At 43.4% G+C, this 115,343-nt stretch carries 98 protein-coding genes, 1 tRNA gene and 6 pseudogenes (1 of these 105 cut by a window edge); 34 read left to right on the forward strand and 71 right to left on the reverse strand.

What is annotated here, in order from left to right; translation table 11 throughout:
• The 4 genes and pseudogenes from ACHUE3_RS10000 to ACHUE3_RS10015 all read left to right on the forward strand — a co-directional run.
• A partial coding sequence (locus tag ACHUE3_RS10000; protein WP_394192312.1) for a hypothetical protein occupies positions 1-195 on the forward strand: 195 nt, incomplete at its 5' end.
• Between the two features lie 24 nt (positions 196-219).
• Positions 220-405 (forward strand): annotated as a pseudogene (locus ACHUE3_RS10005) (IS3 family transposase); the annotation flags it as partial.
• Positions 406-425: 20 nt separating this feature from the next.
• Positions 426-884: pseudogene (locus tag ACHUE3_RS10010) on the forward strand (methyl-accepting chemotaxis protein); the annotation flags it as partial.
• Between the two features lie 84 nt (positions 885-968).
• A pseudogene (locus tag ACHUE3_RS10015) lies at positions 969-1,853 on the forward strand (IS5 family transposase); the annotation flags it as partial.
• Positions 1,854-1,880: 27 nt separating this feature from the next.
• On the opposite strand, the gene ACHUE3_RS10020 reads toward ACHUE3_RS10015, so the two are convergent.
• A complete protein-coding gene (locus ACHUE3_RS10020) occupies positions 1,881-2,978 on the reverse strand; it encodes an ISAs1 family transposase (protein ID WP_394192313.1) in 1,098 nt (365 codons plus the stop codon).
• Between the two features lie 33 nt (positions 2,979-3,011).
• The gene (locus ACHUE3_RS10025) at positions 3,012-3,341 is read right to left on the reverse strand and encodes a hypothetical protein (protein ID WP_394192314.1); all 330 of its coding nucleotides are present in this window, start codon (positions 3,339-3,341) and stop codon (positions 3,012-3,014) included.
• Positions 3,342-3,868: 527 nt separating this feature from the next.
• On the opposite strand from ACHUE3_RS10025, the gene ACHUE3_RS10030 reads away from it, so the two are divergent.
• The gene (locus tag ACHUE3_RS10030; protein ID WP_394192315.1) at positions 3,869-4,840 is read left to right on the forward strand and encodes an IS630 family transposase; all 972 of its coding nucleotides are present in this window, start codon (positions 3,869-3,871) and stop codon (positions 4,838-4,840) included.
• A gap of 331 nt (positions 4,841-5,171) precedes the next feature.
• Here the strand turns inward: ACHUE3_RS10030 and ACHUE3_RS10035 are convergent, their stop codons facing one another.
• The 15 genes from ACHUE3_RS10035 to ACHUE3_RS10105 all read right to left on the reverse strand — a co-directional run bounded on the left by ACHUE3_RS10035 (position 5,172) and on the right by ACHUE3_RS10105 (position 16,921).
• Complete coding sequence (locus ACHUE3_RS10035; RefSeq protein ID WP_394192316.1) at positions 5,172-5,531, reverse strand: EAL domain-containing protein; 360 nt, start codon at positions 5,529-5,531, stop codon at positions 5,172-5,174.
• Positions 5,532-5,860: 329 nt separating this feature from the next.
• On the reverse strand, positions 5,861-6,568 hold the full coding sequence (locus ACHUE3_RS10040) for a hypothetical protein (protein WP_011788520.1): 708 nt from the start codon (positions 6,566-6,568) through the stop codon (positions 5,861-5,863).
• An 89-nt stretch (positions 6,569-6,657) separates the two neighbouring features.
• Positions 6,658-7,731, reverse strand: a complete 1,074-nt coding sequence (locus ACHUE3_RS10045; RefSeq protein ID WP_394192317.1) for a DUF7146 domain-containing protein — start codon at positions 7,729-7,731, stop codon at positions 6,658-6,660.
• Between the two features lie 91 nt (positions 7,732-7,822).
• Positions 7,823-8,164, reverse strand: a complete 342-nt coding sequence (locus ACHUE3_RS10050; protein WP_025587942.1) for a hypothetical protein — start codon at positions 8,162-8,164, stop codon at positions 7,823-7,825.
• Positions 8,164-8,661 (reverse strand): RadC family protein, encoded by a 498-nt coding sequence (gene radC / locus ACHUE3_RS10055; RefSeq protein WP_000797298.1) that lies wholly within the window; start codon positions 8,659-8,661, stop codon positions 8,164-8,166. Before radC ends, ACHUE3_RS10050 begins: the two co-directional genes overlap by 1 nt.
• Before the next feature lie 83 nt (positions 8,662-8,744).
• Complete coding sequence (locus ACHUE3_RS10060; RefSeq protein WP_394192318.1) at positions 8,745-10,400, reverse strand: VWA domain-containing protein; 1,656 nt, start codon at positions 10,398-10,400, stop codon at positions 8,745-8,747.
• A gap of 69 nt (positions 10,401-10,469) precedes the next feature.
• On the reverse strand, positions 10,470-10,910 hold the full coding sequence (locus ACHUE3_RS10065; RefSeq protein ID WP_217875205.1) for a hypothetical protein: 441 nt from the start codon (positions 10,908-10,910) through the stop codon (positions 10,470-10,472).
• A gap of 61 nt (positions 10,911-10,971) precedes the next feature.
• A complete protein-coding gene (locus tag ACHUE3_RS10070; protein WP_394192319.1) occupies positions 10,972-11,925 on the reverse strand; it encodes a DUF3150 domain-containing protein in 954 nt (317 codons plus the stop codon).
• A 98-nt stretch (positions 11,926-12,023) separates the two neighbouring features.
• Positions 12,024-12,788, reverse strand: a complete 765-nt coding sequence (locus tag ACHUE3_RS10075; protein WP_463530597.1) for a hypothetical protein — start codon at positions 12,786-12,788, stop codon at positions 12,024-12,026.
• Positions 12,789-12,790: 2 nt separating this feature from the next.
• Positions 12,791-13,750 carry an AAA family ATPase gene (locus ACHUE3_RS10080; protein WP_000139695.1) on the reverse strand — a complete coding sequence of 320 codons (960 nt, stop codon included), beginning with the start codon at positions 13,748-13,750 and terminating at the stop codon, positions 12,791-12,793.
• 209 nt (positions 13,751-13,959) lie between these two features.
• A complete protein-coding gene (locus ACHUE3_RS10085) occupies positions 13,960-14,976 on the reverse strand; it encodes a YqaJ viral recombinase family nuclease (protein ID WP_394192321.1) in 1,017 nt (338 codons plus the stop codon).
• 60 nt (positions 14,977-15,036) lie between these two features.
• Complete coding sequence (locus tag ACHUE3_RS10090) at positions 15,037-15,180, reverse strand: hypothetical protein (protein ID WP_394192322.1); 144 nt, start codon at positions 15,178-15,180, stop codon at positions 15,037-15,039.
• Between the two features lie 81 nt (positions 15,181-15,261).
• Positions 15,262-16,080, reverse strand: coding sequence for a phage recombination protein Bet (bet, locus tag ACHUE3_RS10095; RefSeq protein ID WP_250660365.1), 819 nt, complete (start codon positions 16,078-16,080; stop codon positions 15,262-15,264).
• Between the two features lie 79 nt (positions 16,081-16,159).
• Complete coding sequence (locus ACHUE3_RS10100; protein WP_199467232.1) at positions 16,160-16,579, reverse strand: single-stranded DNA-binding protein; 420 nt, start codon at positions 16,577-16,579, stop codon at positions 16,160-16,162.
• A gap of 15 nt (positions 16,580-16,594) precedes the next feature.
• The gene (locus ACHUE3_RS10105) at positions 16,595-16,921 is read right to left on the reverse strand and encodes a hypothetical protein (RefSeq protein WP_007104995.1); all 327 of its coding nucleotides are present in this window, start codon (positions 16,919-16,921) and stop codon (positions 16,595-16,597) included.
• Between the two features lie 369 nt (positions 16,922-17,290).
• Here ACHUE3_RS10105 and ACHUE3_RS10110 point away from each other — a divergent pair, with 369 nt between their 5' ends.
• The gene (locus ACHUE3_RS10110; protein WP_394192323.1) at positions 17,291-17,893 is read left to right on the forward strand and encodes a hypothetical protein; all 603 of its coding nucleotides are present in this window, start codon (positions 17,291-17,293) and stop codon (positions 17,891-17,893) included.
• Between the two features lie 100 nt (positions 17,894-17,993).
• Positions 17,994-18,671 (forward strand): endonuclease, encoded by a 678-nt coding sequence (locus ACHUE3_RS10115; RefSeq protein ID WP_238777639.1) that lies wholly within the window; start codon positions 17,994-17,996, stop codon positions 18,669-18,671.
• A 10-nt stretch (positions 18,672-18,681) separates the two neighbouring features.
• Here ACHUE3_RS10115 and ACHUE3_RS10120 read toward each other — a convergent pair.
• Positions 18,682-19,138: pseudogene (locus ACHUE3_RS10120) on the reverse strand (IS5 family transposase); the annotation flags it as partial.
• A 375-nt stretch (positions 19,139-19,513) separates the two neighbouring features.
• Here ACHUE3_RS10120 and ACHUE3_RS10125 point away from each other — a divergent pair.
• The 4 genes from ACHUE3_RS10125 to ACHUE3_RS10140 are packed head-to-tail and all read left to right on the forward strand — an operon-like array spanning position 19,514 to position 22,857.
• The gene (locus ACHUE3_RS10125; RefSeq protein WP_238777637.1) at positions 19,514-19,897 is read left to right on the forward strand and encodes a hypothetical protein; all 384 of its coding nucleotides are present in this window, start codon (positions 19,514-19,516) and stop codon (positions 19,895-19,897) included.
• A 4-nt stretch (positions 19,898-19,901) separates the two neighbouring features.
• Complete coding sequence (locus ACHUE3_RS10130) at positions 19,902-21,737, forward strand: hypothetical protein (RefSeq protein WP_394192324.1); 1,836 nt, start codon at positions 19,902-19,904, stop codon at positions 21,735-21,737.
• Positions 21,738-21,752: 15 nt separating this feature from the next.
• Positions 21,753-22,718: a hypothetical protein gene (locus tag ACHUE3_RS10135; protein ID WP_238777633.1), complete on the forward strand. Its 966-nt coding sequence runs from the start codon at positions 21,753-21,755 to the stop codon at positions 22,716-22,718.
• Between the two features lie 10 nt (positions 22,719-22,728).
• Positions 22,729-22,857, forward strand: coding sequence for an IS66 family transposase (locus tag ACHUE3_RS10140; RefSeq protein ID WP_123161597.1), 129 nt, complete (start codon positions 22,729-22,731; stop codon positions 22,855-22,857).
• Positions 22,858-23,043: 186 nt separating this feature from the next.
• Here the strand turns inward: ACHUE3_RS10140 and ACHUE3_RS10145 are convergent, their stop codons facing one another.
• From ACHUE3_RS10145 to ACHUE3_RS10155, 3 genes are read right to left on the reverse strand one after another with little or no spacing between them, the layout of a single operon-like run.
• On the reverse strand, positions 23,044-23,532 hold the full coding sequence (locus ACHUE3_RS10145; RefSeq protein WP_238777631.1) for a hypothetical protein: 489 nt from the start codon (positions 23,530-23,532) through the stop codon (positions 23,044-23,046).
• Positions 23,529-28,205 (reverse strand): RecQ family ATP-dependent DNA helicase, encoded by a 4,677-nt coding sequence (locus tag ACHUE3_RS10150; protein ID WP_394192325.1) that lies wholly within the window; start codon positions 28,203-28,205, stop codon positions 23,529-23,531. Before ACHUE3_RS10150 ends, ACHUE3_RS10145 begins: the two co-directional genes overlap by 4 nt.
• The gene (locus tag ACHUE3_RS10155) at positions 28,202-29,167 is read right to left on the reverse strand and encodes a DNA-processing protein DprA (RefSeq protein WP_238777627.1); all 966 of its coding nucleotides are present in this window, start codon (positions 29,165-29,167) and stop codon (positions 28,202-28,204) included. Before ACHUE3_RS10155 ends, ACHUE3_RS10150 begins: the two co-directional genes overlap by 4 nt.
• Before the next feature lie 259 nt (positions 29,168-29,426).
• Here ACHUE3_RS10155 and ACHUE3_RS10165 point away from each other — a divergent pair.
• A pseudogene (locus ACHUE3_RS10165) lies at positions 29,427-29,581 on the forward strand (transposase); the annotation flags it as partial.
• 227 nt (positions 29,582-29,808) lie between these two features.
• On the opposite strand, the gene traN reads toward ACHUE3_RS10165, so the two are convergent.
• From traN to ACHUE3_RS10200, 7 genes are read right to left on the reverse strand one after another with little or no spacing between them, the layout of a single operon-like run.
• Entirely contained in the window at positions 29,809-33,501 is a 3,693-nt protein-coding gene (gene traN, locus ACHUE3_RS10170; RefSeq protein WP_238777625.1) for a conjugal transfer protein TraN, read from the reverse strand.
• A 2-nt stretch (positions 33,502-33,503) separates the two neighbouring features.
• Positions 33,504-34,532 carry a TraU family protein gene (locus ACHUE3_RS10175; RefSeq protein WP_012368375.1) on the reverse strand — a complete coding sequence of 343 codons (1,029 nt, stop codon included), beginning with the start codon at positions 34,530-34,532 and terminating at the stop codon, positions 33,504-33,506.
• Positions 34,516-35,643, reverse strand: a complete 1,128-nt coding sequence (locus tag ACHUE3_RS10180) for a TrbC family F-type conjugative pilus assembly protein (protein ID WP_463530595.1) — start codon at positions 35,641-35,643, stop codon at positions 34,516-34,518. The genes ACHUE3_RS10175 and ACHUE3_RS10180 overlap by 17 nt, the downstream gene beginning before the upstream one ends.
• Before the next feature lie 7 nt (positions 35,644-35,650).
• Positions 35,651-36,163, reverse strand: coding sequence for a S26 family signal peptidase (locus ACHUE3_RS10185; protein ID WP_015066570.1), 513 nt, complete (start codon positions 36,161-36,163; stop codon positions 35,651-35,653).
• Positions 36,147-36,494 carry a hypothetical protein gene (locus ACHUE3_RS10190; RefSeq protein ID WP_007105003.1) on the reverse strand — a complete coding sequence of 116 codons (348 nt, stop codon included), beginning with the start codon at positions 36,492-36,494 and terminating at the stop codon, positions 36,147-36,149. Before ACHUE3_RS10190 ends, ACHUE3_RS10185 begins: the two co-directional genes overlap by 17 nt.
• A complete protein-coding gene (traC, locus tag ACHUE3_RS10195; RefSeq protein ID WP_024008831.1) occupies positions 36,487-38,886 on the reverse strand; it encodes a type IV secretion system protein TraC in 2,400 nt (799 codons plus the stop codon). Before traC ends, ACHUE3_RS10190 begins: the two co-directional genes overlap by 8 nt.
• Positions 38,886-39,578 (reverse strand): DsbC family protein, encoded by a 693-nt coding sequence (locus tag ACHUE3_RS10200; RefSeq protein WP_007105005.1) that lies wholly within the window; start codon positions 39,576-39,578, stop codon positions 38,886-38,888. Before ACHUE3_RS10200 ends, traC begins: the two co-directional genes overlap by 1 nt.
• A 378-nt stretch (positions 39,579-39,956) precedes the next feature.
• Between ACHUE3_RS10200 and abiEi the strand changes: the two genes are divergently transcribed.
• Both abiEi and ACHUE3_RS10210 read left to right on the forward strand, forming a co-directional pair.
• Complete coding sequence (abiEi, locus tag ACHUE3_RS10205; protein WP_007105006.1) at positions 39,957-40,493, forward strand: type IV toxin-antitoxin system AbiEi family antitoxin; 537 nt, start codon at positions 39,957-39,959, stop codon at positions 40,491-40,493.
• Entirely contained in the window at positions 40,483-41,403 is a 921-nt protein-coding gene (locus ACHUE3_RS10210) for a nucleotidyl transferase AbiEii/AbiGii toxin family protein (RefSeq protein WP_394192326.1), read from the forward strand. The genes abiEi and ACHUE3_RS10210 overlap by 11 nt, the downstream gene beginning before the upstream one ends.
• A gap of 65 nt (positions 41,404-41,468) precedes the next feature.
• Here ACHUE3_RS10210 and traA read toward each other — a convergent pair whose 3' ends face one another.
• From traA to traL, 6 genes are all read right to left on the reverse strand, one after another.
• Positions 41,469-41,855, reverse strand: coding sequence for a TraA family conjugative transfer protein (gene traA / locus ACHUE3_RS10215; RefSeq protein WP_000180225.1), 387 nt, complete (start codon positions 41,853-41,855; stop codon positions 41,469-41,471).
• Positions 41,852-42,424, reverse strand: a complete 573-nt coding sequence (locus ACHUE3_RS10220) for a TraV family lipoprotein (protein WP_138686590.1) — start codon at positions 42,422-42,424, stop codon at positions 41,852-41,854. The genes traA and ACHUE3_RS10220 overlap by 4 nt, the downstream gene beginning before the upstream one ends.
• 74 nt (positions 42,425-42,498) lie before the next feature.
• The gene (locus tag ACHUE3_RS10225; RefSeq protein ID WP_218359855.1) at positions 42,499-43,788 is read right to left on the reverse strand and encodes a TraB/VirB10 family protein; all 1,290 of its coding nucleotides are present in this window, start codon (positions 43,786-43,788) and stop codon (positions 42,499-42,501) included.
• Between the two features lie 2 nt (positions 43,789-43,790).
• Entirely contained in the window at positions 43,791-44,687 is an 897-nt protein-coding gene (locus ACHUE3_RS10230; RefSeq protein WP_394192531.1) for a TraK domain-containing protein, read from the reverse strand.
• On the reverse strand, positions 44,671-45,297 hold the full coding sequence (locus ACHUE3_RS10235; RefSeq protein ID WP_000667170.1) for a TraE/TraK family type IV conjugative transfer system protein: 627 nt from the start codon (positions 45,295-45,297) through the stop codon (positions 44,671-44,673). Before ACHUE3_RS10235 ends, ACHUE3_RS10230 begins: the two co-directional genes overlap by 17 nt.
• On the reverse strand, positions 45,294-45,575 hold the full coding sequence (gene traL / locus ACHUE3_RS10240) for a type IV conjugative transfer system protein TraL (protein WP_000433889.1): 282 nt from the start codon (positions 45,573-45,575) through the stop codon (positions 45,294-45,296). The genes ACHUE3_RS10235 and traL overlap by 4 nt, the downstream gene beginning before the upstream one ends.
• 288 nt (positions 45,576-45,863) lie before the next feature.
• Here traL and ACHUE3_RS10245 point away from each other — a divergent pair, with 288 nt between their 5' ends.
• Complete coding sequence (locus tag ACHUE3_RS10245) at positions 45,864-46,451, forward strand: plasmid-related protein (RefSeq protein WP_394192327.1); 588 nt, start codon at positions 45,864-45,866, stop codon at positions 46,449-46,451.
• A 26-nt stretch (positions 46,452-46,477) separates the two neighbouring features.
• On the opposite strand, the gene ACHUE3_RS10250 is transcribed toward ACHUE3_RS10245, so the two are convergent.
• The 13 genes from ACHUE3_RS10250 to ACHUE3_RS10310 all read right to left on the reverse strand — a co-directional run bounded on the left by ACHUE3_RS10250 (position 46,478) and on the right by ACHUE3_RS10310 (position 64,582).
• Complete coding sequence (locus tag ACHUE3_RS10250) at positions 46,478-47,113, reverse strand: IncC plasmid conjugative DNA transfer DtrJ family protein (protein WP_029627967.1); 636 nt, start codon at positions 47,111-47,113, stop codon at positions 46,478-46,480.
• Positions 47,100-47,660 carry a conjugative transfer protein gene (locus ACHUE3_RS10255; RefSeq protein WP_394192328.1) on the reverse strand — a complete coding sequence of 187 codons (561 nt, stop codon included), beginning with the start codon at positions 47,658-47,660 and terminating at the stop codon, positions 47,100-47,102. The genes ACHUE3_RS10250 and ACHUE3_RS10255 overlap by 14 nt, the downstream gene beginning before the upstream one ends.
• Before the next feature lie 9 nt (positions 47,661-47,669).
• A complete protein-coding gene (gene traD, locus ACHUE3_RS10260; RefSeq protein WP_394192329.1) occupies positions 47,670-49,490 on the reverse strand; it encodes a conjugative transfer system coupling protein TraD in 1,821 nt (606 codons plus the stop codon).
• A gap of 48 nt (positions 49,491-49,538) precedes the next feature.
• Positions 49,539-51,689 carry a MobH family relaxase gene (gene mobH, locus ACHUE3_RS10265; protein WP_394192330.1) on the reverse strand — a complete coding sequence of 717 codons (2,151 nt, stop codon included), beginning with the start codon at positions 51,687-51,689 and terminating at the stop codon, positions 49,539-49,541.
• A gap of 119 nt (positions 51,690-51,808) precedes the next feature.
• On the reverse strand, positions 51,809-52,282 hold the full coding sequence (locus ACHUE3_RS10270) for a hypothetical protein (protein WP_394192331.1): 474 nt from the start codon (positions 52,280-52,282) through the stop codon (positions 51,809-51,811).
• A complete protein-coding gene (locus ACHUE3_RS10275) occupies positions 52,282-52,563 on the reverse strand; it encodes an ECs_2282 family putative zinc-binding protein (protein WP_161729450.1) in 282 nt (93 codons plus the stop codon). Before ACHUE3_RS10275 ends, ACHUE3_RS10270 begins: the two co-directional genes overlap by 1 nt.
• Before the next feature lie 161 nt (positions 52,564-52,724).
• Entirely contained in the window at positions 52,725-55,802 is a 3,078-nt protein-coding gene (locus ACHUE3_RS10280; protein ID WP_394192332.1) for a type III restriction-modification system endonuclease, read from the reverse strand.
• A gap of 10 nt (positions 55,803-55,812) precedes the next feature.
• Positions 55,813-57,861: a site-specific DNA-methyltransferase gene (locus ACHUE3_RS10285; protein WP_394192333.1), complete on the reverse strand. Its 2,049-nt coding sequence runs from the start codon at positions 57,859-57,861 to the stop codon at positions 55,813-55,815.
• An 82-nt stretch (positions 57,862-57,943) separates the two neighbouring features.
• The gene (locus ACHUE3_RS10290) at positions 57,944-58,630 is read right to left on the reverse strand and encodes a DUF4391 domain-containing protein (protein WP_095498767.1); all 687 of its coding nucleotides are present in this window, start codon (positions 58,628-58,630) and stop codon (positions 57,944-57,946) included.
• A gap of 3 nt (positions 58,631-58,633) precedes the next feature.
• Entirely contained in the window at positions 58,634-61,984 is a 3,351-nt protein-coding gene (locus ACHUE3_RS10295; protein ID WP_394192334.1) for a helicase-related protein, read from the reverse strand.
• A gap of 37 nt (positions 61,985-62,021) precedes the next feature.
• Complete coding sequence (locus ACHUE3_RS10300; RefSeq protein WP_394192335.1) at positions 62,022-62,972, reverse strand: WYL domain-containing protein; 951 nt, start codon at positions 62,970-62,972, stop codon at positions 62,022-62,024.
• Between the two features lie 317 nt (positions 62,973-63,289).
• Positions 63,290-63,478 carry a hypothetical protein gene (locus ACHUE3_RS19895; protein ID WP_463530596.1) on the reverse strand — a complete coding sequence of 63 codons (189 nt, stop codon included), beginning with the start codon at positions 63,476-63,478 and terminating at the stop codon, positions 63,290-63,292.
• 183 nt (positions 63,479-63,661) lie between these two features.
• Positions 63,662-64,582 (reverse strand): 3'-5' exonuclease, encoded by a 921-nt coding sequence (locus tag ACHUE3_RS10310; RefSeq protein ID WP_394192337.1) that lies wholly within the window; start codon positions 64,580-64,582, stop codon positions 63,662-63,664.
• A 654-nt stretch (positions 64,583-65,236) separates the two neighbouring features.
• Here ACHUE3_RS10310 and umuD point away from each other — a divergent pair.
• Positions 65,237-65,686 (forward strand): translesion error-prone DNA polymerase V autoproteolytic subunit, encoded by a 450-nt coding sequence (gene umuD, locus ACHUE3_RS10315; RefSeq protein WP_350654230.1) that lies wholly within the window; start codon positions 65,237-65,239, stop codon positions 65,684-65,686.
• Between the two features lie 7 nt (positions 65,687-65,693).
• Positions 65,694-66,962 (forward strand): translesion error-prone DNA polymerase V subunit UmuC, encoded by a 1,269-nt coding sequence (umuC, locus tag ACHUE3_RS10320; protein ID WP_249566368.1) that lies wholly within the window; start codon positions 65,694-65,696, stop codon positions 66,960-66,962.
• 200 nt (positions 66,963-67,162) lie between these two features.
• Here umuC and ACHUE3_RS10325 read toward each other — a convergent pair whose 3' ends face one another.
• Both ACHUE3_RS10325 and mobI read right to left on the reverse strand, forming a co-directional pair.
• Positions 67,163-67,828: a pentapeptide repeat-containing protein gene (locus ACHUE3_RS10325; protein ID WP_282156827.1), complete on the reverse strand. Its 666-nt coding sequence runs from the start codon at positions 67,826-67,828 to the stop codon at positions 67,163-67,165.
• Between the two features lie 123 nt (positions 67,829-67,951).
• A complete protein-coding gene (gene mobI / locus ACHUE3_RS10330) occupies positions 67,952-68,395 on the reverse strand; it encodes a conjugative transfer protein MobI(A/C) (protein ID WP_024024504.1) in 444 nt (147 codons plus the stop codon).
• A 464-nt stretch (positions 68,396-68,859) separates the two neighbouring features.
• Between mobI and ACHUE3_RS10335 the strand changes: the two genes are divergently transcribed.
• The 3 genes from ACHUE3_RS10335 (at position 68,860) to ACHUE3_RS10345 (ending at position 71,349) form a co-directional block, all read left to right on the forward strand.
• The gene (locus ACHUE3_RS10335) at positions 68,860-69,834 is read left to right on the forward strand and encodes a ParM/StbA family protein (protein ID WP_394192338.1); all 975 of its coding nucleotides are present in this window, start codon (positions 68,860-68,862) and stop codon (positions 69,832-69,834) included.
• Positions 69,835-69,959: 125 nt separating this feature from the next.
• Positions 69,960-70,106, forward strand: a complete 147-nt coding sequence (locus ACHUE3_RS10340) for a hypothetical protein (protein WP_193221733.1) — start codon at positions 69,960-69,962, stop codon at positions 70,104-70,106.
• A 1-nt stretch (position 70,107) separates the two neighbouring features.
• On the forward strand, positions 70,108-71,349 hold the full coding sequence (locus ACHUE3_RS10345) for a tyrosine-type recombinase/integrase (RefSeq protein ID WP_394192339.1): 1,242 nt from the start codon (positions 70,108-70,110) through the stop codon (positions 71,347-71,349).
• Between the two features lie 427 nt (positions 71,350-71,776).
• Here ACHUE3_RS10345 and ACHUE3_RS10355 read toward each other — a convergent pair whose 3' ends face one another.
• Together ACHUE3_RS10355 and ACHUE3_RS10360 are read right to left on the reverse strand one after the other, a co-directional pair.
• Positions 71,777-72,991 (reverse strand): type II toxin-antitoxin system HipA family toxin, encoded by a 1,215-nt coding sequence (locus tag ACHUE3_RS10355; protein WP_394192340.1) that lies wholly within the window; start codon positions 72,989-72,991, stop codon positions 71,777-71,779.
• A complete protein-coding gene (locus tag ACHUE3_RS10360) occupies positions 72,984-73,304 on the reverse strand; it encodes a helix-turn-helix domain-containing protein (protein WP_086597896.1) in 321 nt (106 codons plus the stop codon). The genes ACHUE3_RS10355 and ACHUE3_RS10360 overlap by 8 nt, the downstream gene beginning before the upstream one ends.
• Positions 73,305-74,403: 1,099 nt before the next feature.
• Here ACHUE3_RS10360 and ACHUE3_RS10365 point away from each other — a divergent pair.
• Positions 74,404-77,070 carry an ATP-binding protein gene (locus ACHUE3_RS10365; RefSeq protein ID WP_394192341.1) on the forward strand — a complete coding sequence of 889 codons (2,667 nt, stop codon included), beginning with the start codon at positions 74,404-74,406 and terminating at the stop codon, positions 77,068-77,070.
• Here ACHUE3_RS10365 and rimI read toward each other — a convergent pair.
• The 5 genes from rimI to guaB form a co-directional block, all read right to left on the reverse strand.
• A complete protein-coding gene (gene rimI / locus ACHUE3_RS10370; protein WP_394192342.1) occupies positions 77,067-77,528 on the reverse strand; it encodes a ribosomal protein S18-alanine N-acetyltransferase in 462 nt (153 codons plus the stop codon). The two genes, ACHUE3_RS10365 and rimI, sit on opposite strands and share 4 nt — an antisense overlap.
• Positions 77,515-77,853: a hypothetical protein gene (locus ACHUE3_RS10375; RefSeq protein ID WP_394192343.1), complete on the reverse strand. Its 339-nt coding sequence runs from the start codon at positions 77,851-77,853 to the stop codon at positions 77,515-77,517. Before ACHUE3_RS10375 ends, rimI begins: the two co-directional genes overlap by 14 nt.
• A 65-nt stretch (positions 77,854-77,918) precedes the next feature.
• A tRNA-Trp gene (locus ACHUE3_RS10380) sits at positions 77,919-77,995 on the reverse strand.
• 145 nt (positions 77,996-78,140) lie between these two features.
• Positions 78,141-79,718 carry a glutamine-hydrolyzing GMP synthase gene (guaA, locus tag ACHUE3_RS10385; protein WP_394192344.1) on the reverse strand — a complete coding sequence of 526 codons (1,578 nt, stop codon included), beginning with the start codon at positions 79,716-79,718 and terminating at the stop codon, positions 78,141-78,143.
• Between the two features lie 100 nt (positions 79,719-79,818).
• Positions 79,819-81,288, reverse strand: coding sequence for an IMP dehydrogenase (gene guaB, locus ACHUE3_RS10390; protein ID WP_394192345.1), 1,470 nt, complete (start codon positions 81,286-81,288; stop codon positions 79,819-79,821).
• Positions 81,289-81,423: 135 nt separating this feature from the next.
• On the opposite strand from guaB, the gene xseA reads away from it, so the two are divergent.
• Entirely contained in the window at positions 81,424-82,758 is a 1,335-nt protein-coding gene (gene xseA, locus ACHUE3_RS10395) for an exodeoxyribonuclease VII large subunit (RefSeq protein ID WP_394192346.1), read from the forward strand.
• 2 nt (positions 82,759-82,760) lie between these two features.
• Here xseA and ACHUE3_RS10400 read toward each other — a convergent pair whose 3' ends face one another.
• Both ACHUE3_RS10400 and cysE read right to left on the reverse strand, forming a co-directional pair.
• Positions 82,761-83,414 carry a hypothetical protein gene (locus ACHUE3_RS10400; protein WP_394192347.1) on the reverse strand — a complete coding sequence of 218 codons (654 nt, stop codon included), beginning with the start codon at positions 83,412-83,414 and terminating at the stop codon, positions 82,761-82,763.
• A gap of 24 nt (positions 83,415-83,438) precedes the next feature.
• Positions 83,439-84,254 carry a serine O-acetyltransferase gene (cysE, locus tag ACHUE3_RS10405; RefSeq protein ID WP_394192348.1) on the reverse strand — a complete coding sequence of 272 codons (816 nt, stop codon included), beginning with the start codon at positions 84,252-84,254 and terminating at the stop codon, positions 83,439-83,441.
• Between the two features lie 327 nt (positions 84,255-84,581).
• Here cysE and ACHUE3_RS10410 point away from each other — a divergent pair, with 327 nt between their 5' ends.
• Positions 84,582-84,986, forward strand: a complete 405-nt coding sequence (locus ACHUE3_RS10410) for a hypothetical protein (RefSeq protein ID WP_394192349.1) — start codon at positions 84,582-84,584, stop codon at positions 84,984-84,986.
• A 1-nt stretch (position 84,987) separates the two neighbouring features.
• Complete coding sequence (locus ACHUE3_RS10415) at positions 84,988-85,308, forward strand: helix-turn-helix transcriptional regulator (protein WP_394192350.1); 321 nt, start codon at positions 84,988-84,990, stop codon at positions 85,306-85,308.
• Positions 85,309-85,472: 164 nt separating this feature from the next.
• Here the strand turns inward: ACHUE3_RS10415 and ACHUE3_RS10420 are convergent, their stop codons facing one another.
• The gene (locus ACHUE3_RS10420; RefSeq protein WP_394192351.1) at positions 85,473-88,358 is read right to left on the reverse strand and encodes a M16 family metallopeptidase; all 2,886 of its coding nucleotides are present in this window, start codon (positions 88,356-88,358) and stop codon (positions 85,473-85,475) included.
• A gap of 256 nt (positions 88,359-88,614) precedes the next feature.
• Between ACHUE3_RS10420 and ACHUE3_RS10425 the strand changes: the two genes are divergently transcribed.
• Positions 88,615-89,571: a methylenetetrahydrofolate reductase gene (locus ACHUE3_RS10425; protein ID WP_394192352.1), complete on the forward strand. Its 957-nt coding sequence runs from the start codon at positions 88,615-88,617 to the stop codon at positions 89,569-89,571.
• A 23-nt stretch (positions 89,572-89,594) separates the two neighbouring features.
• Here ACHUE3_RS10425 and ACHUE3_RS10430 read toward each other — a convergent pair whose 3' ends face one another.
• The 3 genes from ACHUE3_RS10430 to ACHUE3_RS10440 form a co-directional block, all read right to left on the reverse strand.
• On the reverse strand, positions 89,595-90,569 hold the full coding sequence (locus ACHUE3_RS10430) for a sensor domain-containing diguanylate cyclase (protein WP_394192353.1): 975 nt from the start codon (positions 90,567-90,569) through the stop codon (positions 89,595-89,597).
• Between the two features lie 43 nt (positions 90,570-90,612).
• Positions 90,613-91,857, reverse strand: a complete 1,245-nt coding sequence (locus ACHUE3_RS10435; RefSeq protein WP_394192354.1) for a DEAD/DEAH box helicase — start codon at positions 91,855-91,857, stop codon at positions 90,613-90,615.
• A gap of 104 nt (positions 91,858-91,961) precedes the next feature.
• Complete coding sequence (locus ACHUE3_RS10440; RefSeq protein WP_394192355.1) at positions 91,962-92,666, reverse strand: DUF3581 domain-containing protein; 705 nt, start codon at positions 92,664-92,666, stop codon at positions 91,962-91,964.
• A 655-nt stretch (positions 92,667-93,321) separates the two neighbouring features.
• On the opposite strand from ACHUE3_RS10440, the pseudogene ACHUE3_RS10445 reads away from it, so the two are divergent.
• The 3 genes and pseudogenes from ACHUE3_RS10445 to ACHUE3_RS10455 all read left to right on the forward strand — a co-directional run.
• Positions 93,322-93,621 (forward strand): annotated as a pseudogene (locus ACHUE3_RS10445) (DUF3019 domain-containing protein); the annotation flags it as partial.
• Positions 93,621-94,301, forward strand: a complete 681-nt coding sequence (locus tag ACHUE3_RS10450; protein WP_394192356.1) for a response regulator transcription factor — start codon at positions 93,621-93,623, stop codon at positions 94,299-94,301. The pseudogene ACHUE3_RS10445 and the gene ACHUE3_RS10450, both read left to right, overlap by 1 nt.
• A gap of 23 nt (positions 94,302-94,324) precedes the next feature.
• Positions 94,325-95,488, forward strand: coding sequence for a sensor histidine kinase (locus ACHUE3_RS10455; protein ID WP_394192357.1), 1,164 nt, complete (start codon positions 94,325-94,327; stop codon positions 95,486-95,488).
• Here the strand turns inward: ACHUE3_RS10455 and ACHUE3_RS10460 are convergent.
• Together ACHUE3_RS10460 and ACHUE3_RS10465 are read right to left on the reverse strand one after the other, a co-directional pair.
• Positions 95,472-96,314 (reverse strand): MipA/OmpV family protein, encoded by an 843-nt coding sequence (locus ACHUE3_RS10460; RefSeq protein WP_394192358.1) that lies wholly within the window; start codon positions 96,312-96,314, stop codon positions 95,472-95,474. The two genes, ACHUE3_RS10455 and ACHUE3_RS10460, sit on opposite strands and share 17 nt — an antisense overlap.
• Positions 96,315-96,663: 349 nt before the next feature.
• A complete protein-coding gene (locus ACHUE3_RS10465) occupies positions 96,664-102,540 on the reverse strand; it encodes a S8 family serine peptidase (protein WP_394192359.1) in 5,877 nt (1,958 codons plus the stop codon).
• A 292-nt stretch (positions 102,541-102,832) separates the two neighbouring features.
• Here ACHUE3_RS10465 and ACHUE3_RS10470 point away from each other — a divergent pair, with 292 nt between their 5' ends.
• Positions 102,833-103,210, forward strand: a complete 378-nt coding sequence (locus ACHUE3_RS10470; RefSeq protein WP_394192360.1) for a hypothetical protein — start codon at positions 102,833-102,835, stop codon at positions 103,208-103,210.
• Between the two features lie 58 nt (positions 103,211-103,268).
• On the opposite strand, the gene gltX is transcribed toward ACHUE3_RS10470, so the two are convergent.
• The 4 genes from gltX to proB all read right to left on the reverse strand — a co-directional run bounded on the left by gltX (position 103,269) and on the right by proB (position 107,402).
• On the reverse strand, positions 103,269-104,753 hold the full coding sequence (gene gltX, locus ACHUE3_RS10475) for a glutamate--tRNA ligase (RefSeq protein WP_394192361.1): 1,485 nt from the start codon (positions 104,751-104,753) through the stop codon (positions 103,269-103,271).
• A gap of 82 nt (positions 104,754-104,835) precedes the next feature.
• On the reverse strand, positions 104,836-105,195 hold the full coding sequence (locus tag ACHUE3_RS10480; RefSeq protein WP_394192362.1) for a glutathione S-transferase N-terminal domain-containing protein: 360 nt from the start codon (positions 105,193-105,195) through the stop codon (positions 104,836-104,838).
• A gap of 63 nt (positions 105,196-105,258) precedes the next feature.
• Positions 105,259-106,221, reverse strand: coding sequence for a GGDEF domain-containing protein (locus tag ACHUE3_RS10485; RefSeq protein WP_394192363.1), 963 nt, complete (start codon positions 106,219-106,221; stop codon positions 105,259-105,261).
• A gap of 77 nt (positions 106,222-106,298) precedes the next feature.
• Positions 106,299-107,402: a glutamate 5-kinase gene (proB, locus tag ACHUE3_RS10490; protein WP_394192364.1), complete on the reverse strand. Its 1,104-nt coding sequence runs from the start codon at positions 107,400-107,402 to the stop codon at positions 106,299-106,301.
• A gap of 126 nt (positions 107,403-107,528) precedes the next feature.
• On the opposite strand from proB, the gene ACHUE3_RS10495 reads away from it, so the two are divergent.
• Positions 107,529-108,476, forward strand: a complete 948-nt coding sequence (locus ACHUE3_RS10495) for a DMT family transporter (RefSeq protein ID WP_394192365.1) — start codon at positions 107,529-107,531, stop codon at positions 108,474-108,476.
• Here ACHUE3_RS10495 and ACHUE3_RS10500 read toward each other — a convergent pair.
• From ACHUE3_RS10500 to pdsO, 3 genes are read right to left on the reverse strand one after another with little or no spacing between them, the layout of a single operon-like run.
• Positions 108,383-108,961 (reverse strand): class GN sortase, encoded by a 579-nt coding sequence (locus ACHUE3_RS10500; RefSeq protein ID WP_394192366.1) that lies wholly within the window; start codon positions 108,959-108,961, stop codon positions 108,383-108,385. The genes ACHUE3_RS10495 and ACHUE3_RS10500 overlap by 94 nt on opposite strands.
• The gene (locus tag ACHUE3_RS10505) at positions 108,958-110,958 is read right to left on the reverse strand and encodes a marine proteobacterial sortase target protein (RefSeq protein ID WP_394192367.1); all 2,001 of its coding nucleotides are present in this window, start codon (positions 110,956-110,958) and stop codon (positions 108,958-108,960) included. Before ACHUE3_RS10505 ends, ACHUE3_RS10500 begins: the two co-directional genes overlap by 4 nt.
• A 54-nt stretch (positions 110,959-111,012) precedes the next feature.
• Positions 111,013-111,741 (reverse strand): sortase-associated OmpA-like protein PdsO, encoded by a 729-nt coding sequence (pdsO, locus tag ACHUE3_RS10510; protein ID WP_394192368.1) that lies wholly within the window; start codon positions 111,739-111,741, stop codon positions 111,013-111,015.
• Between the two features lie 228 nt (positions 111,742-111,969).
• Here pdsO and pdsR point away from each other — a divergent pair, with 228 nt between their 5' ends.
• The 4 genes from pdsR to ACHUE3_RS10530 all read left to right on the forward strand — a co-directional run.
• Positions 111,970-112,659: a proteobacterial dedicated sortase system response regulator gene (gene pdsR, locus ACHUE3_RS10515; RefSeq protein ID WP_394192369.1), complete on the forward strand. Its 690-nt coding sequence runs from the start codon at positions 111,970-111,972 to the stop codon at positions 112,657-112,659.
• Positions 112,659-114,806, forward strand: a complete 2,148-nt coding sequence (gene pdsS / locus ACHUE3_RS10520; RefSeq protein ID WP_394192370.1) for a proteobacterial dedicated sortase system histidine kinase — start codon at positions 112,659-112,661, stop codon at positions 114,804-114,806. The genes pdsR and pdsS overlap by 1 nt, the downstream gene beginning before the upstream one ends.
• Before the next feature lie 101 nt (positions 114,807-114,907).
• The gene (locus ACHUE3_RS10525; protein WP_394192371.1) at positions 114,908-115,066 is read left to right on the forward strand and encodes a hypothetical protein; all 159 of its coding nucleotides are present in this window, start codon (positions 114,908-114,910) and stop codon (positions 115,064-115,066) included.
• 50 nt (positions 115,067-115,116) lie between these two features.
• On the forward strand, positions 115,117-115,343 hold the 5' portion of the coding sequence (locus tag ACHUE3_RS10530) for a hypothetical protein (RefSeq protein WP_394192532.1). Its footprint extends 7 nt past the window's final position; the window shows 227 of its 234 coding nt (coding positions 1-227); its start codon is at positions 115,117-115,119; its stop codon lies beyond the right edge, outside the window.

Consider the following 115,343-nt stretch of genomic DNA (forward strand, 5'->3'; position numbering starts at 1 on the left):
ACACATTTTGTATGTCACGGTATTAATCACCACTTAAAGATAACACATTTTGTATGTCACGGTATTAATCACCACTTAAAGATAACACATTTTGTATGTCACGGTATTAATCACCACTTTGTTTCACCGCTCGTGCCCAAAGCTCCGCCAACAATACAGGCAAGCAAACGACATGCCATCTGGTTTACTGCGTGAGCGATGTACGCCCTATCCGTCGGTAACTTCCAATTACTGAAACGCGAGCGCATCCGCAAGCACGTATATGCAACCAGGAAAGAAGCGCGCAGCGATGTGTTTAGCTACATTGAGATGTTTTACAACCCCATCCGAAGACATTCGTCTGCGGATGGCCTGTCTCCCGTAGAGTTTGAGAGACGTCATTCTGTGAGGCTGGCAACTATCTAGGAAAGCCTGGTCGATTCAGTTTTGCTGTGGTAGCGTCAGAAGTGCGAACACTTGCACAGCGGAGCGCAGCTGCGGCCAAAGATATCAAGGTGCTAATTGAGGAGTCTGGATCGAGAGTTTTGTCAGGTGTTGCCAGTGCCCAAGAGGCCAGGTTGCGTATGCAAGAAGCTGTTGAGTCCATTCGGCAGGTCAGCCAGGTGCTAGAAGAGATCAGCTCTAGCGCACAAGAGCAAAGCACAGGCGCGTCTCAAATAAATGAAGCGATTGCCCACTTGGACACTATTACCCAGCAAAACGCAGCTTTGGTGCAAGAGCTTGCGGCAGCTGCGCAGTCAGTGTACGGACAAGTACAGGCGGTGAGAAGTTCAATGAAACTTTTTCGCCTCACAGCTGGTGAACAAACTGTCTCGCAGATCAACGCCGTTGAATTACGAAAGGAGATCAGTCACAACGGGCGGTTGCTTGGCAATGCAGATTAGTCCATCTATTTTTAGGGAAGGTGCGAATAAGTTCCTAATGTGAGATCATACAGTCATCCAGTTGACCATCGGATTGGTTAAACCATGGAGTATCAACTCACCTTCGCGGATAGCGAATTTTCCAGTAAACGTCGTCAAACCCGCAAAGAAATATTCCTTTCCAGAATGGATGCTTTATTGCCGTGGTCGATGCTTTTAGCTCTCATCGAACCGGTTTATCCAAAGGCAGGTAATGGTCGACAACCTTATCCATTGCAAACTATGTTTCGGATCCATTGTTTGCAGCATTGGTATAACTTGAGCGACGGAGCCATGGAAGACGCACTCTATGAAATTACCTCCATGCGGTTATTTGCTCATCTGTCTCTGGATAGCGCAATCCCAGACCGAACGACTATCATGAACTTTCGCCACTTGCTGGAACGACATCAATTAGCCCGGCAACTGCTTGATACCATCAATCAATGGCTTACGGACAGTGGCGTCATGATGAAACAAGGGACGCTGGTTGATGCCACAATTATTGAAGCGCCGACATCCACAAAAAATAAACAAAATCAGCGTGATCCAGAAATGCACCAAACCAAGAAAGGCAATCAATGGCATTTTGGCTTGAAAGCGCATATCGGTGTTGATGCGAAAAGTGGTTTAACGCATACACTGGTGACAACGTCAGCCAACGAACATGACCTGACCCAGCTAGAAAACCTATTGCACGGACAAGAAGAATTTGTCTCAGCCGATGCGGGTTATCAAGGTGCAGAGAAACGTGAAGCCTTAAAAGAGGTGGATGTTGACTGGTTGATAGCGGAGCGTCCAAGCAAAGTCAGAACCTTAAAACAGCATCCACGACTGAATAAAGTAGCAATACGAATTGAATATTTGAAAACCAGCATCCGGTCGAAAGTAGAACATCCATTCCGGATCATCAAACAGCAATTCGGTTTTGTAAAAGCCCGCTACAAAGGCAGGGCGGGAGCACACTTTGTTGATCTTTTAACCAAAGAATAACTGAGCCCGATAGTCGTCATTCCAGCCGGCTCTTTTTAGCTTGTTTCTCTGACTTCGAGCACCACAATTGCTCTGTTTTACGATATTCAATACGAACCGCCGGAATAGCGCCATATTCTCGACCGCATCCTCCATCGCTATCCTGGAAGCATCCTCGTTGAACACCACATCAAGAATGTAATGCTGGCTGTTCTCTATCCGCCAGTGCTGCCGTATATAGTGCCCTAGCAGCTTGTGCTTGGGGGATAACGAGCTGACATAGTAAGAGGTATCTACCGTTCCTTTTCCGTTGGCGCTGCGGTGACGCTCAACGGCAATGATGCTGCGGATTGTCGGCCATTTTTCCGTCAACTCTGGCGGTAATTTGGCTTTTAATTGAAACACATAACGCTCTTCCTGGCGGCCATGTCCACTCTCTTTGTGCTCGACGACAATCTTCTCTTTCTGAGCGTCAAACAGTGCCTGGAATTGTGACTGAACGGCTTGGTACAACTTTGGCTGATTCTTCTTTACCTGTACCACCACATGAGCCTTCTTCTCGCTGATTTTCTGCAATGTTTCTCGCTGACAATGCAGGGCATCAAGCGTGACAACGGCCCCCTTGAGTTCAAGAATGTCCAGCATCTCTTTGACGGTTTCGATTTCCCCCTTCTTGTTCGGGGTTGCTTTCTGGCTTAACACCAGACCATTTTCGGTATCGTAGGCCGTGACCAACTGCAGAGCATCCTTGGCATTTCCCCGAAAGGAGCCGCGTAACACCTTGCCATCAAAGGCAATTATGGGTTTTCCCTGATGAGTGCGCTGTTCATTGACCCAGCACAGCAACGCTTCAAGCAAGGTATCGATGACAATGCAGCGCAGAATGCGGGCAACCGTGTGACGCCGCGGGATGCCGTTGGCAAAGGGGCGATGCTGACGGAGCCAATCGATCTTTGAATCGCCATAGGTTTCGATGTCATTCCAGCCCTCGGCACCACTCATGATGGCACTGATGACAAGGAACATGACATCAACCAGGTTATGCTTACGATTGATCTCAGAGCGAGTTTCTTCGACAAGGGTAAGGTGTTCAATCAACGTCATAGCGCGTGCCTCCTGCATGGAGACGCGATTAGATCACAGACGATCTGCCTGTTCAAATTTCATTAACAAAGTGCGATCCCGCCCTGCAGGACAACGGGCCTCAGAAAGACGATCACGTTCAGCAATCAGTTGGTCACGCTGAGCAAGGTTTTGCTGAGTAACGACATCGTCATTTTCCAATTGATGGGCGTAATTGACTGCCTGCTGTGCCGGTGATACCCCACCAGCAATAGGGAGGTATCCTGCCTTCCACCATGCAACACCATGTTGAAAGCCCGGATTTGCGATATAGCGCAAAACGTCAGACTCACTATCGACCGTTGCTACAACACGTTGAGCAAAATTGGCGAAGTAAGCGCGCAATGCATCTGCTGCGATTTTCCTCTGAGTAATTGCGAGTTGGTGCCGCTGCTTGAGCTGTGCCAGTTCACGGAGCTGTTCTAGGCCATTGGCAGCTTTTGCAAACGGATCGACATGGACGTGCTGTTCTCCAACAATTGCAGTTTCACATGCCGGACAATGGTCCGGAGACAATGCCTGTAGTTCAAGAACTGCTGTATAAAGCTCTTGGTATGCGGCACTATCCTGCTGGCCAGGTCCTCCACTAACTTGTGCGCCTCGTCAGCTTCGTGAAATAACGTCAATAGATCCTGCGCCTTGATACCGTACAAAGCCGGTGCAGGTTGATTCAATATTTCTATTAATTCCTGTAATCGACCCGGGGCTTCGACAGAACCAACCTTTTGCTGCAACTGAGCATATGTCAATCCGGGCTGAAAGGTCTCGGCGTATGCCTGTTCAGCTTGGTCAAATGCAGTAATACCTGCAGCCGCACCTGTAACTAAATAGCTTTTTTCTACGGCGCTGAAACCTGCCGCTTGCGCAAAATTATGCGTAAAACCAGAGACAAAGAACTTTGCCGTCGGGCAAATACGGTGTTGCTGGTGCTAAAAGGTAAAACCAAATCCGATGTTGCCAGATTGCTGCAGGCGGGACGTTCGTCTGTTAGTCGGTGGATCACCTGGTATGAAGTTACCGGGGTCGATGGCCTTAAAACCAAAGGTGCAGGTCGACCGCGTCGGCAACCAAAAAGTTTGATTTGCGGTGTCCTAAAAATCTTGTTGGACTACACGCCGAGAACTTTTGGGTTTCAGCGTTCGCGCTGGAGTTCTGAGCTGTTTTCGTTATTACTCAATAAGTTGTGTAAGGTAAAAGTTCATAGCTCTACGATAAGGAAATGGTTACCTGAAATAGGCATCGTATGGCGTCGGGCCGCGCCAACCCTCTACATTCAAGATCCGGAGAAGGATACAAAGTTAGCTGCAATCCGCGAAGCACTTGCAAACAGCAATGCTGACCATCCGGTTTTTTATCAGGATGAAGTGGATATTCACCTGAACCCCAAGATTGGCGCTGACTGGGGTTACAGAGGAAAGCAGCGCAAAGTGGCCACGCCAGGTCAGAATAAAAAGCATTTTTTGGCCGGAGCGCTGCTTAGCCAGACAGGCCAAATCAGTTATGTTGAAGGCAATCGGAAAACCACCGATTTGTTTTTAGAGCTGCTGAAGAAGCTGAAAAGGCAGTACCGGCGCGCCAAAACGATAACGCTCATTGTGGACAACTACATCATCCATAAGAGTAAAAAGGCGCAGAAATGGCTGAGCGAAAACGAGAAATTCAAGCTGCTATTTTTACCGGTCTATAGTCCATGGCATAACAAAATTGAAAAACTCTGGCATGCGTTGCACGAAACGATCACCCGTAATCATCAGTGCAAAAACATGGATGAATTACTGGAACAGGTTTACTACTTTATGGACACTGCGGAACCATTTCCGGGTGGACGGCATGGATTGAAGTAGGTGTATCACAATCTTCTCTCTTCTAGTATTTGTTGAACTCTGCTTGAACTAAATCCCTATGAGTGCCTAGAGCTGACTCGTACCTTGGACATGGCCAAATCGCTGCTTTTCACTGAAAGCGGAGATTTCAGGACATTAGATGTACCTCTCGAATACTTAGAGGCAACAGCGCATTACCAATAAAAGTTAACAATGCGAGGACTATTCATCGTACCTTTTAAGATATCACCGGTTTTTAGACTGAATCTAATTATATACGTTAATCAATGTTAACGTGCCGTCCTTAAAAAGGTGCGTTTCTATAGAATTATGCGTTAACTTGCTTTTTTAACTAGCATCCATTCCGCAACTGGTCTGCTGGCATCGGTCTGCCAAGTAAATAGCCCTGAAATGACTGGCAACCAGATTTAATTAAGAATTCCAGTTGCTCCTCTGTTTCAACACCTTCAGCGACGACTTCTAACTTCAAAGTTGAAGCCAGTGATAATATCGTAGCGACTATTGCAGCATCTTCCTGAGAGTTGATCATGTTCTCAACAAATGAGCGGTCAATTTTCAGCGTATCTATAGGCAGTTGAGTCAGATAGTTGAGTGATGAATAACCAGTACCAAAATCATCCAGTGAGAAGCGGATCCCCAGTGTACGCAGTTCTTTCATGGCTTTAATGGTTTCATCTACATTCGACATCATCGGGTAATTCGGCTGGTGTTTTTTTCATAGCCGCTATTGTAACGGCCTGTGCGGCTAAGTGCTTGTGTCAATGCTTCACCAGAAGGGCAAAAAGGTGGTTTATACTTCCCATACTCTGATGACCTCCCTATTTTTGAGAAACCATAGGGTGAAGTCACTTGGTATAGAGGCACAGCTCTCGAAAATAAAGCTCAAAAAACACACAAAATGAGGAAGGCTTTTTCAGTGAATTCCGCTTTGCATCCGAAAGCGGACGTTCGTTGTGAAAAACTGCAATGTCAGCAATTGGCACATAAGTAATATTCATAAAGTGCGAATACTACATTAGCTCACTTAACTGCAAAAACCGTAACCAAAGTTTTAATTGAGCCACTTGGAACCATAACAAAGTACATCTTGCTCCCCATGTATTGCCAGAACTCGGCCTCTTGTGCATATTTTTTTGCTTTTTGGATAGTGACGCTTTCTGGTAACTGGGCTTTAGTTAGCGCAGAACATAGCAGCTTTGAGCACAAAGCCTTCCAAGGATGCTTAGGTACACCGTCTGAAAGCCGTTCCACAAACCGTTCCTGTGCATGACGAGTCACCACGACAGGCCCAATACTTGGCACATTGATGACCTCATCGATTTCTCTCACGGTAGCATTATCGACGCAGTATTCTTCGAAGGAATGAGAGAGCCATTCTTCCCGTTTTTCTACCGATATCTGTGCTTCTTGGTAGCGGGTGAGCAAGAACCTAGTCAGGCTGTATAGTGAATGCTGAGTTGAGCGTTGTTTCTGTAACTTTTTGATGGCTCCTTTACTGACCCGGATTTGAAGCCCATTACCGCTTCGGTTACTCCCCATCACCTCTTTCACTGACAGTAGGTGATGAATAGCATAAACCTCAGCTGCAATTGGCTTTTGCTGCTCAGGTAGCTTGTCGTATTGCTCACCTAAATCGACCTTTAGCTCACCACCTCTTCGAAGGCCGGTCTTCCAGTAAACCGTAAACTCACCATCAATCTGCTTTGTTAACAGGGTTAATACCATCATATTTGTTTCTCCTATTGGTTATCTATTTTTCATTCTCCATGTTTTTTCAAATATGCAAGGCGCAAAAAAAGGGGCCGAAGCCCCTTGGATCAGACATGAACTTTCGGAAAGCCCATGGCACCGTAAACATTCAGCACATCATTCCAATCCCAACTTTTCACGCCAAGTGACGTTGGTATCGGGGGGATCAACACTTGCGTCAGAATGCCTTTCTGCCAGGCTTTTTTCTTGAGTTCATTCGCTGCATTCAGGCCGCTCTCAGAGAGATCGTGGTCTGCCCAGATGTACAGCATTTTCACATTACTTGGTGGTTCAAACCTAGCCAGTAGGGTTGCATTCACAACCGACCAACATGTTTGCCCCGTAGCTCTGGTAACCGCTAAAGCTGTTTCGATGCCTTCAGACACACCTAGTACCTCACCAGGCTCACCTATCGGAATGGCACCACCTGTGATTGTTCTGTCACTTGGTATCGGCATCATCTTTTTAGGCTTTTCAACCGGCGCTTTGAAACCATCTTCACTTAGGTAGATCCGATGAAACGTGGCCGAACGCCCTTGCTGAGTAACGATTTTACCTAGCAGCGCTGGGTAGCTATCGATAAACAGACCATCTTCATCATGGTAAGGCAAGCTTGGATGAAACCTCAGCACCGAATCCCATTCAGGACGAAGCCGCGTCACAATGCCACGACGATGCAAGTAGTTCCAAACTGGTTGCGCACGAGTATCTGCAAGAGAAAACGTTTCTCCCCAGGTTTGATTCAAGCGATGGATAATCGCTTTGTCCTCGTCCTGCTTTCTAGCCTTCCAATCAACAGCGTTACTCGGTATTGGCCGAGTAGGCGCTTGTATTTGTCCGGGTTGAATACCAAGAACCTGGCCGATTGCCTCAATAGACTGAGCAAAGTTCCATCCATTGATCCAAGACAACAGTTCAAAACCATCATGAAAGATACCGCAGGTATTACAAACGCCCCCACCGGTATATTCAGCATCTTTGAACAGCCTAAAGCCATCACGACCGCCATGAACAGGACAAGCCACATGACGGCCTTTTCGAGCAATAGCGGCATCAAGTTCTGGCACCAAAGCCGCAAGTATTTGAAGCCATTGGCCATTAAGATATGGCCTTACTGTTTCAATCTGTAAAGGTAACGCCATATAACCTCCTTAAGTAAAAAGCCGACTATTACCACTGGTGGTAAAAGCCAGCTTGGGTCCTGCATTGAGCCGTTTGGTTAATGCAGGAACGTTAGTCAAGCTGGATACCATGTCGTCTTAATAGCCACATGATGGAATCACGAAGCACATCAGGATCGACAACCGCAGCCATTGCGCAAACACGAAAGCAAAATGGCGTTAATTCGTCATTTTGAATCCACGACAACACATCCTTGCGCAACCGAGTACTAACACGACCGTCCAGCAATACACGGATCGCATCCAATAGAATGCCTTCGCGTAACTGCCAGATTTCCGTGTCAGACCAAGTGACTGGGGCATCATCAAACTCAAATAGAAATTCGAGCTGTGATGATGTGTGTTGATGGGACTGCTTTTGTGATGTAGGAGAATGGGCAATGCGCCCATTCATTAAAGATAACCGCGTTCGGCAAGCGAAACGCAGCCCTCGGATGCGACCACAACATGGTCAAGCGTTCGAATATCAACAAGTGACAAGGCGTCACGGAGTCGATGAGTGATGCGTTTATCAGCTTCACTGGGTTCAGGATCACCCGATGGATGGTTGTGAACCAATATCACTGCTGCCGCATTAAGTTCTAGCGCTCGCTTTGTTACTTCCCTTGGATACACGCTCGCCGCATCTAAAGTGCCTTTGAACAGCTCTTCAAATCGAATGACGCGATGCTTTGTATCAAGAAACAGCACACCAAAAACCTCGTGCTCATACTCGTGCATCAGTGTTTGCAGGTATGAGAACGCCGACGATGGCTGTTCAATTTTTCGACCTTTACTCAATCGACCACGGGCAAGCTTAAGCGCCATATCTAAAATATCCGCTTCAGTCACTTGCTCAGGAACGATGTAAGTACCGGCTTCTTCGCCAGCTAAGAACTTTCTGTTTTTCATAGGAGTCTCCAAAAAAAAGCGGAGACGAACCCATGCCCTGACGGAGACGGAATCGTCCCCGCAGGGTGGTAAAATTGATGTGGTTACTGAATTAACAGTTGTTGTGTTACTTCGAATAACTCACGCTTCAGATCTTTGACGTCGTTAATCACGATGCTTTGAGGAAAGAATTTCTCAACACTGCGTGTTTGAATCCCTATTCCCAGCAGCTCAAAGCCACTTCGTCTGCACCGGTCAACAATGTCATGCGTGGCAGCCCAATCATCTGGGTCACCATCCGTTAGCACTATCATTAGCTTTCGCTTCTGTTTTTGCGCTAACAAACTGTTTGCCGCAAACCACATCGCTTGTGCCATAGGCGTACAACCTCGTGGTTTTTGGTCAAAACAGGCGGCCCGATGTCGAACCGATTGCTTGGGCAATAACGCGATAGAAACTTCCTGATGAATACCCGGAAAATAACTGACCGCAGGTACAACACCCGGTATGCCTTCCAGTGCCATGGCTAAAGCCAAAGCGGCTTCATTGGCAACATGAAAGTACTTTCGATTACCCTCGCCAATGGGCTTACCCATTGAGCCCGATATATCGACAAGCAAGTGCACAGCAGCATTGGGCGCAATGCGAGGTTGCCTTTGAATAAACAATCTCGACTCACCTGCTTGTGAAGCGGCAAGACGATGGGTTGCAACTCGAAGACCGTGCCCTTTGGCATGATTCCGATTGTCCTGACTGGACTGAACCATACCTCTAAGTCGGGCTCGAATTTGAGCCGACTCAGACGCCGATAAGGTCAAGATGGCCTCATCACCCAACATAGCTTGCTCTGCTTGGGGCAAACTGAGTGGAGTGACGCCCTGATGTCCTTCAGCTTGTTCCGACAACACTTCTGCCACTTGGGCAAAGGTATCGGGTTCAAACTGAGCGGCACTGGCCTCTAAGGCTTGTCGCAAATTGTCAGCTTGATCAGAGTTATCTGAATCACCCGTTTCAGCAAAATCCCCCATTGCAGACGAACCTGTTTCCGGGGTTTGACTGTCACTACTGCTATTGCTGTCATTACTCGCATCTTGTCCAATGTCATCACCGCCATCAGCATCAGACTCATCCTGTGGTGGACGAGATTCTTCTTCCAACATGGCAACGATGGCATCGACAAGTTTCAGCACTTCACCTGTAGACGCTAGGCTAGGCACTGCTGTCAGCATGGCGCTTAACCGGCTCATCGCTGCGGCAGGAAAGAGTTGTCTCACTCTTTCATCAACAGCTTGATACAAAGGCGTCAGCGCTTTCTGGCCCAGAAAATGGCATCTCAAGCGAAACAACAACCAGGCTTGCAAGTTAGATGCAGGCTCAGGCTGTTCAGGTACACACATTTGCTGTGTGTCCACCATGTACTCAATCACTTGCGAAATACTGCGCCGGGTTCCGGGATAATCCTTTGCCAATTCGTTTTCAATGCGAACGTCCTCAATGATATTGAGAAGTGCCTTACGGATCGGCTTGGACGACGCCTTCTGCACCATTTCAAAATTAGTATGCCGAATATGCGCCGCTTCATGAGCCAGATAACCCCAAGCTATCTGTTGATAGTGTGGGTCGTCTGGGTTTGCTGTTGGGATCACAATCCGCTCACCATCGGTAAACGCATCTTGTCCTTGAATAAGCACCTTCACACCAAACTTTTCGCCATAAGCGGCGGCAACGATTGGCAGTGCGTTTTTTAATGGATGATTCATGGGAGTCTCCTAATCATTAGGGGGAATACTCCCTCAGCGGGAGCGTTTCCCCGCTGGGAATGTAAGTGTTTAAACCTGTGCTTTTAGCTTATCCAGGTCGTATTTTTGACCTAACCAAGCCACCAATTGAGCTGGACTCTCGTGCTGTTCAAATGACGTTTTAAGCTGGTCTAAACTCAGGATGTCATTCAATGTCAGACCGTACTGGTCTTGTAACTGAGTAGACACCTCGTGTTGATATTGCAGCCAGGCCCGCTCAAAAGCGGTTTGCTGCAATGCCATGTTTGGAACAAATACCATGGCCGTTACCCAAGCTCCTTGTGCGTCCGCATCTGCGATCAGCACAGGGTTCTTGGGGATCACGACACTATGTGTTGAGTACGACCGTTGTACTAACGCTCGACAACACGCCACTTCTGGTATCGATTCGCTTTCAACCGCATCAGTCACACCACGAAAATGTGGTTCAAACTGGTTCAGTTGGCTGGGGTTATGGATGGTTGATTGCATAATTTCCTCTTACATAGTTCAGAGGACATGCGCCCTTAAGGGCAACATGCCCTCAAGGACGTTAGAAATAAAATGAGTTTGGTACAGTCGAACCAAGGTTTGGTCTGACGGTTGGTTGTGGTATTGCACGTAAGTTATCTGCCTGAGCAGATACTGGCGGTGCGGGTTTAGGTTCAGGTTTGGGCATCAGTTGTCTGATATCCAATTGACCTTCACCGTGCATTCTCATCTTGTCTGGATCAGACAAAATTAAAATGGTCGCCATCAGTTCGTGATAGAGATTGTCTGTCACAGGGCCGGTCTTCGGCAGACGAACAAATAAATTGTCCATCGCTTCGACCATCGGCTGAACTCGATGATCCAGGAAGGACAAACCATCCAACTTGTCTCTTAACCGCTTCAGAGGATTAAGGGCTCGCTGGCTGATTTGATTCTTACCTGCAACGGAACGCTCAAACAGTTCATTGGCATCACGAGCCACCTCCCTAAAGAGGGTGTGTCCCATACCATTGACCTTGTCATCTAAGCCTCCAGCTTGGTCAGCCGGTTGCATTCGATAGATGGCATAATCGAACTGAAGCCGTTGTTCCACATCTTCAATGGGTGACAGCGCACGCCGGATTGCATCTGCAAATTCCGGGTGTTTTGCAACCCAGTCAAAAGTCACCTGATCATAGTTGTCCAAGAACAACTGCTTGCACTGCGCAAACTCCTGACCTATACGGTCAAGTTCTGGAACAATTTGATCAATTCGGTCTTCAGGGACGGCATAGCCACCTAAGAACCGCACACCGACTTGCTCACACAAACGCTGCGCTTCTTTCTTAAGCCTTTCAAAGTTCGCCAATGCCTCTGGGTCGCAAATTTTTTTACTCCCTAAGCTGGCAACATCCTTCGGAGGAAGTTGGCTGCCATTGGCTAATCTGAAATCTTCAGGCCTTAGTTTTTTTCTACCACTCCAGATGGAACAGTCGATATGACAAATCAATATTTTGTCGAGGGTTTTAATACTCATAGTGCATCCTCATGCGAGATGGGGACGCACCACTCCCAACAGGAGCAATGGCCCCCGTTTGGGTGGTAGTAATTGACACGCTAATGGCAATACCACTATCAGAAATAGTAATTTTGCGAATCAGGCGACGATTGGTTGAGATCGATCTTCGCAGGCATTAAGTCCAGTGCTTCAGCTATCGGACGAACCCTTTCTAAATCACTGCCTAATAACCTTAATACATCTTTTTCCAACTTCAGTTGGTCGGATACTTCTATCCCTTCAGGACTCGCTACTGTGAGCGAACACAATGGTGGTAATTGACGCTTAAAGGCCAGTAACAGCAACAATGGCCACGGGCCATCATCAGTGTTAACAATGCCAGCGCCTTCACCTGACACCATGCTGATTTGATTGGTACTAGGTAATCCGCTTTTGCAAAACCCTAATGACCATTCTCCAATCCTGACCTGGTTATCATCAATAACAGCCAAGCCATAGGCTTCAAGCAGCTTTGCCATATCGAACAACGCTTTTTGAGCCAGCGAGACTTGGCCATTGACGTCCTTGCGAGTACGAAACTCCCAACTGACGTTATTGGCGCACGCGACACTATCTAGCGCATTTGAGAGTTCAAATGGCCGCCCTTGATGATCAATGCCGACGTGTCCAACAAATCGATAACCCTTGTTGATTTTCTCATTGATTCGTCGGTCTGCTTCAGCGTTAGGATCAGTCGAATCAATCAATCGCTGCTGCGATAATTGACCGGCTTTTCCAAACCGAACTTCAATCTCCTTGGTATCTGATCCAACGTAAATGGCCCATTCTTTGGCTGTCCCATCAGAATGACTGTAACGGTAAAGAGCAAAGCACTTTTCCATCATCAATCCTCCCAATGGTCACCGAAGACATCAGCGGCAATACGGTGAATGGCTTCTCGTTGCTCCAACTCAGCACGAGCCGTCAAAGACCGAACCAGTGCATACTCCACTGCGTTAGGAGCGCCTTTAAAAGCAAGTGTTAACTTTGCCCAGCGCACCAAGGTCCTAGTGGACATCGTGATACTAAGCTCTGCTCCGCCATCCGCGCCCCCAATAAAAAGACGACGAATGTCACCGGCTACTTTCACCATTTTTTGGCGAAAGACTTCTGGCAAGCCCGGCGCAACATTCTCCAGAATGGCTTCCTCTACAGATGGCTCTGCATAGGTAGCTTCAATGATTCTAAAGCGATCAAGGAAAGCCAAATTCTGTTGAAGCACACCTTGATACAAGCCCGTCTGGTCACCGCTGCCCGCACTGTTGCCGGTAGCGATAAAACGAAACTTGTTATGTGGCATGATGATCTCTCCGCCATTTTGTGCGATGACCAACGGGGCACCTTCCAAAATGTCATTGAGCCCAGCCAGTTCAGCAGGCTCAGCAAGATCCATTTCATTAATGATCAGCAAATGGCCATGCTTGACAGCCAGTGCCAGCGGCCCATACACAAAGGTCATGTTGCCATTAACCAGTGTGTGGTGACCGATAAGATCGGACAACTCCAATCGACCGTGCGCAGTAATTTGCTGAACAGGCCAATTCAATCGAGAAGCAACTTGGCAAATTAGCGAGGTCTTACCGCATCCAGTGGGGCCTGTAATATACAAACCGTCACCGTCTGGGTGAGACAAGAACGCCAATACGTCACGTAAGTCTTCTTTTCTAAAAACATACTCGTCCTTGCGAACGGGAATGTTTGGATGGGTAGTGTCGGCACCATATCCTTCCAGAACGAAAGCATCAGGAGCCGGGACATTGAACGCTTGATTCACTTGAACCAAAAATGGGGATTGTTCTGTCATGGTAAACCTCATTAGTTTTAACGAGGCCCCATGCCCCAACAGGGAATGAAGTCCCCGTCGGGTGGTGTGTTGATTGTGGTATGGCTGTGTATGTAAGAGTTCAGCTCGCTCTATCATTCGTACCCAGCATTGGCTACGAGTGAAACTGCTTTCTGATGCACTCGATGTAAGCGCATGAGAAAGGAGCCGAAATCGGCTCCAAGTGAACGTTAAAAGTAAAATGAGCTCGGCGAGTCACCTGGCAGAACCAAGTTATCTTGCTCAAGACTGATTTTGATTGGTGTTTCAACGGGCTGCTCTGGCTTATTGGTGCTGATACGCAACCGCTCTTGTGGCGCTTTTCGGTAAGCGGCTAAAACCTGTTCATCCAGCTCGCCTAATTTATCGGTGGCCAATTGCTTATAGTCCACCGTGCCCGCCATCATGTAGCGGCTGAGTTTGACCCCAGCATAGTCGGCATGAGCGTAGTTACCCATCATGGCGACCAATTTTGACTGAGCGTCTCGCATTTCCTCTTTCAAAGATTTAATGTGATTTTCCAGTCGGACCACTTCGGCATGTGCTGAGCAATACTGGCGGGACAGCGATGTCCAACGGTATTGGGCTTCACCCTTGGGAACAAAACAATCTTGCTCAGGGCATTTTGACGGTTCTTTTTTGGTCTGTACTAACTCCCAAAACTGAAGCGACGTTTCTTGCAATTCAGTTAAGAACAATGCGTCTCGTTGTATTTCAAACTCAATCAGTTGATCCTCAAAATAGAATACCAACCAACCACGCGTGCTATTGGCGACCAGTATTTGATGCTGTACTTGCACCCAATACAACTGGTACGCCTCGCTTTGTTCTCTGTGAGCTTGCACATCCTCAAAAACTGACTGGCAAGGACATTTCAGTTCAACGGGCTCGCCCGCATCGTTGATGCCATCAAAGCTGGCTCGAAAGATTGCGTTATGATCGGCTTCTGCACATAACGGCAGAAGAAAGTCATTATGCGCATTCTCAAATGCTCGCCTTGCTTGAGGCTCCAACCGAATACCGCGAAGCACATTAGGATTATTCGACAGGTCTTCCGGTAATACGAATCCAGTTTTTTCTGCCCATAATCGCCAAGGTGTTTTGTAGGGTGAACGCCCCATAATAATTGGGGCTTCAGATGCCGTAACCCCTGCAATGCGCCACTGGTGCCATGCAGGAGTACGTTGTGATAGGTCGATAACCTTCATATTGTCTCCTTTGAGGGGAGACTCCCCCGAAGGAGAGAACTCCCCTTCAGGGTTAAGTGGTTACTTTGCAGCTTGTGCTAACGCTGTTTGGTGCTGAACAACACTTGCTTGAAGCGAATCAATTGAAGCTTTACCGGCTTGAATCGAACCTAAGACTAGGGCAACAACCAATACCAAGCGAAAAAGTGAGGCTGATTTAGTCATGGAAGATCTCCAAAAAAAGACGAGACCTTCCCACTGACGGGAGAATAATCCCGCCAGGGTTAGTAAAATGAATGCGTGGCGCTAAGAAGCTAAAGGCTGTGTGAGCGCTTTGGCTGCTTGTTGCTGTGCATTAAAGATTTCTTGTTTCGCAAACGTCAGCTCAACACCTTGAAAATGTTCATTGGCATATTCCAATGCACTATTCCATGCGTTTGAAGCTTCCGCCCGCTCGATAAGCTTGTAAACAAGCCCTCGGGTTCGATCATCAACTTGCTCGGGTGATATCACCGATGGCTCAACAACGTGTGTTGCTTGGCCTTCGATAATTCGCTCCGCTTCGTCTTGATCGAAAATTCCCACAAAGCCAAACGCAATGCGGGAACACTGGATCATGGATTTATGTCTTAGCATTCGCTTAGTGTGCGTCTGCCATGGACCATCTACCCGGTAAGGGCCATTTTTGCCGTTACCTTCAAAAGGCGATCGATAGACTTCATCCAGATACTCAGTGATTTTGACTGGGTGCGAACGGTCGCGCCGATAGATGATGCATTCCATCCATTCCGGGCATTCTTTCGCGCCATCCAGGGAGACTTTGTTTTCTGAAGTCTTAAACTCCATGCCATCAAACTGGTCGTGTTGATTGATGATGCGAGACCATCCATCGACACCTACCACTGGGATAATCCCAGCTTGTTTATCAGGGAACGCAAAAATCTCTTTGGTGAAAGGGTTCAAGCCGTACTGATCTGCAACCACCAAGAGCGCCATCATCTGCTCATTGGTCGGTGCACTACCGTCACGTTGCTTGAATGCTGTTGCTTTTAGGGTATCGAACAACTTGTTTGGATCGACACTAAAGCGCTCAGCAAAGCGTTGGATTAGCTTTGGTTTTTCCATTTTGGACTCCGACAATCAAAGTGGGAGTCTGCCCCTGACGGGAAAGTACTCCCGGCTGGGTTAAAGCGTTTTTGCTCAGTTAAAAATCTGGTTCAGGATATGTTTGTGCCCAATTAGTTTGGGAGCCCGCATCATCCGCCGCTGATGGCTCAGATGCTTTGTTCACACTATCAAGAAGCAGAAACTCGTCCGCGTCCACTTCGGTCAATCGATGCTTAATACCATCTTTCTCCCATGAGCGCGTGCGCTGAGGCCCTTGAACAAAAAGCTTCGCTCCTTTTTGGATTAAATCTTTTGCCCTTAGCCCTAACTTAAATCCACCACGATCTCGAAAAACGACCCGATGCCATTCCGTATGCTCTTTGAGCTCATTGGATTGACGGTCGCGCCATTTCTCAGAAGTGGCCAGTGAAATACTGGTCACTAAATCACCTGATGGATAGGCTCGCGTCTCTGGCTCAGCGCCAACGTAGCCTATGAGTGTTACTTGGTTTTTCATGATGTTCTCCTCGTCTTAGTTGAACTCTGTGCACACAGTCGCTTCTACCCGGCTGGGCAAAGAAGACTGACGACGCAGATAGGTTGGTATTTCGAGTAAAGCCATGTCGTACTGATGTGGCTCTTTGTAAAACGCAGATGTCAAACGGGGCATACCAGGAGCTTTAGGCACTGCCATTGGACGACGTTTTGGTGTTGGTGTGAGCAATCGCTTGATTTGAGTAAGTACAAATCGAAACGGGCGCACGCTTTGACGAGCAACCAATCGCAAAAGCGACCAGCTCAGTTTTGCAAGCAACATAATGCCTGCGACTTGGATAATAAATCCGAAGATATATTCCATTGGTGACTCCTTAATTAGGTTGTGAAGGAGTCACCCCCAACTGGAGAAAACTCCCCCAGTTGGGTGGTGAAAAGGCGAACCGCAAGGAACGCATGGTTGAGCATGTAAAAACATGCAGGCTATTTGTTTAAGGAGGCTAGCTACCTCTTAGTACCACTGAGAATACTCAGCGGCGGGCTTCCTTTGAGCTCATGCTCTCAGGCGCAGATATCACTGAAACAGATCAGCAATATTTGATAGTCATTGTAACCGTCTTATCCAGACAGGATAGTTAGAAAGATGCTCAATTCTTCCACCTAGCTGAAAGGCCATTACCGCACAGAGGATTAGGCTAGGGACTGATTATTGTCATATCAGGAGCAAAAACTTATGGCCCAAGCAAAACCCAATTACTCAAAACCCATCTTTGAACAATCATTCACAATTAATAGCTTACAGGCGCAACGTGTCGTTGACCGTGTTTTTAGACGGACGGTCAGTGCGCTTTACGGAATCGATGTCATCCTGCGCATCATTGGCGATGAGAACGAAATTGATGAAGTGGAACAGATCATTAGCCAGCTGATCGAGGATTGCGCTAAGGCGGTAGACAACGAACAAGCTCGTTTGGACAAACTGATGGAGTCCAACGGCATCGATGAAGTACCTGACTACACCGACCCGATTACCTTCAACGCCAAAATCAGCTCTCCTCAGGTTGGCCAGTTTGTTGGCTTAGTGCGCAAACTCGATGCGTTGATGATCTCAATGGACACACTCTGGTTATCTAGCGTGCTTAGCAACAAGCAACGTGTTGATGGCAACTACTCATGGCAACAGCGCATTATCAAACTTGCACGACGCATTATTGATATCGAAATTCGAGCACGAAAATCAGCCCAAGCTAAGGGTAAAGAAGCAGAGGTTGAACAAGCGGTGCCTTTAACCGATGACGATATCACTGAAGAGGAAACAGATACCCCCGCCAACTAGGCTCCCATCAACCAGCCCCTCTCGAAGGGGCTCTTCATCTTGCTGCATTTTCTATCAAAATCATTAAAATGAATTTAACTGTCATTTTTGGCCAAGCTACATGAATAGAACTGATTTTTTCGTTACTTTCTTTATAGCGTTGTTCGCTATACCTGCAATTGCAGAACACCCCACATCGTTCAGTCAGGCAAAACGATTTGCCCGAGAAATTTACCAAGACAACCAGAGTACATTTTACTGTGGATGTAGCTATAACAATGATGGTGCGATTGATGCTACATCTTGCGGATATGAACCAAGGAAGCAACCGAAACGAGGAGAACGCTTAGAGTGGGAGCACGTTGTCTCAGCTTGGGAAATTGGCCATCAACGCCAATGCTGGCAAAATGGTGGTCGTCGGAACTGTGAAAAGAATGACCCTGAGTTTTCTAAAATGGTGTCGGATCTCCATAACCTCGTACCATCAGTAGGTGAGCTCAATGGGGATAGATCAAATTTTCGATTTGGCATGATTCCGAATGAACCAAGATCCTATGGTCAATGTGATTTCGAAGTTGATTTCAAAGACCGTCGAGTAGAACCGCCAGCTAACCGTCAGGGTGATATTGCTAGAATCTATTTCTACATGCGTGATCAATACGGCCTAAGACTAAGCAGGCAACAAACTCAACTATTTGAAGCTTGGTCAAGGATGGACCCTGTTGATGAATGGGAAATTACACGAGACAATCGAATTAAAGCCTTACAAGGCAATAAAAACTATCATATAAAAAAATAATAGGGGCAATAGTATCTACTGTGAGATGTAATTTCCGCCACACTCTGCGTTTACCATCCGTGCCATGTTTTTTGAATTTCCACTCGCCCTCACCATAAACCTTGAGACCTTTGCATCGATAGCAAGATGCTGAATGGTTCCTTTGGTTTTCGTCTTAAAACTTACATCAACGTCTTTGGCTCGACGACTGATACAACTGTAATGTGGGCAACGCAGTGGAAGGTGAGCAAGTTGAAGCACGGAATCAATAAAGCCTTGCGAAGTGGCATTAAACAAATACGCTTTACCATCAAAGCGGTTGTGATGGCTAACTCACTGAAAACACGAGGTCTCCCGCGCTTGTTTTGCTTGCCTTGTTTCCACTCTCTTATCGCCTCCTCGACAATCCAAAACGTCAGAGAGCCTCGGTTTATGAGAGCTTGATTGTATTGCTTCCAGTTGTTTGTGTCGTAACGAGGTTTCGACATGAGACTACAGAGTTGAATGAATGTAATCGATCAGATCGTAAGCTTAGGATTTAGTTCCATCGATTTACGCAACAAAGCCATTTAGACGCTGAATGATCGCTTACTTTGCCCATAACGTTTGCTTGATGTGTGCTTCAGTTGCGAGCGAACGAATAATGTTGACTTGAATTTTATTCTTGCATAAAGTGTTATTAATGTATTAATGCATTAGTAGAAACCTCTCTACCGTATAGTGTTCGTTCCGAACTTTACACATAAATTGTGACTTTAGTCTTGCTAAGAGGGGACGTATCCCCTCGACCACTTTTGTGTGCACTTATTGTTTGATGGAATTACCACGAATATTCTGCTTATTCATTTTAACAGGGAGTAAAAATGCTTTTCTATGCTGTAGTGTTCATAGTTTTAGGAGTGATTTTCAAACTTATATTAAGTGAAAAGATATTATACCCAGCAATTATTATAACCGCTATTTTATGGGCTTTTGCCTTTGGCCCTTGGGCAATTTTAACATTTTTTGAATTATTGCTCGGCGTTACTATAGTTGAATCAGTGAAAAGTAATACTGACATTAATAGTAAAAATACCAAATCAAATAAAAACACCTCCCCTACAAGAAAAGATTATTTAACACCCACATCAAGAAGAAATATAGTGGCCAAAGAGAGCAGCTCTCCTATAAAAGACGATAATTTTGATATTGACATTAAAAAGCTTAACGTTGCATATACAAAAGAATTAAATAAGAATAGCTGGTAATTCCATGAATCAAAAAATTGCCATTTCAAGGCATGACGATAATTTTTCATTTTTAAATGAAGTAACAAATTCAAACAAACGAATACGCCTTGGCTCAGTTAACCCGAACAAATTAAATCAGGTTGATTACACTCCGATATCCACTAATGGTCATACCGTACTCTATAATCAAAAATATTTTGAAATTCATGAATTTTTTCATAAAGTAAAATCAGAAAACGTTCAGAACCTAATCGTTTTGACTACAAAGGAAAAAAGCAAAATATTAGAAGACTTGTTAATTTATAATCAAAGGATGTATGTGCTAGAAGAACTCTATCCCATATTTTCAGATTTAAAATATATTAGCAATTTAGAACGTAATTTGAATGAATTAGTGAAAAGACTTAACGATGTAAGAAACTTATGTATTAAAGGCGGGTCATTAAATAAATCGTTATCAACAAAATATCGGTATGCTATAGAAAGAGCTATTAGATACAAAAGTGAGCTTGATTCAACACTATATTTTGCTTGTCTGCCCCCTTACCAAGAAGTGTTTAAGTTGACTGAAAAACAAAAAGATAGAGTGATCTTCAGTGTCGATTATAACTCCATGTTTGCAAAGTGTATTCAAGGCTCGTTCCCTGATCCCAGAAAGCTTAAATTAAAATCATTTAAAGATAGTTATGAATTAAATGAGTTGTCACCTGATGGAGTTTATAGGGTACTATTAATTGGAGCTAAGAATTCAATTTTCTTAAAGCATCACCCTTTAAAGTTTTCAAAATCAAATCAATCTTTTCATTTTAACCTCGAAGTAGGAGATAATATCGAGGTCTTTTTACCAAGAGATGAGATCATTTATTATACGTCATTTTTTGAAGGATATCGCGTTTATAGCGGGATCGTTTCTTCCAGAGAAGTCTTACATCCATTATCTAAAACGGTTCAAACGTTGTATAACGATAGAAAATCTTCACGAATAGGTTGTTTAAAAAACTCTTTAGCCAAGCAATCTATCGTCATTGCCACTAGCGTTACCAATGCCAAAAGGTATATAAAAGTTAACTCGGAGCAGCCAAATGATATCATCAACTTTTTCGAACAACATTTTAAATGCCGATTTGACGATTCGTTCGATGTATTTCAAAAATTAGAATTAGCAAAAATCAGCAATAGACTAGTAACTTCGGGCACTAATATCAATAAGTTAAGGTCTAAGGTTATCAATTATAAAAACAGGGACTCGATTTATTCTTTTCATTCCAAAATGCTTTCTAACTCTAGGATCATGATGATGAAATTAATGGAAAAATTGTTAAAGATTAAAACCGTAGAAATATGCTATGCCAATGTCGATTCAATTCATTTTTCGCTAAATCGTGATATGGTCAATGAAGTCAGATCTTTTCTTAATGAAGAATGCTCTGATGAGTTAGGTAAGTTGAAAATCGAAACGCAAGCAACGTTTGGTTACTGGTTTGACTTAGGCAGATATTGGTTAGGCAAGGAAAACTTTGAAGTAACTAAATACAGTAATACCTTATTCAATAACTCTTTTGATAATAAAATCTATAATAGAAGAAGGGTACTTAAAAAGGTTGATTCAATACAGGGTTATAGATACATATCTTATCTCCCAATCGCTATAGAAAAGACTTTCAGTTTTAAAAAGAAGTTAGTTGTTAGTAATAACCCTGATCAGACCTTATATAAAAGATTTGATTATTCTGAAATAAAATCAGCTCCGATTGCGAGCAATTCAGTAAATAAAGAAAAGATAACAAATTACAGGCACAAATTTTCTTTACTAAATGAAATGGCTTCAAACATTCAACAAATAACAACTGAAATGTGAAAGTAGGACAGTGCGATGAGCTATTATGTATCAACATTTGATAATAAATTTAAGAGAATCTTTGCTTCGAGTTATATTAATTTAGACAAAAGAGATATTTATGATTTGGCGTTACAGATCCTATCCAGTCACGTCAGTAACATGTCTTACTCGATTGAAAGAGAAATCAAATCAATACTAAATTCCTATTTTGATATTAATCAACGTTACAAAGACGTTTACGTAAATTTTTGCTTATCGAATAAATTGATGGCGCTTTCTGAGTCTTCTAATGAATTACATTCTATTCCAAAAGGCAAAGATGTTCGAAAGGTTGTCTACTTAAAAAGAGTCAACAAATTTTATCGAAGCTCCTTATTAGAGTATGCTAAAAAAGAAAATATCAACATTGAATTCGTTGAATTAGCCATGAAAAGAAACTTTCTTAAAGTAATAACGGGATTCTTTTTACAGCGGCACTGTAACCAAACGTTAACCCCTCAGATACTTAGTAAACTCGATTTTTTTGTAGAGACTATTAATACCAACAACAGGTTATTAACCCCCTATCAAAAAACAGAAAGATTTCAAAGATTCATCCATGAGCTTTGTTCAACCATAAAGGGTGATAATTCTGTTCCTAGTATACCTTCTAAGTTAATGCGTACCATTTTATCTTCAACAAGGTTCCACTTCAGTTACATGAACGAACTAGACTTGAGTATGCAAGAGTTAACTCGGATAAGACAAAAACAGAACACCGCATTCGATGAAGTTAATTTATTTGATCATGATCGCATGTCACCTAAAATCGGAGCTAAATATATAAAAAATTGGAAACAACGACATCAAATACCAATATTTGGCTGGAAACATGAATCAATACTCGACGAAATAAATCAAATCGATAATGATGACTTGTTGTATGTGAACCTGTGCATTTATAGCAGTTCAAACATAAAAACTATGGATGAGGTATCGCTTGAAGTTCGTGGATTTTGAAAAATTCTGATTGTGTGATGGTTACAGTGCTTACGACAATATTGACGGGATATTCCCTGTTGGTTGCTGGGCACATGCTAGACGTAAATATGAAGATGCGTTAAATCAGAAAAGCGCGTTAAAGGCCGAGCGAATATAGCAAAAAGTTATATCGGCAAACTCTACGCATTGGCACAATAGGCGAAAAGTAAAAACCTAACCCCAGATGAACGCTACCAACTTCGACAAGAAAAAGTATTGCCTATCTTAGCAAAGTTCAAAGCTTGGCTCGATTCTGTATTCCAACTTATTGATTACAATTAAAAACTGAATGACAATCTGAAAATTAAAGAACCATATTCATAGCCAAGAATCCGACACCTCCAGCCAACACCAAGATACCTAAAACAACTATGGTTCGTAGCCCGCTTATCGATCTTTGCTGAGACTCCACCACCGCCTCTAACTTGCTTTTCAATTCCGCTAATTGTTTAGCAATGCGGCTATCAATTGCTGTGCAGCCTTGTTCAAACTGATCAGGTGTTACAAACTTCAAGGCTGCAACCTCACGCCTTAGTTTCAACTGTTCATCTTTGATCTGGCCTAGAAGATCATTCAGTGACGTAAGGCGACCGTCAAACTCTTCAAATTTATTCGAGTTCTTTGTAACCAATTCACCTTGTTCAGTAACTAGATTTGCGAGCGTCGATTTTGCTTCCTCAATCTCAGTTCTTGCATCGTTGACGGCTCTCAACAGGCCATTAAACTCGGCCACTTGCGCCGACTGCTCTTCGAGTGAATCAATTACTCGGTGTAGTTTCTGTATGTCATTCACCAATTAATCCCCTTGTATTGGCTGGTAAGTTTTTCAAGTCTATTTGCAAGTGGAGCTAACAAAGTGTGATAGGAGTACGGATCCCCTAGCTCTTCATTTACCTCCCCAAGAACATCCAAATCTTCAAATTTCTCATGGACCAAACGAGCAAAGTGGCTTCGTGCATGTTCAGAGAACATTGGCTTTAGCTGCATAGTTTTTCGGACCAAATCTAGTGCTTCATCTCTATTATCACTAATCAACCGTTCAAATGACGCGGCCATTCTTCGCTCTCCATCTGCATCATCAAACTCATCGGAAGCTAGTCGTAGCACACCACTCAAGTAGTTCAAGAATGCATTATCTTTGTATGACTCTAGAAATCGAGAAAGCTGACCTCGTAGGATCGTCATTTTCTCGCTGCCTACTAGATGTTCCGTGCCATCATCTTCATCAGTTTCAAAAAATACTGATGGCCACATATTCGCCGACACAGAATTCTCAGCCATATTGAGCAGAAGTTGACTCGACTTGTCGTGCCTGAAATAACCCTCTAGCTTCTCCTTAAATTCTTTGTCATCCATTCTGCCTTCAGCGAATAAACTACATTGTTCATAAACGTTCTTCTGTGACTGGCGACGGTTGTAGACAAAATGATCGTAGGACCAGAGTAAAAGAACTAGAAAGATAAATTGCGATTTATCGATAGACCCTTTTCTCAGCTTGTCGCAGAGAATTTTGTAGTACTGGTTATCACTACTAAACACATCCGCGAGCTTGAATTCAGGATCGTACTTTCTGACGGTATGCTCAAGTTTCTTTTCCAAACTTTCTTCTGATAGGCACTGGAACTCGACATAGAGCGTGCCATTAAAAAAGTCTTCGATTACCCAGTCAGAGACAATACCTAATTGAGAAAGACGGTAGATAGCCTTTTCCAATTTAAACTTTTCCGTACCAAACTGTCTGGCAGTAATGGTCACTGTGTTGTGTTCCTGATTGTATTTAAAGAATTCGTATACGTTTGCCATCAACTTGAACTCATCATTGACTGTGTCCAAGCCGTTTGTCATCAGGAATAGGTTTGTGTTCAGGTCGCTATCGCGACTCAATGACTTCACGTACTCCTTCAGATCTTTGACATTCGTGCTAGCGTCCCAAATCTTGTCGAGAATAGCTGAATTGGGCTCTTTTGTGAGAAGCACATAGCAATCTGCGGGTACTTCCTTGAATAGTTTTTTATCTCGCCCGGCCCTGCCTGCTTCCTGATACAAGGCCTCCATCGACCCAGGTATTCCGAAGTGAACCGTATAGGCAATATTCCCCTTATTCACGCCCATTCCGAATGCCTTAGTGGCAGTAAGTAGGCGGTATTTATTTTCTTTAAATTCGTCTTGAACTTGGCGCTTATATCTATCGAAAGCCTCTCCCTGCAATCCACCCATTTTCGGAGCCGACCCCGAAAAATATCTAACATCCATCTTCAAGAGTGTTGAAATTCGGCCCGCTAAGCTATGACAACCCTTAGCTCCGTTGACGGTAGGTGTGAATATGATCCCCGCCTTATTGCCGTCTTCCCCATCGGAATTCCATTTACCCTCCATTTCAGAAACAAGATCGACGACTGCATCACCTTTACGGCCTTTATCATCGATAACGTGGAATGAGAGTTCCTCGCGAGTGAAGTCCATTGGGGTACGGACAAAATCATCGGGGATATCAAACTCTGTTTGAATATCCTTTAAGACGTTAACTGATGCTGTTGCCGTTAGGCCTATATAACTTGCACTGGGAGCAAACCGTTCGATTGTATTTGCCAGGTTCAGGTAAGATGTTCTGAAATCATGCCCCCACTCAGACAAACAGTGAGCTTCATCGATCACCGCGTAGGCAAATGAGAGATCTAGTCCTATAGCCGACATCTCTTTTCTAAACGCATGGGTTTGGAATCGCTCAGGCGATATGAATACGAAAAAGTACTTACCACGTCCGAAATCTCTCTGAACTTTGGCCTTCTCTCCTGCCTTCAAATCACTGGTAATAAAATTGCTTCGAGTAAAGCCGATGCTATCCAAATCGGCTTTCTGGTCATACATCAAACTCTTAATCGGACACACAACAAAGCTAACGGCTGGTTGCAGAACCGCAGACAATTGGTAACAAATCGACTTACCCGAACCTGTAGGCAACAATCCTATTGTGCCGTTTCTCGAAAGTGCAGATCCTATGATACCAACCTGACCTTCCCTGAAATCTACATCCTCTAGGTATGGTAGAAACATGTTGCTGAGGAAGTATCTCAGAGACTCTCGCTGCCCGCTGCCTGGGCTAAGGTCTAGCTTATAGGCAATAGGATCTCTGCATGAAAGCTCAAAAAAGTCATAGTCAATCAATTGACTGGTTTCTATTGAAACAGCATCAGAATCTTCGAAGTATCGATAGAAATCGAAGTAATCCGTTCGTGAATATATGACGTCTTGGTTAACTTGAAAGAAATCGTCATAACGCTCCAGTGAGCTGAAGTCGATGAATATATTTTCACCAGACCGTTCGCTCGGAAGCTCATCTGATTCGATCAACGCAACCTCAATTCGCTTTTCTTCAATGCCGATGAGACGAAAGAGATTCGATAACAAATCGTTCAGGTCGTCTAGTGCCGCTTCAGCAAAATCAGTTCCATCACGATTGACTACGAATAGTTTTTTCAACTCCCCTAGTCTGATCTGACCGCGTTCAAGAAGCTCTAATAACAGTATCTGGAAACGCAACGCCGAGGTCAGCCTCAATCGCGAGTCAGTAACATCGACTCCATTTTCGTAAGCCTCTTGGTAGTTCAATAAAGAAATACCATTAGGAGGCGTTAGGACACCATTTCGCTCTAGACCATCAACGATCTGAATTTGAGAAATAATCGAATTTATCTTACTGATAAATGACTGGTTCTCAGATGCAAGCTCTTGAACAGTGAATCGAACAGTCTTCAGTCCCAGGCTTTCGGTAAACGCATCCCTCATTTCATCTAAATGCTGAGAATTTTGGTGCTGCTGACCGTCTATCTCAATAATTAAACCAACTTGAGGAATGTAAAAATCTACCTGTCGGTTCTGGAATTGTTCAACGTAGACCTGAGTCATATCGTAAATCTGGACTTCAGGGAGCATTAGTTGTTTTACAAAAATGTACTTACCGAAATACTTCGGTATCAGCTCATCAAAAAACCTTTTCGCTGGGTAGTTTCCTGACTGTTTGTGGCCTCGAATCAATCTATTCCAAAAAACCGGCTTATCTGACACAAGAGCCTGAGCTGGTGTATTAAGAACGTTCTGATCCAGTTCAATACCAAATGCCTTCCTCAGCTTCCGCGAGGCTATTGTTGGCTTCCCTCTCTGGAGCATGTTCTTAAGAACTTGAATTGCGCCAAATAGCTGACCAGACGCTGCTTCAGACGAGATCGAATACTGGAGAAGATTATGGAAAATGAAGTTATGGTTGGTTCTCGCGTAGTTAGCAGAAAACTTCTTGCTTACAAGCCTGCTACTAGACTTCAGCTTGCCATATCCAGATTGCTCATTTTCATCTGCCAGCGAGTCGATGATTGGGTTGTACAAATCTGAAAACAGTTGGTTATTGTGTTGTTGTTCTTGGCTGTCAGTGCCTAGCTCCAATCTATAGAGAGTTTTAACCAACGTAAAAATGTAAATACTTGAATTCGGAAAACCTTGAGATAGACAGCGTGTTATCTCATCAGTTGTAGCCCCCGAAGTTAATACGTCGTCAACGATCAGAAATGTCGGATTTGAATTAGCTTCTATTGAATCAACATCGGCTTTATAAGCACCTCTGACCTGCTGGAGTCTTTGTGCTGCAGTGCAATTAGTCGATTTATCTAATACGTGATCTTTCTCTAATATCTTAGGTTGGTAAGAAGCCCCTAAAGCAACAGCCAGCGATTTGCCCAAGGTATCTAATGCTTTATCGCCATCTTCAGCCCTAAGCTCAGCATGACCTAACGCTCGGACAACAATATCTATGGCTGGGAATAAAGGAGCTAGCTCAACACTCTTGTTAACCCAGCGGCGTACAGAAGGATTCTTGTTATCTTTGAAAGACCAAACTTCCTGTTTGATACCATCTAAATAAAATCCCAGATGAAGTTTATTTCCAGATTGAATTAACTCAGAACGTTCGGTTGTTGCAGAGCTCAGCATCGAATTTTTTCCAATAAGCTCGGAGAGACTGATTACTCCCTTATGTGACGAATCGATCTCCGAGGCAGAACCCCAATCTACTGAGAAAAACTCAACTCCTGCATTGGAAGCAGCGTCTCGATCTAGGTTGCTATCTCCTAAAAAAATTGACTCGTCGGCGCTAACACCGAAGTAATCGAGAATACGAGTAACGCCTTCAGGGCTCGGCTTATGCTGCGTTACATCATGGTAAGCTACTACATAATCAACAGTGATACTGAAGTGTTTGAGTAGCCCCTGAACGTAGTTCGAAGGCGCATTCGAGAAGATAGCAACCTTGATTCCAACCGACCGAGCCGTTGTAACAAGGCCGACAACGTCCTGATAGATGACACAACCATTAAAGTACCTGGGTATGTCTCTCCATCGGCCAGCTGACCGAAGTGGTTCGAGGCTTGATGTATCAATAAGCGTGTCATCAAGATCGAGGACGATGACCTTTATCACAGCAGGCCACCTTTTGCTTTCAACGACCCAAATGAACTCGCAATATCTTCTAATTGAAGACGAATATCTTCATAAGATTCGCTCGTGTAGGGTATCGCCCTCCCTTCGTTAACTAGCTGTTGAGTTCCTGAAATTGCCTTGATAGTAAGATCTGGATACTTAGCTTTATGTGCGTCAGGAACGAAGACAGGACGCATCATAGAGATAGCAGATTTGACTGCGTGCATCGTCCCACCATCTATCGAAGTTTCAATAGCAAAGACGGCAGTAGATAAACCTGCTTGTATCCTGTCTCGCTTAGCAAAGAACGCAGGTATTGCTTTGGTTCCTGGTGCATTCTCTGCAACTAGAAGTCCGCCCTCGTCCAATATTTCCTTAGCGAGTTCCCGATTACTTGCGGGAGAAATAGACTCCACATCGACAAGAACAGAAATCGTTGGTGTTTTGGCGTCTAATGCCGCGCGATGAGCAATTGTATCGATACCCAGTGCAAGTCCACTGACTATCGTGAAGCCATAAGTCGCAAACTTTTGAATAGTTTTAATCGTTATGGTTTCCCCCTTGGGGGTGTTTTCACGAGTGCCTACAACCGCTAATGAAAGCCTATTATCTAAGAGGTTCAGATTGCCTTTGCAGTATAGAAAAGGAGGAGGTTTCGGGAGACCGTATAACGAAATTGGATAGGTTTTCGTACCGAAGAGAACAATCTCAACACCTTTATTTTTGAACGAATCAATCTCAGCTTGTACTTCGACCCTGAGAGCTTGGAAGTTCGCAGTATCTAAGAAGCTTTCGAGAGTTGCTCGAGATTTACCGTTTGATATTTTTAGATTGGAGGAGTGGTGTGCCAGTTCTTCGAGTGTTGCCACTCCGCTATACGCTGAAAACTTTAAGATGGACAGAACAGTTTCATCACCAACGTTCATTAACCTCTTGACAACAAGAGCATCTACAATGTTCACATCCACTCCAAAAACACAACAAATTCTAGTCCATTAACCACTAATTTACTTGTATTCGACCGAAAACACAATAGAGTCAATCTCTATAAGTAGATATACCCCACGGCAAGAGCGTTTTGAATTGAACTAATACCTAGTAGCTCGATCAGGGCTGGCAGTTTATTATTGTCGGAATGAGTATTTTGATACCATCTGCATTTGGTATCAGCTGCGACCAAGGAAAGAAAATAGCAGTCGGGGCAATGACGATATAAATTAGTGTTTATATCGATACCCAATTTAGTTGAAAATGCCTTCCTGAAAATTAAGAAATACCGAGCAGTGACTACACGGTATGAAAAATTAGCAATAAATTATGAAAGTGTCGTTGCTTTGGCATTTTCAATCATGTGGTTCCCTATGCGGGTAGATTGAAATATGTACAACAAAGACTAACACGCTCTAAATAAGTGCCCCTAATTGTGCTATATATGGCGAGAATGAACGTGGCACAATGCATTGTGATCATGCTGCCTTGCATCCCAGTACCATCGGAGTTGCAGCTAAACTGCATGAAAATGTGCAGCCTCGCGGCAATGCAGGTCAGTGAGCTACATTTAGGGACAGCTATTTAGGAAACCGCGCTAATAGAGTAATTTCTTTTAATTATTCCCCGAAATTTCTTCCGTCGCCTCCTGACGCAGTTTCTGGGCATCCATTCCGTTTAGCCGTTCAATAGCTCTATCTGCGGCACTTTGACGGTTTCCATCAACGTTTAGCGTACTTCCTGAGCCTGTGAGTCGTTCCAGATCCAGTGACGGTACTTCGGGTAGGTTGCCTGTTATCGATAAGATACCTATCCATTCATCCAGATTGACTTGGCTCCAATCCACCTGGTTTAACTGACTCGCGGTCAATCCTTCACAGTTGGGAGATTTCGCACTGCCCCAACCAAGGCCCAATTGAGGACGTACTTGTTCTTGAATGATCCGTGAAAGTGGCGAAGTAAAGCAGCAATATGACTGCCGTTTTTCAACACAGGCACCTAAGAACTTAGACTTGCAGTAAGAGCCTACATAGTGGCAACTCTTCAATACCCGCTTGGCGTTCATTTCAAACTCACTCTGCTCACATTTCCAGATAAGCTGAATGAGGATCATGGTGACTGAATAAATCATGTAGGCCGTCATAACCGTACTCAGAACCGCGCCCGCAGCGCCACCCAGCGCAAAGTTGCCGCCCGAAACAACACCATCGGCTCCGACAGCACCACCAACGTTACTAAACAGTGCCGATTGCGCCCCCGAACCAAAGGTAGAGCCTACCCATTCAGCCGTTTTGTTGGTCAACACCTGCATGAAGCCAGTCGCAGCTTGCTCCGCTCCCGCGCCAGCAGCCGTTGATGGCCCAGCCCCCATGAGAGAGTCCCATGCAGACACAAAAGGCTCTTGGACCGCACTCCAAGTACTCGTGATTGGCTCCCTAAGCGTATTCCAGGAACCATAGATTGCCGAAGACGGATTCATAGCCATGACTGCCGTATCAAGCTTGTTAACCGCCACTATCATCGTGATGTAGTCCGATAACGACACGCCACTTGGCTTTTCACAGCAATCCACTATGCCGCCAACGGCTTTTTTGCACTGGCCAGCATTACCTTTAAAGACCGTACACTCGACGTTGTCTTGGCCATCAGCACCCGTGCATGACATATCATTGGTCATAAACTGCGCCGCATTAAGCATCGCTGCGGCCTCTGCAAAGTTAGCCTGCTTGATTGACTCTGGCTCTAAACAATCTGTGCCCATACAGCGAACTGGCCCCACACAGTTGTATTGAGTTTCCATTCGAGCGTTTTGCACTTCAACGCTTTGTCCGCAGTCATACACCAAACTTTGGATATAACAGAAGCCTTCATGACCAGCCCCGCCTTCAGTGCATTCGGTTCTGACATATTGGCAGGCCGGGTTTTGCTCTAGCGCGGAACACGTATTGGTGGTCGTGTTTTGTCCGTTATTGACGATGGTTTGAGTATTACCATTGGCATCTACCCAGCTATCTGAGCTGCCCATATTGAACTCTGGATGAGCAGTCGAAGCATTGTAGGTTGCTCTTGCCCTCCAGCATGAGAGCCCTAATCCATCAGAGCTGCCACGACTCGTTAAATGAGCAGGAGACGAAACAACAGCCGGATAAAGGCTTCCAAGCTTTGCCAACTCGCCACTACCAACCGTTAACCCTTCGATTCGTTTTGTGCCAGTATCCAAACACTGCCACTGCACCGCAGTGAACTGATCCGTTTGCATCAAGCATTGGTCTATGCCCGGATCACTTGATTGATGAACAACGTCTTGCTCTAAGTATTTACCAGAGAAGGTCAAGTAAGCACTCAGTTTCGCAGGAGCCAAACACTTCTGAACTTCTCGGCTGCAAGTATCGAAATCGACTTTGTTCCAGCCGGAATCACATCTGGAACGCGTGACTTCCTGCGGTTCATGCCACGAAATAATCGACCCATTAACGACCTTGCACAATGAGCCAACCAAGGTTCCTTTTGGACAGGTCATTTCAGGGTATTTAATGGACGGTTTCGTCTCTGTGACCGTCTCCTTGTTGCCCGTCAATGAGAGTGTCGTTTTCCAGCCATTTGCCTTGGACGGCGACTCGGTGATTTTTATCTCAGTATTTTGATTATCAAACACTCTCAGCGTCGCGTTTCCAGTTTGCATAGTGCTGCTGTGCTGTGGAACAAAACTGAGCGTTTCGGAGCTAAAGCAACCACGCTCAATGGACCAGCTTTGTTGATGGGTTTCAGCGGATACACGTCGCTCTAACTGACACTGAGTAAGCGTGCTGATCTTCTCGCACACCTGGTAATCCGGTACATGCTTGGTTTCAGTAAATGGCGTAATCGTCTGAGTAGGCTCACAAGCTTCAAAACTACTTGGCATAAGGTTGGATACCACACACTTTGGATCGCTGGTTTGCAATCCACAGTCATAGGTATCGGTAAAACGAATGCATTCACCTTTATCATTGGTCTCGGCACATTCTGACGACATGAATCCACAGGAAGGATTCGCTTCAAGCACTTGGCAGGCCTGATTTTCAATCCCCTTATAGCTTTCATCATCCACACTAACTTGAACACGCCGACACAAAGGCGATATGCCAGCCACTGGGCTTGGGGCAAAGTAGGATTCACAAACTGAAACACCATTGACCACCGTACATCCGTTGGTTGAAGAAGGCTGATCCGTGCATTGAATGCTGTAGTCTGAAAACTTCGTCGGGATATCCGCTGCTTGTTCGATACAGGATTGTGGCGACCAACTATCATTCATCACCACCTTGGTTGGATCAAAGCGCACCTTGATGCGTGCATACCCCTCACCACTACCAGTGACCGATACGCGAATTTTTACCGGCACTTCTAAACCTGGTTCTACCGCTTTTAGCCTGGCAGTGAGATCGGTATTTGGATTGCGCTCCCAACTGGTACTGAGCTCGCAGCGACCTGCCGTTTCTGGTGGAAAGTTATTGTTCGGCCCAGACCAGACTTTCTGATCGCCAAGCCACACCTGCATGTAGTCATCCCATTTGGCGTACTCAAGAACGGCTGAAGTAATCGCATCGGGGTTCACGACTTTGAGTGTGATGGCCTGTTCAAACACTTTACAACGGCCACTCCAGTAGTTGTCGCCAATTCGTCCAATCCAAACTTCAAGACATCCCTCACCACAAGAGCGAAGGTTCATTGGTCCTGAAACATGCTCAATAATGCCTGCCGTGTAATCGTGAGTAATAGTGCAGCTGTTAACCGCTGTATTGAGCCTGTCGCATTGCTGGTAATTTGGGCTACCTTCACCTTGAGACTCACAGCCGGGGAAGCTTTGCGTTAATAGATTGGGGGCAGTTTGAACCGCATCGGTTAATGCCCAAAGCGGATCATTGACCATATCTGGCCGAGACCTGTCTTTGATTTGCTGGAGCGAGCGAAACGCCTCACCCGTAGCGCCATTTTCGGATGCCATGCTCTCTTGGCGCTGCATTCCCAATTGATTCATGCTGGCATCAGAGCCATAAACGCCCGTTAAGACATCCAATGAGCCCTGATCCATACCAGGGAAAAGCTCTTGCAAGTTAATGGACTCATTACCACTGCCATTCGGCACCGACAATGTATTGCCATTGAGTGCGGGCATCGTCCAGTTTTGCAGCAATTGCTTACCTTCTTGTTGTCCGCTTAGGCCGGATTGGCGCTGCACATCAGCGGCCACACCATGTAAGGGCAAGCACGCCATAGTGATTGATAAAACACCCGCTAACACTCGGGTAAAAAGTGTTGGTTTCATAGTTAACCTCCCGAGTTACAGCAGTCTTGCCAGCGCCACAAAATGTAGAGCGCATCTTCACCGGCACCAGGGATTGTTCGCCACTCTCCCCATTTCATGGTGCTTTCACCGATGACATGCGCACTTTCAGTTTCCGGTACAGGGAAGAACATACTCATCTTGTATTGGGATTTCGGCAGCATGGGTTCGATAACAGGTCGGCATAGCGCACTGTTCCCCATTGTTCGCCTAGCAAGACCACGCCTGTGTTGAGCCGCGATTGCACGCGCCGCTAAATGGCTGGTATTTTCTGCTAATGAGCCAAAGGCTAAGGTGTGGCCAGATAACGGATAGAGATGGCCCCAACTGCCAGCACACCAAAACAACTGGTCGATGGGTTTACCAAGCGTTGATGAAGCAGCGTCAGCGGTACAAGCAGATATAGCCAATGGATTGGCAACGGCAGCCGCTTCAGGCTGAGTAAAAAAGGCCAGTTCATCGTTCAGCCATGTTGGGTCCAATTCCGACAAATACATCAAGTCAAAGTCCATGTAACCATCGGCATTGCAATTGCCATCCATGAACAAATCGAGCATGACCAAAAGCGGAAAGGCGTAATAATGGTAATGGTAGAAAGCAAGATCACCGGTATCGTATTCACCTTCACCATGACCACCTTGCAGTCGTCTATCACCTAACGGTAAACGAATCCCTCCCAGGGAAGGCGAACAACCCGGCGTTCTGACCAGTTCAATCAGACGCGCTGGCTCCCACATGCTGGTAACAATACCTGGCCTTGGCACGCCTAAGTTGTCTTCACACAAGCAAAATGACTTGTTTGATGCGCCGCTTGGGACATTTCCAGAACCAAGAGGAAGACCGGCAACCCGGATAGGAAAAATGCATGACCAGCAAACATCCGTCAGCAACTTACCCGACAATAACCCCGCGTCTGGGCAAGTCAATTCGGCTTTTGCAGGAATAGATGCGCCCAGGACAAGCATGACAACGAGAGTCCGCATCAGACGATACGTATTATTGAGCTTTTTCATGAATAAGCTCCTTTACTGGAATTTCTTCTATTTCAAACGCGAGCCCCTTTGCTTGAACAAACGATGGGGTGACTTGCAGATCAAAGCGCTGCTTTAGCGAGGCATTGAGAAGGTAAACCGGACTATCCAATGTCTTTTCGAGCGCATTGAGGCGATTCCAGCCTTGGGCAAGGTCGAGCTGCGTGGTGATAAGCGTAATGCGGCGCAGTGTCCTATCTTGCGTCTCAAGCCAATGCGCTACTGCGTCCACTTCTTCAGCGTTCGACGCATTAAACACCACAAGCTGCTGAGTAAACGGCAAGGCTTTTAGCGGGTTAATACGCGTTCCTGCTGGGATCAATGTTCGGCCATTGGCATCCAATAGTGACCGCTGCATGACGATGGTTGGATCAACCATTCTTATCCGATACTGCGTGGCTTTGGGTAACTCAGTGAAAGTTTGGCGAGACCAGAATCGCTCAATGGCTTTTTTCTTTAACGCGCCCAAGTCAATCGACTGTAAACGCTGCATCGCCACTTGCATCAAATCCGGTTCTAAAATGGAATGAATCGGACCACGTTGACCCAATGAACCGGTATTGCCTGTTTCAATTTGACGCTGCAACCAGTCCTTGCTGTAAACCCCTAGTGCACTTGCAGTCACCTTGTCATCTTCTATGCGGAAAATGGCAGGCACGCTAGTCACCCGCCAGTGCACAAAGGCTTTCGGGTCGATTCGAACCTGAGGAACAGGATCAAGCCCCGTCATCAGGGTATGCAAATCACGGATAGCTGCCCCCAAGGTCTTTCCTTCAGGAATTCCCCGAAACAACACAATAGCGCCGGTAGCACTGGCCTCTTTAAATAGCTGCTTCAGTGAGGAATCTCCCAGTGAGGACGACGCAAATATCAACCATTCATCGTCGTGTTTGAGCGACGCAGGTTGTTCAATCGGTGAAAAAGGCTCGATAAATTCAGATGAACCATCCACAGCACTTTGTAAAATGCTGCGGCTCATTTCGACGATCTTTTTGTCCTCGTCAGACAACGGATAAGGCTCTTGTGCCCAGGACACTTGCACCCAAGCCAATGGAGCAACCAACAAAAATAAGAGGCATAGTCTTCTCATCATCCACCTCCTACCAAAGCGGCCAAGCGCGACCGACAATCTGCTCGCGCTTAACGGCATTCCAATAACGGGAGTCGAAACTCGTTGCGGCCTCACCAGAAAACCAATACTCGTTTTCTTGCAGCGTCAATGAGCGGCTAAATTCTGTTTCAGCCACACCAAGACGCTGGGCTAATGCCATGCCGGTAGAGACTTCAGCACCGTTCACCAGCACATGCTCAGGCGTCACCTTGACTTCATCCCCTGGCATCCCTGTTAGGCGTTTCAGCATCCGAGTACCGTCGTTATATAAGGGAGCGAGTCCTTTTGAGTGGAAGGCATACAAACCATCCTTAACGGGCTCTTTATTCCATAAGTCAATCAGATACACCGTGGTATCAGGCAGACAGCGCTCTTGCTGGGTATCAATACCTATTCGGTAGCGCATCATGGCGTAGGTGCCTACCAAGGCCATGATTAACGCAAGAACGGTCAACCGAATGAGATATGGCCGCCAAGGCATTCTTTTACGGAGTATCTGCATGAGACACCTCCTTTGAGCCTACTGGCACGAAAACAGAATCATCAGCGCCAACCACCGCTTGGGCATCCAGCACGATAAAACCGGCTGCTTTTAACTTTTCAATTTGCTGATTGGTCTGAAGCAACCTGGATTCGATGTCTTGTTCGCTGGCATTAGGACCCAGTGACAACACCGCATCCCCAAAATCCACGACTGCAATGGGCGTACTTAACGCCAACTGGCTGTGGATGGGTTCGAGTGTTTTCATTAAGAGCCAGCTGGTCATTAAACCGCTACCAGCAATAGACAAAGTAATAGAGGCCATAAATGGCCAAAGCGTGGACTTATTCATAGCCTCGCTCCTTCAACAACTGAGAGATGGCATCAGCAACAGAAAGGCCTTTGCGCGTTAACTGCTTAATCGCGTTTACATCTTCTGCACGGGACGAGTACAACAGCTTGTGAAACGGATCGACGATAAGGCGGCCAATCCCGGTGCCCATTTCGGTAATAAAGAAAATTTCGGAATAGACACCCGTGACGGTATGAACGGTTTTCAGGTATTCGTAGCCGCCTTCACCTAGTGGCAAGCGACCTTCTTTTTTGAGTGCGTTGATGGTTTCAGCTTTTTGGCCAAGCAGGTACATATTGGCCGAGTTTTCAGCGATGGCTTTACCTGTTGGGCTGTCATACAAATCGTTGACCGACTGCGTTACCGTTACAGCACTGCCGCCATATTTTCGAAATCGACGGTAACCCGTCTCGATGAACTTACCGACATCACCTTGAGTCAGCAGATCCCAAGCTTCGTCAATGAACACAATCTTGCGTCGATCCCGCTCACCTAAGTACATCTCTTGTTGGATTTGGTAGATAAGCTGAAGCAACACCACTTGTTGTAGATGCTTACGCCCCTTGAGTTCTTCTAACTCCAAAACGGTGAAACGGTTTTTGAAGCGAATATTGTTGTGGCCATTAAAGAAGCGGCCATATTCGCCCTGTGTCGTAAACGGATAGAGCTGCTCACCCACGTCTTGCACACGTCGGTCTTCATGATTTTTTAAAGCCTCTGCCACATCATCAACCAACATCGCACGACCTTTTTTCTCCCACAGTTCACGGGTCTGACGTTTTAGGTTGGCCATCTGAAAATCGGTTAATGACTGCGTAGGTGCGGCCATTGCGGCCAATAACCCAACCAGTACATCCGCTTCTTCGTCATAGTCCTCAACGATTTCAAACGGGTTTAAGCAAATGCCACTGTCCCGCCCGAACTGTAAGAACTCTCCGTCATAAACTTCACACAGCTTTTCATAAGAGCGGCCAACATCAATCACCCAGCATTGCCCGCCTTCAGATAAGTAGGAGGAGATGATTTCGTTCACCAGGAATGACTTGCCCGATCCCGATTGCGCCGCGATGCAACAGTTGTAATTACTGCCCGAGTCATAAAGGGACACACTCATGATCTGGCCATTGCGGGAAACAAAGTTAATCACTGGCGTGCCCGTGCCTTTCCAATCTGCAAACAAAGGCAACAGTGGGATCACATGTCGTGTCGCCATGGTCTTGAATCGAAACAAGTCGTTCATCGCCTGGCGGTCGGCACCAAATGGCAGGGCATTCAGAAAAATGGGCAAACAGAAGTACTTGTCTTCCATCAGCTCAAATCCGAGTTCTTTGAAATAAGTTCGAGCATTTGAAACAGAGCTGATGGACGCTTCTTCAGTTGGTGAAAACAGCGTTAAGGTCATGTTTGCCCGAATAGGACGATCACCTTCTTGCAAGGCTTCAAAAAGAACATCAAATCCCTTTTTCTTGGCTGCAAGCACCGGCACAAACTTGAGCATCGGGCCATAGGCCTGATTGACCGCCCACTGACGCTTCGTCTCTAAACGAGATCGCATCGCCTCAGCTGAGGGAAAGTGAATGGTGACATTTAGCAAAAAGCTGCCGCGTAAACCGCGACTGCCCGTCATCATATCGCCCGCAAAACTTGCGGCATGACCAAACCAGATCCGCTCAGGCAAGCGTTTAAACGATAAGGTTTTAACTCGGTAATCGCCCAGCATCAGACCTTGGCTATCCACCTTGATAGCTCGGTCATAATCCAACACTTGCTCTCGAAGTGGTTTATCTGCCTCACTGCGGATTGGTGATGGATTGCGCCAGGAAGCATCTTTTCCCCAGTTAAGCTGCGCACTTAATGCCGCGAGCCAATTTCGGTCAGTCATCTCAGTGACGCGAAAACCAACCGTTGCCAGCGCCTGCGAGAAAGAAGCACGAAGCGCGGATGCTCGACTCAACTCACGCTCCGTCGGTATAGGACTTTCCAAAGGCAATTTGCAGGTGACGATCAGTTGAAAGTTGCGTACCTGAGTCTGAGTCGATTCTTCTATCGGTTGAACTGTGCCCCCATCGAGGAAATCCGCACGTTTGCGAATCGAAGCCCTGAGCAATGGATCGGATTGACGATGCCGTAAGCCCATCATGCGCTGAAGGTCGGTTTGAATATCAGGGGATGCGTACAGGCCAAATTGCAGCAAAGTGTCTTTTGGCCAGTCGTTGTTGAGTAGAACATTAACCCTGTCTGCAACAGACTCATCACCACCCGGCAATGGGTCACATAGAAAACCAAAGCCAACACTCTGGTCTTCCATGAAAAACAGTTGCTCATCGTCGGAATAGGCCAATACTGGCAAGAGCTCTGAAGCGCGTTGCCCTGAATACAGAGAGGCTTTCATTAACGCCCCTCCAACCAGGCAGAAAGATCATAAGGACGGCCTCGACTGATGCGACCATCATTGGCGACGATGAAAGGCACACCTTGAATGCCCAGGATTTGAGCCGTCACCAAGGTACGCTGCATTGGCTCTAAGTTGCAGGCATCATCCTGTTCTAGGTTACCAATCCGGCCATTGAGCAATGCATCGGTGGCCGCTTTCTTGTCACGCGCACAGCCAAGCTGGCGAACCTGACGCTCTGAATCAGGACCAAGCACTGGCACAGGGAGTATTTGGAAGGTGTATTCTTTGGTTAGCGGTAAAGCTTGCTTCAAAAGCTCATGGCAGTGCGGGCATCGTGGATCAACAAAGACCACCACTTTCTTTTTGCCTTCGCCCAGCGTCAGTGGGTTCAAATCATCCATTTTTAAGCCAAGACGACTTAAGTCCAGCGTGTTCCCCGCTTCACGAATTTCTTCAAGACTGGTAAGCGGCTTTTTCGACCAGGCATCATAGAGCGTGCCATCAATGACGAACCGGCCACTGTCTGACATGAAAACAATACGGCCATTGCTTTCGACCGCTTTCATACCCGTGACAGGTAAAGAAACCATGCCGTCAATTCTGCCAACGGGCGACACTTCAGACACAGGTTCAGCTTGAACCAATGGAGACAGCGCAAGCGCCAGAATAATTGGAGATAGTTTTCGCATGAGGAGTCCTCGTTAATGTAAATCGAGGCTCCAGTCTATGCAGTTGTCCTATGTGGACTCGGTTAGATAGATTGAAGAATTGGATGCCTTGCTAGGGTGCCACTTGTTGTTACGCACTATTAGTTCAGATATAGCTTTCATTCTGGCAGCCTTACAGGCTTCCCCCAATTCATCTAGTTTATCTAAATCCGCTTTTTCACACTCTGGGTGTTAAAATTCATCACAGTGTAAACTAACCAAGTCCTTTTAATACCCCCAGAGGTCAAGTTGACAAATTTGACACCTTTTAGCGTCATTATTGTACACTTGCGCCCCATGAAAAATAAGTCTACACTTATGACATGTTTAAGTGTCATCCTTGATAACTAGAGGCGTATTGTGAAAAAGGCTGAGGCAATTAAAAAGCTCTTAGAATATGACAAGCGTGGTCGCTGTGTTTTTACTAATTCAGATCTGGCGAAAATCTTTCATCAAGATAATGAACGAGCATTGCGTGCGGGAATTAAACGTTTGCAAGACGATGGCTTACTCACCCGAATCATTAATGGTGTGTACTTATACAATTTAGCGCAGTCGAAAGGCAGCGATACGTTGGAGCAAATTGCTAAAACCATTCGGCGTGGAGAATATAACTACATTAGCCTAGAGTCTGCACTTTCTGATTTTGGAGTTATTTCGCAAATTCCAGTAGATCGCTTAACTGTTATGACAACGGGACGTTCCGGTGAATTCAAAACACCTTTGGGTACAATTGAATTTACGCATACGAAACGAGATCCAATGGATATTTTAGAAAATACCAGTTTAGTCGGCAGACCGCTTAGGTTAGCAACGAAACAAACTGCATACAGAGACTTAAAACGAGTTGGCCGAAATACACATTTAGTAAGCAAGGATGGGCTATATGAAAATTGATCAAGAAAATTTCGCGCAATTGGTAAATAAAGCAATGCAGGTTGAAAATGTATCTCATATGCACTCAGTGATAGAGAAAGAGCTCTTACACTACGATATTTTATTTGCGCTAGAGAAAGGTGGACTTCTAGACAAACTAACTTTTCAAGGTGGCACTTCATTGCGCCTTTGTTATGGCGGCAATCGTTTCAGCGAAGATCTGGATTTTGCTGGCGGGAAGGATTTCAGCTCAGCGATGCTGGCAGACATGAAACATTGTATAGAAAAGTACATTGGCGAACGATACGGGCTTGAAGTGACAGTAAAAGAACCAAAGGATCTAAAGCAAGATCCTAAATATTCTGAATTGAGCATTGATAAGTGGCAAATAGCTGTAGTGACTTCTCCTGAGAGAAAAGATCTGCCAAAACAAAAAATCAAAGTAGAAGTGGCAAACATTCCAGCCTATACAAGAGAGCCACAACCTCTTCAAATAAACTATGATTTTTTGCCTGATGGATACAGTGATACGCTAATTTTGACAGAAAGCTTGGATGAAGTCATGGCGGATAAAATCATTTCCTTGCCTGCCACTACAAGGTATGTCCGCCACCGAGATATATGGGATTTAGCTTGGTTACAGCAACAAGGCGCGACACTCAATATGGACTTAGTTAAAAACAAGGTGTCAGATTATAAACTTGAGCACTTCAACAAAATGTTGGATAACTTTCTCGACCGACTTCCTGATATTGTATCTAGTGAAGCGTTCATTGCAGAAATGAAACGTTTCTTACCAACAGATGTATTTGATAGAACCCTAGCTCAGGATAAGTTTCAAGTTTACCTGCAAAATACTTTGGCGAAACTATTTAAAACTGTGAGTAACGAATTACTAGGCAACGTTACTAATAATGAGTTTAGAATGTAAAAAATTGGGTCTAAAAAGCAGTGACTTTGTAGACCCAAACCTTTTAAAGGCCTCTACTAAGTTTATCAGGTGCCCAGTAAAACGGCGCTGATTGCTGGAACAGTTGTGCCAATAACTTCTTGAGTGCTGGCAACAACAGGTAAAGTTGCAGACATAACACTTTCAACGACTGTTGGCGTATTGTAGAGACCCATACCGCCACCAATGCCCAAGGCAAAAGCCATCAAGCTTTGGCGAGCGATACCGCCCACAATACCCACCAGTACCATGGCTCCCGCTACGATCCGTCCCAAAGTACCTTGGGTCCAGTCTTTTAGGGTATCCCACACATCGGTGAAAGCATCACCACCGGTGCCCGCAAATGAGGGCTCCGAAATCATTAACGCCATTAAACCAAGCGCACCAATGGTCATTAGGCGCTGAGTTTGAATGGTGCGAACTGCATTTGTCATTCGTTAGTTTCTCCGTAGATACTCAAGTTATCGCGCTTACCATCAGCTCCCGCTGAGGCTGAATCGCTTTGAGTCTGAAGTGGACGTAGCACTGGCGAAACCGTTCGAGGTGCTGACACCCCAATATCCCACCGGCGCGGTTCAATTTCGGTAAACACGTAGCTGGATAAATTCAGATCTCCACGGTCATCCTCCCAAGGCGCAATCCAAATCCGCATCACCCTTGAAGGAATGCGAATAGGTACAGATTGCTGCGTCTCAGGTAATGCTGGATGGCTCAACAGCCCTGCCTCTAAATCAGATTGTGAATACCCAGAGGGAGAACCAATTCGAGTCGCCACAGCATCAATCGTCTTGGGTGCAGCCCCATTACTGGTAAGCTCATAGACTTCACGAGCGGATAAACAGCGCACACCGTCAGGCATACCTGGGCATCCATATTCACTACTCCCAAGACCCAATGAACTACAGCCAGACAATAAGGTTGAGCCGACTGCCAATAAAAGTAATCCAGCTTTAGACCACTGTTTTGACTGGTGCTTTGGGTTGTTCTGCATTGATGTCGTCATGGTTAACTCTCCTCTGGATACACATCTTATTGTCTGAAACGGACTTCGATCGGTTAGCAACATGCAGGATTTTTTCATCTTCTTGCACCTCCCCCTTGCGAAGTGGCCAACGACAACGAGGCACCACGAGTGACTATGACTTCAATTTTCCTTGCAGCGTCTACCTCTATGACTGGGAACATATTTTCAGCCATGTCCAAATAGAACTTGGCCACTCGATCCAATGCTTTACCTGTGCCTTTAATCGCAGCGCCTTGTAATGCTTCTTGGCTCATGACTTGCTGGTACAGCTGAGTATCACCGGCATTACTCGTCTGAATCGTCGGAACAGGATTTACATCAAATGCGCCAGCCAAGCCCTGAAGGAATCCGGCCATCATCGATTTGGCCACCAGCTGGCCTTGTTTCGACACTAATCGGCCACGAATACCGGCTTTGCCATCTTCACCCACAGCATAAGAATCCAGTCGCGTTTCAATGACGCCACCATCTTCTCTCACACATGAAATGGTCTCGCCTCGCAAATAAGCACGCTCAGAGCTCAAATCACCGTAACCTGCGGCGATCAAGAAACACTCTTTGATATCCGCTCTAAATCGGTTAGGTAAAATGGCTTCCTTTTGAATCCTCAGCAATGCAGGAAAAGGCTCGCGTCTTGCGGACTCGTGAGTAGGAGCATCCAAACCTGTGATCAAAGTACCTGAGATGATGCTGCCCGCCGGTAAATACAAAGGCGGCGCTTCTTGCACAACAACCTCTGGTTCAGCAACCACTTCAGGCTCAATCATACGAATCGTGATTGGCGGCAATGGAACATCTCGTGCTCGTGTACCGTGGCCATTGGCTGGCTGCTGATAGAGCGGATCAGGCAGCGGCGCATTGGCAAAATAGTCGTCTGGGTTAGACGGCAGAGGCTTTTCGTCTTTGGGTAATTCCATGGCAGATAAAGGCACTTCAAAACGGCTATTTGTGCCTTCAACTGCTGCATCACCTCCTGCGCGAACATCATCAAGTTCCGCTCTAAGGCGGGCCAGCTCCGCATTGACCTCACTTGGTATAGAAGGCGAACCTGGGCTTAGCCGTCCTGAATCGACGTCACGACGCAAGCGCTCAACTTCACGACGTAACTGTTCATTGCGCTCACTAAGTAGTTTTACGTTCGCAGCCAAACTATCGACCCCAACATCACGAGTATTGGTATCCGTAAGAATGTGCCGGATTGTTTCCTGCCGGTTCCGACTACTTGAGCCATCGTCAGGATTAGGTGAAAACACCATCACCATAAGGATGAGACCACCAGCAATACCAGCAACCGATAGACCCCGCTTCATGTTCGGGCTCATTTGTTCCCATTGTGCTTTCATCGTTATTCACCTCCCACAAGAAGCGAAGGTCGCTGACTTTCCACCGCTTCTTCACGATGATTGCGAACAACCACATACAACTCAGTCTTTTCACTCGGCAACAAGATATTGCGAGGCCAGTAGGCGCTTGCCACTATATCTGGTGCATGACAGGCTATTTCACTGGCTTCTATCGGCTCATCGGCAAAGCTTTCAACCAGTCCTACATAGACGGTGAAGTAATGTCCCGTCACAATTTGCCCCTGCTTAAAACCAAACTTTAAGCCAGGCTGAAAACATTTCGGGCTTGTGTCAGTTTGGCCAGCTAAACGGATGTCATAGCCTTGTGGTAACTCATTTAGTGCAAGGCGTCTGAGTAAATCACGTAAGCTATCGACGTATGGCTGAGTCGTTTCCCAAGTGGCGGCTTTTCGGTTCACGACGCCCTTAATAGGCCACTGCTGACCATCAATAGCTAAGGTGATTTCACGCGGTGGAATACGACGAGGTACTAAGGTGACAGATAATGCGGGCGCTTCCTGACCAGGCGGAGTGATGTAAAGTGAAACCGGTGATTCTTTGTCCGTGGCCACATATACAACATTCCCCTTGATTTGCGTCTGAGCATCACTGGTTGTTCTCACCTGAGGCGATTCAAACGGCGTCACAATCCGATTCAGATGCCCAAGTGCTACAGGGAGCAGTTCATTAATCCCCGGTGTCATCAGTAACGTTGTTGGCGCATCCGCTGCAACCGTATTGCTTTGAACCGGTGGATTTGCAGTAGCAGACTGCTTCATCACACTGGCTGGTACAATCGGCAATTCCACGTCTGCATACGACGCTTGAGATAACAGGACGCCACTCAAGCTCATTGCGATTAAGCTTGGTGTCATCCATCGACTAATTTTGGTTCGCATCATTCACCCTCCGGTTTTGCTCTTGGGTCAACTTTTCACGAACTCGCTTCGTTCTAGCTTGCCCCTCATACGTATCCATCCAACTGAGCTTTGGACGGTATTGCTCAATATCGATATCAAACTCATAGGTGCGAGTTTGGCGCTGTTCATCTCCAGATGGTCCAGAGACCAAGGAATAACCGGTCACAAAGACATGGCCGGTTTCATACTCATACTCCACTTGTCTGGGTTGGAATTTGAGCGTGACTCGGTCTTCCCGGATTTGTCTTGCCTGAATCTCCAGTGCATCGACCACTTGCTGGTACACCGCTGGAGAAAGTAGCGGCTCAATAGCAACCCGGATAAAAGACACATTACCCGGCGTCACGTTGCCCATAAGCTCAGCCAGGTAGAGCCCCCAGGATTCCAAGTAAGGCTGAGTAGCCTGGTTTCGTGACACTTCAGCCGTTTCAGACAAGGTTGGCGGTTGAATGGCTACCACGGTATTGCGAGAAAATGCTGCTACCGCAAGCAGCAAATTAGATAGCACCAGTACTGCAATCAGAAACCGTTGCCATCGGTTCTCTAATTGCGTGCCTTGCCATGATTTTAAAAACACGTCGAACTTCACGGCAGATAGCTCCTGATAAATGGGTTAGGGATCGTCTTGGCTTTGGTTGGCAACAGTCCGGCCCAGTAGATGGCGTGAAGAATAAAACCATCTGGGCGGCCATCACGAAAGCGCCGATAGAGTTTGGTTGTCACCAACCCCAACAGGCATAAAACCAAGGCATTACCGGTAAAAATGCCGATCACTAGCCCCAACAGAATGGGAGCCATCTCATCGGCACTCCAAAGCAGGAAGTGCGGCGGGTCATCGATATAGGATGGAATATTCACAGGTTCCATAGTCACTCCTCGTTGTTTGAATTGAGAAGTGAAGAATGCCTCGGGATTGGCAGCTTCAGTGGTCAGCTAGATGCCGAATTCTTGAAGGTTTTGAGGGTTCTACTCAGACAAGACTAACAATTGATCTTTTTGATGCGGTTGATATGATGAGGATATTGGTCGTGTCGAGACCAGCTGCCCACTTTAGCAAACCCGGACGGGACGACATGCATATCAAATTTATTTTTTGCTTAGGTTTTTTCTGCGACCTCGGCAGTGGGCACCGTATTCGCTAATAGGAGAAACTCAATGCAAATTACTAAAATCGTTTCCTCTGACACGGTTGAACGTTTAAAGCAAAAAGCACGAAAGCTTAAACGTGAAAAATCCATTACACACACTCAAGCACTCGATGAAGTTGCAATCTCTGTTGGTTTTAATCATTGGCATCAAGTTGTGCAAGCTAATGACTTACTTAAACTATCAGAAGTGGCGTTATCTTCTGGATGTGTCATGGCTTTTGATGTCAAAGATGGTATGGATGTCGATACCAGTGATGGGGTTTTAATTGGAGACCACTTCTTGGAGATGCTCACTGAAAAGCAGCTATTTGAAATTTATGCCAACTCCCCTGATGAGGACGACGAACAAAACAGGCCGCTAAAAGAAACGCTATCGGATTCAGAGCTTCAGGAGTACTTTCGAGATGATTGCTCATTCATGTACTTTCGTCTTGCCGAGCCTCATGCAAACAAACCGCTGAAAGAAGTATTGGCTCTTATACGACAGTACTCGTTTTGGATGCCGCAATATATTTGGCTTCAAGGTCACCTTATTGATACTTATCATTTGCCAGCTGAAGACGAGAACGGCAATACCGTAGGCGTCAGGTTTTAGCTCTACAAGATGAGGCCTAACTGGCCTCATATCTTCTTCTGCAAGTGACTTAACGCCAACCCCGCCATTAATGCTAAACCGATGATCAGCGACGGTAACACCACCGGTGGAATAGCCAACGGGGCGAACAATCCCATAAACAGCAAGATGACGCCTGAGCCCAGGATAATCATGCTGTAGCGGTGAATGATAGGGCTCGAAAAATCAAAGGTTGTCTTCTTAATCTTCCAGGTCATCAAGCCGTCCCAAAGCGCCGGTAACATGAGAATAAGCGCAAAGGGTAACCAGACCATCAGCAAAGCAAATCGAGTGAACACTTGGTACAGCACATCAAAAAATGCCTGAATACGGTCTTCCACCCAGACAAACCAAAAGCCTCCCATGTTCTCCATCCCTTTAGAACGAAGTCGCTGTTCTTCAGTGGGGATTAGAAAATCACGCACAGATTGCTCCATCTGCGTATCCACAATCCATGACTGATACCAGCCATGGCTAGTTTGACCAATCCAATAGCTTGTTTGAGCTCCCAATTGATTTTGGATCATCTGCTTCTCTTTACTAATGACCCGGCCAGTCCAATCACCGGGCACTAACACGCCAATGGCAATAATCTCTAGCATCAGCGCCAGACAAAGTAGCCAAACCGACTTATGCTTGCTCATGCCAAACATCCTCTTCTACTCGGGCCAGCATGGCTGCAACGGTTGGCGTCATAATCCGGGCTTTAATCACTTGTTGAAGCCGCTTTGTCGTCGTATGACCACTGACATAACGCACCTCGATGCGTCCTTCAGCCAAATACGCCATCCGATTTGGACGATTACGAATCCAGGTGTGGAAATACACACCATCCACGGCGGCCCACTCGAAATGGTCAGGATCACGCAGGCGAATCCCAGTTAAAGCACTGGCAGCAGTCCAGGTAAGCGCCTCAATGAAATGCCACAGGCGTACACTGTCATCATCACAACTGACTTCTTCATAACTGCCCAAGCCATTACACAGACACAAATCAAAGATGGAATGGCCATCTAAAGTGAGCGCATCCGTTAAGTAGTCCGCCAAGCAACACACCGAAGCCAAAGCATGAGGCCAGTCGGTTTCAAGTAGTCTTAAGGTTTCCTTGAACTGGGGGTTATGTTGCTGCCACTGAGCGAGCATTTCTTGACTGGTAAGTGCTGTCATTTTCAGACAAACAGAATGATGCATACAGACTCCTTATGCTGCCTGTGTAGAGCTGGTTAAAATAGGAATGCGACCTTTGATCACACGGCCACCTGAAAGCTTGGCGATGTACTCCAGGTTAGGTAGCTGGCCTAATAACTGCGGTGGAAACATATCGCCTTCTTCCTCCATCAAGCGCTCACCATGATTGCCGGTAAATAACGCGGGGCTGTCCGAGTTGGACGACATACCTTGAGTTTGCATGATGTACTGCAACCGAGTCTTAGGCAGATTGTCGGTAATGTACTGCTGCGTTTCGGCATCCATCACCCGAAGGGCTATCAAGTTGTTGATGTTACCTAACACCTGGCGAGCCTTAGCTTCACTGCCTGTTCGAGCTGCAAAGTCAGCAAATGTCTGAGTAGCAATCACACAACGCATTTTTGCGCCACGACCTTTGTTGAGCAGTTGAATAAAGGGATCGTTGACGACTTCAGCCGCCTCATCGATGAAGATATTTACGGGACGATTTTCAACACCATAGTTATAGCGGTCACCGGCCACGGCGGTGAGATCGGATAAAAGCAACGAACCAATGGCGCTACCAACCATGGCGTCGGTCAATGAATCCAACCCGATATAGGCCACTTGGGCATTGTTGATAATACGGCCAGAATCCGTAATTAACCGGCTGTCATCCACATCGTTTGCAATAGGTGATAGCAATGGACCTAGTTCACTTGATGTGAGCATATTGAGCACCGGCATCAATGAGGCCACCATCTTGGAATAGTGAGTTCTGTCATGCTCAAACATACTCAATAGCCCCTCTAAATCAGTATTGGCGGCAACGGGCTGAATGCGTTCGTAGTAGAAAAGCAGCATCGCCATGGCTTGTTTAGCCAAGGTGTTGGCCTTTTCGGTAAAGCGTTTAATCTCCACACTAAACTTCGGATACACCTGCTCCCCCCAGGCCGTGACGGCTTTTACTACCAAGCCTTCTGGGCCACCTTCCAAGAATCGTCTCAGTGTTTTCAGATCAGGACGTTGTGACGTAAGCAACAGACCTTGCACTATGTTATTCAGTGCCATTTGACCAAAGGCTTTAAATGGATCAGCACCGGTTTCGGATGGGATTAAGGCCGCAATTCGGCTAGCAATTTCAGTACCCCGGTTAAAGTTCCTCAGGGGATTAAGTCGTACTGAATGCTCTGGAAACCCCGGATGAAAATACACAAAGCGCTCAGGACTACCGGCGGCAATACAGGCTCGCTGTGCATTATCCTTAAGTTCTTTGTCTCCCTTGGGGTCAATAATAATCACGGCTTCATTGCGCAAAATGGCCTGAGTGATCATCGTATCAAAGCATCGTGTTTTTCCCGCACCGGTCGTACCGACAATTAAGGTATGCCCCTCAGTGTGACCAACTGGCTGGTACACATCTTCTTCTTTGGGCTCAACACCATGAATCCAGGTCGAACCCATTTGTTTGCCGTGACCTTGGTTAAGCAAGGTTTGCTTATCCCGCTTTAAGATTTCATAAGCGCGTTGAGCATGACGTTGGTCCCACTCAAAGCCATACCCTAACCACAATTCATCAGGATGTTTTGCCATCACTTTTTGCAAATGCGACAGCTCCATAAAAGCCAAAGGTTTGCCTTTTAGTCCCTTCTGCAATTTATAAAGACGGTAAGCCTCAGGGAGGCGATACAACGCCATGCCCGAGGAAATCCCTGTCATCCACCAAAATGGCTCAGGTGGTAACTCTGTCAGCATTTCTGCGGCAATTGCCCCAGTTGCCCCAACCAGCCAACCTGCTGCTGCCATGGCTTCATAGTTCGTGCGCCAAGGCATCTCATATGCGTTTTCTTTCATTCATGCTCCGCAAAATAACCGTTTACAATCCGCTTAACTTCAAATGGATTAACGTTTAGCGTGAGCGGTAAACAGAACCGTTTCCCCCTCATCAAACTGGCATTGGTCACTGGCCGAGATCCCCCGAAGCAGCTGTCCGGCTGGAATGCCATGCTCATTGGCGACTTGGCGTAAGGTTTGAATCGTGACGCGAATACCATCGGCACTATGATCCACGTCTGGGTAATCGCCATCGGTCAGTAAGATGGGCAAATCTTTCACAAAATTAACCATCTGTTGCCGCTGCGCGTGTTTGAGGTCTGTACTTGAGTTCGCATTGGGCGCTATCGGCTTTTGCTTACGCTCAGCTCTTGTGGCGAGCTCTTTTGCTTGGGCACTGGTTGTCTCAGTTCGACTCGGACGCTGTGAAGCCTCTTTGTTCTGAATTGCTGACACCGGTTCTGCGTCTTGATTGGAAAGGTCTATCAGTACAGAAAGCCCTTTAGAAATCGATACCTTCAGCAATAACCCTTGCTCCTGAACGCCATCTTTCGTAGTCACAGTTCTGGCCTTACGCGTCGGGTTTGCGGGATCTAATTCAAGCCAGTCTAATTGACTGAGTTCAGCAAGCAGTTTTCGGGGAGCACACCAAGGTCTTACGGCATCGGGATAGCGGATCAGAAGCTGTTCACCAACCATAACCAACGCACTACTGGCCTCTGGGAGCCATGCCAAAGATTCAGGCAGATTCACTGCTTCTGTATCGTACTGGTTTACGTTATTTGAGATAGCGTCATCATGAGAATTGTTAGGCTTTTCACATCCATCACTTGGAGCATTTTCAGTTGCCTGAAGGTGATTAACATCACTGGCATGACGAAGTTTATCATCTTGGTCGGACGGTTTTGTCGATGGCGACTCAGTCGATTTTCTATGTTCGATTGATGATGACGCTTCAGGCAAGCCTGGCTGCTCACTGGAGCGACTCTGTGGCTCTGCTTGTGTTTGCTGTGTTGCTTCCCACTCAGATTTGCTAAACAGTGTCACACCACTTGGTACATTCGAGCTGAACAATAAATCGGCCTCAGATATATGCAGCATGGGTAACCAGATTGGCTTGTCGTCTTTGATCAGCACTTCAGGGGCAAGGCTTTCATATCGCTCATTTGAGGCGGATTTTGTGGCCAATCCTCGTTCAATGAGGATGTCCGCAAGGGTATCGGGATTTCTTGGAATGCCAGGTATCTTGTCTTTGGCCAATAGCTCAATGATGTCCTTAGCCGCACTTTTCCAAACCAGGTAAAGATGGGTTGATTGATTCGATTTTCGTACCCAGACTCTGGCGTCTCGCTGATTGACCAGCCACTGGGAACTGGCAAGTAATCGCCTCATGGCATCAAGTAGATAGCGTTCGACTGGGACACCAAGGGCATTGTCGTCAACGGAAATTCGTTGAGCTTTCAGGTCTCGCTGGACACTGGTTTGGTCAGCTTCAATAACCAATTTAGCCAGGACATGCTCGGGATCGGTATTGCCAATTGCTTCCAGCATGGCTTGCAAAATCTCTGGGCCCGGCTGGGTTAACCAGGCGAGCAACTCAGGTGTCATCACCCGGTTTAACACCAGAATTGAAAATTGCTCGTGCCGCTTGCACCGTCCATCGCGCCAGCGAATGAAATAGCGTTCAATGCTGTTATTTGTGGTCCACTGAGATAAGGTTTCCAAAAAAGGGTTCCACTGATAGCGTCCATCTTCGTCTGTGATAGACAGGTCTGAAACGGGCTTACCAATATCATGGAACAAACCGCCAAGAGCCGCTGCAACACGCCACCTTGGCTCTAGCTCTTTTTTCTCAACCGGTGTGCCACTGGCAACAAAGATGATCCCTTCAGCTGCTTGTGCCGCCCAGAAAGCAACTTCCAACGAATGACGTAATAAACCACCAGCACCACTGTGATGATGATGCTCAGAAGCTGGCAACAAATGAACATAAGCAGCCAGATGATAAATGCAGGGCTGGATCAGCTTTTGAAAGTCACGCTGGTTAAAGCCAAGTACTTGGCGCAGCTTGGCAATTAGCTCGTCTTGTGTAGACTGCAAATCCTCGGGTGACGCAGCTGGCAACCCCTTCAGGAATGGCGGGTAGCGTGGAATTTCTGCATCCAGTTGCGATGAAAGCTCTGGTAGTGCTTTGATTTGAAAAAATAGGTTTTTGAACATAGTGAACCTCCGACACGATAGTGTGAAGGTTCTTTAGCAACTGAAGATGTTAGATAGCCGAAAGAAATATGCATTTATCTGTAGTTGTTTTCGTTCTAGTGAGAAAACCGACAGTTACATTACAGTGTGGGGTAAGACAGCTTTTCATTGTAAGACTGGGCATCATCTTCCCAAACTAACCGAACAACATGCTTTCGTTTCGTTTGCATATGAACAGCGGCTATTAGCTCAACGGCTTGATACTTTTCGAGGCTTTCCATCGGAAATTTGCCAGTCACTTCTGATTCAATAACTAAATCGTTACCTTCAGGGAACTCAATTCTGACGTTTCTTGCAGTAGCAGCTCCTTTATTCCAAACCTTAAGCCGATACTTACTGCTGCCAAGTTTTATAATTGATGCACCAAGGTCAGCTTGCTTTCCTTTCAGAGCATCTTCATTTTCTTTTTCCAAGAGAATGGTGTTTAGCTTTTCTTGGCTTTCGACAAGTGACTTCTGCCTCTTATTAAAGCTGACCGTTTGCCATGTTGCGTAGCCAGATAAAAGGAAAGCTAACCCAGCTATCACATCACCTGCATCAATAGTTACTGGCATTACCTAATCCTTATATTCTTGCTACCAGAAAAAGCCTTTTTCAAAGATTTACGTAGTTCGTCTTGAACGTCTTTTAAAACTTCTTCCTTGATTTCAGAAAGGTGCTCATCAATATTTTCGCTATTCTCTTGAATAAGCTCATCTTTATTGAACTCTCGGCCACAAGATGCACAAGTCATTACTTGTATTGTTTCATCGCAACCGTCTTCATAGGAAAAGTCTGAACAGCCACAAGTCGGGCAAAGCAAGCTTATACTTCTATTGTATTTTTCAGGATTCATGCAATTACTCCGTCATGTCAACAACCATACTTAAAATATAACCGCATGAGTGAGCGACATTTAGACTCAATCTGCTGACTCAATTTTCCAATTATTGTTATGTAACTAAAAGTGAGCTGTCAGCCAGATGAACTGACAGCCCGATATAAAAACAGAAACAACTAACCGCTTACGACTTCCATCAATTTCGAGTAACTCGTTACAACATCATATTTGACGTTTTCACTCGTTATCTCTGCATTAATTTTTTCAAAGAATTTCCTAGCACATTCAATCTTGCGATCTTCTATGCCACGCAATTCAAGCGACGACATCGTTCCTTTAGTCTCTGCAATAAAGTAAATGTGTTTAACACTTCCTTCTTTGAAAGAAATCGCCCAATCAGGGTTGTAGTCGCCAACAGGCGTCGGTATCAGAAAACCACGAGGCAGTTTTGCATAAACCACAACTTCTTTGCTTGTATCAAGCTCGGTAACAAAGTCTCGTTCAATGCCTTGTGAATCAACGACAACATAATCATAAATATGCTTATTAACGCCACTAACTGCTTTTGTCATATCAGTGATTTTTTGCTCTGCCGTGAATATATCAACATCATAAGATTCGTTCGTTGGATCGTATGTTAGCTTCTCGATAATTACAGATGCCTTTTGCTCTTTCACAAGACGTGAAGCCTCAGCGAGAAAATGCTCAGGATTCTGCTTAAATTGCGCAAATACAACAGGTTCTATACCCATCAGAATTTCAGCGACTGTTTTGCGAGTCAGTACACAATTTTCAGCCAACTTACCAACCAAGTCATAACGAACAGCAGAATGAATACTCGATTGGTGAGTTTCAGTCTCGGTGTTTTTCACCTTGAAACTTTGTCCAGCTTTAAGTTGTTCATCGGTAATGCCATCCAATTGAACACCATCTTGAATGGTGTATTGAAGAGGCGTTACCTTAAGTTCTTTATTGAGTACCCGAATACAATTTTTAATCAACTCAGATGAATCAAAATCAACCTTATAAACCGCTTTGCGATTGATTTTGTGCCAAAGCTCCTGAAACTCTTTTTTATCAAAATTAGCATTCAAAGGATTGTTTTTAGGTTTACGATCATCACCAACACCTGGCAATTGCGCTTCACTATAAACACCATCTATCAGAGTCAATATTTGCTCTCTATAAGGCTCTAACTCAATAGGCATTGGCGCTAACTGTCCACTAGCCTTAGCCTGGTGGAATGATGGCGCAATTGAATCGTCAGCTTCATTGGTATAATCATTTTTAAGCAAATACTTATAAATTTGCTTAGCCATGACAGGTGTTACTTCTACCGGTCCATCAGCAGTTGTAATTGTCTTACCCGTAAAATAAGCTTCATCTGCTTTTCTAGGTCTCGCTGAAAGAGACTCGCTGATCTCTTTTTGCAGATTCGTGACAAAGTCTTTATAGCTTTCACTTGCAATCACCGACAAAACATTAATTTCATGCACAGTTGCCGGATGGTCTTGTCTGTCACCATGTTTATTGACGGCCAGACGTAAACCACGCCCAACTTCTTGACGACGAGAGATAGTGTTGTCGCTGTGTTTTAACATACACATGACAAATACGTTTGGATTATCCCACCCCTCGCGCAAAGCCGAGTGTGAAAAGATAAATCGAGTAGGCTCTTCAAACGAGAGTAACTTTTCCTTATCTTTTAAAATCAAATCATAGGCATCTACATCGTCTGATAGGCCGGCATCTTCACCACGGACTTTAAAGCCGGGGTTCTGAAGACGATTTGATTTCTTATCAATTGAGAAGTAACCATTATGCGTTCTAGAGCCTTCAATGGCCGATAGATAGGCTTTATAGGCATCAGTCTGCTCACTTGGCAAAAGGGACAACTCATCAATATACTCCTGTACAAGCAAGGAATACTCTTCTTCAAAGACGCGAGCATAATCACCTTTTTCATCGGCTTGAGAGTAGTCTCTATATTTTGCTACTTCGTCAATAAAAAAGAGAGAGAGAACCTTTATACCCTGGTTAAAAAGTGTTTTTTCTTTTTCAAGGTGCGCTTTAATTGTCTCGCGGATCTGTATTCGGCGAATGGTCTCTTCGGTCACGTCTCCCGTGGCATCGCCCGCGGTTAACACATGGCCATTTTTGAATTCAACCGTGTCGTTAATCGCGTTGACATCAGTAACCACAAAGTCACGGTACTGGTCCAGACCATTGCTAAGATCAAAAAGATTATCGCCCTTAGTGACCTTCTTGGGTATTCGCTTGATGCCATTTTGCTGTTTAACTTCGATCTCAATGCGAGCCACTGGCATTTTTTTCGAGATCTCGATGGATTCCAAATATAGATAGGCTGTCGTTCCCGCCAAGCCTTTTACTGAAATACCACGAACGGAAATTTTCTTAACCAGCTTATTGTTATAAGCGTCAAGCGCATCCAGGCGATGCACTTTATTATGTGTTGTCTTATGCGTGGCCGAATATCGAAGTACCATCAGTGGTTTGAATTTGGCTAAGGCATCTAATGTCTTCTTACCTTCCATCTTCTGCGGCTCATCCAAAATCAGGATTGGACGGTTTGCACTAATAACATCAATAGGACGCCTAGACTGGAAGTCATCCAACTCTTCATAAATACGTCGATTGTCTTTTCCTGACGCATTAAAGGCTTGAATATTAATGACCATGACATTGATGCCACTATCAGAAGAAAAACTCTCTAACTGGTGCAATTGTTTCGAGTTATAGATAAAGAACCGAGCCTTTTTACCGTCGTAATTCTGAGCAAAATGCTCACCTGTGATTTGCAGCGACTTGTAAACACCTTCACGAATGGCGATGCTAGGCACAACTATAATAAATTTGCTCCAGCCATAGCGCTTATTCATCTCAAAGATGGTTTTGATGTAGCAATATGTCTTACCAGTACCGGTTTCCATTTCAACATCGAGATTAATCTTAGAGCTAGCATTGCTGACTAACGCTTCTGAAACCGGGAGATTCTGTCTACTTTGCACACCATGAATATTTTGCAATAACTGCGATTCAGTGATCGCGAGTTCAGCATTTTTAAAACCGTCTTGGTCGCTCATATCCCAGCCAGCATTACCAAATTTATCTTTGGCAACACCAGGGTCGATTCGGTAGGTTACGCCGGAGGTATTAGGTTGCCCCGCAAAGCAGTCAACAACCGATTCAACGGCAACAGTTTGATAAGGTTGGACTTTGAACTTTAACTTCATGCTCCCCCCCTTATATCGCTTTAACTTCAGTATGCGGCGACACTTGCTTGAAAATCTGCTCAGCATTGATTTTTACTGCATCAGACTCAAAGCCGTCATCACGGAACACTACGCGAAGTGGTTCTTTTATGGCTAACTCTTTAATCAAAGCTTCATTTATACGCAGATCAAAACAGGCCACCAACGCATCATCATCGACAAAGAATACCGATTTACCTTGAATCGTTTCTTTTCTAATTGGCAAGGTTAAATCGACGCCCCAATCAAGCAGTACCTGGAAGAGTAAATCCTCATCAGTGCGGTCTGGTTTAATATTATCTACCAATAAGTCTAACGAACCCTGAGTAACTTGATCTGGCGAGTAGTACACATCTGCCATATTGGAAGTATCAACTTTAAGCACTCGGAAGCCAACGTCTTTATTCCAGTCTTGGTGGCACTCGCCCTCTAATATTTTGGTGCCAGCTCGGCGAATGCGTTCTTTAGAAACTTCGGTCAAGTAGTGTTCTTTGGATAAAGATTTGCAGATTGAAATCGCACTTTTGATTACTTTCTTCTCTATAGGAGATGATACCCTCTCAAGAGACTCATCTAGATCTTCTGGCAATTGAACCATTATGAACTTTCGATTTTTACCGTCTTGTGAATTTAACCGCATTAAAGCATCAGCAGTTGAAGAAGAACCTGCAAAAAAATCAAGCACAGTAAAATCATCGCCATCAAGTAAAGATATTAGCATTTTAATAAAACCAATATTCTTTGGCGCGGAAAAAGGTGAATTATCCAGCTCAAATAGAGACTTAATATATGTACCAGCACCTGTGGTGGTTAACTCCATACTGAATTGACATTTCTTTCCATCAATAATCGCTTCATATTTTTTATTGACTAATTGGCTTTTTATTCTGATCGTGTCATTGAAATTTTTTTCATATATTTTTTCACCAGAGAAACTTAATGACTTTTTAGCGTGCAGTTCTTTTAGTTTGCTTTCAGTATAAGTATTTTCAACTAAAACACCCTTATTATGAGAAAAATATTTTATATAGCCTTCTTTTAGCAAGGAGTCATCCCTTTCATCAATTGTCTCTTTTCTTGTTACAAGATCACCGTCCTTATCTCGGTAGTATACTGAATAGTTTTTATCTGAATCATTATTATCCACTGCATTATTAAAGGAGTTCTCCCCGACAATAACTCTCTTGCCACTGGCATGAACATATTTACCATCCTCATCCAAAACCATATCTGATGACTTTTTAGGTACATTTTCTAAAAAGTAAGATTGATTTTTATCTTTTGCGTAAATCACACAATACTCAGAACTTACAGAAATGAAAGATGAGTTTTTTCTTCCCTTTGGATTATTTTCTACAGAAAGAACACCAATAAAATTATACTCTCCAAAAACCTCATCACAGACTTTTCTAAGATTAGCCAACTCATTATCATCTATACTGATGAATATTACTCCATCAGTAGTCATTAAATTTCTAGATAACTTCAACCTAGGATAAATCATAGTAATCCAATCAGAGTGAAACCTTCCATTTGATTCAGAGTTAGAAACTAAACGATTCCCCTGCTCATCTTTTTGATTTGAGCTTACTAAAAAATCATTTGAATTCACTGAGAAATCGTCATCATAAATAAAATCATTGCCTGTATTGTATGGCGGATCAATATAGATCATCTTAACCTTGCCCAAATAGGTTTCTTGCAACATTTTTAGCGCATCAAGGTTATCACCTTCAATAAAGAGGTTTTCAGTGGTGTCGAAATTGACACTTTCTTCTCGAAAAGGTCTTAAGGTCTTGGCAATAGGTGCATTCGCTGTTAGTAGTGCTTCTCGCTTACCGGGCCAGTTCAGCTGATAGCGCTCTTGCGGGCCTTCAACGATTGAATTTGATAGCTCTTGTTTAAGTTGGTCAAAGTCAATGGCTAACTTTAGCTCTCCGTCAGCCCCTTTTGATTCCGTCACGCAGTTTGGAAACAACGCCTGAATTTTCTCTATGTTTTGTTGCGTCATGTCGGGGCTGTGCATCTTTAATTTATCCATGTGTTTTACCTTTTGCGTGATGCCTTGCATAAAAAGCATGTGGCACTATTTAACTGATTAAAATTGTTTATCTGTATATTCTTTATGCGAGTAACTCTTCAAGCTCGCACCTTAAATTCTTTAACTGCTTATTGAGCTCAACCTTTCGGTTAAACTGTTTCTCAGCATGAACCTTCTTCCTATACTGCGAGATTTGCTTTTCCAATGTCTGAATTGCCACCAGGCGTTCAATGACCTCTTCAATGCTCTCAGCGGTTCGTTTGGGTATGGGTAACAAACGAGTAAGAAGCTTTTGATACAGCTCCGCCATATCGATTGCAGTTGGTAAACCCAATACTTCAGAAGTTACTGTTGATGCATTACCTAAATAGAACGACTCTGAGCACAAATATCGGCTACAAACCCATTTGGCCTGATCGTTCTCTGCCTTTCGCTTATAGCAAGCGGCGTAGTGGCCTTGCTCACCACTAGCACCCCATACCTCAAATAGAATGGGAAAAGGTATGGCCAAATCAATCGCTTTAAGTACGCTGTCGTCTATCGAGTCACCTTTAAGCTTCACACTGAAAACCTGTATTTCACTGATCTCACCAGTTTGAGGAATATTCAGTGTGTTGGGCGATAGCTTGTAAGCCCAAAGGATTTGCTCTACTTGCTCTACAAAAAGTGACTTCAATCCAGCGCTTGCCGCACTGTGTTCGTATATTTTGTTCTTTGGCACGACTCGACCGAACTTTGCTTTGTCAGGAAATATCCAAGGTGAGTTCATAGATTAGCTAACCTCACCCTGGGCACTGTTTTCCATCAGCTGCTTTTGCTGGATCACAATAAATGCAAGCAATTCAAAGTCATCAAGCCCGGCAAATGTATTCACTAACGCCGAGGTAGCGCCACCACTGAACAAACTATCAATATCTTTTTCTTCCTTAACTTCAACCATGCTTTTTATGGCATCTGTTAGAAGGTGAGAGTAACGCTGCATATCTCGACCGTCTTGTGTTAGGCGATTAAATAACGCACAAATCTCACTGAGCGGCTCTGTTTGCCCTTTACAGCTACTGCGGATTAAATCTAATAGTCTCTTTACCTCAAAATGATTAGCGACGATGTGCCCCTCATTCGATACATAGACAAGGTAATAAGGGTGGAGCCTGTTTTGCAGATCTCTATCGATACTGTTATTGACGTTTTTCAGCGCAAACACCACGCCAGGCAATAACCCTAATTCAGGCTTAGCTTCAACCACCGCATGCATGCCACTTGGTGCGTTTCTTGGTTCGCCGTAGAGTTTCATTAAATTAAGTAGGTCCATTCGAAATTCGTTTAGACCTAGATCGGTGATAGAAACCCCCGTTTTTAAATCTTCAAGCTCGATGACTTCTTCTTGTAGTTTCTTTAACTGCTCTTTGCGGTACGACACATCATTCGCTTGACTACTTAGAACGTTATCATCACCAGTCGCTGTCACGTCAACAATCGTCATTCGACTTTCAACACGTTCTTTTAAGTTGATGTACTCATCCAGCGATATATCAGGCCAGTAGTTAACTAACTGAATACATTTATTCGGCGAGCCAATACGGTCAACACGCCCAAAGCGCTGAACAATCCGAACTGGATTCCAATGAATATCAAAGTTAATTAAGTAATCGCAGTCCTGTAAGTTCTGCCCTTCAGAGATACAGTCTGTAGCAATCAACAAATCGATTTCAGCGAGTTCGTCAGGTAATACACTAGCTTTCGATTTGGAAACTGGAGAAAACAAGGTGAGCACTTCTTGTGTGTCATAGCTCTTGGTACGATGAGAGTCTTTTCGTCCGGTTTTTAAGGTGGTCTTAGGTAAACTGGCACCACCAGTGATCATCGCAGTATGGATTCTATGCTCACTTAACATCGCAGGTGACAACTGCTCGTACAGATATTGAGCGGTGTCAGCAAACGCCGTGAACACGATGATTTTCCTGTTTCCAGGATTTATCGGATTATATATTTTTGCAGCAATATGTGATTTCAGATGCTGCAACTTAGCATCTTCTTCTGGCTTAATTTTGCTAACAGAATCTAGTAACCCTTTGATCAGCTCCAAATCGCCATCTAAATCCTGCTGCCAGGATGGAAGATCCATATCCATCAGCTTGATTTTGATCTTGTTGCCGATTTCCATATCGTGATAAGAAGGCATATCGTCTTCATCTGCTTCAATAGACTCAAGCGCTTCAACGAGACTGCTCACTTCGGTTTGCCCGTCTCGCTTATAAAATTCGTCGATAATGCCAAGAACACGAACATGGTTATCATGGAGAGATTGCAAGGTACTTCTGAACGAGTATACGGAGCTCTCAAGACGCTTTAGAAGGTTCGTTGTCATCAATGCAACCAAGCTTTTTTCACGGTCGCTTTGCTTTAACTTACCTTTTCCGCCTTCAACTTGCGTGTCATACATTTCCTCGTATTTCTTCAATCTACTCGGGAGGATATAACTCACTGGCGCATAAACAGATAGCTTGAGTAGCTTAAGCTGTTCAAAGATCTCATTCAGGCTTACTACATCCGAACGAGTAGTAAGCGGACAATGAAACGAGATTGGCTTGTTACGTTCAGGGAAATGGCCAATATCTGTTGTGTCATAGAAAGTTGTGATGTGCTTTCGTGAGCGAGCGATAGTGACGCTATCAAGCAGTTCAAAAAAGTCAAAATCCAAGGCATCGAGTATGGCTTTAGCTGTTCGTGTCTCTGGATCTAGTTTGGACCAAGCGTTAAATGCAGCTTGTGCTTGGTTGAATATCTGCTCTACGCTTTTTGTGGTTTTAAGATGCTTTGTGAGATTGCTCGACTCACCTTCATAAGCTAGCGCAAGCTGGTTTCTTAGGTCAGTAAATCTGTTATTCACTGGTGTAGCTGATAGCATCAGGACTTTGGTTTTCACGCCAGCGCGAATAACTTTATTCATCAGTTTCTGATATCGAGTTTCTCGATCTTTCACTGCATCGTTATTTCTAAAGTTATGCGACTCATCAATGACGACCAGGTCATAGTTACCCCAGTTGATTCTATTCAACGGAGTACCGAAGGATTCGCCAGAGGTTCGGCTCAAATCTGTGTGACACAAAACATCGTAACTAAAACGGTCTTTAGCAAAGATATTTGTTTTTAGGTTTCGATTAAAGTTGAGCCAGTTATCCGCTAACTTTTTCGGACATAGAAGCAGCACTGATTTGTTTCTGAGCTCGTAATACTTGATGACAGCTAACGCTGTAAATGTTTTACCAAGACCAACACTATCAGCCAGAATGCAGCCGTTATAGGTCTCTAACTTATTGATGATCCCGGTCGCAGCATCTTTTTGATAGTTAAATAACTTGTTCCAAATCAAGGTGTCCTGATAGCCGGTTCGATCATTTGGTAATACATCCTCTGTAATATCATCAAGGAATTCATTAAAAATGTTATACAAAATAATGAAATAGACTTTTTCAGGCGAGTTTTCCTGGTAGACAGACTCTATATGCTCGCAAATTGTTTTAGTAACATCTTGAAGCTTCGCAGGGTCTTTCCAAATTTGGTCGAATAACTGTAAGTACTGCGCTGTGAAATTTGGCTCATCGATTTTTTGCACAAAATTCGAAATAGCATTGCCTCGCTGATACCCCAAATCAACCGCTGTAAAACCGCTAACCGGAGCAAAAACTGCACTTATTGCCTCTGCTTGCTGTCTAGATGCTTCCGTCACAACAAACGACTGCATTGGAGAATCAGTTTTGTTTGATTTGAATGTCGCTTTCTTTCTGATCCAGTTTGCACACTCTTTAGCGATCGCTTTTTGAGTGAGCTTATTCTTTAACTGTATTTCAAAGTCAGTTCCGTAAAGGCTGCGTTCACGACCAGCTTTGGGGATAAAGAACTCTCGTTTTTCTTTTTTGAATTTATCGGTAACTTCATCCGCGACAAAAGTAGGTGATGTGAAGATGAACTCAAGTGAGTCTATCTTCGCTAACTCCTTTTTGAGAGCCTCATACGCATAAATAGAAAAGCAAGACGCAGCAATCTTTAACTTTGTATTCGGTGTCAGCGTCTGTTGAAGCTCGTCACCTAATAGGTTGTTAAGGTTATCGATTATTTTCATCAAAATTTATTCCCTGCGCCAAGTTCGTTTTTGTGCATTAGTTACCAAGTTCTTTTTCAATCCCTGGAGCTAGCATGATGTTTTTAACTCCATAAAGTGTTGCTCTGTTCTTTAAGTACAATTGAGCTCCACCATCTTGGAGTGTGGCGTTGGTAGAACAATCCACATTCCACTGTCTGAGTAAGTAGCCTGCCGATGCCGCTCTAATCTCAACCTTTAGAACGCCGCCCGCCATGCCATAATCCAGTTCAATCGCTTCGCTGTGCTCTATGCGTGGGTGTGGCACTAACTCTAGCTCTACAAAGCGATTCCATTGCCGGTCTTGGGATTCGAGCTCACTTTCTTTAACAATAGAGGGCGACAAAGTGGAATCTTCAAGCACAACCGCTGCTTTAATGCGGGTCAATACAAAGTCTCTGAATTCACCATGCTTGCGGTCAAAACCACGAACATGCCAACGCAGACCATTGTCCACCAGCGTATGCGGCACGATTTCACGGGTTGTTTCACCACTCGATAACGACACATAGGTGATACTCAAGGCTTTGCCTTTGTGAATGGCTTCGGTGACTTTCGCTACTATCGATAAACTCGGTTTGTTAAGGTGATAAGGAGCTTCACAAGCAAGAGGTGGTTTTACCTTTCCAGTAAAGCCATCTCCGTACCCTTGGCTAATCGTCGCCAGCGTTCTCACAACGTCATAGTCGAACAAGGGCTCAAAAGCTTCACCACGCTTATGCAATTTGAGCTTTTGGTCATACTCAATATTGCCTGGTGCAAGCTCTCGGTACATTGTGAAGTCTTTCGTTGCTTGTGCGGCCGCTATGCTGAAGCGATCGACTAAATCCGCCCGCACCGCTTCGCCCTTAAACAATAAGGTGAAATCGATGTGGGCAATGCGATCCCTGGTTGCTTGTGGCAACTGCGCTAACTGCGAAAGCCTATCTGGCTTCGTCACTACCGTTTGTTTCAGACCATCATTTGTCATGCGTCTTTTTTATCCAATTCAACCAGATTCTTAAAACTCTGTTTATAAAGTACGGTCAGACATCGCGTAATCACATTGAATAGTGTCACTCAATGCTGCTCTTTATCCGCAATGACTTAGCAATCTCTACCGGTTGAAGCTGGACAGATGGCCATAAAACACTGAATAGGCTTCAACCTAATTAATTTTATTAGGTATCATCCTATCACAAATTATTTTGTAGGAAAGACTAAGCGGCAACTTTTTGATCTGGATTGCAATTGCCGCTCAGGTATCGGTGTGAAGACCTTGTTTGGTGCCATCGATGATAGCCGCTATCAATGCGCTACCCGAACCAGTGGCACCACGATGTTACCGTGATGCGATGCACCTTTGTCCGACTCTGTAGACATCAGGACTCGTTGCTCACTCTCCCGAACGCGCCTAGCAACTTCTGCCTGGGCTGGTAGCAATGGCAGCATCCCTTCAGCAATCGCGTCTGGGGCAGACTCTTGGCCACAGGACATCAAATGCTTCCATGGATCTTTAAGAAAGCGCTCGAACGTGATGCCAAATTCAATGATGCGGGCAGAGACGAAGATTTCGCCCCAGTATTCAATGTAGGTGTCTTGGTACATGGAAAGATTCCTCTTGTTGGTTAAACCATGAGTTCACTTTCCATTTTCCAGAGGTTTTCAAATATGCAAGGCTTACCTTATAGAGAGCCACAAAGCTTTAAATCGATTGCGGGCATCTTTGTAGTCATAGTGGGCATGTTCTGAGCCACGATGATACAAATCATCCAGGTAAGTTTGTTCCTGCGGCAACTCGTCTTCGCTGATTTCGCGCCACCAATGTTTGTTGGCACCTTTAACACCGTCATGCCAGCGGTAACCGCGCTCTTTTAAATAGTCCTTTACGTCAAACGGCGCACCGAACGCACGAACTAACACAGTTCGCCTGTCTGCTTCAGACAACAAGCTTGCAACGGACTCGGGCAACAAATGGAACAACCAGGCCATCGCCAAACAATCGGTTGCAGCTCGGTGTCCCTCATAGAACCAACCTAAGCGAAGCAGCAGGTACTCAAGTTTCCGACTTTCAAAGCCCAGTGCTTTCCAATCTATGCCGCTAGCTGAACAGGCCCAAGATAGATGGCCTAATGCGGCAAACCGCTTTTCAAAGAAAGGACGATCAAACTGCGCATTGTGTGCAACCACCAGCGGATCATCGGATAACCAACTCGCAACCAGTGAATCATCAATGTGCTGGCCTTGCACCATATCATCGGTGATACCGGTTAACTCGGTAATCAGCTCGGGGATTGGCTTGCCGCGATCTTCATACAAGCTGATCACATCAACAATCGACACAATCCGCTTAGCTGAGGGGCTGTAAAGCACCTTAACGATACCAAGCTCAATAATGGACTCATCATCGGCAGACAGTCCGGTTGTCTCTGTATCGAGCAGCACCATTGGCTGTTCATCACCGACCATAGGAGAAAGTTCAAGTGGCCAGGCCTGCGGCTCACGCGTTAAAGGAATCCGTTCCAGCAATCTAAAATCTTCTGGTCTATCTGGGATATCCGCGAGGCGCTCTAGCGGAAATGGCGCAGGGGCTCTTGTCATTGATGGTTCCTCTTCAATTCTATTATTCGCTTTGGGTTATTTCACTGTGCCCTGTTCGTTTATAAACGCGTTTGTACAAAATGCACCTTGGATACTTCAGCGTTTTTTTAATCTTTCTACTGGGTGAACCCATGTATGAAGGCTTTAGCTAAGCCTTTCAGAAAGCCTTAGCTAAACCGTTTGGGTAACCCTTACCGATACCCTTTACGTATGGCTTAGCCAACCCCTTTTCAAACGGTTGAAAAAGGCTTGAACTGAGTTCGACTGAGCATTTTAATGATGCTCCTGACTTCGCTTTAAGCCTGTAAATTCAATACGAAGCAGAATTTTACTAACTTTTTTTAAACCCTTTGCAAAGGGTTCAACAAGCCTTGTTTGACGGTTACTTGACCCATGCGTTAACCAGTAGCAGTAACAGGATCAGTAACAGAAACAAGAGCAGTAGGCAGAAGCAGTATTGTCCAAGCCTTGCAGGCTTTGACGAGGGCAAGCTATCCCCACATCTAGTTTTTCAACACAAAAAATAAATCACCGACAACACAGCGTCTTACTCGAACAATATCAGTTTTACCTACAATTTTACTTGTAGAAATCAGCATAGCATTAGATACTGTATAAACAAACAGTATTAATTATGATTTTTCGAGGTTCGTCATGAGTGTCTCACTGATAGGCCGTAGCGGCGCACTTGCCTTCATCAAAGCCAAGCGCCTTCGTATTCCATTGTTCATGGAACGTGTTTCTGCTGGTTTTCCCTCACCAGCGCAGGATTATGTTGAGCAAACGCTCGACCTTAACGAGCTTTGCATCAAGCGACCGGCTGCAACGTTCTTTGTGCGTGTTGAAGGTGATTCAATGATTGATGCCGGGATTCACCCAGATGATATTTTGGTGGTTGATCGCTCTATCCAAGCCGAACACGGTGATATTGTCATTGCTGGTATTCATGGTGAACTCACGGTAAAGGAGCTTCAACTAAGGCCGTGCGTCAAGCTGCTCCCAAGAAACCAGGCGTATGAGCCCATTCATATTCCTGAAGGGACCGAGTTAGAGATATTTGGTGTGGTCACCAATGTGGTGCGAAACATGCGCCGCAAGTCGTGACTATCCCATGCCTGTATTTGCCTTGGTGGACTGCAACAACTTTTACGCCAGTTGTGAGAAGCTGTTTCGTCCTGATTTAAAAGATACGCCGGTTGTGGTGCTGTCCAACAACGACGGCTGCGTGGTTGCACGGTCGCGTGAAGCTAAGTTACTCGGTATAAAAATGGGCGTACCCGTCTTTCAGATCAAAGCTGAAATGCAGCGCCATGGTATTTTGGCATTCTCGTCCAACTATGCGCTGTACGCAGATTTGAGCAGTCGAGTGATGCGCACTTTGGAAGAGATGGCACCACGAGTAGAGGTTTACTCCATTGACGAAGCGTTTTTGGACTTAACCGGTATTGAGTCGGCCATATCTCTTGTCGAGTTCGGACAACAAGTGCGAGAGCGCATAGGCCACTGGATTGGGATCACCGTCTGTGTAGGCATTGCACCGACTAAAACACTCGCCAAACTGGCCAACCATGCCGCCAAGAAATACCCCGCCACTCAAGGAGTTGTAGATCTAACTAATCCAGATCGGCAACGTCGATTGCTCGCATTAGTCCCGGTTGATGATGTTTGGGGCGTTGGTAGACGGCTTTCTAAGCGTTTAAATGCGTTGGGTATCACCACAGCCTTAGACCTAGCCAATGCCTCTCCTAGAGCCATCAGAGACCAGTTTTCGGTGGTTTTAGAAAGAACCGTCAGAGAGCTCAATGGTGAGTCGTGCATTGAACTAGAAGAGATCCCGCCAACTAAGAAGCAAATCGTCTGTAGCCGTTCATTTGGCGTAAAAGTAACGCAATTTGAATTGTTACGTGAGGCCGTATGCGAATACGCAACCCGCGCCACTGAGAAGCTTCGCAAAGAACAGCAGCAAGCCAAAGTGCTGACTGTGTTCATACGAACCAGCCCCTTTAAGGACAACGAGCCGCAGTACAGCAATTCCGCATCGGGCGAGTTGTTGATACCCAGTTGTGATACTAGGGATTTTATCGAGCTGGCCAATCACTTACTCAAGCGGATTTGGAAGGATGGTTTTCGTTATGCCAAAGCGGGCGTCATGCTGTCTGACTTTTACGATCCAGGCATGTTTCAACCAGGACTATTCGATGACGTATCAACCCGCTCTAATAGCCAGCAGCTAATGTCTGTATTGGACACCATTAACCAAAGTGGTGCCGGAAAGGTTTTCTTTGCTGGACAAGGTACGAAGAAAGATTGGTCGATGAAGCGAGAGCATTTATCTCCCGCTTATACAACACGCTGGGACCAGTTACCGCGAGTGAAATAATGAAATAAATGTAAATTAACCACACAGCTAGACATAGAAAGGAGCTTTACTAAAAGTTTATAGGCACAAAGAACAAAAAATGCTGTCACTGTCATAAAATCCAACACCATAGGCATCACCTCCACTAACGTTTTAACGACTTCAACTTTCAACCCGCATCGGTCCGTAGACTGGTATCCGTCCGTTATCGTAGGTATTTTCTATGTTGCTGTGGGCCGGGTAATGTCTAAGCTATCAGGATTTCCAACCCTCCGCAAGAATGCCGAAATATAACTCAATGTATAGAAATCGGACTCTAGTGTGTTTAGCTTAGACAAGTTATTGATTAGGTAGTTAACTCCGAATTCATCAAGCAAAAAATCCAGTGCAATTGTATTTACTTTGCCGCCCTTCCTATGAAGCACCCCGGATTTTCTTATACAAGAATTCTCTCTCAAAACATCAACAATACTCATTAAATCAGAAGGATACTGAGCACCATCAGGAAAACTGTTATATACCTTGCTGTTTTGAAACTGCTTACATACATGAGTGTTAGTACTTAAAATATAACAATCAACAAATTCGACACCATGTAACTGCATACGCTCAAAGGAAGTTGAAATCAATATGCATCTTTCAAACTTAAGGCCGTCATGTGTACACTTTTTAAAATGAGTTCCCTGTAACAAACAGTTTTCAAATCTCACATTATTGAGATTGCAATATTTGAACTTTGCACCAACCAGAGATGTATTTTTGAAATGTGACCCGCTGAATACAGAGCTAAAACTCGAAGTTTTATTGAAGTTTTTGTTGTAAAATTTTGCGTGTTCTGCCTGCTTTTGCACATAACTATATCGATTACTTTTTTTGTTCCTTGCCATAACTCTTCCTGTTAAGCCTAAATTTTCAAACAACTATACAACAGGAGAACCTAGTCTCCTTGATTTTTAAGGAAATCATATACGCCATTTCTGTTTTTTTGCTGCTTTAGAAAATCAAATACGTCAATATGCATTGACTCTTCGACGAAGCATGTTGAGCTTATCAACCTGGCGTCGAACATCACTGAAGAATTCTTCTTTCTCCATGGCCAGCGCTAGCTCCCATTCTTTGGCCAAACCTTGGCAGTCCAAAAATGAGTATCTCAGCTTCGTCTTTGAGATACGCAGTCCTTTACTAAAGACTACACGCTTGCCTCGTTGACCGTGAAAGCTGTTGATATACCATTCTATGCCAAAGCCATACTTAAAGTCTCTGATACGGACACCAAGCAGCCCCCAGTCTTTAAAGGGCTCATTTTCACGAACCTTGTAATGGGTAACCCAAAAGTCATCAACTTCAGCTCGTGCCAGCGCTTTTAGCCTGTCTGTTTCTTGCTGCAATAAATTTGATACTTCTGATTTCCATTGTTCATTGACGATTTCTACCAAACCAATTTCCCCATCCAATTAACCCCAAAAGCCAAAACCACTATCCGTTTGGCTTTTGGGTCGAAACGCCAAACGTAAAACTGCCGTAACAATCACTGTTTGGCGTCTCGATATAAATCAACTCGCGCAATCCCATACCTGACAAGGGATACAGGCTGAATTCACTTAAAAACACCTAAAAAGACGTATTGCCATGAAAATACAAACCGTTTGGCAAGTTCAGGCCAGAATGCAAACGACGTTTGGCGTCTCGATTTTTTTGGCTAGGTTATCCGCCGCCAAACAGAGCCTATTCTCATACTTTTGCGAAAATGCAATAGGCAGATAGATGAAAGGATTTGTCACCTTTCTGCCCACCGCCAGTGCACCGAATCCTGATAATGACATTTGAGTGAACCGCCAGAGCACTTGGACATACCCAAGCGTGACCAGTGCGGTTGATTGAAAACCGTTAGAGCACTTTGAGTGCACAGGAGATAAGTATGTTTGTACTAGGCGTAGATATCGGTTACTCAAACCTGAAGCTGGCAATTGGCCAATCAGGCAGTGAACCGAAAACCATTATTCTGCCTGCGGGTGCCGGTCCTGCGGATCGTATGCCGGAGCGTATCGGTGGAGGCGATGATGAAACTTGTTTGTATGTGTCTGTCGATAATGAGCGTTGGGCGGCAGGTGTGCCTGCTGGACGCCTTCAAGGCTGGGAGCGAGAGCTTCACCCGGAGTATCCCACCACAAAAACCTATAAGGCGCTTTTTCATGCCGCCTTGTTAATGGCTGAAACTGACTCCATCGATTTGGTTGTCACTGGATTACCGGTTTCCCAGTTTCATGAACCACAACGTAAGTCTGACCTTGTGAAGCGTTTAAAAGGTGTTCATCAAGTGACGCCTAAGCGCAGCATCACTGTTCATGACGTCAAAGTGCTGCCGCAGCCTGCCGGTGCCTACATGGATCTGGTTCAAACAGGTGGTGATTTGGGCTTGATTGAAGAAGGTCGCGTCGTCGTCATCGATCCCGGCTTCTTTTCTGTTGACTGGGTTGCCCTTGAGGCCGGAGAAATTCGCTACAGCTCATCAGGAACCAGTCTTCAGGCAATGTCAGTGCTACTGGAAACAATCGATAAGCTGATTTCAGAAGATCACGGTGCCAAAGTCGGAATGGATCGACTTGAAAAAGCCATGAGAACCGGCGACTTACAGGTCCTGCTATTTGGAGAAAAAGTCGATATTTCACCTTATCTGAATGCTGCCATGAAAAAGGTAGCGCCTGTTGCGCTTACAGCCATGCGTCAATCTATGCGCGACGAAAGCATTAATGCGGACTTGGTATTGATCGCCGGAGGTGGAGCCTTGGCTTATAAGGAAGCGGCCAAGGAGATTTTTTCACGAAGCAAGATCATCGTGCCTGAGCAGTCTGTTTTGGCGAACGTCCGAGGCTTCTGGTTTTATGGGGCCTGATTATGAGAGTTGTCGTCAACATTCCCCCAGGGAGCCACCCAGAACTACTCAAAGAATTGGAAAAGACGCCGCCACGGGAACGCGCTGAGCGTCTGCGGATGCTGGCCACCTTTGGGTTAATTCACATGAGCCAACCCAATCTATCCACGGCATCTGTACCGGTGGATGGCCATGCTCCAGAAGTTGAAATTACTTCTGTGAGTACAGCGCCAGAACCCAAAGCAGAATCACGTAAACAATCATTAAAATCAAAACTAGGGCTGGGCTTATAACATGGCGTTATCAGTTAGCTGGCTCGATGCCAGGTTAAATAAAGAAGCAAAAGAAACCGTAGTAAAAGCCGACCGAGATGGGCTAAGTGCTCGGGTATCGCCCAAGGGCAAAATTGTTTTTCAGTTTCGTTATCGCTTCGATGGCAAGCAACAGCGGGTAGACATAGGTACTTACCCACTTATGAAGCTTGCTGAAGCTAGGAATGAGCTGGATAGGTTAAGGGCTGTACTTGATCAGGGCAGAAATCCCAAGCTCTACCTACAGCAGGAACGGGCTAAGTATTCTGCCAACCAAAGTTTCGAATCGATTTTTCGAGACTGGATAGACTCTGCCGGTAAGCAAGGGCTAAAGGAGAAAACGTGGCACTTCCAAAAACGCAGCAGTGAAATATATTTGCTGCCCCGACTTGGCAAGTACCCATTAACTGACATCAATGAATTGTCCTTAAGAAACTGTCTTCGTGAGGTTTCGGAATCGTCTCCGTCAAACACAGAGCGCCTAGTGTCTGTACTGCATAAGTTCTATGACTGGCTGATTGATGAACAGATCTTAGAAATTAACGCTGCTGCTGGGATCACAGCAAAAAAGGTTGGCGGTAAGAAAGGCAAACGAACTCGGGTGCTAAATGACAACGAGATCAGGGTACTTTGGCGCTATTTGCACGAGTCAAAAATCACTGAGAAGAATCGCATCTACATAAAACTGCTTCTGCTATTGGGCGGTCGCAAGGGCGAACTCATTCAAGCTGAAAAGCATCACTTTGACTTGCAATCTGCAATGTGGACAGTGCCCATAGAGATCCGCAAACAAGGTGAGAAAATTGGAGCGCCGATCATGCGGCCATTGATAAGGCCTGCTATTGAGCTGATTGAACTAGCGATGCAGATGAGCAAATCAACTTACTTGTTTCCCGCGAACGGACAAGAAGAGCTTGCCACAAATGGCTTTGATACCACTATTCCTAACAATGTGAAAATCTGGGCTCGCAGGTCGCTTGGTATTGAGATGGAACACTGGTCTATGCATGATCTTCGCAGAACGATGCGAACGCGAATGTCTGCCATCACGACGCAAGAAGTTGCCGAGTTGATGATTGGCCACAGCAAAAAAGGGTTGGATGCTATCTACAACCAATATCAGTACCTGGATGAAATGCGTCATGCTTACGACGTTTGGTATCAACAGCTAGAGACCATCATCGAGCCGACAGGCTTTTCATTCAACTGGCGTTTCGGACAATAAAATAAAAGAAAGAGGCTCAATCCTCTTTCTTCTCATACTCTTCTAGGTCTTCAATGTGCCACAACTTGTTTCGTGTATTTCGGTTGATACGAGGTTGCGGCAAGCTGCCATCTTTTATTCTTCGCCAGAGCGTCGTATAGCTAATGTGGTAACGAGCCATCACTTCGTAAGATGTTAGAAAAGGGGTTACCTGGTGCGCTACTGCTGTCATCTGCATTCTCCTGAAAATCAATGTAAAGCTATCATCGCCTGATTCATCACTTGTTGATGGTCAGAAAGATGCATGATTTGTTCAGAAGATCAGCCTTATCATGACACCGGTATCATTGTGCAGTTTACCAAATTTCCAGTTTACGGCGAAAAGCGCCGTAAAATCGCATTAAGTTAAACCATCTTTATCGATATGCACGCTCTAGCTACTAGGAATTCAGCGTAGCGGTATACTTCGTAAGTGCATTTCGATGGCTTCAATCACTGACTTAGTGAGGGGTAAATGCGCTTTTTCTTTCGCCCATACCTCATGGAAGCCTGCTACAGTTTGCTTTGCAGTATCTAACACCAATTTTTCTGGCAACATGGCTTTAGCCGCTAAGTGTGATAACTCATCCAGCGTGAAATCGCTGAATCTCTTGCTACGGCTCACCTTCAGCGATGCACTATCATCGGGGATATAAGGAATGGTTGAAACAAAGTCATAAGCAGGCGCAATCGATGCGGTGCGCTTATCTTTGTAGATCACAGACCAATTCTTCAAATGCATATCAGCATTACCAATTAGAGTATTGAACACCAATCGGCGAGTAAATTCAGCAATGTCTTCGTCTTGCCCTTCAATACCGATAACATGAGCAATATTGCGCATACTGGCTTTTTTGTATTTATCTTGAGGATAAACACCAAACACTTGCGCAAAGTCCTCAATGTGAACAGCTTGACCATCTGCACGGTCAAAACGCTTAATCACAAACGCACTGTCACCAAATTTGCCAATGCCATTGGGGATATTAGCAATCCGATTAATGGGGAGTAGCTGCGTTTCTGGCACGTCCATTCCCAACATTCGAGCCAGTTCCATCATCGAATATTCATTTTCTGGCACAGCTTCAAATCGAGACGACGGCAATTTTACAATCCAAGAACCACCTTGACCGGTTGCTGGGATCGTCAAACCGCCATTTGCCTGCTGCACAGCTGAAAACTTCAATTGAACTCCCGCTAATGAAAAACGCATTGGCCCATCTGTTTTCGTTTCATCTTCTATGTCTTGATGCACATTAGGTGGTAAGGCTTCACCATCCGCAGGCTCAACCGTGATCGCGCCTGCCAAATCCTGTCCCAGCACCCACAATAGAAAAAACTCCCGCGCTGGATTAACACCGGCACGCTCTGCCAGGTAATTTCGCATGGTTTCTTCTGGCAAAAGGTTAGAGAAAAACGGGGTTAACTTGGTTTGGGTCGGTTTGAAGCTAGTCAGCAAGCCACCTAGCGAATCTTTAAAGCCAAGCCCTAACACAGGCCGTGATTCGTCATTAATGTACGAATCCATAAAGGCAAAAAGTGTTCTGTCATTGCCCACGTTGGTGATCGTTGCAATGGGTTTACCGTAAAGCAAAACGTTGAGCGTAGAGACATGGTTAGTCATCGTCGTCTTCCTCTAACTGATATGCGGGCGACATTGGCTCACCCTCGTCACTGATGCCGTTAATACCTTGTCCACTTCGAATGATCGACTTGATGGCAGGTACAGATTTTTTAGGCGCAACCAATAGCTCTAGGTCTAGTACACGGGCAAGAGCAATCAAACTGGATACTCTTAAATCAACACCGCCAGACTCGATTCTGGATATATGGCTTTGCGGCACACCCGAACGCGCGCTCAGCTCTCTTTGACTAAAACCTTTACGTACCCGAGCTTCTCGAAGGCTTTCTAGTATCTGCTCTGTTACATAGCTCATTTCGATACACCTTAATACATCACTTAAGAATAATTATATACAAAAACATATCACGGTAACTCAAATAACACAAATTCGATTAGCCATTACATATCAAAAGCCATGAACTGATACATAATTACATATAAGTAGAAGGAGATTTTTGTCATCGACAAAAGAGCGATACTCTCGCTGATAATCGCGAACTGACACATCAAACTCCCTAAGTACTTTTGTCGCTCAGACCTTATACAGCAGGGGCTACAGAAGAACTCGCGTCAAATCTCCAGAAGATAAGTGCAACAAAGAGGAAGTTTGTACACAGTTACAGGAAATTTTGTACACACAGGCCGATAATAAAGTGCAAAACGAGGGTATGAACTGTAGTTAAATTTGAGGGTAAGTCCGATATCTCAGTTAGAAATAGTCGTATTGGTTCGCTTCAAGCATCTTCAAAAACAAACGCCAAAGCAAGAATCACACCAATAATAAACCCCTTAATTAAATTTTGTATTTTGGTGCAGAAGAAAACATTTATCAAAAAATGGGGACTCTTTTTAGAGGTAGTACTTTTCACGTCAAATCCAGTAACCACAAGGCCTACAGCCAAGTTTGTGTCATGGAATTATCGCCAAAGGCCTTTAAAACGGAATTTGTACTCAAGTTTGTACACACTTTCCGAGGTTACGCTTGAACATCATTGAAAAGCAAAGAAACGAGAAAAAGACAAAAAGCCTTTAAATTCAGTACGTAGAGATGTGATTGTGGTGTGCAATGAAAGGTGGTTTTAAGCGTTGAAAGGCTGGGCGGCATCAGGGTGAGAGATAATAGCGAACGTTCGTCGCGTATTGATTTCGTTTAATAAATTAGACATGTAAGCCGCTTTAAGTCATAACAACGCACAACAAAAACCAGCCAACACAAGGCCTTCTTTGGGCATCGTAAAAATAAAATAGAATTAACGCTATTATACCTTGTTTGTCTTAGCCAAAAAAGCAACGATTGCAAGTAATTAAGCACTTCTGAGAAACTATAATTAAGCCAGTATGTAGGAAGCTTGTGTAATGTACGACTAACGCATACTATTGGAAAGATTACACGGAGGAGTTATTGTTTGGGCATGAAAACCAGTAAGCTTAGTATTCGATTATTATGGTACATCACACCGCTTGTGATCTTACCACTGCTATTTTTGGGCGGATTTACATTAACAAATGTAACTAACTCAACCCAGAAGCAGGCTGAGCTTATAGTGAGTCGATTTGTTGAACAACAGCAACAAAAAATGTTTAACTACATTGATTCTTTTCATTCAACATCAAAGCTTTTATCCACCTCACCCGTATTAAGTGACTTCCTTGCTGATGATATGTTAAGTAACGGCAATTACACCTCTCAATTAGGTGACTTAATGGATGTATTTGCCAGCTACTCTGAAGCTTACCCTGACATTATTAGTGTGAACCTTGTCTCACCAAGTGGAAAGAGTAAAGCTTACTACTCGAGTAATTTAAATACTCCCCCTACAGACTACCCATTTTTTTCTCGTGTATTACAGAGCAACCTACGCCAGCAGCAATTTATGGTGCAAAAAAACGACGGTACAACAAGTCTATATTTTGTGCAGCGCGTTTACAGTGCTGATTACTATTTAAAACGACCCCAACAACTAGGGTTTATTATTTTACATGTTGAGCCTTCTATTTTAAATACCAGCATCCTAGAAGCACCATATAACAACACGCTCAATTTGCTGTTAACAGAAGACGGTAAAATTTTATTTAGTTCTGACTACAATAAACGTGGGCAATTTATTAGTGAATATGAACTAAAACAAATTCATAACCTTGCCGATTTAGGTAAGCTGTCAACCATCGAGTTATCCAGTATAGATAAAATAGAACGTATGATTTACGCCGTTCAAATGAGTGGTGGCTATTATTATGTTTCAACCATCCCCAAAGCTTTACTTTATCAATCTGGTAAAGCAATCAGTTTGATCACCGCATTGATTGTCATTATTTCTGTAATCACTTTACCTATGCTGATCTTTATCGTTGTGCGTAACCTATTACTCAACCCAATAGAGTCTTTGGGGGCTGCCAGCCACCGCGTTGGCGATGGTGATTTATCTGTGTACTTACCCGCCCACAATAATGATGAAGTAGGTGTACTGTTTAACGACTTTAATCACATGGTAAACCAAATCCGCCATTATCAAGATGAGCTTGAAGAGTATAAGCATCACCTTGAAGACAAGGTCGAAAGCCGAACCCGGGCACTCGAAACCATGAATAGCCAACTTGAATCTGCTATTGCGCAAGCTGAACAGGCAAACCAACTTAAAAGTCGCTTTTTAGCGAACATGAGTCATGAAATTCGTACGCCATTAACGGCGATCATGGGCTTTACAGAACAGCTATTACACAGCAAAGAAGCCGTCTCAGATGAGCTACATTTAGCTACTATTTTACGTAATTCTAAGCACCTGCTAGAACTAATAAACAATATTTTAGATCTTTCTAAAATAGAAGCTGAAAAGCTGGCTGTTGAAAAATCACCTCTTGATATTGTTCAACTTGTACATGATATTGACTCGATAATTCGTCCCCTTTCGCAAGAAAAAAACCTCAAATGCGAGATAAATTATCATTTGCCATTACCTAAAATAATTAATTCTGATGCAACCCGCTTAAAACAGATCTTGATTAATATCGCCAGTAACGCGGTTAAATTTACCGAACAAGGTTTAATAAGCTTAGATATTACTTATGATGAAAACTCCCAATCAATTGAGTTTGCCATAAAAGACAGCGGTATTGGCATGTCAGAGCACGAGATAGAACGTGTTTTCAAACCTTTTGAGCAAGCTGATGCCACAACTACTCGCCGCTTTGGTGGTACTGGGCTTGGGTTATGTATTTCTAAAAACTTAGCACAATTACTAGGCGGAGACGTTTACGTACAAAGCACACCAGGCATGGGCAGCTGTTTTAGCGTCAAAATAGCTTGCAACTTAGCTGCAGAAAATCAAGCCCCAATGCTAACAGAGCTAAGTCAATTAAAGCCTGAAAAAGACACCCAACTTTCATTTGCAGCCAACAGCTTTGATGCAAATATTTTGGTCGCTGAAGATAACCCTGATAACCAAGTGCTTATCACATTACTGCTGCAAACCTGGGGCTTAGACCCTGATATAGCAAACAACGGCGCAGAAGCGGTAGAAATGGCGTTAGTTAATGATTATCAAGTTATTATTATGGATATGCAGATGCCTGTCATGGGTGGGTTAGAAGCAACGCAAATGCTCCGTCATGCAGCTTACGACGGCCCTATTATTGCCCTAACTGCGAACGTAATGAAACATGATGTAGATACTTATTTAAAAGCAGGTTGCAACGAAGCCTTAGCCAAACCGATTGATAAAGATGCACTAGAAAATGTTCTTGTTAAATACTTACATATCGAAAAAGACAGCCAAAACAAATGGGATAGTTTACTAAATAGTGAAAAGTTTCAACAGATAAACGAAAATTATCGCTCAAAACTACCTGAGCATTTAGCGCAAGTTATTGAGTTATATCAGGCCGGAGAGTGGGAGGTGCTAAGAGCACTGGCTCATAATTTAAAAGGCAGTGCTGGCTGCTTTGGCTTTAGTAATATTCACCAAGCGGCTGCAAAGCTTGAAGATAATTTACGAGGCAGAGACACGGATCATAACCGCCGGGATTATTTAGCATTGAGTTTAATTGAAGCAATAAAATACACTATAAACCACAAATCTTAACCGAAAAGTAGAGTCATTCCCATTAGGATGGCGTCTTCATTGCCATTTTTAGTCGGGTCATCGCTCGGGTAATAATTTTTACGTACAGACATTTCACTAAACCCTGCGCGCTCATATAGCTTGATTGCACGAGTATTTGTCTCTCGCACCTCTAAAAATAAGTTTTCAGCGGTGTGTTGTTCGCCGTACGCTATAAACCTCTCAAGCAATTGTTTTGCAATGCCCTGCCCTTGATATTCTGGCGCTACACAAATATCCATAAGCGTAAAATCAGGTCCAGCCTTTTCGCCAATGTAAAACCCCACCATATCAGAACCTACAAAAGCGGCTAAATTAAAGTAACGCCCAGCTAAACAAGATTGCATGGTGTTTATTGTCCATGGGTGACTATGGCACGCGCTCTCAATACTCATTAGAGCATCGATTGAAGATTCTGTAACAGATTCAAAGGTTATCAATTTTATCGCTCATCAGCGCCCACAGCGCACGTTTATGTTCAGGTTTAAGTTGCGCCGTGGGTAAGCTCAATATGCCATCGTGCCAAGTAATGCTATCACTTTGGATTATATTGCTAATAGTGTCTGGGGCTATTACTCGGTTTATATCAGCTAACAACGAAGCGCTCACATCAAGAGTACGACTATGCAAGTCATTATCAGAGCTGTTTTGTGCAACTTGCGCTTGATGAGTATCAGCAACTATATGCGCTGACGTATCACTACGAAAATGTTGGTTAAGTTCGAGGTTTTCTATACCAAAAATAGCTGCGTGACGTGGATGCATAACAACTCAGTAGATTTAAACACTGGAACAATATAAGAAGTAATAAAAACGATGTAAAGAAGAAATGGCAGGGGCGGAGAGATTCGAACTCCCAACCGTCGGTTTTGGAGACCGCTGTTCTACCAATTGGAACTACGCCCCTGCAATGACGATGAATTATAGAGACCTTTCGCTAAAGGTAAAGTAAAAAATCAACTTTTTGGTTTGTTTGCTTTTTAAATAAACAAAACGGCGAATTAGCATGCTAATTCGCCGTTTTTTAATCAATTAGGAAAACCGCTTAGCAGTTATTCCCACTCAATCGTGGCAGGTGGTTTACCTGAAATATCGTAAACAACACGTGAAATACCGTCGATTTCGTTAATGATACGGTTTGAAACCACACCTAAGAACTCATACGGTAAATGTGACCAACGCGCAGTCATAAAGTCGATGGTTTCAACGCAGCGTAAGCTTACAACCCAATCGTACTTACGTGCATCACCCATAACCCCTACCGACTTAACCGGTAAGAATACCGTAAACGCTTGGCTTACTTTATGGTATAGCTCTGCTTTATGTAGCTCTTCAATGAAGATAGCATCAGCACGGCGAAGTAAATCACAGTACTCTTTCTTGATTTCACCCAGTACACGCACACCTAAACCAGGCCCTGGGAACGGGTGGCGGTAAAGCATGTCGTACGGTAAACCTAGCTCTAAACCAATTTTACGTACTTCATCTTTGAATAACTCACGTAATGGCTCTACTAAGCCCATCTTCATGTCATCTGGTAAGCCACCCACATTGTGGTGAGACTTGATAACATGTGCTTTACCTGTAGCTGATGCCGCTGATTCGATTACGTCTGGGTAGATTGTACCTTGACCTAACCACTTCGCATTTTTAAGTTTTTTAGATTGCTCATCAAATACATTAATAAATGTGTGACCGATTGCTTTACGCTTATCTTCAGGGTCAGATTTACCAGCAAGATCCGCTAAGAACTGATCTTCAGCATCTACTTTGACAATGTTAAGGCCAAACTTGTTGCCAAACATGTCCATAACTTGCTGACCTTCGTTTAATCGAAGTAAACCGTTATCAACAAATACACACGTTAGGCGATCGCCAATTGCGCGGTGAATAAGCATAGCTACAACCGATGAATCAACACCGCCTGATAAGCCTAAAATAACTTCGTCATCGCCAACAGTTTCTTTGATACGCTCGATGGCGTCATCAATGATTTTTGCTGGAGTCCACAGTTTTTCACAACCACAAATATCAATCGCAAAACGTTCTAATAAACGCTGACCTTGATGCGTGTGTGTTACTTCTGGGTGGAACTGAACGCCATAAAAACGCTTTTCTTCGTTAGACATAGCCGCATGTGGGCAAGTAGATGTCTTAGCTGTGGTGGTGAACGTATCTGGAATTTCCATTACTTTATCACCATGGCTCATCCATACGTCGAGTACGCCATTACCGCCATCAGTAATGTGATCTTCAATGGCATCAAATAATGCACAATCACCTACTTTTTCAACTTGGGCGTAGCCAAACTCTTTTTTGTCAGAGCTGTGTACACGACCACCCAGTTGTGTTGCCATTGTTTGCATACCGTAGCAAATACCTAGTACTGGCACACCAGCATTAAATACATACTCAGGAGCACGTGGGCTGTTTTCTAAGGTTGTTGACTCAGGGCCACCAGAAAGAATGATACCTTGCGGGTTGAATTCACGGATTTGCTCTTCCGTTACATCCCATGCCCACAGTTCACAGTAAACACCAATTTCTCGCACACGGCGGGCGATCAATTGCGTGTATTGCGAACCAAAGTCTAAAATAAGAATTCGTGAATCGTGAATGTCTTTGCTCATTGAGGGTCTCGTTAGTCAAGAACTGGCATTCAGGTAACCTGAATGACTATAAATAAGGGCCAGCATTTGCTGGCCCGGTAATTTCAATACGTTAGGTAGATTAACCTAAGCGGTAGTTAGGCGCTTCTTTAGTGATTTGCACATCATGAACGTGCGATTCACCCATACCCGCCGAAGTAACGCGTACAAACTGTGGTTTTGTGTTTAACTCATTTATTGTGGCACAACCGGTTAATCCCATTGCACTGCGCAGGCCGCCCACTTGTTGGTGAATGATGGTTGCGATTGGGCCCTTATAAGCCACTCGACCTTCAATCCCTTCAGGAACTAGCTTGTCAGCTTGATTTGATTTTTGGAAGTAACGATCTGATGAACCTTCTTTTTGGTCCATCGCACCTAAGCTGCCCATACCACGGTATGATTTGTAGTAACGACCTTGGTAAAGCTCAACTTCACCAGGCGCTTCTTCAGTACCCGCTAGCATAGAGCCAACCATGACACATGATGCACCAGCGACTAATGCTTTTACGATATCGCCTGAGAAACGAATACCACCATCGGCAATAACTGGAATATCGCGACCTTTAAGGCCTTCAACAGCATCAGAAATAGCCGTAATTTGTGGTACACCACAACCTGTTACAATACGTGTAGTACAGATTGAACCTGGGCCGATACCAACTTTAACTGCATCAACACCAGCATCAGCAAGGGCGATTGCACCTTCTGCTGTAGCCACGTTACCTGCAACAATTTGTAAATCTGGGAATGCTTTACGTGTAGCCGCTACGCGGTCGATAACACCTTGAGAGTGGCCATGTGAAGTATCAATAAGTAATACATCTACGCCTGCTTCAACTAATGCAGCAATACGCTCATCAGTCCCCGCGCCAACACCAACCGCAGCACCTACACGTAAACGGCCTTGCTCGTCTTTACATGCATCTGGCTTGTCTTGTGCTTTTTGGTAATCTTTTACTGTGATCATGCCTTTTAGCTTAAAGGCATCATCAACAACAAGAATTTTTTCAATACGGTGTTCGTGCATTAAGCCTAAAATTTCTTCGCGTGCTGCGCCTTCTTTAACGGTAACAAGCTTGTCTTTTTTAGTCATAACAGTTGAAACTGGTTGCTCAAGTTTCGTTTCGAAACGCATATCACGGCTGGTTACGATACCAACAAGGCCATTATCAGCGTCCGTTACCGGAAAACCTGAAAAACCTTTTTCTTCAGAAAGTGCAACTGCATCCGCAATGGTTAAATCCGCTGTAACAGTAACAGGATAAGAAACAATGCCCGCTTCGTACGTTTTAACTTTACGTACGTTTTTAGCTTGTTCTTCAATTGTCATGTTTTTGTGGATAAAACCTAAACCGCCCTCTTGCGCTAAAGCAATCGCTAAGCGAGCTTCTGTAACAGTATCCATAGATGCTGAAACTAGCGGCAAGTTAAGTTTGATACCACGCGTTAAGCGAGTTGAAATATTTGCCGTGTGTGGCAAAACAGTAGAATGACCTGGTACTAAAAGTACGTCATCAAAGGTAAGAGCTTCTTTAGCAATTCTAAGCATTTTGGCAACTTCTCACATGTGGATCTTGTTTAAGGAATTGCGGCCAAATTTTATCAGCGTTATTGGCATGAGTAAATAAGATTTCGCAAATATTTATGATAAAATCCCCCTATCAGCGTTTTTAAGGTTCGTTTTATGGCCATAACTTCAAAGCAGCAAACGGTTTATACCGTCTCCAGGTTAAATCGAGAAATAAGAACAGTGCTCGAGCAAGGATTTGCGTCGTTAATTTTAACGGGGGAGATCTCAAATTTTATAACTCCCGCATCCGGACATTGGTACTTCACTCTAAAAGATGACCGCGCTCAAGTAAAAGCCGCGATGTGGCGTGGTAATAATCGTGGTCAACGCTATCGTCCAGAAAATGGCGCACAAGTAACGGTGCGTGCCCGAGTATCTTTGTATGAACCGCGTGGCGACTACCAATTAATTGTTGAGCATATGGAAGCCGCTGGTGAAGGCCAATTAAAGCAAGAATTTGATGAACTGAAAATGCGTCTTGCCGCGCAAGGGCTGTTTAGCTCTGTGCATAAAAAGCCTTTACCCAATGTTGTTCATCGAGTGGGAGTGGTAACCTCCGCCACAGGCGCTGCAATCAAAGATATATTAACGGTACTTAAGCGCCGCGCACCACAGCTTGAAGTCGTTATTTATCCTGCCATGGTACAAGGTAAAGACGCACATCTACAGCTAATTGATAAAATAAACCTCGCGAATATTCGCAAAGAAGTTGATGTACTTATAGTTGGCCGTGGCGGCGGATCATTAGAAGATTTATGGTGCTTTAATCACGAGCAGCTTGCTCACGCTATTTTTGAAAGCGAACTGCCAGTTATTAGTGCTGTCGGCCATGAAATCGACACCACAATCAGTGATTACGTTGGCGATATACGTGCAGCAACACCCAGTGCAGCCGCAGAACTTGTCAGTCCAAACAGTGCTGAGTTAACAAACCAAGTACAGCAAATGCTTAATCGTTTAGCGAATGCATTTAAACACCAACTGGCTGATAAACGCAGACTTGCGGTGCAGCTTGAACATAAACTTACGCTCTGTCATCCGCGTAATCAATTAAATCAGCAAGCTCAGCGCTTAGATGAGCTTACTCTGGCATTGCAAAACGCCATGCAGCAGCGCCTTTATAAGCAAGAACGTCGGCTCGCTAATTTAAAACCACGATTATTACAACGCTCCCCCGATAGAAAGCTTTCGCAAGCAGATTATCAATTACAGCAGCTGCAGGTACGCTTGCAACAAGCAATGCAACAGCAGCTGGGGAGTGCTAAAAACAACCTGGCGATGCAGGCTGGTCGATTAGACTCAGTCAGCCCGCTAAATGTATTAGCCCGTGGTTATAGCATCACTAAATCAAAGCAAGGTAAGGTGATTAAGTCGGTAACACAGGTTAACTCTGGTGATATTTTAATTACAGAGCTGGCCGATGGCACCATTGAGTCTCAAGCTAGCTAAAATTACTGCTCTGTGCTGAGCAACAATTTAAAACTTTCGTCACTCGATGTAGAGGTGCTGGTTTTAAATTGTTGCCAAAACGCTTGCTTAACTAACTTATCGTTTAATTCTCGCCACTGCCTGTGATCAAACTCTTCATTGCCTTGTGGTGCCACAAGTTCAAACTTACACACTGAGGTTTTACATTCAGCACTGACTAATTCTGGAGTAATAGTTAAGTCGGCGGTTATCAAAAAATCCTGTAAGGCAACTTCGGTGCGGTAAGCCCACTCCTCATCACGGTTTTGCTGATCAAATTTATCAAGCAGCATTTGCTCAAAATCAGAAGGGCCTTGTAATTGTTTTTGATAACTTTTCACTGCGGCTTTTTGTGTTGCAAGCTCACGCTTTAACTCAACAACCTGCTGCTGTAACTGCTCTGCAGAGCGTGAAGTGTCATTATTATCAGTCAAAGTTTGCTGGTCAGGTATTTCAGTTACAGCCAAAGCAACTGTTTGGACGGGGGCTGGAGTGCTTGTTGATGCTTTTGATATTGATTGAATATGCTTTTTGTCAGTGTTTTGATCAAAAGGAGCAATAAGTAAAAAATAGCCTGAAGCTATAATAACACCCGCAATAAAAGCGAGTAATAAAGACAATGGGCTATTTTTTATCATTACGCGGTAATTCCTTTACAGCATTTATAACATGGCGCTGGTGTGCGATTCGTTTTCTGGTTCTGCTTCTAAAAAGTTTTGATTCATGCTTTCTGCCGGACAGGGACAGTTTGGCTTACCAACAATTTTAGCAGGAACCCCAACAGCTGTAGTATGCGGCGGTACAGGGCTTAGCACAACTGAGCCTGCACCAATTCTTGCTCCTTCACCTACTTCTATATTACCAAGTACTTTTGCCCCAGCACCAATTAAAACGCCTGCGCGAATTTTAGGATGACGGTCACCTTTTTCGTTACCAGTACCACCTAAGGTTACTGACTGTAAAATGGATACGTTGTCTTCAATTACCGCCGTTTCACCTATTACTATGCCAGTTGCATGGTCAAACATAATACCATGACCGACTTTACAAGCAGGATGGATATCAACGCCAAATACTTCTGAGGTACGGCTTTGAATAAACCGCGCGAGTTCTTTGCGGTTTTGACGCCAGAGGCAATGGGCAAGTCTATGTGCTTGTATTGCATGAAAACCCTTTAAGTTTAATATTACTGTTAAGTAAGTATCGGCAGCAGGGTCTCGATCTTTAACTGCTTTTATATCATTTGCAACGTGGGTCAACATTCGATCACAATCAACAAACGCTTGGTCAAATAATTCTCTTATGGTAAATGCTGACACAACCGCATCAGCTAATTTATTTGCCACAATAAAGCTTAATGCCGAACCTAAACATTCGTGATTCAAAATACATGAGTAAACATGGCTTGCTAATAAAGGTTCACGAGTGACAACTTCGTTTGCTTCAGTACGAAGTTGTTGCCAAATTTCATGACGCATAGGACGGCCTTAAATAAAATATAAATGTGCTTGAGGTAAGTTTAACGGATTTAACGACTGATGTGTTAATACTGTCATTATTTGTTCTGGCTATTAGATATAACAAACTTAAACCCATTGCTTATGAATAAACTAATCAGCCCACATGACAAACAATAAAAAACCAATAAGTATTATAAAAATTAAAATTCCATTTAATTCATACATTAACAGCACATGACAGTCGTCATGTCATATGACAATATAGCCATTGGCATATAACTGACGGCGTAAATAATAAAAATAAACGCTAAATTAGCATCATCAACTCAACAAGGATAAATGATGATGAATAACGATATACTTAATACTAAAAAACTGGGTTATAAATTTTACTTTCAAGATGGCGATGATCAAATAGCCTGTTTTGGTAGCTACTTCACAGGTAAAGAAGAAGTCTATATCAATGATGAGCTTGTTAGTGAAAAGCGAAATATTAATGTAACAAGTAAACATCAATTTGAATTATCTGGTAATACTTTTAATGTTAAATTTGAGATGCTGAATATTTTGACTGGAAAACTTCAGTGTTCACTATTTAAAAATAAAAAGTTAGTTAAAAGCTACGAGCAATCATCACTATTTAACAATCCAAAAACATCGCTAAAAGTTCTTGCTGGCTGCTTTTTGGGTGGACTCATTGGCGGCTACTTACTCATTACAATTTTAGAATACCTCATTGGGGAGCTTTAATATGCAGCTCAATCCCCAAACCGTAAAAAGCTTGAGGCAAAAACTAAATTGGACTCAACAGCAACTTGCTGATGCCTGTGATGTTAGTTTACGGACCATTCAGCGAGTCGAAAAAGAAGGCGCTGCGTCAAAAGAAACCACCATGGCCTTATGTGCCGTATTGGAGGTTCGCCAAGGCGAATTGATACGACTTGAAGAGGTCGCAGCATCAGACTCTAAAACACAGGTTATTAATAAAAAAAATATAACAGCGATGATAGCAATTTCATCTTTTGCAAGCTTTGCACTTGGCATGATCACCGTATTTTTAATTATGAGATAAGGAAAATTAAGCTATGTCAAAGGAATCGAGAGGACACATTACCCTACTGCTTATCGTTAGTGCCATCATACTTTTTGGGCTAGGTGTAAAGATTGGCGCAATGTTATAAAAATGCCCCAAACTTGGGGCATTTAAATTAATCGTCTTAGTTATTTAAATGTTTGTTATTCAAACACCTTATCTACAGCCAAGACTTCAATGTTTTTCGCAGGAATAGATAACGTGTAATCAGCAATTACTTTATCTTCAGCAACCAGTTCTGCTGGTTTTTCTGCATTGTATACCATAGGTGATGTTTGCTCAGACGCTAAGCGTTTTTGCATATCTTTACCATCGCCTGTGATAAATACATATTGAATATCATCAGTTTGTAAGTTTGCTTTTATTACGCGATTTACATCAGCAAGGCTTAGTTTTTCAAGCTGGCTAGTCACGTATTTAACAAATGTTTCTGTGTTATAAAACTCACTATCAAGCGCGTATCCTAACTGGCGGTTTTGGCTTGCAACCATTTGAGGCACAAAGTTGATTAAGAAATTGCGCGTTGCCTCAAAATCTTTTTCAGTCATGCCATTTTTGATCAGTTTATCAAGTTCAAATAAAGCCGTACGTGTTGCAAAGTGTGCATCGTTATTTGAACGTAACGGACGCAACCATACTTGGAATATTTGCTCTGAACGGCCAAGGTTTGCATCTGGCTTTGTTTGGAACATACCACGTGGGAAATACTCGATATACGCGTAATCACCATAATTCATACCACGCGTTTGACGAATGCGCTCATACAAGTATGAGTTAGAGCTGCGGTGCTCACCAAAGTAAGAGCGAACTAACCAAAGTGCAGTCCAGTCTTCGCTACTGCGAATAGTATCAATTGGGAAACCAAATGACACAGCTGTTGATTGCGCTGACTTTTCAACAATAGTGGCATGATGCCCTTTAAGCTCTGGTGCATCGGGAATTGATAAACGACTCTCCTCCCCTTTCGGTAAATCGCTTAAATCAGCAAACATGGTTGTTTTAAGAGACTCAGGCACAGCACCTATTAGACCAACCGTTAGCTTAGCCTGTGTGAACTCTTTTGCGTAAAACGCTCTTACATCATCAAGAGTTAATGCTTCTAGGTCTGATAAGTCACCGTAGTTGTAACTTTCATACGGATGACCTTGGTACAGCTTATGATAAAGTACTTCTTTACCTAGCTCTTCATCGTTAGATGCTTTAAGGCCCGATTTAATACCGTCAATCAGCTCTTTCTTTAAACGTTTAAAATCATCTTCTCTGAAACCAGGATTAAGTAATTGCTCACTAACAAGTGCATACCACTGAGCTGCATTATCTTTATGGACACGCCCTTGTAATGAAATCATTTCTTTATCTATTTGATAACCAAAGCTGCCTGCTAATGGATACAATGCTTTTTTGATATCATTATAACTTTTAGACTCAGAGCCGCCTTGTGCCAGCATTGCAGCAGTGAGCGCAGCAACCCCTTTTTGACCTTTAGGATCAGCTGCAGCACCTGTGTGGAATAACCAATTAACGTCAATCAATGGTGAGCTATTGGTCTTATCAAGCACATTAAAGTGGCGCTCTTTGACTGTTTGCTTGCTAGCAACTAGCGTATTTAGGTCAACTTCTTTTTCAAAGTCGGCTATTTTATCAAGTGCCGACATAGTTACCGTTGTGCGACCACTATCAACAAAGTATTTGTTAGCAATATCTTGAATATCTTTAGCTGTAATACTGTCAGCGGTTGCATAAAGTTGGTTAATCACTTCTGGATCACGTTCAAAGTGCATATAACTTGCAAGTGTTGATGCAATTGACTGAGATGAATCGAGGCCATTAATAAAGCTGTATTTTAAGTTAGATTTCAAGTCAGCAAGCTTTTGGCTATCTACAAGCTCAGTACGCGCTTTTGCATACGTATCATTAATTGCATCACGCGCTTTAGCTAAGTCTTCTTCGTTTTCTACTTTTACAAATACATGCAGTAAGCCCGGATCTTTTGTATCTGGGTTATAGGTAAACATTTGGCTGGCAATTTGTTTATCAACTACTAACTCTTGATATAACTCTGAGTTATTTGAAAAATAAAGCTGCGAGAGTAAATCAAGGGCTGCGCGGTCTTTTACTTCTGGCTGCCAAGCCGTGCCTTTGTATGATACAAGCAACCAATGCCCTGGCAGACCTTCGTTTTTCTCATGGATATACTTAGCCGCTTGCTGTTTTGGCTCCGTGGGAATATCAGCAACATAATCACCTTTTTGCCAGTTACCCCAATGCTTTTTAACCATCGCCATAGTTTCTTTTGTATCAACATCGCCAACAATAACTAATGAAACATATTCTGGTTTGTAAAACTTCTCAAAAAACTCTTTACCGTACGCCATTTGATCTGGCATGGCTTCAATGTCTTCAAAAAAGCCCATAGTAGTGTGTTTGTAGGTATGTTCTTCAAATGCTTCATTTCGAACAGCAGAGAGTAACTTACGAATTGGGCTGGCATTATTTTTAAGGTATTCACCTTTCACTGTTAATGCTTCGGTACGAAATTGCTCTTCAGAATATTTTAAATTTTGGAAAATATCGGCTTCAATTTCGAGTACTTTATCAAGGTGCTGTTTCGAGAAGTTTAGGTGATAGTTAGTGTAATCATTGGTTGTATAAGCGCGGTTATCAACGCCTGAATTTTTTAAGATATCTGAATAAACATCCTGTGGAAACTTTTCAGACCCTTTAAACATCATATGTTCAAAAAAGTGCGCAAAACCCGTTTTACCCGCCTCTACTTCATTACGTGAACCAACAGAAACTGGAATTTGCAATGAAACAACATCTGGATAATCGGTTTTAACAATCATCACACGTAAACCATTATCTAGCTCTTCTAGTACGTAGTCTTGTGAAAAAACACGATCGTTTGCGGTGTTTACAGAGTTTTGTTCTATTTCAACTTCTTTAACCATGGTTGTACTTTCATTGCTAGCACACCCGCTCAGTGCTAGCGTAACGGCTAGACTCGTTGCTAATAGTTTAAATTTCATTGTTATCCCTTGTTAGTTGAATATTTTTTTAGTTATAAATATGTCTACATCACTTCGATTATGCAACAAAGCGAGCAATTATAAGACCCCCAGCATAACAATTTATGTAAACAGTTGTGTATAAACACCACTATTCCACGCTTCCAACTTGAATATAATTCATAGTAATTGAAAAACTTTCACCAAAAAAATCTATCTAGACGTCTAAATGGCTGCTATATTATCAAACATAGACAAAACAGCTGGAATGAGGATTATGGCTTTATCATTACAAGAGAAAATTGAAGACACCAATCAAGGTGTTTATTTAATTGGCACAACTCCACCACGCATTGGTACAGATAAAGCTCAACTTGAAACCATTGCTCAAAAGCTTTTAGGCCGTTTGCATGAAATTGAATACGATGGTGTGATTATTTATGATATTCAAGATGAAAGTAGCCGTACTGATAAGCCGCGCCCTTTTCCATTCAAACAGACTGTGGACCCGAGAGAATACAGCCATTTATTGCGTAATTTATCCGATCAAGACGTGATCACTTACAAAAGTGTTGCACAGCGCGGTGAAGAAGAATTTAAAGCATGGTTACATGAAACCAAAGCACAGTTTGATTTAAAAAACTTAGTGCTGGTGGGTAGCCCCTCATCTGAAGGTGATATCAAGCTAAGCTTACCAAATGCCTATAAAGTGCTAGAGCAACAGTCGGATGACTTCTTTTTAGGTGGCGTCACGATTGCTGAGCGCCACGCCAGTAAACGTAACGAACACGAACGCCTACTTGAAAAAACCGCACAAGGGTGCAAATTTTTCATCTCACAAGCTGTTTACAATGCCCAAGCCACGATTGATTTAATCACCAGCTATGCACGCAGCTGTAAAGCACAAGGTATTAAGCCGCAACGAATCATTCTGACATTTACACCATGTGGCAGTGAAAAAACGCTAGACTTTATGCAGTGGCTAGGGATTTCTGTACCGGAGGCCACAAAATGGCGCATGCTTGACTCGCAAAACCCGCTTAGTGAATCAGTGCGCATTTGCCGTGAAAACTTAGATTTGATCTTACAAAGCTGTGCTCATTTAGATGTGCCATTGGGCCTGAACATTGAAAGTTTAACAAACCGTAAAGAAGAAATTGACGCATCAATTAATCTTTACCGTTTGCTAAAAGCAACAATGGAATTAAATCTGGCCGAAAAGCAAATAGCTTAAAGTAAACAACAAGCAAGCATTATTCACTCATTTAAGAGTTTAAATGCTTGTTTGTTTTTATACATTTCTTGGTCTGCTTTATCTAGCAACACATCAAAGGGTTCTGTTTGCCCAGAACTAAAGCTATAACCAATACTTAAACTCAAATTTGGTAAGTCTTTATCAGCTAATGCAGTTTTATAGCCGTCGCGTATTTTATTAAGCACATTCTCTATTAGCTGTTTATCGGTTATCTGAATCACCGCGATAAACTCATCACCACCTAAACGGCCAATAATGTCTGCATCTCTTAAACGTACTCTCAATGTTTCAGCCAATGTAATAAGTGCATTATCACCCACTTCATGACCGAAATGATCGTTTAACTTTTTAAAATCATTAATGTCTATGAACAAGCAACACACATCAAAGCCCAACCGCCTAGCCAAGTTAATCTTTTGTTGAGCGAGTAAACTCAATGCACGGCGGTTATAAATATTCGTCAACGGGTCTAGCATGGCAATTTCACGCATTTGCACGAAACTATTAACCATCTCTAAGTCATCTTCGACCATGTCTCTTAGTTGCTTGATTAGCTCCAAATAATTGCGTTGATAATCAGTTTGTTCAAAATCCATTACGCATAATGTGCCGAATACCTCACCATTGGGCCAATGGATCGGCAAACCAAGGTATGATTCAAAACCATCCTTAACGACTTCGGGGTTATCAAGCCAATACGTTTCTTTGCTAGCATGTTTCTCATAGAGCGCACTATTATCTGTCACCACCTTTTTGCAAAATATATTTACATCATTGGGTATAAAAGTGCCTGCATCATACGGGTTTTCTTGCTGTTCGCTGGCTATAACTACCCGATAACCTTTATCAACAGACTGCACAATGAAACCCGCCGGTGCAGAAAACAGGTCTGTCATTAAATCGACTGTTTTCTGCCACTTCTGTAAAGATATATGGCTGTCTTTTTCTGAGAACATCCACTGATTAGTTTTAAACATACTGTGCACCCGCGCTGACTACTTAAAGCTAAGTATAAAAGACTTATCGGCGGCGGTTTGAACTTTTTTTACCTAAAATTCGTTTTTTATCACGGTCTTTCCGCGATTTATTCGTATTTTTACGATTATCTTTAGGCTTTTTGTTTGGGTCAGGCTCATACCCTGCAAGCCATTGTGGTGTTAGGCGGGTATCTAATAGGACTTCGATTTCTTCAAGCAGCCATTGCTCATCAAGGCTTACTAATGACATTGCAAGGCCTTGCTCACCCGCTCGGCCCGTTCGACCAATTCGATGAACGTAATCTTCAGCTATATAAGGAAGCTCAAAGTTGATTACGTATTTTAATGAAACAATGTCTAGCCCTCGCGCAGCAACATCCGTTGCAACAAGCACACGAGTGGTCCCCTCTTTAAAGTTTTGCAACGCTCTGTCGCGTGCCCCTTGTGATTTATCGCCGTGGATAGACTCCGTCTTAAGCCCGTCTTTACACATTTCTTTGGCTAACTTATCCGCCATCTGTTTGGTACGCGTAAAAATAAGCACTTGGCGCCAGTTTTTCATACCAATCATATGGGAGACTAGCTCTCGCTTACGGTCTTCATCTACAGCGTAAATAACTTGCTCAACTTCTACCGCTGCCGAATTGCGCTTATCGACTTCTACAAGTTTTGGATCCTTTAGCAACTTTTTACTTAGTTCAAACACGCTATCATCAAAGGTGGCTGAAAATAGTAAAGTCTGGCGGTCACTTGGCACATGACGCAAAATACGTTTAATCTCGTCAATAAAGCCCATATCGAGCATGCGATCAGCCTCGTCAAATACTAATGAGTCTACGCTTGATAATGTAATGCTGCCTTTAATAATGTGATCAAGTAACCGCCCTGGGGTTGCAACCACTACTTGCGCCTCTTTCATCGCTTTAACTTGAGGGCTAATACTTGCACCACCATAGGCTAAAGCCCCCTTGATACCACAGCCTTGTGCATACTTTTCAAAACTTGCAAATACCTGCTGAGCAAGCTCTCGGGTTGGCGTTAATATTAAAACTCGCGCGGTGCCTTGCTCATCTTTTTTGTCGCTAGTGATTAATTTGTGCAATAGAGGTAATACAAAGGCAGCTGTTTTACCGGTGCCTGTTTGGGCGCTGCCCATCACGTCGTTTCCAGCCAAAATGAGTGGGATTGTTTGTAGCTGAATAGCGGTAGGGCTTTTGTATTCAGTTAACTCAAGGCTTTTGAGTAGTAAAGGGTCAAGGTGAAGATCAGTAAACGTTGCAGCAGACATAAGATAAACTTGGAATGACAAATGTTAGCATTATTGTACGCGCAAAACGCTTAACAAAAAAGGCGCTTACGCGCCTTCTTAGTAGTGATTAAACTCTCGCTGAATTAAGCGACTGGTTTAAGCGTTTCTTTACGTTCGTTATAAAAGGCAATCAAATCGTCAACTGTAGTTTGGCAATATTCTCGTATGCCTGATACAACCATATGTTTTTCACCTGAGCCCACTTTTTTGCCATTCTCTAGCAAATTAAATCGCAAGGTTATTTTACCGCGCTTACCTGCGCATTCGAAATCAGGTTCAGCAAATTCTAAAGTAGGTGCCGTGATATCCAATGTATCGAGGTTGATTAACATTGATTCATAAATAACCATCGGTCTAGCCGGGTTTATCATGACATCTTGCTTGCCCATAAGTGGAATTATGACATGAGGAAACGTAGTACCAGAAAACTCTACATAATTTTTTATCAGACTATTAGTCAGTGTTTCACATTGGCTTGTTTTACCTTCACGCTTAACTTTAAGCATGACTTTTTCACCACTGGTGATATCAAATTCATCTGCACCTTGTGGAAACTCAAGTTTTGAGTTTTCATCCACCATGCCAGCAAAAGTGAACTCCATTCTTTCACTGATACCGTATTTGTTTAGTACCAACGAAAACAATAAATCTCCAGGTACACAAAATCGTTTTGCGTCTTTATCATGAAGTGGGTTGTAATCATCAGCTACGCACTTAGCAAAGCGGCAACCTTGTTCACGAGAAATAGAGATGTAGTCAGCATGTTGCTGATAATAAGGACTTAACATTGTTTGTTCACTGCTTAAACTGCTTATAACTTATCTATACTACCAGATAAAATAATGAGAGAGGTCGAATCTGTTTAATTTTGTGTAACAAAATAAATGCTTGGTTTAATAAAGCTAAAAGATGAAGATAAATCAACTTAAAAAAGTAAGTATCACTTACCCTATTTTACTAATCACGAACCAATTAAATAAATAGCCTACAATTAAATGTAGCAATTTGTACAAAGGGTTAACAATCAACTAGAAATAGTTAACACTAACGACAGCAGTAGAGATGTTTTTAATCTAAATGAAGGTGTATTTTACGTCGTTTATTAGTACCTTTATAATTACTTGTGTAACCCTTAATTAGTCAAAAATAGAGAACCTAAAAGGACCATTCGCTTTACTCTAAATATAATAACAAACAGCCTGAGTGAAATACTCTGTATGTTACTAAAAAAACTTAGACAAAAGGAACGTGAGCTTGTTTATTTTTTCTACATCCATTCTCGCGATTATTTAGGTAGTTTAATTTGTTTTGCCTCACAGCCATTAAAGCCATTGATGTAAAATACATCAATAAAAAAACATTATTGATCACGTTATTATGTAGCGGCCTTTTTAGTGTCAGTAGCTTTGCACAGGCATCTGATAAACCTTTTTTAATGTCTCGCCGAAGGTGTGCATCATTGAATCACAAAACAAGTTCTGCGAATTTAATATTCAAGTAAATTTTACGCTCGCGCCTTTTAAAGAGCTATGCTTAGAAATAACGAACCGCCCTCATTATACCCAGTGCTACAACTCTCCAGGGCTTATTAATGAACATTTTAAATTAAAAACGACACACTCCATTATGGTTCAACTTATTGATCCCTTAGAAAATGTAGTGGTTAAAGAACAACAACTATCCATCGCTAACTATAAAGTAAGTGATTATCGTATAAAACGCCGCTTTGGCTGGAGTCTGTAATGCATCATATATTTGTTATTGAAGATGATCTCAAACTGGCAAAACTGATACATAAATTCCTTTTAAAGCAAGGTTACACCGTTGATTTATTCAATACAGTACAAACCTACTATGCTCATGAATGTACCTTTTTACCTACACTGATCATTTGTGATGTTATGCTACCTGATGGAAATGGGTTTGCACTGATAGAGCAGCTAAAAAACAACCACAACTGCCCTGTTATTTTTTTAACCGCGCTGGATTCTGTTCAATCACAAATAAAAGGGTTAGAGCTAGGTGCTTATGATTATTTAGTTAAGCCAATTAAGCCTGAATTACTCTTAGCCAAAATTAAAAACATTATTAATCAACGTATAATCCCAGATGAACTACAGCAAGACTTATCTGTAGACACTAACAAACGTGATGCAAAGTTTCTTAATACTTGGTTAGGCCTAAACGAAAGTGAATTTGAGATTATTTCATTTTTAGCAAACAATGCACCTCAAACAGTATCGCGAGAGTTATTGTTTAAACAAGTAATAGGGAGAGAGTATGACGGCCTAGATAGAGCGATTGATTTAAAAATTAGTCGATTAAGGAAAAAACTAAAAGAACTATTTTCCGATAAAGAAGCATCTTTAGATATTAAGTCTGTCAGAGGAAAAGGCTATAGTTTGGATATTACTAAGTCATGAACCAACAGTTTTTAAAGTTATACATGATAATAACGGTTAGCTTAACGGCTTTAGTATTATCATTTGGCCAAATGTACAATTATTTTTTCTCAGCGCAAACTCCTAGCCTTCAGCTTAGTGTTAACGAGTTTAGGAAATTAATTGACGAAAAAGATACGAGAGTGAAAAAAGTAAACGCCTCAGAGCTTATTTTATCGCCAGAGCTACAAACTAATTTTGAAAATGAAGGGATCCTCAGTGTTACTCTTGAAAGCCAATCTTTTGTTTACTTAAAAGGGTTTAATAAACAAATATACAGAGTGGGTCCGGTTGAACTGATGCGCACCCCGCCAACAGACTGGGTTGTATTTATGGCTTTTTACTTATTACTTGGCGGCATTATTTTATTGTTTATAAGACCCGTTTTTAGAGATTTAAGTCTACTTCAAAATGCAGCAAAATGTTTCAGTAAAAAGCCAGAAAAAATCATCCTACCAATCAAAAGTAATTCTTCAATTGCGCCACTTGCAGGGACGTTTACAGAAATGTCAGAGCGTATAGAGAGCTTTATTTTATTACACAGTGATTTATCACGGATCATATCCCATGAGATCCGAACGCCCCTTTCTAGAATGCGTTTTGCTCTTTCAATTTCAGAACTAGAACCTGATGAAAATAGTCAGATAGAACATGATATCGACGAAATCGAAGTACGACTCGAGCAATACCTTTCTTTTGCACGGCTCGAACATCAACAAACAGTGTTTAATCAAAAGAAAGTCAATCTAGCATCGCTCATAAATACTGAGATACACAAATTCAAACTCTACAAAGAGTTAGAATTTAAAGTAGACTTTCAAATAATTGACGCATGGTGCGAACATAGCTTTATGGCTATTGCAGTGCAAAATCTACTCATAAATGCGACCAAATATGCAAAGCACTCGATACAAATTAAAACTCAGAAGAGTAACGGTATTTATACTATTTATGTGACTGATGATGGCCCAGGTTTACCACTTAATGCTAATGCATTGATTGAGCCATTTAAACAAGGTGAAGGTGATGTGCTAGCTAGTGGCTATGGCCTTGGGTTATATATTGTAGACCGGATTGCCACGTGGCACGGAGGTAAAATAAACTTAACAAATCACACGACAAGTGGCGGCGCAAGAATATCGATACAATGGCCTAAAAATGATAAGTAATTCCTGCAAATCCAGAAAAGTACCCTGTTTGCTTTATCATATGGGAGTTGGCCAGGTTATCACCCAACCAAGTGTGTTTAAGCTTCAAGTCTAAACTGAAATTATTATTTAGCGAGTATTCATACGTTAACTTAATATGATATTGCTCATTACTTTCTAAGTCATACTTAGGTAATCTGCTTTTACTTTCACCTGCGGCTACGGTGTAATAATACGCTATTAATTCTTTATTTTTATAAACGGCCCCAATCTCTATGCCCGCCTTGCCTGAAAATAATTCAAACACACTATAAGCATTAAGCAAAAATTCATGACCGTTATGAACGTCCGTTGCATCTTGTAATAACGCCCCGCTTAGCCAAATATTATCATAGAGATTAAATGCTGAAGATACACCCACCATATAGGACAAATCTCTCTCTATGGGTGTTAAGTTGATAGGTGTAGCCGAAGGAATCGAAGGCCTTCCTGGACCTGAAGAAACCGCCCCTAGAGCAAATAGCTGTTCAACACCATCAAGTTCAAAAAAGAAGCCATCATCATTAAACCTGCCTAATACATCGATATAATAATTAGGTGCTTCAATAAGACTGTAGCCTATTGAAAAGTCATCAAAATACCAACTATCACCATAATAACTAAAACTTGGAAGAATGGGTGATGTGATATTACCTGCATCAAGCACCGGGTTTTCAATCCCTCCATAACCCAATGTCACGCTGGCATTAATTGTCGATTTTTTAACAAGCTGAGTTTGCTGTTCGTCAACTTGTGCATACACAACTGATATGTTCAAGCAACACAGTAAGCCAAACACCTTTTTCATCAACTTAATTCACCTTTAAATCATAGTATATTGGTATTCAGGGGTATTCTCATGATTAGTAGCATATAAAGCCTCACTTGATTACAAAAATAGTATGCTAAGCCATGTTTATGTATTTTTAGCTGACACAATAATACCCTCGCCATCTCCCTTTCTTGCTAAAATTAACACATTACAAAAAATATAAAATACCTTGTACATTTTGCTACATAGGTATTTGATTTCACTTAGCACTCATCGTTATAACTATTATATTAATTTTCGCTGCTTTTTCATCATGGTATGTGCCAATTAAAAACAAAAAAAGAGCCCGAAGGCTCTTTGTAACATAACACAATTAGGAATAAATTTAGCTTCGCTTAGCTTTACGGCGTCTTAAGCTTGCAAAACCAGCCATTAGTATCGTTAACCAAGTTAACGAACCACTAGACTCTTCTTCATCATCAGCATCATCAACCACCGGGGCTTCAGTCACTGATAACTGCATGCTTTTTTCAACCGTTGTTACACCGTCGCTTACTGATACTGTGTAAACATAATCACCCGCAACAAGTCCTGATACTTTAGTACTTGCTTCATTTGCTGAAGCAATTGTACCTGGACCTGCCCACTCATAGGTTAGTTCATCACCATCAAGGTCTGATGCCGTTGCGCTAAGTGTCGGTACTTGACCTTCACGTACATATAAATGAGTCTCTGCAAGCTCTACAACAGGCGCATCATTCACTGCGTTTACTGTCAGTGTAAAGGTTGTTTGTGCTACCGCTGAAGGCTCGTCTGTATAAGCTACCATTACTGTTACTTCAATTTCACCATTGAAGTTTGCTGCTGGTGTCAGTTTTAGCATTGAACCCGTTTCATGACCCATTACCTCAACTTCAGCATTGTCAGCCATTGCTGTAATAGCAGTTTCTTTACCTAACTGGTTGTCAAAGTTAACCGCAATCTCTGTGCTGTTATCTTCATCAACTGATTGGTTAGAAATAGCATCAATTGCTAAACGCTCTGCAACAGTAACTACTTTCACATTCACAGTTGCTGATGTTTCAAGTTCACCATCTGATACTGTCACTGTAAATACATGGTCACCCGCAGTTAAACCTGACACGGTTGTTAACGCTGCGCTTGCATCTGCAATAACACCGTTACCTTGCCAGCTGTAGCTCAGCTCATCATCATCTGGGTCCATTGACGCTGATGCATCTAGTGTGACCGTATCGCCTTCTGTGATAACCATCTCTGTATTCGCTACATTTGCAACAGGTGCATCGCTCACTCCAGTTACAGTCAACATAAACGTCGTGCTTGCAGCATCTGATGGGTTCTCAATGTCAGAAACAACCACCGTCACTTCTGTTTCACCGTAGAAATTCTCATTGGGTGTTACGGTGACTGTATCGCCATCAACTTCAAAACTTACATTGTCTGAAATAACTGAAATTTCATTTTTCGAGTTTGTTTCATCAATATAGTGAACATCAAAGCTAATTGCTGTTTCTTCTGTGGTTACCATATCGTCAAGCGCTACAATCGTGATGTTGCTTGGTACACTGAGTGTCGCCGTCGTTGTAATGTCATTTAGGCCAGCGATAGCTGCTTTCGCATCAATATTTAGCATTTGACCTGCCGCTGATGGCAATACTTCTGCCCATGCCGTTACTTCGAACTGTGATGATTCTGGACCAACGTAATCCATACATACAACGTAACCATCGCTAATAACTTCATCTAGGTTGTTATAGGCTACTTGGACACCCCGATATTTATCAAGCGGACCGAATTCAAAAAAGGCTCCACGGAAACCTTGTAAACCAATACTACCGTGCGGGCGAGTCGTTCCAAAATCAATGTTTTCGTACGCATAGTAAATTTCATGCTCACCTTCACCAAAGCGTGTATTTGCATTAAATAACACTTGGAAATCAAATGAGTTATCTCGTTTTGTGTAACTATACTTTCGCGTAGTAGGGTCTAGTACTGGATCATCATAGTCTGACGCATTATCCCATTCAACAATTCCCCAGCCTGTTGTCGTACTTGCTAGTGAAATACCTTCATCTGAGGACAACCCTACTGACATTACAGATTGTAGTAGACCTTGCGGTGAAAACTCCCAACCACGCCATAATGGGCCCATATTCTCATAAGGAAAAGTTTCATAAGGAAATGGCTTGTGTTGAGGGAAAAAGTAGCGACTCCCTCCCGGATTCACCGTCCCCATGCCACGGATTTCCATGTACTGATTTTGAATATTAGTCAATTCACTGTTGTTATATAAGCTAAATGTATCGTACTCACCATTATAGAAGCTTGCGATAGGTAAAGCATAACCTCGGCTGGAGTTATAAAGGTTATTGTCATCGAAACCAGAAAGTAAAGGCGCAATACCAAACTCAGATAAATCAACATATCCACCAGGATTTGAGTTACCAAAGTCAGGTGTGCGACACATCTCATCAGTAATATTATCCGTAACAATGTAGTCTGGCTCAACATCGCGCGTATCAGCCTGCATTCCTGTTACAACAACCTTGCCATCAACAACTTCGATATTGATTTCTGATGTTGTTGATATTGCAACATTTTCAGCTTTAACATCCAGACCTTCTGGAATCGCTAATTCTAGTGAAAATTCACGATCAACTCCTGAATTATTAGCTAGCACTTCGAATGTGTAAGGTATCATATCGCCCACTTTTGCACCTGTATTTGGCGCATCTAGGTGAACAACATCTTTGCCACGACTAATCTTGAATGGGATAGAACCTAAATTACCAGGATTAACTGCTGATGTGCCTACATCCAATAATGAGTAGTAAACACTATTAGCATCAAACGCCATATTCCAATCAACAGTCATGTCAACTTTGTTTAAACCATCACTCGCAGGGAGACGTGCAGTCATACCTGTTGCATCTTGATTTGATACAACCGCAGTTGCTAATTCGAAAGTTTCTTCAATAGCCCCTACAGATGATTTATTAGAGTTATATATTACAACCCAATATTCACCTTCTTCTGGGTTATTTATATTACAGAAATTTTTATAAATTCTATGGTTAGAAACACATAGAATTTCATCTTGTGGCTGTACAATACCATCATTATTATAGTCTTTCCCTACATAAACAATGGCATTACCTACATCTAATGTTGTCCCTTTCAGCTCAGACTCAACATCGACCACTTCAGCCATAAAGCGTTTTGAGTTTGCAGGTACGCTAACGAATTTAGTAAACGTCGACTCATCTAGAATATCTTCAGCATTAACTTCTTCAGCGTTGCGGTTCATATCCCATGGGAAGGTCCGATCATCATCTTTTGGTAGTGTTACAGAAGTAATTTCTGCTTTAACCGGCTCATATACACGAGCCACTGGCGCTTCAACATTTGGTAATACAATACCTTTAGCAACATACGTGCCTATATCAGAATGCGCAGTTGTCGATAGCATTGAAGGTAAGTTACCGCGATCATATTTAAACGCTACAGGCCAATGCGCATCTGGAATATCCGCATCCTCCGCTTGGAATACTAAATTAGTATGTAGCTCAACCTCTGAATTACTGAACCATTCTTGCGTGTCCATGATAGACGCTTTAACGATAATGGTTTGTGTCTCACCTTTTTTCAATGAAAAAGTTTTCGGGAAGATATCAATATTTACACCATTTTGTGATGTTTGCGAGTTGACATCTAGCGACCAGTTTTCAATATCTTCATGGCTAACGGTCCATGTACCATCTTCTGTTGCTTTTATAGTACGAACCCATTGACACTCAGGTGCACATGCAAAGTTCACCAAGTTAGGTAAATTAAGCTTATGTGGAGTGCCACCGTTGTAAGGGTCAGCCGCTAAGAAGTTATCCGCAGTTTCGTTCATCACAAAACCCGCTTTAGCAGCCAATGCAACGTTAATTCGGCCGGCTCCAGCGCGATAAATTTTTGCATCCGTAACAACATCACTTTTGTCATTTAAACGATGATATTTAACAACATTTTCCGCTGTCATAGAAAGCGCGGATTGAATTTCGGCTGCAGTCCACTCAGGGTGAATTTGACGTAATAATGCCATTGACCCTGCAACATGAGGCGACGCCATAGATGTACCACTAATACCAGCATAATCTTGCCCATGCGGCTCTACGAACGGATGTTCATCAGAATAAGCAGCATATATATTGACACCCGGCGCAGCCATTGCAGGTGCTAATACCTCAACATTTGAAAATGATGGACCGCGAGAAGAAAAGTCAGCAAGCCAATCTGCATCATCTTCATTGACGCGACGTTCGATAACGGTTGGTTTAATCGTTATCATGTGACCTAACTCTGAATAGCTATCAACCCAATCCTCTAGAGCATCTTCTGGGTATACTCCATTCCATTGATCATAACTAAAGTGGACGCCAGGTAAGGAGTATGATTCAGGAACGGTGCCTTGATTACGATCACGGTTAAACATAATGAAACCATCCGCGCCACCTACTTTAACATGATCTACTTTTGCAGTACGTGCATTAGCATTAGGGTCAGTTGGTGTATGGCGTTGACAAATTACAATCACATTAGTTGAACCATCATTGGCACCCGTGATTTCACTACCATCTTTATAATAATCAAACGTTCCTTCTGGGTAATCGGCTGTGCAATAACCATTGTAATCTTTAAATCCGTTTACATCGGCATAATCCTTAGCCCAAACAACAACACCAGTCAGCTCTTCGTTATTAATTGCTCCACCAACTAAACCTGCTTCTGACCAGCTTGGCACCTCTGAGCCTAGGGTATCATCAGCAAAGCCTGCATATTCAACCGCGGTTTCAACCGCAATAGAACGACCATGTGTTGTTGCTGCAACCTGAGCCAACCAAGGTGATGAATTATCTAGGTAACCAAAACATTCCGCAGCACCACATGCTTGGCCACTATTACCCGCAGCAGCAGCCACATTAATACCAGCCTCTCGTGCTGCGAGAAAAGCAAGCTGTACAGGATCTGCCCATACATTTGAGTCTGCGCCACCAATTGAGAAGTTGATAACATCTACGCCGTCTGAAATCGCATCTTCAATACCAGCAACCAGAGCTTCACCAGGACACCCTGCGTATTCAGCACTGCTTGGATAACACACTTGATATGAAATAATATTAGCATGAGGAGCAACCCCTGAAATCTCAGGAAATAAATCTTCTTTTAAGATAGTCCCATCTGTGTTCTCACCAAAGCTAGGAAGCATATAGGGTACATTCTTAACAACGTTACCTGCAGCTGTCGATGCGACATGTGAACCATGACCTTGATAATCTTCACCAATGGCAGGCCAACCAGGTATCATTGCCTCAAAGGCATCGGTTATCACATCATAAGAGCGAACACCAATGAGTTTACTATTGCATTGAACCTCTTCTGGCTCTTCAACACAGTCACCAACGTATGCGCCTTCTCCAAATGGGTTGATATGTTGATAGCCATCGCCGCCTATAGCTGAAAATGAAGGATGATCAGAGTTGATACCCGTATCGATAATACCAACAATTTGTCCCTCCCCTTTTCCTTTAATACCGCTCGGTACACTTGTGCCATCCCAAATTTGATCTGCACCAATATGCTTCGGACCTTCATCTGACAGTAAGTCATAGTTCTTTGAACGCATTACAGATGCAACAGAACCAAGCTCTGCTACACGGCTGGCTTCACGTTCAGTCATTTTCACAGAAAAGCCATTGAGGGCTTTAGTAAATTGACGACGCATATCTGTGCGGCCTGTAACGGCCGTTACTTCTTGCATCACTGAGTTTTGTTTATGTAATAATTTAGCTTGATACTCTGTGACAGCACTCACAGTAGCCCGGCCTTTTTCAAATATTTTTGTTATACCCTGTACTTGCATTGAGCGTGCGAGAGGTGACGCTAGATCACGCGCTTCGAGCGCAACAGAGTTCGCTTTCAAGCGCACTATATATATACTTTCACCATCAACACCTTCTTCTTTAAATTTCTTTTCTTGGCTATTGAGTTGTACATTAAGACCATCGTTTTGAAGCATAGAATCAGAGTCGCCTTGTGAAAACTCTTTGCTAAATGCTTTAATTTCTTCAAACGTTATATTAGGTGCTTTTAGTTGGTTACTTATTTTGTGCTGGCTCTCAATGTCGGCAGCATGTGCAGCACTCGCGCTGTAGATAGCGGCAGCTACTGCAATGGAAATGGTTTTCACTTGCATAGGTATCCCCTGGATAGTTGTTTAGTATTTTTATTCAAGTTTTGTGAATATCTATTTCACCACTTGTACATACAATTCAACCATAAGGAAGATAAAAAGTGACGCTAAAACGTGTAGCATTTTGTACATTCCATTAACAAAAATGAAATTTATAAAATACAAAGCGATCATTTTAGCTTTTCAACATACTAGGAATTAAAGAGACGCAGCTACGTTATCAACAAAATTTTACATATTAAGTTTAAATAATTGTTATGCTTTGGATTAAATAAAAACTAAGGGCAGACATAAAATGAAAAAAACGTTGTGTACTTTGCTACTATTTCTATGCAGTGGATGCAGTGCCGTTAAGGTATCTACCAATATCAACGACGTGATGATTGCAAATCAAATTGCTAAACATGATTTATATAAATTTCGAAACCACCAACATGCAAACGAAATGGGTGCAACGATGATGGGTCAGGTAGAGGGGCTTAGCTGTGAAGAGAGTCGCCGAGGGACTGTTAACAAAAATAACTTAAAAGCCGAAGCCCAATCTTTATTAAAGCAAGATGCTGTAAATCGAGGAGCAAACGCTTATACCATTGAGCAATGTAAAGCAGTGACATATGCTAAATATGAATGTGAAAAAGCTTACTTATGTACTGGTCAGTCTTACAGTTATTAAAAAAGTTATAAAAAAACCGAGCCTAGGGCTCGGTTTAAAATACCAGTTAATAGATGTATTAACTATTTGGATATTCGCGATAAGCGCGTTCTATATTCTTAGCCTGCTTTTTCGAAACACCTAAATGTGTAAGTGCAACACGTAGACGGGCACGTGATAAATCAGAGCCTAGAATTTCCATTGCATCAAGTACCGATGTCGATGACGTCTTTCCAGTAATAGCAACAAAGATTGGCTCTAAAAAGTCTTTAATTTTAAGCTCGTGGAATGTTGCCACCGCTTTAGCAATAGCAAATATCTCAGGCTTTTCCCAGCTACGTAGGCCTTCTAATTGCCAGATAAAGAACTGTAACGCTTGGCGAATAACATTTTCATCCGCTTTACCTGCCGTTAATAATGCGGGATCGTAAGTCGGTATACCACCTACAAAATGACCAGCTAAATCAACCATATCCGATAAAGTATTAATGCGGGTTTTCGCTTCAGGTAATACTTTAGCAAGCATATCGCCGTTAAACTTCCAATCCACAAAGCGTTGAACAAGTTCTGCATCAGTGAGGTTTTCACGGATCCATGTACCATTTAACCAACTTAGTTTATCTACATCAAATACTGGGCCGCCCAGTGATACGCGCTTCATGTCAAAGTGCTCAATCATTTCATCAAGAGTGAACTTTTCACGCTCATCAGGCATTGACCAACCCATGCGACCTAAATAGTTAAGTACCGCTTCTGGCAAGTAACCCATTTCTTTATAGTAATTAATAGAGGTTGGGTTTTTACGCTTTGATAGCTTTGATTTATCTGGATTGCGCAGTAATGGTAAGTGACCAAGTACAGGTGCTTCCCAACCAAAATCTTCATACAACTTTAATAATTTAGGGGCTGAGTTGATCCACTCTTCGCCACGAAAAATATGGCTGATTTGCATGTGGTGATCATCCACAACGTTGGCTAAGAAGTACGTTGGAAAACCATCGGCTTTTAGTAGCACTTGCATATCTACGTTTTCCCACGGGATCTCAATCTCATCACGTAAGTAATCATTAAACTTGAATGTGCCTTCGCTTGGGATGTTCATACGAATTACATATGGCTTACCAGCAGCTAAATTCGCTTCAACTTCTTCTTTCGTTAGTTTTAAACCACGACCATCGTATTTAGGGCGCAAACCTTCTGCCATTTGCTCTTCACGCATTTGATCAAGTTCTTCGCTAGTTGCAAAACAGTAAAACGCTTTGCCTTCATCAACGAGCTGATGTGCGTATTTCTTATATAAATCGCTGCGCTCTGATTGGCGATATGGGCCAAATTCGCCGCCAACATCTGGACCATGATCCCATTCAAGCCCTAACCAACGTAGGCTATCCATAATCGCCTGTTCAGATTCTGGCGTGCTGCGTACTTGGTCTGTATCTTCAATACGAAGTACAAATTCACCACCTTGCTGTTTAGCAAAACAGTAATTAAATAAGGCAATATAAGCAGTGCCAAGATGCGGGTCACCTGTTGGTGACGGAGCAACACGAGTACGGATTGTCATGGTATATTCTCTTTAAAAAAGGACTATAAAAGTTGCCTTGATGCTAGCATAGCAAGGGCAATTTTCGAAGTGGTCGCACGCCTTAGGCTGCGACTTTATCTAAATAGGCAATGATATCGTTTGATTCGTATAACCAGGTTACTTGGTTATCTTTTTCAATACGTAGGCAAGGAACCTTAACTTTACCACCCTGCTCTAGTAATTCTTGACGATATTGTTCATTGTTTTTAGCGTCGCGGGTTTCTACTTTTAAGCCTTCGCGCTTAATAGCTCGGCGTACTTTTACGCAAAAAGGGCACGCTTTAAATTGGTAGAGTTTAAAATCACGGGTTTGCTGATCGAGCTTTGCTTGGTCCTCAGGCGCACGTTTTTTACTGCGCGGTGTAAATATAAAATCAAAAAATAAGATTAAAGACCCTAAAATCCAACGTACTAATTTCATTTTCTACCCTATCGACAACAAATTAAGGGCACGGATTTTAGCATAACAGCTATTAAAATAGCATTAAAAAAGCTCAATGCCATCATCGTCATTTTGAACTTTTTCAACGACGTTAAGATCAAGGTACGAAGTAACCTGATCACGGCCATTATTTTTGGAGTGGTATAGTGCTAAATCCGCTTTATTTACAAGTGAGGCCACCATATCAACTTCTGTAAGTTTTAAATAACCAATGCTTACAGTTAACTGACCCACTTGAGGGAAAGGGTATTCTGCTACGTTTTTTCTAAAGCATTCGAGAATGTGTAGTGCATCAGAGTCACTTTTAGCATAAAAAAGCACAGCAAATTCTTCACCGCCATAACGAAATACAAAATCATCAACTTTAAAATTATTTTTAAGTAACCTCGCTAAGAGCAAAATAACTTCATCGCCAATCACATGGCCAAAATTATCATTAACTCGTTTGAAATGATCAATATCCACTATAGCTAAAAACCAACTTTGTGCTTCATTAGATAGAGAGAATTGATCATCAGACACAATCTCCATCACTTTGGTATCAAAGGTTTGTCGATTTAAAAGCTCTGTGAGGGGATCTAACCGTGAGCGATGAATAAGCGCAAGTTGGTTGGCATACACATTTAAAATATGAATGCTGAGCATGGTTGTACGTTCAGCTAACTCATGATCCGACTCCACCAGCAACATGCCAATAACGCGCCCTAAATAATACATGGGGATGTAACTTGTGTAGGAGCCAAAGGCCGCACTTACGCGTATTTTATTTTTTGAAACCTTTTGTAAAATTGATGCTATCTCATGACTCTCCAACACTCCTAAAGGAGAGTCTTTGTTCAGTAATATAGGCGCAACATCATCATTAAAATGCTTATTAACGTAAATTGCAAAAGCATCAATTTCTGCCAGCTCTGAAATCGCGTCTAGCAACGCTTTATCTAAACCTGGCTCTTCTTCTTGTTGTGTTATAGATACAATCCACTCATGTCCGCAAGGGTTGGCCATTTAAAATCTACCTTATAAATACATAACCCTAAGTCTAGAACAACACTGTTTTTTTACTAACTTATCTGGCTAAAACGCTAAAACAACACTAAATCATCGCGATGGATAACTGCTGAACCACAATCAAAGCCTAATACGTTAATAATATCATTGGAGTGACAGCCTTTGATTTCCTCAACTTCCTGATTATTAAACCGAACAACACCACGAGCTACACATTGATTATTTAAATCCACTAAATCAACTAAGTCTCCCCTAGTAAATACGCCTTTTGCTGCACGCACACCTTTGGCTAATAAGCTCGCGCCATGTTGCTGAATAGCCAATGTTGCACCATCATCAATGACTATTTGACCACTACTTTTTGGCCCTGCTAGTAACCACTTCTTACGGCCATCCTTTGGGGCACTGAGTTTTACAAAGCGGGTGCCGGGTAATTGATCAGTCATACAGTTTAAAATGACATTTTGACCCGCGCCTTTGGCTATTATCACTTCAACACCTGCGCGCCTTGCTATATCAGCAGCTTGAAGCTTAGTTACCATACCGCCCGTGCCTAAATTTGTGCTGCTACCACCAGCAAGCTGACGTAGCTCATCATTAATATGACTAACTTGTTCAATAAGTTGTGCGTTAGCATCCGTGCGAGGGTCACTGGTGAATAAACCCTCTTGGTCAGTTAATAGCAATAACTTGTCTGCATTGGCCAAAATAGCGACGAGTGCCGATAAGTTGTCATTATCACCCACTTTAATTTCACTGGTCGCAACGGCATCATTTTCGTTAATAATTGGCACCACATCATGACTTAATAAAGCCGTTAATGTGTCTCTGGCGTTAAGGTAACGATCTCTGTCATCTAAATCTGCACGGGTTAAAAGCATTTGACCAACATTAACACCATACAATGCAAACAGACTTTGCCAAATATGAATAAGCTGACCTTGACCGATGGCTGCAAGCATTTGCTTATCAATAACAGAGCGACCACAGGGCTTAATAAGTTGCTCTCGGCCCGCGGCCACTGCACCACTTGAAACCATTACAACTTGATGACCCTGTTTTTTTAATTCACAACACTGACGAACCAGCTCTACCATGTGTGCTTTGTCTAGTTTGTCTGTGCCGCCGGTAAGCACACTCGTTCCCAGCTTAACTACTATTACCTGTGCCCTATACATGGCTACTTACTACACAAAAGATGAATAATTTATTTATACCAGTTATCGCTTTTTGAACAAGTTAAAAATTTTCATGCTAGGATCGCATTTTTATTTATTCATATGAATTTTAAGTAAGAGCCAATCATGCCAGCTAGTTTATGTTTAATTATTGCCACCTTTTTATGGGGTAGCTCGTTTATTGCACTCAAATATGCAATTGCTATCTATGATCCTGCCTTGGTGATTTTTTTACGTATGCTAACAACATTAGTCATTGCTGTGTGTTTATGGCGATATGTTATTCGTTTTGATTACCATAAAGGGGATTGGAAATACTTAGTTGGTATGTCACTGGCGGAGCCATGCCTTTACTTTTTATTTGAAGGTCATGCTATGGAATACACCTCAGCCTCACAAGCGGGTGTAATTGTCTCTTGCTTACCTATTATTGTCGCATTTTTAGCGTTTTTTATGCTTAAAGAGTATATCAGCAAAGCCATCATTATTGGCTTTACCTTTTGTATTGGCGGCAGTATTTTACTGACCTTACTCTCACCTACTTCAGATCAAGCTCCCAATCCATTATTGGGTAACTTTTTAGAGCTAATGGCAATGGTGTGTGCTGCTTTTTACACAGTGGCGGTAAAGCACTTAGCCGCACGCTACTCTCCTTTAACACTCATTGCTTTACAAGGTTTTAGCGGAAGTTTGTTTTTTGCTCCATTCTTGCTGTTTATAGATTTACCAAGTGAAAACCAACACGACTTAACCGCTTTGTTAAGTATTTTATACCTAGGGTCGTGTGTTACTTTGGGCGGATATGGCTTGTATAACTATGCGATTAGTAAAGTATCTGTGCTAACGGCTGCTGCATACTCTAATTTAATACCCATATTTACCTTAATTTTATCTGCCATTATGCTGGGTGAAATACTCACTTTAGGTCAATGGCTAAGTATTGCCGTGGTATTTGTCGGTGTCATGATCAGTCAACGTCATCAAGAATTAGTTGTTGATGTTGATGACGACACTTTATCAGCAGAGACTAATAATCTTAATTCGGTTCCCGATGCTAATGAGTCAAAAGGGTAGCAGGTTAATAAATATAAGCCGCTACGCTCTAAAAATGCATGTTGAGATTGATGAATCACTTCAATATTGCGCACTTGATAATACACAATATTCCCACTTTGCGTTTGTAAGCTAAACTGTTCGCCTATTTTAACGTTTTCTAAAAAGGCAAAGTGGGTATCATTATGCCCTGCAATTAAAGATCCGTGCTGTGAGCCAAGCTCTCCGCTTGGTAAATAATGGCTTGGCGCAAAGGCTAAATTACGGCCACTTGCCCCTGCCAGTATCGATAACGTTTTGCCTTGGCTTGGCCAATTAAGTTGTGCAGTGACATAGCTATCAGCGTAGAACCAAGGTTTTACTTGCTCATTCGGTGTAACTAACGCTTGTTGCCATGCTTGCTCAATTAAGTGCTGAGCAAGCCATGCCTTTGCTTGTATATAACTGCCATGCGTGAACAACCCAACACCTAACACAAGGGCGAAAACACTTAGCCAAACTCTCATTTTTTAACTCTTAAAAAAGCAAACCCAGTGAGTAAAATAAAACCCAAAAGCATATGTAACCTACTTTGCCCATCAGTTTGCGGCAATCGCATGGTGAGCCCTTGCACTGGTTGATTTGCAACTTGCACATCATGTTCAGCTGGAGTGTTTATGGCTGTTTGCTCAATTGCGACAAATGCAGTAAACGGGCTTAGCAGCTGATGCTCTAAAGCGAGGTTTTGAACTTGCTCTTTTACTATTTGTTTATCGTTATAAAGTAATAACGATTTAATTTTTTGCCGTGCCCATAATCGACTTATCCCCACTGCATTTTGACCTTGCTGTGCATTAAGTTTTAAATTAAGTGGCCCTTGTGCTGTTTGGCCGAGTAGACTCACTTGCTCGTTGTTTGTTAATTTAATGGCCACCATAACAGGTTCTGAAAAATATAAATCAGGTAACGGTGATGGCCAATATTCAAGCTGCTTATCACTACTTTGCAAGGTTAGCTTGGTAATAGCAGGATGAGCCAGTTTATTAAATAGCTGCTGCATTTTCGGTTGTACGTCATGTGTACTGCCAATAAAAGTAAATGTTCCTCGCCCCACATCAGCAGCGCGTCTCATAAAGTAACTATTTGGTGCACTGCCAATCCCTACCGTAAATAAACGCGTATCACCTAATTGCATACGGATATGTGTAAATAGTTCAGCTTCGTTACTGACACTGCCATCAGTTAAAAATACCACTTGGCGCACAAAGCCATCTTGCTCGCTGTTATCAAGCACCGCTTCGAGTGCATCTTTAATATTGGTGCCGCCATCCGCTTGTAGATTGTAAACAAAGCGCTTAGCCCGACGCAGGTTGAAATCATTGGCTGCAACCGAATGCTCACTCATCGGTGCTACTTGGTCGTCAAACCCGATGATATTAAAGCTATCGTTCGCATCAAGTAAGGATAAGGCATAGTACAACGCACTCTTTGCCTGCTCCATAGATTGACCGTGCATTGAGCCCGAAGTATCAATCACAAAGACCATTTCACGTTGCAGTCTTTGCGTTTGGGTAAAGTGATCATCTGGCGGCATCAGCATTAATAAGCCGTAGCGTTCGCCATTTTCCAGCTGCTCAGTAAAGTACGCAGCTTGCGCTTGCCCTTTTTGCAGTGGTTTAAATTCCAGTAAAAAGTCTCGATTAACAGCATTGCTTTCATCAAGTGCAATTTGATAATGGCCAAACTGAGGATTAGTTACTGCAATTTGGTGATATTTAGATTCAATATCAACCAATTCCAATCCAACATCGATATTAATAGTTAAACTAAACTTTCCACTCTCAGAAGCCGAACCAGCTATTTTTTGATAAACTGGGCTAATCCAACCATTTGGAACAAACGGCTTGTTAATCGCCTTGTTATCCTCTAAGTTTGCAGCTGATAACTCGCCATTAAGTAGGTGATAACGTGGTGTTATCGTTGTCGGAAACCTAAGCGCAAAAGTACCACTGCGATAATCAATCACTTCTTGATACTCAAGCTCGATAACAACTGTTTCACCTGGGTTTACATTGGCTACATTTGTAGTGAACATATTTGCCCGTTGCTGCCTTACAATAGCCGCTTGCTTACCTGCTTTTTTAGCTTGTTGAAAACGCTGCTCTGCTTGCTCTTTTTTGTCTATTTGGCCTTTAATGATACGCTCGCCAATTCGCATAGTCATTGCATGTACCGCACTTTCATCAGGCAGTGGAAATACATAACGCGCATTCACTGCAAACGGGTTTTCGTTGCGGTAATGCTGAGTCACAATAACGTGGTTTATCAGACCTGTTACCGTCATTTTTCCATCACTTTGCAAAATAACACCCGGTGCAACGGCTGCGCCTTGACTGTCATACATTTGCAGCTCAACAGCACTTGCCGTCACTAAGCATGGTGTAAAACTACAAACTAATATAAAAAGGCTTACCCACACCTTTACATAAGACTGGGTAAGCACTTTGCTTGGTCTACTCAACATAAAATTCACGCCTAAAATAATTATGTGGGTGCCCTTTAGCGCACCCAAAACGGTTTAGTCATTACTGGCTGTTTGTGAGACGTTACTCGGACGAGTAGTCAGCGTTACGCGACGATCAAATACGTTCTCTTCATACGTATCACTATTAGCAAGCGTGTGTTGCTCACCAAATGCGTTAGCCGTCAACCGAGTATGACTAACGCCATGCTTAATTAAGTAACTTTGCACCGCCGAAACTCGCTTCTTTGATAGCTGTAAATTAGCCTGTTCATCACCTCGTTGGTCAGCAAATCCATTTAAATCAAGTAATAGCTTTGGCTGACTTTTCAATAAATTAACAAGCTGATCAAGTTGCTTAGCAAAGTGGGGAGCAATCTCGCTTGACCCCGTTTTAAACTGCACTGTCATTGCCATCAAGTTTTTCATTTGTGAGAGTGTAAGACGCTCATTGTGTTGCTCTAAAACATCTAACTGTTCGGTGAGCTTAGCGTTATGGGCTAAAACATGGTGGTAGTCGTCTGTTTTATCTTGCATCACAATCAGGGCACGTTTTTGCTCTGCAATTTTATCTTCAGCAACTTCCTTATCGCCAATTAATCCACCAGCAAAAGCACCTACAAATGCACCTACTGGTCCGCCAACGATGCCTCCTAGAATAGCCCCTGTACTAAGACCTATAAGTGTTTCTTTGTGCGTTTCTTTTTTCTCTTCATTACTTGCATGAGCAAAGTTAGGCGCTGCGAATAAAGTGGCGATAGTGCATGCGATAATAAGTTTTTTCATAATTTATTCCTTTGTACTTAATTGTTTATTCATTTGTTCAGCTGACGTTGGTTGGCATCTGCTGTAATTGGGATGTTGTTATTAAAACACCTCCAAGTGGCAACAAAGGGGAGCAAAAAGGGCAAACTGCTGAGCAATTGTGGCAAAAAAAGGGCAATTGCCTTGTTAGCCTTTTTAAATACAAAAACTTCGCTATAGTGCGTCTAAGTCAATAAGAGTAATAAAAAAATGAAAAAAATAGCCATCATTGAAGATGAAACTGCAATCCGCGAAAATTACATGGAAATGCTAACCGCTCAGGGCTATATGGTCAGTGGCTATTGTGATAGGCAAACTGCTGAGCGCGCGTTAAATGATGGGCTACCCGATTTGGCCATTGTAGATATTGGCTTAGGCCATGAAATTGATGGCGGTTTTTTGCTTTGCCAAACCTTGCGAACATTATCTAAAACATTACCGATTATTTTTTTAACCGCCCGTGATAGCGAAATCGATACCGTATGTGGTCTTCGTATGGGCGCAGATGATTACCTCACAAAAGACATTAGTATGGCGCATTTAGCAGCGCGTATTGGTGCTTTATTTAGGCGGATGGAAGCACTAGAGCAACCAGCTGATGAAACCGCATTAATTAATCGCGGCCTACTCATGTTAGATACCAAACGCATGCAAGTATTTTGGCAACAACAACTTGTTGATTTAACTGTCACCGAATTTTGGATGGTACATTCATTAGCACAGCGCCCAGGGCATGTTAAGAGTCGTAATGAATTAATGAGCGATGCCAAAATTTATGTAGATGACTCTACAATTACATCGCATGTAAAACGTATCCGTAAAAAATTTATAGCCTTAGATGCTGGGTTTGATTGTATAGACACCGTATATGGTATGGGCTACCGCTGGGAGCAACTTTAATGCTCCGTTTAGGCCTTCGCAGTAAGTTTATCTTTTTATCATGCTTTTTATTGTTATTGCCATGGCTAGGCTACGAATACGTATGGGAAATGGAGAAGTTTTTACGCCAAGGCCAAGAAAAAACTCTTGTTGGCACAACTCGCGCACTCGCCACAGCATTGCATGAACGCCCCGCTTTATTTGATTCACAAAGTAATTTTTTAGATCAAGTAGTTAAAGGACGTGATCTTTATGCCTACAACCTGAATAATCCGATTCAACTTGATGGCAAATTATCTGATTGGCAACCTTACCAGAACTTAATTTGGCATTATGATGAGCGTTATTTACAAGGTGATAAAACCAATCATCAAAGCGCTGATCTGTCTTTTGATCACATGGTGGGAAAATACGGCGAATTTTTATATGCTGTATTTAAAGTAACCGATGATTCATTAATTTACCGCGCTAAAAACAGCTTAAGTTTAACCCGAAACGATCACTTACAAATCATGTTAAAAACCCCAGAGGGTAAATTTAAACATTATATTGTAGCGGCACGCCAAGATGGCTGGGTAAATGCGTTTGATGCACAAACCAATAATCCATTTACTAAAATACAAGGTTATTTTACCAGTACTGCTACTGGCTATAATATTGAACTGCGTTTTCCGTTAAGCATGCTTGGTAATAAGCTGGGGTTTGCAATTGAGGATTGGGATTCGAAAAAGGTGGAACCGCAATTAATGTCAACCTCAAACATTCTCAACCCCAATGACATTGGTTCAGTGCTTGTCCCTTCACCCGAAATAAACCGAATTTTAAAAGGCATGGGACACAGTGGTAGCCGTATTTGGGTGGTTGATAATCATCATCGTGTATTAGCACAATCAGGCTCAATTCATCATGCCGATGGAGTTTGGGCTGACGGTATTACCGATAAGCCCGCCAAAACATGGTGGCAACGCTTTGAGCAAAACTACTTACATCCACTTTATTATAAAGTTCTCACCCGGCCAGAAAACGAGTTTTTAGACACCCTACATGACGTAGCTGCTATGCAGGGTAGTCATATCGGCAAAGCGCTAAGGGGCACACCCGCTTCATCATGGCGGCTAACACCGGATAATAAAGCAGTGATCTTATCGGCCGCTTACCCTATTTGGATCAACGATAAAGTAATTGGCGCAGTCATAGCCGAAGAAACCACCAATGGCGTTCGTACACTACGTAATAAATCGCTTGAGAAGTTATTTAATGTCATTTTAGCGGTAATGCTAATAGGCACTGTTACTTTATTCTTTTTTGCTTCACGTATATCAAACCGAATCAGGCGCCTACGTGATACCGCAGAGCAAGCAATTGATGCACAAGGGCGAGTTACTGGCACAATTAACTATTCAGATTCAAATGATGAAATAGGCGACCTATCGCGCAGTTTTGCCAGTATAGTTAGCCGGCTTGGAGGTTATACTGATTACCTTGAAACTATGTCGTCACGATTATCTCACGAATTAAGAACGCCAGTTGCCGTAGTGCGTAGTTCTTTAGAGAATCTACAAATGCAACCACAAAATGAACTGAGTCAAAAGTACCTTGACCGAGCAAGTGAAGGTGTTGAGCGATTAGGTAAAATCATTACCACAATGAGTGAAGCCACTCGGCTTGAGCAAAGCATTCAAAGCAATGAACCTGAGCCATTTGAGTTACAAAAAGTAGTTTCTGGATGTATGCAAGGCTACCAGCTGACTTACCCGCAACAAGCGTTTACGCTAACAATTTGCGACAGCTCACTCCCATTAATGGGGGCACCTGAATTTATTGCGCAGCTACTCGATAAACTCATTAATAATGCGCTAGAGTTTAACCTTGATGATAATGCCATTAGCATCAACCTACACCAAGATGAAAATAATGCTGTGCTGTCTGTTAAAAATAAAGGACCGTTATTACCTGAAGGGCTTGCTGAACATATTTTTGATTCGATGGTATCGGTGCGCAGTCAGCAACTTCAGCAGCAACCCCATTTAGGGTTGGGTTTATATATTGTCCGTTTAGTGTGTGAGTATCATAAAGGCAGTGTAACGGCACTCAATAATCAGCAAAATGATGGGGTTGAATTTATCGTTAGATTACCATTATCTAAAGATACCTCTGAAAAGAGCTGATGGTTACACTTCTACACAATTTGCTCAATAAGTATTCACTTATAATTCAGACTTACAAGCATATTCTTATTGTTAGCTTAGAGCTGCTTTAGGAGGTTAAAATGCCAGCTATATTAAAACGCGAAGAAATCGATTTTATATTCGACCTATATCATTGCGTAGAAAGAGATGAAAACAATACCGATGAAGTTGAACCAGAAACTGAAAAGCTTGATTCAACTCAAGGTATTAATATTTACCAACCAAGTTATTTGACCTAAAAGCTGTTTGCTCATTACAATGGCGCACCTTGAAAAAGTAATGTCAAATGATGAAAAGCCACTCAGCCAAAAAAGAACTTATTTTACTCCCTATCCTGCTTATTGTGATTGTACTTTGCGTTGCTGGGCACTTTTTATTACAAGCTAGTTTTGCCGACAGTAACCTCACCGAATACTTGCTCGCAGCTCTACCTTTCGCTATGTTTGCCTTTGTTATCATTGCTTTTAAGATTGCGAGTAAGAGTGAAGATAAAGAACGCCAAGAGCAAAGCGACAC

The sequence above is a fragment of the Pseudoalteromonas atlantica genome, assembly GCF_043641955.1.
In the GTDB taxonomy this organism is placed as follows: Bacteria; Pseudomonadota; Gammaproteobacteria; order Enterobacterales; family Alteromonadaceae; genus Pseudoalteromonas; species Pseudoalteromonas atlantica_A.

Excerpts from the sequence above, each read along its gene's own strand:
- ACHUE3_RS10020 (WP_394192313.1), bottom strand. The coding sequence starts at position 2,978 with ATGACGTTGATTGAACACCTTACCCTTGTCGAAGAAACTCGCTCTGAG.
- ACHUE3_RS10030 (WP_394192315.1), top strand. The coding sequence starts at position 3,869 with ATGCGTAAAACCAGAGACAAAGAACTTTGCCGTCGGGCAAATACGGTG.
- ACHUE3_RS10035 (WP_394192316.1), bottom strand. The coding sequence starts at position 5,531 with ATGATGTCGAATGTAGATGAAACCATTAAAGCCATGAAAGAACTGCGT.
- ACHUE3_RS10040 (WP_011788520.1), bottom strand. The coding sequence starts at position 6,568 with ATGATGGTATTAACCCTGTTAACAAAGCAGATTGATGGTGAGTTTACG.
- ACHUE3_RS10045 (WP_394192317.1), bottom strand. The coding sequence starts at position 7,731 with ATGGCGTTACCTTTACAGATTGAAACAGTAAGGCCATATCTTAATGGC.
- ACHUE3_RS10050 (WP_025587942.1), bottom strand. The coding sequence starts at position 8,164 with ATGAATGGGCGCATTGCCCATTCTCCTACATCACAAAAGCAGTCCCAT.
- radC (WP_000797298.1), bottom strand. The coding sequence starts at position 8,661 with ATGAAAAACAGAAAGTTCTTAGCTGGCGAAGAAGCCGGTACTTACATC.
- ACHUE3_RS10060 (WP_394192318.1), bottom strand. The coding sequence starts at position 10,400 with ATGAATCATCCATTAAAAAACGCACTGCCAATCGTTGCCGCCGCTTAT.
- ACHUE3_RS10065 (WP_217875205.1), bottom strand. The coding sequence starts at position 10,910 with ATGCAATCAACCATCCATAACCCCAGCCAACTGAACCAGTTTGAACCA.
- ACHUE3_RS10070 (WP_394192319.1), bottom strand. The coding sequence starts at position 11,925 with ATGAGTATTAAAACCCTCGACAAAATATTGATTTGTCATATCGACTGT.
- ACHUE3_RS10075 (WP_463530597.1), bottom strand. The coding sequence starts at position 12,788 with ATGGAAAAGTGCTTTGCTCTTTACCGTTACAGTCATTCTGATGGGACA.
- ACHUE3_RS10080 (WP_000139695.1), bottom strand. The coding sequence starts at position 13,750 with ATGACAGAACAATCCCCATTTTTGGTTCAAGTGAATCAAGCGTTCAAT.
- ACHUE3_RS10085 (WP_394192321.1), bottom strand. The coding sequence starts at position 14,976 with ATGAAGGTTATCGACCTATCACAACGTACTCCTGCATGGCACCAGTGG.
- ACHUE3_RS10090 (WP_394192322.1), bottom strand. The coding sequence starts at position 15,180 with ATGACTAAATCAGCCTCACTTTTTCGCTTGGTATTGGTTGTTGCCCTA.
- bet (WP_250660365.1), bottom strand. The coding sequence starts at position 16,080 with ATGGAAAAACCAAAGCTAATCCAACGCTTTGCTGAGCGCTTTAGTGTC.
- ACHUE3_RS10100 (WP_199467232.1), bottom strand. The coding sequence starts at position 16,579 with ATGAAAAACCAAGTAACACTCATAGGCTACGTTGGCGCTGAGCCAGAG.
- ACHUE3_RS10105 (WP_007104995.1), bottom strand. The coding sequence starts at position 16,921 with ATGGAATATATCTTCGGATTTATTATCCAAGTCGCAGGCATTATGTTG.
- ACHUE3_RS10110 (WP_394192323.1), top strand. The coding sequence starts at position 17,291 with ATGGCCCAAGCAAAACCCAATTACTCAAAACCCATCTTTGAACAATCA.
- ACHUE3_RS10115 (WP_238777639.1), top strand. The coding sequence starts at position 17,994 with ATGAATAGAACTGATTTTTTCGTTACTTTCTTTATAGCGTTGTTCGCT.
- ACHUE3_RS10125 (WP_238777637.1), top strand. The coding sequence starts at position 19,514 with ATGCTTTTCTATGCTGTAGTGTTCATAGTTTTAGGAGTGATTTTCAAA.
- ACHUE3_RS10130 (WP_394192324.1), top strand. The coding sequence starts at position 19,902 with ATGAATCAAAAAATTGCCATTTCAAGGCATGACGATAATTTTTCATTT.
- ACHUE3_RS10135 (WP_238777633.1), top strand. The coding sequence starts at position 21,753 with ATGAGCTATTATGTATCAACATTTGATAATAAATTTAAGAGAATCTTT.
- traN (WP_238777625.1), bottom strand. The coding sequence starts at position 33,501 with ATGAAACCAACACTTTTTACCCGAGTGTTAGCGGGTGTTTTATCAATC.
- ACHUE3_RS10175 (WP_012368375.1), bottom strand. The coding sequence starts at position 34,532 with ATGAAAAAGCTCAATAATACGTATCGTCTGATGCGGACTCTCGTTGTC.
- ACHUE3_RS10180 (WP_463530595.1), bottom strand. The coding sequence starts at position 35,643 with ATGATGAGAAGACTATGCCTCTTATTTTTGTTGGTTGCTCCATTGGCT.
- ACHUE3_RS10185 (WP_015066570.1), bottom strand. The coding sequence starts at position 36,163 with ATGCAGATACTCCGTAAAAGAATGCCTTGGCGGCCATATCTCATTCGG.
- ACHUE3_RS10190 (WP_007105003.1), bottom strand. The coding sequence starts at position 36,494 with ATGAATAAGTCCACGCTTTGGCCATTTATGGCCTCTATTACTTTGTCT.
- traC (WP_024008831.1), bottom strand. The coding sequence starts at position 38,886 with ATGAAAGCCTCTCTGTATTCAGGGCAACGCGCTTCAGAGCTCTTGCCA.
- ACHUE3_RS10200 (WP_007105005.1), bottom strand. The coding sequence starts at position 39,578 with ATGCGAAAACTATCTCCAATTATTCTGGCGCTTGCGCTGTCTCCATTG.
- ACHUE3_RS10210 (WP_394192326.1), top strand. The coding sequence starts at position 40,483 with ATGAAAATTGATCAAGAAAATTTCGCGCAATTGGTAAATAAAGCAATG.
- traA (WP_000180225.1), bottom strand. The coding sequence starts at position 41,855 with ATGACAAATGCAGTTCGCACCATTCAAACTCAGCGCCTAATGACCATT.
- ACHUE3_RS10220 (WP_138686590.1), bottom strand. The coding sequence starts at position 42,424 with ATGACGACATCAATGCAGAACAACCCAAAGCACCAGTCAAAACAGTGG.
- ACHUE3_RS10225 (WP_218359855.1), bottom strand. The coding sequence starts at position 43,788 with ATGAAAGCACAATGGGAACAAATGAGCCCGAACATGAAGCGGGGTCTA.
- ACHUE3_RS10230 (WP_394192531.1), bottom strand. The coding sequence starts at position 44,687 with ATGCGAACCAAAATTAGTCGATGGATGACACCAAGCTTAATCGCAATG.
- traL (WP_000433889.1), bottom strand. The coding sequence starts at position 45,575 with ATGGAACCTGTGAATATTCCATCCTATATCGATGACCCGCCGCACTTC.
- ACHUE3_RS10245 (WP_394192327.1), top strand. The coding sequence starts at position 45,864 with ATGCAAATTACTAAAATCGTTTCCTCTGACACGGTTGAACGTTTAAAG.
- ACHUE3_RS10250 (WP_029627967.1), bottom strand. The coding sequence starts at position 47,113 with ATGAGCAAGCATAAGTCGGTTTGGCTACTTTGTCTGGCGCTGATGCTA.
- ACHUE3_RS10255 (WP_394192328.1), bottom strand. The coding sequence starts at position 47,660 with ATGCATCATTCTGTTTGTCTGAAAATGACAGCACTTACCAGTCAAGAA.
- traD (WP_394192329.1), bottom strand. The coding sequence starts at position 49,490 with ATGAAAGAAAACGCATATGAGATGCCTTGGCGCACGAACTATGAAGCC.
- mobH (WP_394192330.1), bottom strand. The coding sequence starts at position 51,689 with ATGTTCAAAAACCTATTTTTTCAAATCAAAGCACTACCAGAGCTTTCA.
- ACHUE3_RS10270 (WP_394192331.1), bottom strand. The coding sequence starts at position 52,282 with ATGCCAGTAACTATTGATGCAGGTGATGTGATAGCTGGGTTAGCTTTC.
- ACHUE3_RS10275 (WP_161729450.1), bottom strand. The coding sequence starts at position 52,563 with ATGAATCCTGAAAAATACAATAGAAGTATAAGCTTGCTTTGCCCGACT.
- ACHUE3_RS10280 (WP_394192332.1), bottom strand. The coding sequence starts at position 55,802 with ATGAAGTTAAAGTTCAAAGTCCAACCTTATCAAACTGTTGCCGTTGAA.
- ACHUE3_RS10285 (WP_394192333.1), bottom strand. The coding sequence starts at position 57,861 with ATGGATAAATTAAAGATGCACAGCCCCGACATGACGCAACAAAACATA.
- ACHUE3_RS10290 (WP_095498767.1), bottom strand. The coding sequence starts at position 58,630 with ATGAACTCACCTTGGATATTTCCTGACAAAGCAAAGTTCGGTCGAGTC.
- ACHUE3_RS10295 (WP_394192334.1), bottom strand. The coding sequence starts at position 61,984 with ATGAAAATAATCGATAACCTTAACAACCTATTAGGTGACGAGCTTCAA.
- ACHUE3_RS10300 (WP_394192335.1), bottom strand. The coding sequence starts at position 62,972 with ATGACAAATGATGGTCTGAAACAAACGGTAGTGACGAAGCCAGATAGG.
- ACHUE3_RS19895 (WP_463530596.1), bottom strand. The coding sequence starts at position 63,478 with ATGTCCTGTGGCCAAGAGTCTGCCCCAGACGCGATTGCTGAAGGGATG.
- ACHUE3_RS10310 (WP_394192337.1), bottom strand. The coding sequence starts at position 64,582 with ATGACAAGAGCCCCTGCGCCATTTCCGCTAGAGCGCCTCGCGGATATC.
- umuD (WP_350654230.1), top strand. The coding sequence starts at position 65,237 with ATGAGTGTCTCACTGATAGGCCGTAGCGGCGCACTTGCCTTCATCAAA.
- umuC (WP_249566368.1), top strand. The coding sequence starts at position 65,694 with ATGCCTGTATTTGCCTTGGTGGACTGCAACAACTTTTACGCCAGTTGT.
- ACHUE3_RS10325 (WP_282156827.1), bottom strand. The coding sequence starts at position 67,828 with ATGGCAAGGAACAAAAAAAGTAATCGATATAGTTATGTGCAAAAGCAG.
- ACHUE3_RS10335 (WP_394192338.1), top strand. The coding sequence starts at position 68,860 with ATGTTTGTACTAGGCGTAGATATCGGTTACTCAAACCTGAAGCTGGCA.
- ACHUE3_RS10340 (WP_193221733.1), top strand. The coding sequence starts at position 69,960 with ATGAGCCAACCCAATCTATCCACGGCATCTGTACCGGTGGATGGCCAT.
- ACHUE3_RS10345 (WP_394192339.1), top strand. The coding sequence starts at position 70,108 with ATGGCGTTATCAGTTAGCTGGCTCGATGCCAGGTTAAATAAAGAAGCA.
- ACHUE3_RS10355 (WP_394192340.1), bottom strand. The coding sequence starts at position 72,991 with ATGACTAACCATGTCTCTACGCTCAACGTTTTGCTTTACGGTAAACCC.
- ACHUE3_RS10360 (WP_086597896.1), bottom strand. The coding sequence starts at position 73,304 with ATGAGCTATGTAACAGAGCAGATACTAGAAAGCCTTCGAGAAGCTCGG.
- ACHUE3_RS10365 (WP_394192341.1), top strand. The coding sequence starts at position 74,404 with ATGAAAACCAGTAAGCTTAGTATTCGATTATTATGGTACATCACACCG.
- ACHUE3_RS10375 (WP_394192343.1), bottom strand. The coding sequence starts at position 77,853 with ATGCATCCACGTCACGCAGCTATTTTTGGTATAGAAAACCTCGAACTT.
- guaA (WP_394192344.1), bottom strand. The coding sequence starts at position 79,718 with ATGAGCAAAGACATTCACGATTCACGAATTCTTATTTTAGACTTTGGT.
- guaB (WP_394192345.1), bottom strand. The coding sequence starts at position 81,288 with ATGCTTAGAATTGCTAAAGAAGCTCTTACCTTTGATGACGTACTTTTA.
- xseA (WP_394192346.1), top strand. The coding sequence starts at position 81,424 with ATGGCCATAACTTCAAAGCAGCAAACGGTTTATACCGTCTCCAGGTTA.
- ACHUE3_RS10400 (WP_394192347.1), bottom strand. The coding sequence starts at position 83,414 with ATGATAAAAAATAGCCCATTGTCTTTATTACTCGCTTTTATTGCGGGT.
- cysE (WP_394192348.1), bottom strand. The coding sequence starts at position 84,254 with ATGCGTCATGAAATTTGGCAACAACTTCGTACTGAAGCAAACGAAGTT.
- ACHUE3_RS10410 (WP_394192349.1), top strand. The coding sequence starts at position 84,582 with ATGAATAACGATATACTTAATACTAAAAAACTGGGTTATAAATTTTAC.
- ACHUE3_RS10415 (WP_394192350.1), top strand. The coding sequence starts at position 84,988 with ATGCAGCTCAATCCCCAAACCGTAAAAAGCTTGAGGCAAAAACTAAAT.
- ACHUE3_RS10420 (WP_394192351.1), bottom strand. The coding sequence starts at position 88,358 with ATGAAATTTAAACTATTAGCAACGAGTCTAGCCGTTACGCTAGCACTG.
- ACHUE3_RS10425 (WP_394192352.1), top strand. The coding sequence starts at position 88,615 with ATGGCTTTATCATTACAAGAGAAAATTGAAGACACCAATCAAGGTGTT.
- ACHUE3_RS10430 (WP_394192353.1), bottom strand. The coding sequence starts at position 90,569 with ATGTTTAAAACTAATCAGTGGATGTTCTCAGAAAAAGACAGCCATATA.
- ACHUE3_RS10435 (WP_394192354.1), bottom strand. The coding sequence starts at position 91,857 with ATGTCTGCTGCAACGTTTACTGATCTTCACCTTGACCCTTTACTACTC.
- ACHUE3_RS10440 (WP_394192355.1), bottom strand. The coding sequence starts at position 92,666 with ATGTTAAGTCCTTATTATCAGCAACATGCTGACTACATCTCTATTTCT.
- ACHUE3_RS10450 (WP_394192356.1), top strand. The coding sequence starts at position 93,621 with ATGCATCATATATTTGTTATTGAAGATGATCTCAAACTGGCAAAACTG.
- ACHUE3_RS10455 (WP_394192357.1), top strand. The coding sequence starts at position 94,325 with ATGATAATAACGGTTAGCTTAACGGCTTTAGTATTATCATTTGGCCAA.
- ACHUE3_RS10460 (WP_394192358.1), bottom strand. The coding sequence starts at position 96,314 with ATGAAAAAGGTGTTTGGCTTACTGTGTTGCTTGAACATATCAGTTGTG.
- ACHUE3_RS10465 (WP_394192359.1), bottom strand. The coding sequence starts at position 102,540 with ATGCAAGTGAAAACCATTTCCATTGCAGTAGCTGCCGCTATCTACAGC.
- ACHUE3_RS10470 (WP_394192360.1), top strand. The coding sequence starts at position 102,833 with ATGAAAAAAACGTTGTGTACTTTGCTACTATTTCTATGCAGTGGATGC.
- gltX (WP_394192361.1), bottom strand. The coding sequence starts at position 104,753 with ATGACAATCCGTACTCGTGTTGCTCCGTCACCAACAGGTGACCCGCAT.
- ACHUE3_RS10480 (WP_394192362.1), bottom strand. The coding sequence starts at position 105,195 with ATGAAATTAGTACGTTGGATTTTAGGGTCTTTAATCTTATTTTTTGAT.
- ACHUE3_RS10485 (WP_394192363.1), bottom strand. The coding sequence starts at position 106,221 with ATGGCCAACCCTTGCGGACATGAGTGGATTGTATCTATAACACAACAA.
- proB (WP_394192364.1), bottom strand. The coding sequence starts at position 107,402 with ATGTATAGGGCACAGGTAATAGTAGTTAAGCTGGGAACGAGTGTGCTT.
- ACHUE3_RS10495 (WP_394192365.1), top strand. The coding sequence starts at position 107,529 with ATGCCAGCTAGTTTATGTTTAATTATTGCCACCTTTTTATGGGGTAGC.
- ACHUE3_RS10500 (WP_394192366.1), bottom strand. The coding sequence starts at position 108,961 with ATGAGAGTTTGGCTAAGTGTTTTCGCCCTTGTGTTAGGTGTTGGGTTG.
- ACHUE3_RS10505 (WP_394192367.1), bottom strand. The coding sequence starts at position 110,958 with ATGTTGAGTAGACCAAGCAAAGTGCTTACCCAGTCTTATGTAAAGGTG.
- pdsO (WP_394192368.1), bottom strand. The coding sequence starts at position 111,741 with ATGAAAAAACTTATTATCGCATGCACTATCGCCACTTTATTCGCAGCG.
- pdsR (WP_394192369.1), top strand. The coding sequence starts at position 111,970 with ATGAAAAAAATAGCCATCATTGAAGATGAAACTGCAATCCGCGAAAAT.
- pdsS (WP_394192370.1), top strand. The coding sequence starts at position 112,659 with ATGCTCCGTTTAGGCCTTCGCAGTAAGTTTATCTTTTTATCATGCTTT.
- ACHUE3_RS10525 (WP_394192371.1), top strand. The coding sequence starts at position 114,908 with ATGCCAGCTATATTAAAACGCGAAGAAATCGATTTTATATTCGACCTA.